An 81,085-nucleotide genomic window follows, 5' to 3' on the forward strand; every position below is an offset into this window, starting at 1 on the left:
GTTCTTCTACATGGGCGAGCTGGTCGAGGTGGACAGTGCCGACCGCATGTTCACCGCCCCGCGCGAGCGGCGCACCCAGGATTACATCACCGGCCGGTTCGGCTGAGTTCGACGGGCAGGGGGAGAGGCACCGTGGTCAAGGAACAGGCGCACACCGTCAGCAGCTACGAGCAGGAACTGGATCAGGTCCGGGGCATGCTGGTGCGGATGGGCGGCATTGTCGAAAGCCAGATGGCGATGGCGATGGCCGCGATCGTCGACCGCGACGAGGACGCGGCGATGGAGGCATCGGAGCGTGATCCGCAGGTGGACGAGCTGGAGCGTGAGATCGAAACCTTGTCGATCCGCCTGCTGGCGTTGCGGGCGCCGATGGCGGGCGATCTGCGCGAGATCGTGGCGGCGATGAAGATCTCCGGCGACCTGGAGCGGATCGGCGACTGCGCCGCCAGCATCGCGCGCCGCACCCTGCGGCTGGATGCCGGGGACGCGCGCCTGTCGCCGGGTGGGCTGCGCACCATGGGCCGGCTGGTGCAGGAGAATCTGCGCCGGGCGATCGACGCCATGAGCCAGCAGGACAGCGAGCGCGCGGTCGAGGTCTGGCAGTCGGACGCGGCGGTGGACGAGCTGTATACCGCCATGTTCCGCGAGCTGGTGACCTATATGATGGAGGACCCGCGCACCATCCGCTCCTGCACCCATCTGCTGTTCATCGCCAAGAACCTGGAGCGGATCGGCGACCACGCCACCAATATCGCCGAACGTGTTTATTTTGCTGCCACGGGTGAGCAGCTGCCGGTCGTAAGGCCGCGTGGCCTGCCTGTGGTATAACGGAAGCGAAGCGATGTCGGGTACGATGACGGATACGGGTGAGGCAGCAGGCGGCGCGCGCCGGGCATATGTTCTGGTGGTCGAGGATGACGACGCGCTGCTGATGCTGGTGCGGTACAATCTGGAAAAACTGGGATACGAGGTCGGCGTGGCCGAGGACGGCAACCAGGCGCTGGCGCGTGTCGCGGAGCGCCGGCCCGACCTGATGATCCTGGACTGGATGCTGCCCGGCCTCTCGGGGCTGGATGTGTGCCGGCGCCTGCGCGAGCAGGAGGCGACTCGCGCGCTGCCGATCCTGATGCTGACCGCCCGGGCCGGCGAGGTGGACAATATTCGCGGGCTGGATGTCGGTGCCGACGATTATGTGGTCAAACCCGTCAGCATCGAGGCGTTGCAGGCGCGTATCCGCGCGCTGCTGCGCCGGGCGCCGCCGCAGGAACAGGTTCTGCGTTTTGCCGACGTCACGATGGACACCGTTGCCCATCGCGCCGAGCGCAACGGGCGCGCTCTGGCACTGGGACCCACGGAATACCGGATTCTGGAATTCTTCCTGCGCAATCCGCGCCAGGTCTTCTCGCGCGAGGATCTGTTGCAGCGGGTGTGGGAGCGTGGGGTCCATGTGGAACTGCGGACGGTCGATGTGCATATCCGGCGTCTGCGGCTGATCCTGAATGGGCCGGACGAAGGTGACATCGTCCGGACTGTCCGGGCCGCCGGCTATGCCCTGGATGATCCGCGTCCCTGAGTGCGGACCATCGTGCGCGTCGCGCCGGGAGTTGAGTCATGTCCGTTGTCGCGGCCGAAAATATCGTGGCGGCCTTGGGGGTGCTGGGGGCGGGAGCAATGGGGTGGCGCATGATGGCCAGCCGACGCGCCGCCGCCATGTCCGTGGCCGGAGGAGATTCCGTTCATGCGGCTCCGCCGTCGGCCGATGCCCTGTCGCGCATGATCGAGACGCTGGACCTGGTGCCGGCGGCCGTTCTGGTGCTGGATGCCGGGGGGCGTATCCTGCATGCCGGGCCTGGCGCGTGGGAACTGTTCGGCGACAGCCTGGGTGCGATTATGCGGCACCCGGCCCCGCTGTCCGCCGTGCTGGGGTTGCGGGACGGCGACCGGGCCGAAGTGGATATGATGCTGGATGTGCCGATCCGCCGTGCGGTGCGCGGGCAGTTCCGCCGGATCAGCATCGGGCCGGGGCAGTCGGTGGTGCTGGCCACCCTGCAGGACGGGAGCGAGCGCGATGCGCTGGAGCGCATGCGGACCGATTTCGTGGCCTATGCCAGCCATGAGCTGCGCACGCCGCTGGCGGCGCTGACGGGTTTTATCGAGACGCTGCGTGGGCCGGCTGCCGATGATCCCTCGGCGCAGCAGCGCTTTCTTGAAGTCATGGCCGGGCAGGCGGGCCGGATGCAGCGCCTGCTGGACCGGCTGCTGATGCTGTCGCGGGTGCAGATGATCGAGCACCGCAAGCCGCGTGGCATGGTCAGCCCTGCCGCCATCGTCTCGCGGGTGCGTGACGAGGCCATGCCCCTGCTGGAAGGTGGGCCGGCCAGCCTGACTGTCGACCTGCCCGCCGGCCTGCCGGATTTTGCCGGCGATGCCGACCAGGTGGTCCAGGTGCTGCTGAACCTGATCGAGAACGCGATCAAATACGGATCGGACGAGCGCGATCGCGCGGTGACGATCGGCCTGCGTGTGCGCCAGACGGTGCCGGCCGCGCTGATGGGCGTGGTGGGCGCGGGCAAGATCCATGGACCAGGAATGGAGGGTGGTGTCCGGCAGGGGATCGCCTTTACCGTGACCGACAATGGGCCGGGGATCGAGGCGCGTCACCTGCCGCGCCTGACGGAGCGCTTCTACCGCGTCGAGGGAAGTTCTGCCCGGCGGACCGGGACCGGTCTGGGGCTGGCGATCGTCAAGCATATCATCGACCGGCATGACGGGCGACTGACGGTCGAAAGCCGGGTGGGGAAGGGGACGGCCTTTACCGTGTGGTTCCCGTTCGGGGAGGTCGTGTCTTTGAAACGTCATGAAACTGTCATAGACACATCATGCCCTCAGCCGGCTGATCCGGGTTAGGAGGGGGCACCCGGGACAGGTGTGCCATATCGCTTGGTCGCCGTTGCCCAGGTTTGTCTGTCATGCTCGTCCAGGAACGGAACCCGATGCGTCGTCCTGTCAAATTCCTTGCCGCGCTTATGCTTGCGGCTGGTCCGGCTGCCCTCTCCGTCGCGCACGCCGCCGACATCACCGGAGCCGGCTCCAGCTTTGCTGCCCCGATCTACGAAGCCTGGGGTGCTGCCGCCAAGCGCGCCACCGGCGTCGCCGTGAATTACCAGAGCGTTGGCTCCAGCGCGGGCCAGAACCAGATCCTGGCCGGCACGGTCGATTTCGGTGCGTCCGACGCCCCGATGGATGCGGCCAAGCTGGAAAAGGGTTCGCTGTTCCAATTCCCGACCGTGATGGGCGGCATCGTTCCGGTGGTGAATGTTCCGGGTGTGAACGCCAACGCGCTGCGCCTGACCGGCGACGTGCTGGCCGAGATCTATGCGGGCACCATTTCCTCGTGGAACGACCCGAAGATCACGGCGCTGAACCCGGGCCTGAAGCTGCCGGATCTGCCCATCGCGACGGTCCATCGCGCGGACGGTTCGGGCACGACCTTCGTGTTCACCTCGTACCTGTCGCGTGAATCGCAGTCGTGGCACGATTCGGTCGGCGCCGGCAGCTCGATCGCCTGGCCGGGTGGCGTGGGCGCCCGCGGCAATGACGGCGTCGCGGCTTCGGTCCGCAACACCGAAGGCGGTATTGGTTATGTCGAATATGCCTATGCCAATCGCAACCACATGACGACGGTGCAGCTGAAGAGCAAGGCCGGCGATTTCGTCACCGCCAACCTGGACAGCTTTGCCAAGGCCGCCAGCGCTGCCGACTGGAAGGGCGCGACCAATTTTGCGGTCGACCTGCTGGACACGCCGGGCCAGGGCGCGTGGCCGATCGTCTCCGCGACCTATGTGCTGGTGCCGAAGCCGCCGAAGGATGCGGACAAGGGTGCGGCGGTGCGGAAATTCTTCGGCTGGGCCTTCGACAATGGCGATTCGGCTGCCAGCCGCCTGGATTATGTCGTTCTGCCGGCTTCGGTGAAGGCGGCGGTGCGCGCCGCCTGGTAACGGGCGCGCTCCATCTGTGCGGAAAAGGCGGGGATCTCGGTCCCCGCCTTTTTTATTTGTTCTGTGGTGAAAATATTATCTTTTGTCCAGTTTTCTGCCGTCGGACTGTAAATAATTCTGTCATATTTGTCCTGACCTATTTGGTATTCCTTGTTTCGTCGCCGGTGTTGTGTATTTGCAACGGTGTGTAATTCTATTAATTTCAATGAGTTGCAGTATTTTGTCATCGTTTTGTCATACAACAGTTATAAAATCATCACACCGAAAAAAGTCAGCGCAGTTTACGAAGCCGTCATCTTCTCCTTCGGAACGGATGATATGCGTCTGCGATCCTCTCTCTCTGCCTTGTTCTGCACCACGGCATTGCTTGGCACCGTCTCCATTATCCACCCGGCTTCGGCAGCCGACTCGCAGGACGCGCAGCTGCGTGAACTGCGCCGCGAAATGCTGGAGATGCGGAGCCAGATCAAGGCTCTGAAGTCCCGCCTGAACGAGCCGGAGACCACGAACACCCGGACCGCGCGGGTGGCGGCTGCGGCGCATCGTTCCGAAATGTCCAACCGCATGGCGCATGACATCAATATCGGCGATGCCGTCCGGCCGAGCGTTGGTGTGCTGAATGCGTCCGGCGCCGGCACGCCGCCGTCGGATCGCGCCGTGGTGGAATCCTGGAGGGATTTCCAGGCCGCCACGAAGAGCGATGAAGAAGTCGCGGTCGGCGGCATGAAGATCGGCTTCCCCAACGGGCGCTTCACGGTCCAGTCGAAGGACGGCGAATATGCGCTGTCGATCGGCCTGGCGTTCCATGAGGATTTCGGTGGCTTCATCACCAACAATCCGCGTGGCAACGAGGCGAAGGGCGCGTTCAATGCCTTTACGACGAACCAGCGCCGCCTGCGTATTCCCTTCATGTTCCGCTACAAGAACTGGGTCGCTGCCGTTACGCCGGATTTCGGCGCCAATCATAATGACGGTTATGTCGGCCTGTATGAAGGCAACCTGAACTATACGGGCCTGCGCAACACGGTGATGACGGTTGGTTACTTCCAGCCGCGCGTGACCGAAGAGGACGCGGAAAGCTCCAACGACTTCATGACGCTCGAGCGCCCGAGCATCACCGACATGGTGCGCAACATCGCCGCCGGCGATGCGCGCTTCAGCGTGGGTGCCATGCATTACGAGAAGCGCTGGTGGATCGCTGGTTATTTCACCGGCCAGGAATGGGGTCATCGTAACCCGTCGGACAACGGCGCGACCTATTATGGTGGTGGCAGCGGCTCGATCGTCGACAGCCAGACCGGCGGTGTCTTCCGTGCGGCCGGCCGACCGATCGCGACGAAGGACTGGGACGTGCATATGGGCGTTTCGGCGGTCTCGGCGTTCAAGGTCCAGGGCACCGGCACCAATAACCGCACGACGTCGTTCGGCCAGCGTCCGGAGTTCGATATCGGTGAAGGCAGCATGTCTGCCACCGGCACCATTCCGTTCGTTTCGCATATCTGGGCGGCCGGTCCGGAACTGGGTGTTCGCTGGCGCCGCCTGCTCGTGAAGGGCGAGTATTATCACGTCGGGATCGAGCGTTCTCAGGCGACGCTGCCGACGCTGAACTTCCAGGGCTGGTATGGTTCGGCTGCCTATACCATCTTCGGCACGCCGCGGATGTATAACTACAAGGAAGGTGCGTGGGGCGCGCCTGGCGTCAAGGAGACGGAAGAGTTCGATCCGGCTCACAACCAGTGGGGCGCCCTGGAGGTCGTCGGTCATTACAGCGTGATCGACCTGAACGACAACGCGCATGACCCGTCGGCGCTCAGCTCCAGCAAGATGTATAATTATTACGGCGTGAATGGTGGCCAGCAGACGGTCTGGCAGGGTGGGCTGAACTGGTACCCGAACCGGCATTTCGCGATCAAGGCGGACTACAGCCACTTCATCGTGTCGCGTAGCCAGCAGGCGACGGATACGCTTGGTCGCACCGGTGACTCGGTTGAGGCCCGCGTGCAGGCAACGTTCTGAAGCGACGGGAAGGAAATACGCGCTGAGCGCATATTTCCTTCCGAGATTGCTATTGCTGCAAAGGGCGTGCGGAAATTATTCCGCGCGCCCTTTGTTTTTATGTCTTTTTTCTCCTCCGCCTTTGCAAGGGTGGTGCGACCCCGTGGGTATTTTCCAATAGTCGCTCAGGCGTTGTTGTTGGATGCGGTATCCAGAGCCGTGCGGAATGCATCCGCCATCAGGCTGCTTTCGGCGTCCTTCTTGACGACGAAATGCAACTGGGTCGCCAGCGGGGGCAGGTCGGCGCAGGAGAGCTGGCGCAATTGTCCGTCGCGGACCATCGGAGCAGCGAAGGCTTCGGGCAGGAAGCCGAGATAGACGCCCGTCAGGATCAGCATCGCCCGGGAATCGATCGTCTCGGCCGAGGCGGAAAAGGTCAGGCGGCGGCGGATGGCCGGCCATTCGGATGAAGTGGCGGCGTCGGAGACGTCGATCAGGCGCTGCTCTTCCAGCATTGCCAGCGTCAACGGCCCCTCATGCTCGAACAGCGCGTGCCGCCGGCCGCAATACAGGTGCAATGTTTCCGAGACCAGAATGCTGGCGCTCAGGCCCGGCTGCACGTTGGGCATCAATGTCAGCGCCGCCGTCGCCCGCCCGTCCAGCAGCGCGTGTTCGATATCGACCGCGGCGGCGGACGTCATGCTGATGAAGACCTGGGGATGCTGGCGGGTGAAGATCTCCAGGGCCCGGATGATGCCGGTTTCGCCATAGACCAGCATGTTGTCGATGACGTAGAGCGCGAAGCGGCCGGAGAGTACGCCGCTGGCGATGTTGATCCGGTCCCGGAAGCGGTCGATGTCGCGCAGCAGATCGTCGGTTGCGTCAAGGACCGCGCGGCCTTCCGGCGTCAGGGCGAAACCGCCGCGGCCCCGGCGGCACAGGCGGATGCGCAGGCGCTGTTCGAGGGACGAGATGTCGATGCTGATCGACGATTTGCTCTTGCCCAGCGCCAGTTCGGCGGCGGCGAACCCGCCGCGCGTCGCCACGGTGCGGAATACGCGCAACAGGCGCAAATCGACTTCGGCCAACTGGCCGGAAAAGCCCTGGGGGGAGCGGGCCGGGGCAGGCCCGTGCCGGGGATCGGCCAAGGGAGCATCCTTCCTCTCTGCGGGGGAGGGTGCATATCATGGCCGGGCGGTGGAGCGCCATTTCCGGGCTGGCCCCGAACCCATCAGAGCACAGGAAACACGCGCTGGGTCGCCGCCGGCGCGTATTTCCGGCCAGGCTTTTCAGGCGAAGGGGCGCGGCGGTACCGAGGCGTAGCCACCGTCCTGCATGACGTAGGCACGCATCTCGCGCGCCAGGGTCTCGGCCTCCTCCAGCCGCATCCTCACGATGTCGCCGATACTGACCAGGCCGACCAGATGGCCGCTGCCATCGAGGACCGGCACATGGCGGCTGTGGCGGCGGGTCATCTTGCGGGCGACCGACTGGATGTCCTCGGAGCGGGTGGCGGTTGGGACCTCGCGTGTCATGATGTCCCGCGCGTTCAGGCGTTCGATATGCGCGCCGTGATGCGCCAGGGCATCGACGATCGAGCGTTCCGAGACCATGCCGGCGAGATGGCCGGACGGGTCGACGACCGGCACCGCGCCGATGTGGCGTTCGACCAGCAGGCGGGCGATTGCCGTGACGGGCTCGTGCTCGCCGACGGTGATGACGGCGGGGCCCTTGTCGTTGAGGATATGCAGAACGGGGATGCTCATGGGGTGTTCCTCCCTTTGGCGTCCACGCTTCATGGGTGGCGTGGTTGCTGTGTGGTGACATGGGGTTTTCTGGCGCCCGAACAATGTCCGGCCTGGTCATGACGACGTGAAAGCGCGGACGTATGGGGCGTGGTGCTTCACGGCGGGGGGAAACGTCTCATATAAGGGGGGCGCGCCGGGACGCGGCGCATCGGGGCCAACCGGCCTCGTCCCGACCTGCCCTGTCCGGAAAGGCTTTATATATCATGCCCGCCTATCGTTCCCGCACCACGACGCATGGCCGCAACATGGCCGGGGCCCGCAGCCTGTGGCGCGCCACGGGCATGCAGGAATCGGATTTCGGCAAGCCGATCATCGCCATCGCCAATTCCTTCACCCAGTTCGTGCCGGGGCATGTCCATCTGAAGGATCTGGGCCAGCTTGTGGCGGGCGCGGTGGCCGAGGCGGGCGGAATCGGGCGGGAATTCAATACGATCGCGGTCGATGACGGGATCGCGATGGGGCATGGCGGCATGTTGTACAGCCTGCCCTCGCGCGAGTTGATCGCCGATGCGGTGGAATATATGTGCAATGCCCACTGCGCCGACGCGCTGGTGTGCATCAGCAATTGCGACAAGATCACCCCGGGCATGCTGATGGCCGCGATGCGGCTGAACATCCCCGCCATCTTCGTCTCGGGCGGTCCGATGGAAGCCGGACGGGTGACGGAAGGCGGTATCGAGCGCCATGTGGACCTGGTGACGTCGATGGTCTCGGCCGCCGATCCGCGCGTCAGCGATGCCGAGTCCGAGTCGATCGAGCGTTCGGCCTGTCCGACCTGCGGATCGTGCTCGGGCATGTTCACCGCCAATTCGATGAACTGCCTGACCGAGGCGCTGGGCCTGGCGCTGCCGGGCAATGGCAGCCTGGTGGCGACCCATGCTGACCGGCGCGAATTGTTCCTGGAGGCCGGGCGGCGGATCGTCGGGCTGGCCCGGCGCTGGTACGAGCAGGATGATGCCAGCGTGCTGCCGCGCGGTATCGCCACCATGGAGGCGTTCGAGAACGCGATGACGGTCGATATCGCCATGGGGGGATCGACCAACACCGTACTGCATCTGCTGGCCGCCGCCCATGAGGGTGGGGTCCCGTTCACCATGGCCGATATCGACCGCCTGTCGCGTCGGGTGCCGCATCTGTGCAAGGTCGCGCCGTCGAAGGCCGACGTGCATATGGAAGACGTGCATCATGCGGGGGGCATCTTCGCCATCATGGGCGAGCTGAACCGGCTGGGGCTGCTGCATCGCGAGGTGTCGATGGTGCATGCGCCGTCGCTGGCGCAGGCGCTGGAGCAGTGGGATGTGACAGCGGCCGACGCGCCCGAGGCGGCGAAGACCCTGTTCCGTGCCGCGCCCGGCGGGGTGCGGACCACGCAGGCCTTCTCGCAGGCCAGCCGGTATCACGCGCTGGATCTCGACCGGGCCGCGGGGGCGATCCGCGATGGTGCGCATGCCTTCAGCCAGGATGGCGGGCTGGCGGTGCTGTATGGCAACATCGCCGAGGACGGCGCGATCGTGAAGACGGCGGGGGTTGCGGCGAGCCTGCTGCGCTTCAAGGGGCCGGCGCGGATCTTCGAAAGTCAGGATGATGCCGTGTCGGCCATCCTGGGCAACCGGATCGTGGCGGGCGACGTGGTGGTGATCCGCTATGAGGGGCCCAAGGGCGGCCCCGGCATGCAGGAGATGCTGTATCCGACCAGCTATCTGAAATCGAAGGGGCTGGCCGAATCCTGCGCGCTGATCACCGACGGCCGGTTTTCGGGCGGCAGTTCGGGCCTGTCGATCGGCCATATCTCGCCTGAGGCGGCCGAGGGCGGTGCGATCGGCCTGCTGCGCGATGGTGACGTGATCGAGATCGACATTCCCGGGCGGGTTCTGCGTGTCGACCTGCCGGATGCCGAGTTGTCCGCGCGCCGGCTGCAGATGGAAGAGACGGGCGATGCCGCCTGGCAGCCCGATCGGACGCGTAGCGTGTCGGTTGCGTTGCAGGCTTATGCGGCCCTGACCACCAGCGCCGCGCGGGGTGCGGTGCGCGATGTCGGGCAGCTTCGCCGCCGCGGATGACACGACAGACGAGGCCGGCGCGCCGGGGTGACCCGGCCGCCGTCTCGTAATTACAACGTAATGATGTCTGGTTTATGTTACGTTGCGCAATAATTTATCTGAGAATGATGAAGAGTTGGGCATAGATTCGCCCTCTCCCTGTGATGACACGGGCTTCATGAAATTTGTTTTCTGAACATGGACATTTTTTCATACATATTTTGAAATATACCTATGTATAGGCTGTTGGGAGACAGCGTCGCTCTTGCGGGCACGCGCGCACGGGGAGCCAAAGATGACCATCACACCGCATAATCCCTGATCCGAGCAGGAATAGTCCCGCGCCAAGCGCGGTGACGAGGCCGGACCCGGCCCTGGCTGGCGGAAGGGCGCGCCGATGATCATTTCGTTCAAAAAATGATCTGGCGAGCCCGCCTTCCGGACGTGGTCGTGCGGCCTGTTTCCTCCTGATGCCGGTAAAAGCCCTGGACGGGGAAAAAGTCACCTATGAATGCAATCGTCGTGACGGCCCTGCGGCGGCCGTACACATTTGTCGTTCTGTCGATCCTGATCGTCTTGTTCGGCGTCATGTCCGCCCTCAAGACGCCGACAGACGTCTTTCCCAATATCAAGATTCCGGCGATCGCCGTGGTGTGGACCTATGCCGGTCTGCTGCCCGACGAATTCGCCGCCCGCGTCATGTACAATTACGAGCAGGGCGTGACCTCGACGGTCGAGGGAATCGAGCACATGGAGTCCGATTCCTATTACGGCCGTGGCATCGTGAAGATCTTCTTCCAGCCCGGAACGGATATCGGATCGGCCGAGGCGGATGTGACCGCGATCTCGCAGACGGTGCTGATGCAGTTGCCGGAGAAGATTCCGGCGCCGATGATCATGAAACTGGAAGCCTCGTCGGTTCCCGTCATCACGCTGGAACTGACCTCGCCGACCATGACGCCGTCGGACCTGTTCAAGCTGGCGCAGATCCGCATCCGCACCCTGTTGGTGACGGTGCCCGGTGCCATTGTGCCGCATCCCTATGGTGGCATGGACGCCTTCGTGATGTTCGCGCTCGATCAGAAGCAGTTGCAGGCGCACCATCTGTCGGCGATGGACGTGCAGAACGTCCTGGACAAGCAGAACATCGTGCGCCCGGCCGGTGACCAGAAGATCGGTGCGACCGACTGGATGGTGGCGACCAATGCCCAGCCGCGCACGATGGAGGAATTGAGCAATATCCCCATCAAGCGTGTGGGCAATTCGGTCGTCTACATGCATGATCTGGGGCAGGTCTATCGCGGCGGCCATCCGCAGACCAACCTGGTGCTGGTCAAGGGCCGGCAGGCGGTCGTGATGGTGGTGATGAAGAGCGGAGAGGCCTCGACGCTCGACGTGGTGTCCGGCGTGAAGGCGCTGATGCCGCGCCTGGAGAAGGTGATCCCGGCGACCGCGCATCTCTCGATCCTGAACGATGCCTCCGGTTTCGTGAAGGATTCGATCCAGGACGTGCTGCGCGAGATGGTGACGGCGGCGTTCCTGACCGGTCTGGTGGTGCTGCTGTTCCTGGGCTCGTGGCGCTCGACGGTGATTATCGCCACCTCGATCCCGCTGGCGATCCTGTGTGCGGTCATCGGGCTGGGCTGGGCTGGGCAGACGATCAACGTCATGACGCTCGGCGGTCTGGCACTGGCCGTCGGCATCCTGGTCGACGACGCCACCGTGATGATCGAGAACATCGATACCCATCTGGAGATGGGCAAGGAACTGGAGGTCGCGATCATCGACGCGGCCAACCAGATCGTGATCGCGACCTTCGTGTCCACCACCTGTATCTGCATCGTCTGGCTGCCGCTGTTCGAGCTGGGCGGTGTTGCGGGCTGGCTGTTCATGCCGATGGCCGAAGCCATCATCTTCGCGATGATTGCCTCCTTCATCCTGTCGCGCACGCTGGTGCCGACCATGGCGAAGTTCCTGCTGGCAGGGCAGACCCATGGCGCGCATGGGCATGATACGCATGAGGATCATCTGCAAGGCGGGAATATCTTCTCGCGCTTTCAGCGCGGGTTCGAGCGCCGTTTCACCGCGTTCCGCGAGAGCTATGGTGCGTTTCTGGAGCGTGCCATCGCCAACCGGGGGCGGTTTGCCTCGATCTTCCTGGGTATTTCGGTCCTCTCCATGGGGCTGTATACGGTGGCGGGGCGCGACTTCTTCCCGGAAATCAAGTCCGACCAGTTGCAGATGCATATGCGCGCGCCGCTGGGCACCCGTATCGAAGTGGCTGGGCGGATTGCGACGCTGGTCAGCGACCGCATCCATGAATTGCTGCCCGGCAAGGTGGACGATGTGGTCAGCAATTGCGGTCTGGCCGAAGCGCCGCATAACCAGGCTTTCATTCCCACGCCCACCATCGGCACGCAGGATTGCGACCTGACGATCACGCTGACCGAGGCGGAAGCGCCGGTGTGGGATTACCGCGCCGTGCTGCGCAAGGGCCTTTCCGCCAGCTTCCCCGGCACGGTCTTTACCTTCCAGCCGGCGGACCTGACGGCGAAGATCCTCAATTTCGGTTCGCCTTCGCCGATCGATATCAAGATCACGGGGCCGGAGCTGAACAAGAGCTACAAATATGCGGTCGAGCTGACGAACAGGCTGCGTCTCGTGCCCGGTGCCAGCGACGTGTCGCTGCAACAGACGATGAAGACGCCGACCCTGTTCGTGAAGGGGGATCGGACCTTCAGTCAGGCCACCGGCGTTGATGCCGCCGACCTGGCCGATAACGAGTTGATGACTCTGTCGGGCAGTTCGACCGTCGATCCGCAATATTGGTACGATCCGGTCTGGGGCGTGACCTTCCTGCTGAACACCTATGTGACGCAGAACCAGCTGACGCACTTCAACGACCTGCTGTCGATCCCGGTCGACAAGGGGGATGGCAATCCGACCGGCAAGGGCATGCAGCTGCTGGGCGCGGTCAGCACCATCAGCGCGACCGGGACGCCGGGCCAGGTCTCGCACTTCAACTCGATGCCGGCGTTCGACATCTACGTGTCGGCCGAAGGCACCGATCTGGGGACCGTGCTGGCGGGTGTGAACAAGGTGATTGCCCAGACGGCGGCTGATGTGCCGCGTGGTGCCGCCGTGGATGTGGAAGGCCAGGCGACGACGATGCGCAGCGCCTATGCGCAGCTGATCGGGGGGCTGGCGATCTCGATCGTGCTGATCTACCTTCTGATTGTCGTCAACTTCCAGTCGTGGCTTGATCCGTTCATCATCATCTCGGCCCTGCCGGGAGCGCTGGCGGGGATCGCCTGGAGCCTGTTCCTGACGCATACGCACCTGTCGGTGCCCGCCCTGACCGGTGCCATCATGTGCATGGGCACGGCGACCGCGAACTCGATCCTGGTCGTGTCCTATGCCAGCGAGCGGCTGGAAATCCATGGCGATGCGCTGAAAGCGGCGCTGGAGGCCGGATATGGACGTATCCGCCCCGTGCTGATGACGGCTGCCGCGATGATCGTGGGCATGGTGCCAATGTCGATCAGCAACTCGCAGAACGCGCCGCTGGGCAAGGCGGTGATCGGCGGCCTGATCGTGGCCACCATTTCCACGCTTCTGTTCGTCCCTTGTGTCTATGCGATTATCTACAACCGCTCGTCGAGCCGGAAGGAGACCGTCTGATGGCTTCCATGTCACGCAACACCCTTCTGGCGACCGGGGCATGTGTCCTGGCCGTGCTGGTCGGCTATCAGGTGGTCACCCGGGTTCACGCGGTGTCGGAACTGCGCGCCGAAACCCTGAGCAATGCGCTGCCCGACGTCGCGGTGATCCAGGCGAAGCCTTCGCCCAAGACCGTGACCCTGACCCTGCCGGGCAATATCGACGCCTGGTATCAGGCGCCGCTCTTCCCGCAGGCCTCGGGCTACCTGAAGATGTGGTACAAGGATTACGGCGCCGAGGTGAAGACTGGCGACGTGCTCGCGGAGATCAACGCCCCCAGCCTGGATGCGCAATACGCCCAGGCCAAGGCTGATCTGGCGGAGGCGCAGGCCAAGTACAACCTGACCGTGGTCAGCGCCAATCGCTGGCGCGCGATGGGCAAGTCGCAGGCGGTGTCGGGCCAGTCGGTCTCGGTCGCCGACGCAAACGAGAAGGCTGGACTGGCGGTAATGCAGGCGGCCGAGCACAAGGTCGATCAGTTTGAGGCGCTGGAACGCTTCAAGACCATCGTGGCGCCATTCGACGGTGTGGTGACGTCGCGCGACATCAATGTCGGCGATTACGTCAGCAGCGGGGCGGGGGAGCATGGCAGCAATGGCGATGCCAGCCAGCTCTTCACCGTATCGGACATGCACAAGATGCGTCTGTTCGTGTCGGTGCCTGAGACGTTCTCCTATATTCTCAGGCCCGGCATGACGGCTGAAGTCAGCGTGCCGCAGTTCGCGAACCGGACCTTCAAGGCCGATTTCCTGACCATCGCGCGGGGATATGATCCCAACACCCGCACGGCGATCACGGAATTTACCATCGACAACGATAAGCACGAGTTGTGGCCGGGCACGTTCGCGTCGGTGAAAATGACGGCGCCGTCGACGCCGGGTGTGTTCCAGATTCCGACCGCTGCGCTGGTGTTCGAGGAAAAGGGCATGCAGGTCGCGGTGCTCGATGCCAACGACGTCGTGCATTACCGCGACATCGAAGTGGGGCGCATGGCCGATGCCGAGACTGACGTGACGTCGGGGGTTTCGCCCACCGACCGGATCATCAACAACCCGCCGGCGGACCTGCTGGAAGGCCAGAAGGTGCATGTCGTCCAGCCGGCCAAGGGCTATGACGAAGAAGCCGAGGAAATCGAGGGATGATCATGCGGTCATTGCGCCGGACCATGATGTCCGGCGGGGCGATGCTGTCGCTGGCGGCGCTGTCCGCCTGCGATCTGGCGCCCGCCTATCATCCCCCGACTTATGTCGTGCCCGCAAGCTGGCATGGTCAGGGGGTGTTTGCGACCGCGACGCCGGCGGATACGCAACTGCCGTCGCACTGGTGGACGCTGCTGCATGATCCGCAGCTCGACGCGCTGGAGGACAAGGCCGTTGCCGCGAACGCGGATTTGCAGGCGGCTGCCGAGCGTTTTGTCCAGGCTCGGGCCATGGTCATGAGTGCGCGTGCCGACCTGCTGCCGCATTTCGGTCTGGCTTTCGGCGCGTCGGACAACAAGCAGTCGGCCGACCGGCTGTTCCGCTACAAGGGTGCGCTGACGCAGACCGACGAATTCTATGGCGGTCTGGCATCGTGGGAGCCGGATTTCTGGTCGGAGATTCGCAATCAGGTGCGCATGGCGAAATTCTCCGCCCAGGAGAAGGCGGCGGATTATGCCGGGGCGCGGCTGAGTTTGCAGGCGGAACTGGCCAGCGATTATGTCGCCCTGCGCGGCTATGACGCGCAGGATGCGATCTATCGCAAATCCATCGCCTATTACGAACAGGCGCTGAAGGTCACCCAGACGCAGCTTGCCAACCAGGCGGCGCCGCGCCTGGATCTGGCCCGTGCGCAGAACCGCCTCTATGTGACTCAGGCGGCCGAACTGGACATCCAGGCCGAGCGTGAAGTGACCGAACATGCGATTGCGGTGCTGACCAACAGCGCGCCATCCGGTTTCCATATTGCGCCAGCCGATAGGCTGGCGTTCGTTCGTGCGGCCATTCCGGTCGGCGTGCCATCCGACCTGTTGCAGCGGCGGCCGGACGTGGCGTCGGCGGAACGCGAGATGGCGCAGGCCAACCGGGCCATCGGGGTGTCGCGGGCGGCATTCTATCCGCATGTCTCGCTCAACGCCAATGGCGGGTTCGATGCCAATGGCTTCGACCTGGCCAATCTGGCGAACAGCATGTGGTCCTATGGTGCGTCGGCCTCGATGCCGATCTTTGAAGGTGGGTTGCGTCGGGCGGCATTGCAGGCATCATGGGCCAGCTATCGTGAAACGCGCGATCACTACCGGTCTTCGGTGCTGGGGGCATTTCGCGAGGTGGAGGACGGACTGTCGCGCACCGACCGTCTGTGGGCAGAAAATAACAGGCTGAAAGCGGCGACGTCGGCGGCGTTGGACATGCAGAACATGACCATGACCCTGTACAAGGGCGGTGTCTCGCCTTATCTGGACGCGATCATCGCCCAGGAAGCCGCGCTGGAAGCCCAGATTTCGCAGGTGCAGGTTGAAACCCGTTATTTCCAGGCGGAAATCGGGCTGATCCGCGCGCTGGGCGGCGGGTGGAGCGACAAGTTGCTGCCGACGCCGGACCAGACGATGACGTTCTCGGCCCTGCAATATGACGGGCTGCGTCATCCCGATCCGGCAGGGGGCATCGACAGCGTGCGGGACGAGACGCCGTTCGACAATCTGGCCGGATCGACCGCGGCACCCGAAGTCGGGACGGCGCCGGTCCAGACGGGGCATTAGCAACCGGTCGCCGGACTGGCGGAGGTGAAACAGGGAAAGGCGGGGCGACTTTATCGCCCCGCCTTTTTTGTGTTCATGCCGAGCTTCCGGGCCAGTTTTTCGAACAATGGCATGCGCGGGTCGGTGGTGCGCCACCACAACCCGATGGTCCGGCCGATTTCAGATGATGCGAATGGGATGGCTCGGGAGAAGCCTCGTGCGTCGGTGCCGGTATCGACCGCCAGTGCAGGCATGACGGCGATTCCCTCGCCGGCGTCGACCATGTAGCGCAGCATTTCCACGCTGGTCGCGACAGGGCCGTCCAGATCGGCTTGGGGCAACGCAGCCGGGCTGCAGAGCGATAGGGTCTGGTCGCGCAGGCAATGACCCGGATCGAGCAGGATCAGGTCGGCATTGTCGAGGTCGGCGGAAGACAGCGCGGATTTCGTAGCCAGCGGATGGGTCCGAGGGGCCAGAACGCGAAACGGCTCGAAGAAGAGGGGGGCGGCGGTGATGCCAGCCTCTGGAACGGGGAGCGCCGCGATGGCGACATCCAGCGTGTAATCGAGCAATTGCCGGGCCAGTTCGGCTGTCCGGTCCTCGGTCAGGCGCAGCGCGATGTCCGGATGGGATATGCGAAGGTGCCGCAACAGGGTGGGCATGTAATAGGGTGCCAGCGTGGGAATGATGCCCAGCGCCAGGGTTCCAGTCAGGTCGTGTCCGGTGCCGTGTGCCTGCTCCATCAGGACATGCGCGTCGCGGACGATGCGTTCGATGAGCGGGATCAGGGCCGCGCCGCGCTCGGTCGGGCGTGTGCCCCGGCGTCCGCGTTCGAAGAGTGTGCAGCCCAGCAGGGCCTCGACCTTGCGGATCTGCTCGCTCAGGCCCGGCTGACTGACACCGCAGATCTGCGCGGCCCGGCCGAAATGGCCGGTGCGGCTGACTGCCAGGGCATAATCCAGATCGCGTAGTGTGAGGCCGGCGAGGGAGCGGGGAGAAGGGAGTGTCATATCGATAGGTATAACCTATAGATATGATAAAAAGAATCGATTTTATCTATCTATAGGAGGTTGGTACGCACGGTCCTGCATCATTTCCGGAGAGGGAAACGCCATGTCCAACCAGATTGCCCGTCCCGTCCTGACGACCAGTGCGGGTGCGCCTGTGCCTGACAATCAGAACAGCAAGAGTGCTGGCCGTCGCGGGCCGCTGCTGCTGGAGAACTACCAGTTGCTGGAAAAGCTGGCTCATCAGAATCGCGAGCGCATCCCCGAGCGGGTTGTCCATGCGAAAGGTTCGGGAGCTTACGGCACTTTTACCGTCACGGGGGATGTCGCGCGCTATACGCGCGCCGCGATTTTTGGTGAAATCGGCAGGACGACGGAGATCCTGGCCCGTTTTTCGACCGTCGCGGGTGAGCGGGGAGCGGCGGATGCCGAGCGGGACGTGCGGGGCTTCGCGCTGAAATTCTATACCGGTGAAGGTAACTGGGACCTTGTGGGCAACAACACGCCGGTCTTCTTCATTCGCGATCCGATGAAATTTCCCGATTTCATTCACACGCAGAAGCGTCACCCGCGTACCAACATGCGTTCGGCGACCGCCATGTGGGATTTCTGGTCATTGAGTCCGGAGAGTCTGCATCAGGTTGCGATCCTGTTTTCGGATCGCGGATTGCCGTGTGGGTTCCGCTTCATGGATGGGTTCGGCAGCCATACCTATTCGTTCTGGAATGATGATGGCGAGCGGTTCTGGGTGAAGTTCCATTTCAAGACCCATCAGGGCCATCGCCACTGGACTAACGAGGAGGCCGCGCACATCGTCGGGCAGGACAGGGAGAGTTCGCAACGCGACCTGTATGATGCCATCGAGGCCGGTGATTTCCCGCGCTGGACGCTGTCGGTGCAGATCATGCCGGAGGCGGATGCCGCGCTGCAATCCTTCGACCCGTTCGACCTGACAAAGGTATGGCCGCACGGGGCCTTCCCGCTGATCGAAGTGGGCGTGCTGGAACTGAACCGCAACCCGGCGCATTATTTCGCGGAAATCGAGCAGGCGTCGTTCTCGCCGTCGAATATCGTGCCCGGAATCGGCTATTCGCCCGACAAGGTCTTGCAGGCGAGGCTGTTCGCCTATGCTGACGCCCATCGCTATCGCGTCGGCACCCATTATGAGAGCCTGCCGGTCAACCAGCCGAAATGTCCGGTTCGCACTTATCATGCCGACGGGGCCATGCGCTTCGACGCGCCGCGAGGCACGGATGCCTATTACGAGCCGAACTCCTTCGGCGGCCCGGTGGAAGACCCGCGAGCGAAGGAGCCGCCGCTGAGGCTGGAGGGGGAGGCGGGATATTACGACCATCGCGTGGACAATGATGATTACAGCCAGCCGGCCGCCCTGTTCCGTCTGTTCGATGAGGGGCAGAGGCAGCGCTTCTTCGGGAATATCGCGGCGGCCATGCAGGGTGTTCCGGACGAAATCGTCGAACGCCAGTTGGCGCATTTCGCCAAGGCCGATCCGGCGTGGGCGGAGGGAGTGCGCCGGGCGCTGGAGCGCGCTGCCGGATAGAGAGGGGCTCAGGGCCGGGGTGCCCCCCGCCCGGCCCGGTCAGGCGGCGGAGAAGGCGGCGGCGGTGACGGTCTGGAAAGGGGTGAAACCCAATGACCTGTAAAGCGCGATCGCACCGGTATTGGTCGCGTAGCAATGCAGGAAGGGAATGTTTCCCCGGGCCAGAATGCGTGCCGCCACTTCCCGCATCAGGAAGCCGGCATAGCCGCGTCCGCGATGGTCGGGATGGGTGCAGACGCCGCTGACCTCGACATACGCATCGGGCTGCGTGCGCTCACCGGCCATGGCGACCAGACGGCCCTGGTCCCGGATACCGATGAAATGGCCCAGCGCATGGGTATGGGCGCGAAAGGGACCAGGCTGCGTCAGGGTCGCCAGTGCCAGCATCTCCGGCGCGTCGTCGGCGCCCAGTTCTACGATATCAAAGCGGAGAGGGGTGGCTGTGACCGTATGGGCCACCATCTGCACGCAACCCGCCTGCTTGAGCCTGACCAGACCGGAGATGTGCCGAGGCGGATTTTTTTCCAGCAGCCAGATCTCATCTTCCGCCGCCAGCATGGCCAGATCATGGAGTGCCGCCCCCGAAGCGTCGATGGCCGCCGCGAACGGGCCATAGGCGGGGTCGAATCGCACGGCATGGCCTCTCGTGACGGCGAAATTGTGCTGGCGGCCTGTGAGGGCCTGCCAGACGGGCCGGTCAAGAGGATGGCCATCCGACCGTTTTCCAAACTCGGACATCAGGGTGCTTTCGGACGCGTTGAAACCGGGCTATGCGCCTGCTCCGATTTTTTGACGAAGTCAACAAATCGGCCGAAAGGCCGGAGAGGCCGCGCGCCGGCCGCCCTGTGGAATGAAGCCGTCAAAATCTTGTTTTGTTTCGTCATTCCTTCTCAATGGTTTTGATTCTCTTTGCAGGGTGATGTTATTGGATGAAAATGTAACGACATGGAAATAATTTGGCAGAGAGAAGAAACGATTGTCATGAAATCATAACGAGACCTGATCGGGCGCCAATCATATGAAAGCGGCCATAAGCCCGGAACGGCGTCATGGCGACGCACAGCCAGCAGGACGGAGCGATATGAACAAGAGCGCGGCCCTTTTTGTGACGACCTGTCTTACCGCTGTCATGATCCATCATGGGGCAATTGCCGCCACCGCAAGCCACAAGCACAAGGTGCACAAGCCTTCGTCGCAGGCGGCTCCCGTGCGGGCTCAGGCCGCGCCGGAAGCTGTTGTGCCGGTTGCGGTGGCGCATCCCGCTGTCGTGCCGGCCCCGGCAGCGCATGTCGCGAGCGGGAACGAGGCGATCGTCGTGCTGGGTGCGGGGGCCGCGCGCGAAACGCAGACCGTGTCGCATCTGGCGATCCAGCAATATGTGCCGGGTACCAGCCCTTTCAAGGCGCTTTCGAAGCTGCCGGGTGTCATGTTCACCTCGTCGGACCCGCTGGGGTCCTACGAATGGTCGCAGCAGATCATCATCCGCGGGTTCGACCAGAGCCGGCTGGGGTTCACGATGGACGGGGTGCCGCTGGGCAATCTGGCCTATGGCAACGATAATGGGTTGTCGATCGGCCGGGCGCTCCAGACCGAGAATAACGGGCGCGCGACGTTGACCCAGGGTGCGGGGTCGGTGGGTGTCGCCGCGTCGAACAATCTGGGTGGTGCGCTGGAGTTTACCTCGATCGACCCGACCAGAAAATTCGGTGTGGATGTGGCGGGAACAGTCGGTTCGGCCGCGACGTGGCGCACCTTCATGCGCGTCAACAGCGGCGTGCTGCCGGGCGGCGGGAAGTTCTATGTCTCGTACGATTACCAGGACGCCAACAAGTGGAAGGGCGATGGCATCCAGCGCCAGCAGCAGGCCAATGCCAAATTCGTCCAGCCGCTGGGCGAGCATGTGAAACTGACCCTGTTCGGGGACTGGTCGCTGCGGCAGGAAAACGACTATCAGGATCTGTCGCTGGCGACGATCGCGAAATATGGATACCGGGTCGACAATATTACGGGCAATTACAATCTGGCCAAGCAGGTCGGCTATGCCTACCAGAACGGTACGCCCTATCCGGTCGGAATCGGCAACACCAACTACGGCAGCTATCCGGACTTCGTCTATTACAACGCGGCCGGTCTGCGTCAGGACGCGATGGGCTATGGACGGCTGGATTTCGACCTGACCGATCGCCTCAAGGGATTCGCGACGGTTTACGGCCATACCAATAGCGGCGAGGGCGTGTGGGCCACGCCATACCAGGCGACGCCGGCGGCTCTGGGCGGCGCGCCGCTTTCGGTCCGGACGACCGAGTACGACATCCATCGCGAAGGCTTCCTCGGCGGTCTGACCTATCAGGCGGGTCACCACACGATCGAAGGCGGGTTCTGGTTCGAGAACAACGATTTCGAACAGGCGCGGCGCTTCTATCCGCTGGGTCTGGACGGTACGCCGAGCAGCACCTACTGGTACAAGAACAACTGGTTTGCCACCCAGTGGCAGGGTGCGTTCAATACCAAGACCTATCAGGTTCATCTGCAGGATACGTGGCAGATCACTCCGGCCCTGAAGCTGAATTATGGCTTCCGGTCGCTGATTGCGGACAATAATGCGCGTCAGATCGGCAGCAATATCCTGGGTGTGAAGGGGCCTGACGGCTATCCGTCGGGTTCGATCGAGGCGAGCAACGGCTTCCTGCCGCAGGTGGGGGCCAATTACCGCGTCAATGCGCATAATGAAGTGTTTGCCGATTTCGCGCGCAACATGGCGGCGTTCGACAATTCGAACACCGGGGCGACCAGCCCGTTCGCCACGACGATTGCGGGCTATGAAGCGATCAGGAACAAGCTCAAGCCGGAAATGTCCTATTCCGAGGAGATCGGCTACCGCTATCACGACCATAATATCCAGGCATCGATCACCGGCTACTATGTCGAGTTCGAGAACCGGCTGCTGACCATCACGCAGGGAACGGGCGTGCAGGGCAATGCGTCGGCGCTGGCCAATGTCGGCGGCGTTACGGCGCGCGGCGTCGATCTGGCTTTCAACTACCAGTTCGCCCCCAACTGGTCGATCTATGCGTCGTATGCCTTCAACGACTCGAAATATGACGACAACGTCAATAGTGGCGGCACCATCTATGCCACCCGGGGCAAGGATGTGGTGGGCATGCCGCGCAACCTGGCGAATGTGCAGATCGGCTACGATGACGGGTCGATCTGGGGCAATATCAACATGCAGTTCCAGGACAAGCGGTCTTATACCTACCTGAATGATGCATGGGTGCCGGCGAACGACGTGTTCAATCTGAATGTGGGCTATCGCTTCCATAGCAGCAACTGGTTGCTGCGTGGGGTGGATGCCCAGGTAAACGTGAGCAACCTGTTCGACAAGCGCTACGTGGCGTCGGTCGGCACCAACGGGTTCGTGTTCTCGGACCCGACGCACACCTTCGCCACGCTGCAGGCAGGGGCACCGCGCATGGTGTTTTTCACCCTGCGCAAGCATTTCTGACCGGCCCGATGCGTAATGCCCCCGGACGCCGGCGCTTCCTGCAATGGAGCGCCGGGCTGGCGGCCGGGGGTGTGTTGCCCGACAATCTGCGCCGGGCCCTGGCCATTCCCCCGCATCGTGTGACCGGCACGATCGCGGATGTGGCGCATGTGGTGATCCTGATGCAGGAGAACCGGTCGTTCGATCATTATTTCGGCTGTCTGAACGGCGTGCGCGGCTATGGCGACCCCAGGGCCGAACGCCTGCCGGACGGGAGTTCCGTCTTTGCCCAGCCGGACGGCATGGGCGGGCGGGTGCTGCCGTTTCGCCTCGATACCGCCCATACTTCCAGCGCCTGTCTGGCCAGCCTCGATCATAGCTGGAAGGGAACGCAGGCGGCATGGGATGACTGGAATAACTGGGTGCCGCGCAAGACGGCCATGACGATGGGCCATTTCACCCGAGCGGAGATCCCTTATTATTACGCGCTGGCCGACGCGTTTACGATCTGCGACGCCTATCATGCCTCGATCTTCGGGCCCACCAATCCGAACCGGCTTTATTTCTTCACGGGCACCAATGGCCTGGCGGTGGGCAATCTGGGTCGGCAGGCCATCGAGAATGTCGATGACGGCAACTGGACCGCCGACATGGCGCATGACCGTGCATCGTTCGCGCCATTCCGTTGGATGACCTATCCCGAACGGTTGCAGGCTGCCGGGGTCTCGTGGCGGGTCTATCAAGAATATGATAATTTCGGTGACAATCCGCTGGCATCATTCGCCGCATTCCGGAAACTGGAGCGGCGGTCATGGCGATATCAGCGCGCGCGGCGCGTTGTTCCGGGGTCCAGCCGCGCGAACATGAAGAATTCGGACGGCCGGTATCTGGTCGAGGCGTTCGAGCGGGATGTGGCGAGCGGCCGCTTGCCGCAAGTATCGTGGATCGTGCCGCCCACCGCCCTGTCGGAGCATCCCGACGCGCCGCCGGGTTATGGCGAATTCCTGATCTCGCGCCTGATGGACGTTTTCGTGCGGTATCCCGATATCTGGGCGAAGACGGTCTTCATCCTGAACTACGACGAAAATGACGGGTTCTTCGACCATGTGCCGCCCCCGGTTCCCGCCCTGGAGGCGGCTCAGGGGGGCGGCACCGTTCCGGTGACGGGCGAGGTGTATGAGGGTGTGCCGGTCGGGCTCGGCCCACGGGTGCCGGCCCTTCTGATATCGCCCTGGAGCACGGGCGGCTGGGTCAACTCGCAGATTTTCGATCATACCTCGGTTCTGCGCTTTCTTGAGGCGCGGTTCGGCGTGGAGGTGCCGAACATCACCCCGTGGCGCCGCACGATCTGCGGGGACCTGACCTCGGCCTTCGACTTCACGCGCAAGGATGCACTGTGGCCGGCGGCCCTGCCGGATACCTCAGGCTATTTGGTTCGGACGCGTGCCTCGTGCCGTCTGCCGCCGCCGGTGATCCCCGACCGGCAGTCTCTTCCCCGTCAGGAAGACGGGCAACGGCCGGCCAGGCCCCTTCCTTATGACCTGCATGCCGATCTGGACGCGGGGGGTACGCTCCGGCTGGGCTGCGCCGGCACGCAGGGGGCCGTGTTTCGGGTGCGCGACGGGCATGGCGTGCGCCATTATACGATTGGGGCCGGGGGCGGCCATGCCGTCGCGGTCGACGGGGCGGTGACGGTGCAGGGGCCCAACGGCTTCTACCGTGGCTTTACGACCTGTGCCGGCGTTTCGGTGGCCTTGCGGGCGGGGACCTCCTTGGACGCGGTCGTGCTGCGGTTGGGCCGGGATGCTGGTGCTGCGCGCAGGGTTGTCGTTGTGGATGTCTATGGAGATAGGCGGTGGGAGGTTACGGTGCCACCGTGGGGATCGGTCGATGTCACGATCGAGATCGGCCGGAGCGACCATTGGTACGACCTGACGGTTGAACTGGACCAGGGAGGCCGGCGCGTTATCCGGCTTGCCGGTCATCGCGAGACCGGACGGCCCAGCCGCACCGACCCTGCCATCGGCAGCATGGCAGGTCTGCCCGCCTGACAGCCGGATTGCCAACGCGCCCTGATGACGATTCTGTGTGCGTTGGTGGGCGCCGATACGCAAAAATACATGCCTTACGTGATCTTTGCGGGTCTTTTTTGCGTATCGGACCATATTTCCAGTCAGCCCGTCAGTGTCCGGCCGGATTATCTGCCGTCTGGACTGGTATTGAAAATTTATATAACAAAAGGAATGACGTGATGTTTATGGATTGGGGGCGTTCGTGTCTCGGTGGAGGGTAATGAAGAATCGCCCAATGTTCTTCTGAAAGATGTGGAGCCTGCCTCGCATCCGGCGGGTGAGGGGGGACGGCGCGCGCTTTATATTTTGATTTTGGTACAAAAGAGTGCCAGCCTCTTCGGCCGTACGGGGGGCGATTGATAGGCTGCATGCAGTCCGTGTTGAATGGCATTTATTTCTCGCGGTTATCAGGGTACTGGTTGTACTGGATGCGCTGCGCGAGGGGGCAGGGTTGGGCTGGAGACCTTATCGTTCAGCAGAAACCAGACGAGGCATTGGAACGGCCGCGATGCTTGTTGCGGTCTTTGGTGCGAGTTGCCTGATTTCTCGTTTCTTCTTTACGGACGAATTCGGCTATTCCTCCTTCTGGCCACCAAACGCTGCGATGCTGGTCGCGCTGCTGACCTTGCGGCCCCGCCTGGCGATGGGGGTTCTGGCCGCCTGTCTGGCCGTCAATTTCGGGATCAACAGATTCGCCGGTGCGCTGTCGCCGCCCGAGAGCCTTCTGGCGTGCAGTCTGAATGTCATACAGGTATTGCTGGCTGCTCCCATGACGCGCCGCTTCTGCGGGGCGAAGATCGATCTGACGCGCCCGCGCCGTTTCGCGGCGTTTACCGTCATCGCGCTGCTGTCGGCCGCTACCGAGGCGGCGATCGGCGTCGCGATCGAATACTTGTTTCTGGGAGACGCCGCGCCGCCTATTGGCGAATGGATGCAATGGGTTCTCTGCGACGCGCTGGGGTTGCTGCTGGCCACGCCCGCTGTGTTGAATCTACTTCGCTACTCGCGTCCGGGGCAGATCATCCGGCGGGTCGAGAAAGAGAACGTGGCCTTGCTCCTGTCCTGTGTCGTGCTGACGATCCTCAGCTTCGCCTGGACGCGCTCACCATTGTTCCTGTTCCTCTACCCGGCCCTCGCGATGCTGGCCTTTCATGCCAGGCCCGCATGGAGCCTGACGGCCGTCTTCTTCGTCTCTGCCTTTGCCTCGGCGCTGACGGCGCGTGGATTGGGGCCGATCGCCCGATTATCGCCGGACGGCACGCTGATGCGCGAAGGCATGATGCAGCCTTACCTGTTCTCGCTTCTGCTGGTCGTGTTGCCGATCAACAACGCGGTGGGTGAAAAACGGCGCGACACCCGCCGGCTGATGATGATGAAGGCCAATCTGGAACATGCCGCGACGCATGACATGCTGACCTCGACCATGAATCGCCAGAAATTCGAGGCAGTTCTGAAGTCGGTGGTCGAATGGCTACAGCCGGGAGTGATTCTCTTCATCGATATCGACGATTTCAAGGGGGTCAATGACAGTTTGGGGCATCAGGCGGGAGATGCATTCCTGAAGGCGTTCAGCGTCCGGCTGCGGGGACTGGTTACATGGCGCGGCGGTTGTGTCGGCCGTTTTGGCGGCGACGAATTTGCGGCGTTCGTTCCGGGCAGGTTTTCGCCGGAGGAACTCGATGCGCTATGTGGCATGATTTCCAGCGCGCTACGCGCACCCTATTGCTTTGCGGGAGTCACGCGATCGGTGACGGCCAGCATCGGTGCGGTGATGACCGGTATGGATCGCATTACCGCCGATGAACTGATTCACCGGGCTGACACGGCCCTTTATGCGACCAAGGCGGCCGGTCGCGATGGGTATACGCTCTTCAGGGAGCCCGCCGCCGACGATCTGGTCCCTTTTTCGGCGGGCCGAGCGCTGTAAGACGGGGCGAGGCGGCTGCCCTGCCGAGATCAACCCGGCGTTAATTGTGTGATCAGGCGAGGGACCAGCCCGTTCGGGCCGGATCGAAGCGGGAGAGGCGCCCGCCGTCTCCCGCTGCCGGTTGCATTGCATATGATATGACATGTCATGTCGTATTCGAAATAAGAGGCGTCGCCTCCGTTCATGAATGGCGCCATCCGGTCCCTTAACCTGGCATTGGTAACGATACGAATCAGAGCCGTTGCGGTTTCATAATGTTGTCGTGGCGATCAAATGAATTGGCGCCATTTAGAAGGCAATTCGTGTCCAGTGCAGGGCAGAGGGATAATACTTTCAAATATTTTTTGGTTCTGCGGGGGCTGGGGGATCGAGGGCGGATGGGAGTTTCTCCGCCATATGTGTCAACATATGTCAGGGTGCCCTCCGTATCTGACAATTAAATCAATATAAACAGAATATTGAGGTGGTCGTTTCGGATTTGTCGTTTCTATATTCCCGATTGACCAAACATTGCCGAAATGTAACATTACTCTGGTCCGTAACTGATCTGCGTCACGAACATCGATCCTGGAGTCCTCAGCAGAATGCGACGACTTTCAAAAAACAACAGTGCGCGCCTCGCCTCGATGCTTTTTTCTTCAACCGTCATGGTGTCTGCTCTGACGGTCGGTCACGGAGTACAGGCTGCGTCGGCCCATGACCCGCATCACAAGAAGACGGCCAAGGCCGCAAAGGCTGCAATGCCGGCCCCGGCGAATGCGGCACCGGTCGTGCCTTCCGTCGCACAGGCCGGCGGGAAGGCCCATGCGGCAGCGACACGGGCTGCGCTTCAGGTGCCGTCGCAGGGCGAGGATATCGCCATTTCTGCGCAGCGCCGTGCCCATGGTACGATGATCACCGTTGGATCCGCTGCTATCGCGCGGGCGGTGCCGGGCACCAATCCGCTGAAGGTTCTGGCGCAGCAGCCCGGCGTCATGTTCCAGGCGGATGATCCGCAGGGTGTCGATACATGGTCGACCCAGATCTATATGCATGGATTCCTGCAGAACCAGATCAGCACGACGCTGGACGATATTCCGCTGGGTGAACTGGCCTATCGCAACTATAACGGCCTGAACCCCATACAGGCCATCAGTTCGGAAAATGTCGGCCGGCTGGACGTTTCGACCGGCGCGGGTGCCGAATCGGTGGCCAGTACGAACAATCTTGGCGGGTCGATCGAGTACCATTCTTCCGACCCGAAGAAGACGGCGGGTGGCACGGTTGCCCAGACCTTTGGCAGCAATGCGCTGTTCCATACCTTCGTGCGCCTGGATAGCGGTGAGCTGAACCACACGGGCACAAAATTCTACGTGTCGTATATGCGTAACGACACGGATAAATGGAAAGCGGGTGGCAACCAGTTCTTCCAGCAGGTGAATGCGAAATTCGTCCAGCCGATCAGGGACGACAGCAAGATTTCCGCCTTTTTCGATTTCAGCCAGTATGCCCAGTTCAACTACCAGGATTACTCGCTCGATATCTGGAAAAATGGCGGAAATTATATCGACAATTATTATAATGGCAAAGCGAGTGGCTATATCGCCGCCATTGAGGCCGCGCGGGGCAATTATCCGTCGCGCCTCAACGGCATCAGCGACAAGGCGGACGCCGCCTATTATGATAGCACCTCGGCCTCGACCGATTTCTTTGGCGGTCTGACGGGTGATTTCCGCCTGACGGACAGAGTGCGCTGGAAGACCACATTCTATGGGCACGGCGAACACCAGCATAATGACTGGACCAATCCGTTCTATCCGTCGCCTTCGGGTGCGCCGATGTTCGAGCAGGTGAAGGAACCGAGCATCCGGCGTTTCGGCGCTCTGTCCTCAGTGCAGTACGAGGTTGCCCACAACCATATCGAAGGTGGCGTCTGGTACGAAAACAACCAGTTCAATTCGACGATGTTTGGCTATTCACAGCCGAACGTGGTCGATGGCGTCATCCTGGGCAAGCCGATCAATCCGCTGGGCAATTTCTCGAACAAGACGCCCTTCATGCAGCTTTTTGGCCAGATCACGAACACGAACACCTTTACCGCCTTCGTCCAGGATACCTATAACCCTCTGCCGAACGTTGCCCTGCATTTCGGGTTCAAGTCGCTGCTCAATACGTCGCGCGCTGGCGACGGCTATTACAATACGGCTTATTATGGCCCGGGTGCTTCGGCGGCGGGTACGCTGACGACCGCGCGTGCCTTTCTGCCTCATATCAGCGGCGACTGGCATTTCCTGAGGCATCACGAGCTTTACTTCGATGTTGCGGAGAATGTGCATGCCTATCCGCAGGGGCAGTTCAAGACCGTTTCATCGCCCTTCGCGGTGACGCAGGCGGCCTTCGATTACGCACGCCCGAGCTTGAAGCCTGAAAGCGACTGGGCCTATGCGGTTGGCTATCGCTACTCCGACCATTTCATGGATGCGACGCTGCACGCCTATCACACAAATTTCTTCAATCGTCTTCAGCAGATCACGTCCGGCAATATCGTGAACCCGATCTCCACGGTGCTGAATGTCGGCGATATTACGATGAATGGCGTCGATGCCGGCCTGACCTTGCGGCTGGCGCGCGGTCTTTCGCTCTATAACAGCATCAGCTGGAACCATGCGACCTACGACGACAATGTGACGGCACAGGGCACCACCTATTACACCAAGGGGTCGCAGGTTGTCGCCTATCCCCGCCTGATGTACAAATCGAGCCTGAGCTACGCCTATCGTGGCTTCGATGCGAGTATCGACGCCTCCTACATGTCGCAGCGTAATCTGAGCTATACGGGCGACGCGAAGGTTCCGTCCTACTGGCTTGCGAATTTCAGGATGGGCTACAAGTTCGGCAATATGGGGAAATATGCCCATTCGCTCGGCTTCATGCAGAACCTGCAACTGGATTTCAACATCTACAACCTGACCAACCAGTTCTATGTCGCGACGATGGGAGAAAACGGGTTCCCGCTTTCGGGCGATTATCAGTCGTTCCTGCTGGGCGCGCCGCGCCAGTTCTTTGGATCAATTCGCGCGGAGTTCTGAGCGTCTGAGGCTGCATCCTGCCCCCGCGTCGCGGGGGCAGGTTCTCAGAGGCTGTTCCAAAAGCTCTGATGGTGAGTGGAAGCGCGGCATTGGCCGCGCGTCTGCCGGTGGTTTTTGAGCATCGGAGCGGCCTTGTAGGCCGCCCGCCGCGAAGCGCAGGAAATCGCCGTCAGGTCGCCGCCAGCGGGGCTTTTTGAAACGGCCTGTCAGGCCGCCCGGATCGTGCGGAGGGGGATGTCTTCAAGCCCGAGGGCTTCGGTCGCCTGAATGATATCGGTAAAATGCCTGCCGCGTGCCGGTGGGTGGGACAACGTGGTGCGGATTGTCAGGTCGGGATCGACCACATAAACCGTACGTTCCGCCATTGGCGTTGCCGGAACGATATCGCCGATATCCTGCATAACGCCCTGCCAGACCCTGGCGACGCGGTTTGCATCCTGTGGGGTGACCATCGTGAAGCCCGGGCCATGTGGGCTGTCATCGTCATGGCAGGGTGACAGGCCGAGCAGCCGCACGGGCTGTGTGCGCGCAAGTGCCCATGCGACGGCGCGGCGCAGGCTATCCAGATCGTAATCGGCCGGATGCGTGATGACGATGCCCCAGCTTCCTTGCAGCCATGTATGGAAATGAATCGGGCCCGCATTCGTCTCCGCCGCGAAATCAGGGGCCTGCCATCCCGGGAACAGCGTCATCGTGAATTCTCCCTTTCAGCGTGGCTGGGCAACCAGGCGCAGATAGGGGCGCAACGTCTTCCAGCCATTGGGGAAGAGGGCGCGGGCCTGCTCGTCGCTGACCGAGGGGGCGATGATCACGTCGTCGCCTTCCTGCCAGTTGGCGGGCGTTGTCACCTTGTGGCGGTCCGTCAGTTGCAGGCTGTCCAGCACGCGCAGGATCTCATTGAAATTGCGGCCGGCCGAGGGCGGGTAGGTCAGGGTCAGCCGGACCTTCTTTGCTGGGTCGATGATGAAGACTGTCCGGACGGTGACCTTGGGGTCCGCCGCCGGGTGGATCATATCGTAGAGCGCCGCGACTTTTCCGTCGGCGTCGGCGATGATCGGAAAATTGACCGTGGCCCCCTGGGTGTCGGCGATATCGGCTGCCCATTCGGCATGACTGCCGACCGGATCGACGGACAGGCCGATGACCTTGGTGTTGCGCTTCGCCCATTCCGGGGCGAGTTTCGCGACGGCCCCCAGTTCGGTGGTGCAGACAGGGGTGAAATCCTTGGGGTGGCTGAACAGGATGCCCCATGAATCCCCCAGCCATTCATGGAAGCGGATGCGACCGATGGTCGTCTCCTGCTCGAAATCGGGCGCGACGTCGCCGAGATGAATACTCATGATGTTGGTATCCTTCCAACCAGGCCCCGACCTGCTGGGGCGTTCGATAACGATCTTATATCGTTATATTAAACATTCAACGCAAAAATTGGTATTATAGGCGGCGTTCGTGATGCGCCTGGCGCAGGCATGTAGGCCTGACCCGTAAGGCAACGCGTCGTGCGAGCCGGACCTTTTAAGGAGGCTCTATGATAAAAATCACAATTAAAACAATTATATGAATGGATTTACGTTGCGATCCGCGCATTAATAACATTAATCATCGTAATATGATTAATAATACGATTCTATGATGTTTTAATCTTGACGTATGCCGGAGAGCCTGTATCGTCCCGCCTGTCGCCATCGCATGATGGCGTGATCATCCGGGGTATGGAGTCCGATGACCCTCATGAGTGCGCGAATGTGTCGCAATAATCGATGTAGCGTGGGATGGTCCGGCCACATGGGGCCGCCGCCCGCCCGATAATGCGCCGGCGGTGAATGCTGCCGGCGGACCCGCGCAAGCGGAACGACAAGGCAGCAGGCAATGTTTGAATCACGGATCGTCGAAATCGAAGGCACGTTTCTGGGTGCGCTGATTGTGGAGGCTGACCGCAAGACGCGGCGCTTCTACGCAGCGCATGAGAGCGTGCGCCCCCTCCATAACCGTGTCCTGGCCGAGCCGGACGAACTGACGCGGCAGGTCGTGTGGCAGTTCCGCCGCGCCCACGCGGACAGCCTGACACAGGTGCGGTAATCCGAACGCGGAAATTCTGAAATCGCCGGAAGGTTTGAGACAATGAGTGGATTTCGTCCTCTGCATGACCGTGTGGTCCTGCGGCGTATCACCCCTACCGAGCGGACGGTGGGCGGTATCATTATTCCGGATTCGGCGCAGGAAAAGCCGGTCGAGGCCATCGTTGTGGCGGTGGGACCGGGCGCGCGGGATGAGCGGGGGCAGGTGGTGCCGCCGGACGTCCATGAAGGCGATCGCGTCCTGTTCGGAAAATGGTCGGGTACGGAAGTGAAGATCGACGGTGAGGATCTTCTGATCGTCAAGGAAACGGACCTGTTCGGCATCATCGCCGGCACGCGCTGACATTCGGAGAGCATCATGGCTACGAAAGACGTCAAATTCGCGGGTGACGCCCGGGCGCGGCTTCTGGCGGGGATCGATATCCTTGCCGACGCGGTGAAGGTCACCCTGGGCCCCAAGGGCCGCAACGTCGTGATCGAGAAGAGCTTCGGCGCGCCGCGTATCACCAAGGACGGTGTATCGGTCGCGAAGGAGATCGAACTGGCGGATCGATTCGAGAATCTGGGCGCGCAGCTTCTGCGTGAGGTCGCCAGCAAGACCAATGACCTGGCGGGTGACGGTACCACCACCGCGACGGTCCTGGCCCAGGCGATCGTGCGGGAAGGGTTGAAATCGGTGGCGGCGGGATTCAACCCGCAGGATATCAAGCGCGGAATCGACCATGCTACCGCCGCGGTAATCGAGGAACTGCGTGCCCGTACCCGCCCGATCGCAACCAAGGAGGAAACCGCACAGGTTGCGACCATTTCGGCCAATGGCGAGGCGGCGATCGGCCGGATCATCTCCGACGCCGTGCAGAAGGTGGGCAAGGACGGTGTCATTACCGTCGAGGAGGCCAAGGGTTTCGAGACCGAGCTGGACGTGGTCGAGGGGCTGCAGTTCGACCGGGGATATATCTCGCCCTATTTCGTGACCAATACGGAGAAGCTGATCGCGGATCTGGAGAACCCCTATATCCTGATCCATGAGAAGAAGCTGTCGTCCTTGCAGACGCTGCTGCCGTTGCTGGAGAGTGTGGTCAAGTCCGGTCGTCCGCTGCTGATCATCGCCGAGGATGTCGAGGGCGAGGCGTTGGCAACGCTGGTGGTCAACAAGCTGCGCGGCGGGCTGAAGATCGCGGCAGTCAAGGCGCCGGGTTTCGGTGACCGGCGCAAGGCGATCCTGGAAGATATCGCGATCCTGACGGGTGGCGAAGTCATCAGCGAGGATCTGGGCATCAAGCTGGAATCCGTGACGCTGGCCCAGTTGGGGCGGGCGCGCAGGGTGGTGATCGACAAGGACAATACCACGCTGGTCGATGGGGAAGGCGACGCCGAAGCCATCAAGGGACGGGTGGCGCAGATCCGCGCGCAGATCGAGGAGACGTCATCCGACTACGATCGCGAGAAATTGCAGGAGCGTCTGGCGAAACTGGCGGGCGGGGTGGCCATCATTCGGGTCGGCGGGTCGACCGAGATCGAGGTGAAGGAGCGCAAGGACCGGGTGGACGATGCGCTGAACGCGACGCGTGCGGCGGTGGAAGAGGGCATCGTGCCGGGTGGTGGCACGGCACTGGCAAGGGCGGCGTCGGTCGTGGCCCGGCTGCAATTCCACAATGAAGACCAGCGGATCGGTGGCGAGATCGTGCGTAAGGCCCTTCAGGCGCCCTTGCGCCAGATCGCGGTGAATGCCGGCGAGGATGGGGCCGTCGTCGCCGGCAAGGTGCTGGAGGTCGACGATTATCATTACGGCTTCGATGCCCAGATCGGCGAGTACAAGGACCTGGTGGCGGCCGGCATTATCGATCCGACCAAGGTGGTACGCACCGCGCTGCAGGATGCGTCGTCGGTTGGCAGCCTGCTGATCACGACCGAGGCCCTGGTGACAGAAAAGGCCGAGGCGAAATCACCCGCCGCCGCACCGCAGGGTGCGGACCTGGGATATTGACGAAAACGGAAGATCGCGTTCGTCCGCTCGGGCGGACGCGATCCCTTTCGCCTTCGGGGATGGGACTGGAACAGAGGATGGACGCGGACGTCACCAGCCTGCGTGCCTATTTCGAACGGGGCGGGGTGGATGCGGCGGCGGTCAGTGCCGTCGCCCCTTCGATCTCGCCCGCCGGGCTGTGGGAATTGATTCGGGGCGAAGCCCGGGCGCACCGCGACCCGGTTCTACGGGACCTGACCCGGCCGAGCATTCTCGATCAGCCGGATTTCGCGACCGCGCTGGCCTATCTGCTGTCGCGCAAGCTCAGCAACGATCTGATGCGCAAGGCAAGTGTCTTTGCATTGATCAGGGATTTCCAGATCGGTCATCCGCAGGCGGTCGATATGGCAGTTGCCGATCTGGCGTCGATCCGCGAGCGCGATCCGGCCGCCAGCGGGCTGCTGGTCCCGTTCCTGTTCTTCAAGGGGTTCCATGCGATCCAGTCCTATCGGGTCGCGCATTGGCTGTGGCAGGAAAACCGCCGCCCGCTGGCACATTATATCCAGGGTCGGGCGTCGGAAATGTTCGCCGTGGATATTCATCCTGCCGCGCAACTGGGGCAGCGGGTCATGTTCGACCACGGAACCGGCATCGTGGTGGGCGAAACTGCGGTGATCGAGGATGATGTCGCCCTGTTGCAGAACGTCACGCTGGGTGGGACCGGCAAGGAGGCTGGCGACCGGCATCCCAAGGTGCGGCGGGGGGCGCTGATCGGAACCGGGGCCAAGGTGCTGGGCAATATCGAGATCGGCGAGGGCGCGAAGGTCGGCGCCGGGTCGATCGTGCTCAAGCCTGTTGCCCCGTTCACGACCGTTGTGGGCAACCCGGCGCGGGTCGTCGGTGCGCCGCACAGGGGCCTGCCATCGCTGACCATGGATCAGAGCCTGCCGGCTATTGAGTATGAAATCTGAGGGCCCGGCGGTTTTTCCGGCTCACGATCCTGACTGCAATTGGACGATATGCACGATATCGGCCAGGGGTGTGCTGGGGTGTTGGGTCGGGGTGAGCAGGACCGTGGCCTGACGGGTTGTGCGGCCACCCTGGCCGTCCTGGACGATGATCTCGGCCCTGAAGCTGCTGGGTCTGTTCTCGTTGCGGGAGGGCGGAGGGGGCACGGCGTCACCTGCCTTCCGCAAGGCTTGTCGCACCGTGGCGTCGGCTTGCGTGATATCCGGATCGTTGGGCTGGATGACGGAGAGATGCGGCGCCATGGCGCGCAGCAGGGCTGGATTCATGCCCATGACCAGTCCGATCTCGCCGACTGTCTGGAAGGAGCCCTGCGGCGGACGATAGGTCAGTCCTGCCGCCAGATAGCGGGCGCGCATGGCTGCGACATTGCCCTGTGCGCTGCTGCGCCATTCCACCATGTTGGCCGCGACCGAGGCCGCCTGGCTGGCGGTCGCGCCGCATTGTTCCATCAGGGCGGCCAGCAGGGCGCGGGGTGCGCTATTGGGGTTGATCAGGCCGGCTTCGCTGCGTAGTCGCGTGGTCAGGGTCAGGCCGTCCATTTGCGTGACATAGGCGCGGCCATCCATCGCCCAACGCGCCGGGGATCGGTCCAGGGCGTGAAAAATCGCCTGCCAGATTGCGCCATCCGCTTCTTCCTGCATCTGGGTTGCGCCACGCAGCGCCCGGATTCCGCGCAATTCGGTGTCGGCTGTGGCGATGACGATGGAGACGAGCAGAGACAGCCCCACCAGCGTCCACAGCACGATCAGCAGGGCGAAGCCGCCCTGGCGGTCGCGCCCGGCCGATGTCGGGGCGCGGCACGTCACCGGTCCAGCCCCACCCCCCGTCGCAGCGGCCGCAGGGGGTCGGCGCTGCCGGTCGTGTGCATCGGCGTCAGTTCATCGGGCACGTTTGCGGCATTCGGATGGGTGTCGCGCAGATCTTCCATCAGGCTGACCGCATCGCGCTCATCATGGATGACGTGGGGCGTGATGAGGATGAGCAGTTCGGTACGCTGGCGATTGTTGTTCTGGTTGCCGGCCAGGAAGCCCAGAACGGGGATGTTCTTCAGCCAGGGGATGCCGCTGTTGGCGCGGCTGGAATTCTCGGTGATCAGCCCGGCCAGCCCCACCGTCTGCCCGTCCTGCACCACGACGCGCGAACTGACCGAGCGGTCGTTGAAGGTGGGGTTGGTGGTGGTACTGGTGGTCGTTACCGCCGAGGTGCTGCTGACCGAGCTGACCTCCTGCGCGATGTCCAGCGTGACCAGGCCGGCATGGCTGACATGGGGCGTGACTTCCATGATCACGCCGGTCGGCTGGTAGGTGAACTGGTTGTAGATCGACGTGCCGATGGTGCTGGACTGCGATCCGATCTGGACCGGCACCAATTGCCCGACCTGCAACCGGGCCGGGTGATTGTCCTGGACCATCAGCTGCGGCGAGGACAGGACATGCACGGTGGTGACGTTCTGGAGCGCGTCGATGGCGAACGGTGCGCCGCCGCCGCTGGCGCCGCCGATGATGAAACCTGGCAGGGTATGGCTGAATGCGGCGGTCGCCAGCGTGCCGGTGGTGATCGTCTGGCTGTTGGTGCTGAGCACGCCGTTGATGCCGCCGGACTTGAAGAAGAACTGCGTGCCGTATTGCAGCGCGTCGTTGAGCTGGACCTCGGCGACCACGGCATCGATCCGGACCTGGAGCGGCATGACGTCGATGCGGTTCAGCATCAGTTCCACATTGTCGCTCTCCTGGTCGGTGGCGTAGACGAGGATCGCGTTATGCTGGCCATTGGAGATGATCCGCATGCCCTGCGTGCGGGAGGACTCGCTGCTTGCGGAACTGTCCAGTCCGCCCAGCAGGGGATTGTTGAAGGAAGCGGCCTGCTGCTGGCCCGTGCCTGTCGCCCCCTGGGTTCCTGCCGGGGTTCCTGTCTGGGTGCCGGTCGCACTGTTGGTGCCCAGGCCGCCGGTCGTGCCTGCATTGCCACCCAGTCCGCCCAGGCCGCCGGTGGTGCCACCCGTGGCGCCACCGCCCAGATTGCTCATGGCGTTGCCCATGCCGCCGGTGAAGCCGGTCTGGGTGAGTTGTGAGGTCGTGCCCGGTGTGGTGCCGGGCGGCAGGGCCGTCACATTGTCCGGGGTGAAGGCCTGTTGCAGCGTGTAGGTGACGTCGTTCACGTTGGAATTCTGCACATAGAAGATGTGCCAGGACCGGATCGTAGCGCGGCGGTTGCGTTCGATCAGTGCGAACAGGCGGCGTGCATCGTCGATATAGCGCGTATTGCGTGCCACGATCAGCACGGCGTTGACGCGGGTGAGGGGCAGAACCTGCACGATTTGCGCCAGGGAGCCGCCGCTGCCGTGCAATGCCGTCTGCAGGGCCGACGCCATGTCCTTGGCATTGCCGGAATCGACCGGAAGAAGCGCATAGGATTGGCTGCTGAGCCAGTCGACGTCGAATGCGTGGATCACCTCGACCAGGGCGTTGCGTGCCGCCGGGTCGCCGCTGACGATCACCGCGTTGCCGCTGTCGACCGGCGTGAGGTGCGCGCCGGACTGCACGAAGGGCTGAAGGGCGCGTGTCAGGCTGGCAGCCTCGGCGTAGCGCAGCGGGACCATGATGTTGCCGCCCAGCGCGGGGTTGTCGGTCATTCCGGCCATGCCGGACGGGGAATTGCCGCCCTGCAGACCGCCGGGTTGGCCTTGGGCGGGGACGATGCGGTACAGCCCGTCGCTGTGCAGGAGCACGGCCTGGACCTGGGCCAGGAGCATCTGCAATGCCGGCAGTACCTGCGCATTCGTCAGGGGGGCGGAGGTATGCAGCGTCACCGTCCCATGCACCGCCGGGTCGATCGCGTAGTTCACATGCAGGATATCGGTCAGGATCTGTGCTGCGGCATCGCGTATGTCGGTATCGGTGAAGTTGAGGGAAATCTGTCCTTCGCCGGCCGCGATGCCCGAGGATCGCAGGGACGGCAGGGTATTGCGGCCGTAACTATACTGCACCTGCCCGGACGCATCGGTCGTGCCGATCCGCCCCTGGGCGCCCTCGGGAGCCGGAGAGGCCAGTGGCAGCGCGCCGGGCAGCGGTTTGACCCGTGGCGGCCCATTGTCGCACCCCGCCACTGACAGGCAGAGGGCCAGGCCGGTCCAGAGGGAAGGGGCATGACGAGGCATCGGGCCCTCGGGCAGGCGGCGACGCGTTGTCATGCCTGCCAGGGAGCGGATCAGAATATTCATCGCGTAAGGCCTCGTCATTGTTCTTCTGGGCGGGGGTTTGGGGGTTGGGACGAAAGGGATGCGGGCGAGGTGCCGCGCGTCCCGCTGTCGGTCCGGCGATCCCGGTCCGGGCGCATGGCCTGTTCGCCTGCCGCGCCGCGAACCCGGATCGCACCGTTCTCGATCGCGATGATCTGCCATGGGCCGACAGTTTCGCCGACATCGGCGATCCGGCCGCGCGCCTGTCCCGGGATCATGAAGATGGCGCGCCGCCTGCCACGGCTGACAACGATGCCCGTCAGGCGGGGGGTAGTGTCCCCCATGGCCTGCATTTCGGCCGGGCGGCGGATTGGGCTGAACAGGGGGCGCGCCAGGATCGTCTGCTGCCATGAGTCGATCTGCGCGGTATCCGGCTGGTTCTGTGCATTCTGCGTGGGCGGGGCGGCGAGGGTCGGTACTGCGCAGGCGCCGAGCATGATCGCCGCCAGGCAGGCGGCGGGGGGGCGGCGCGATCGGGATGCGGTGTGGATCATGGTGCGTCCTTCTGCGCGGGAGCCGGCGTGCCGTCCGTTCGCCGGAACGCATGAACCACCATGTCGCAATCCATGGCGGCGGGCGAGCCGTCCGCATCCTCGGCGCCGTGCAGATGCAGCCCGTCGATCACGATTGCAGGGGCGGATTGCTCCAGCCGGGCGAGCAGTTGGATGAGTGTCGGAAACGGCGCGGTGACCACGACATGCAGCCCGATCCGCCGGTAGCGCCCGGCTATGGCCGGGGCCACGTTCTCGACACTTGTGATCTCGGTTCCCGTCATGGTGGCGATCTTTTGCAGCATGTCCTGCAGATTGGCGCTCGCGACGGCGTCGGTGGTGCCGTCGATCAATTGCGACGGGCCGGGCGAGGAGGTGGCGGCTGTCTGGCGGAGCGCCGGCAGGGCGGTGGCCAGCCGTTCCATGCGGGCGAGAGTGGCGCGTTGCAGTTCCAGCCCCTGTGCGCGGTCGGCATGGAGATTCCAGACCGGCCCCAGCACCAGAAGCCACGCCAGTCCCAGCGCGACTGCCAACATGCCCAATGCCAGTGCCTGCCCCCGCCGTCCTTCCGGGAGGGTGCGCACCCATGTCAGCAAGGATGTTGTCCCGTGATTCATGCTTTTTCCGTTCAGTGGCCGACATCGACGCGAATGGAAAACACGCTGGCATTCTGCCCTGTCACACGCGTGACCGGCGCGACAAAGGCGGGATTGCGGAAAAGCGGCGTCCGGCTCAGCACCTGGATCAGCCCCGTCGCCTCGGGCGATTGGCCGCTGATGATCAATTGTCCCTGGCGGAGGCTCAGATCGGTCAGGAAACTGTTGTCGGGCAGCATTTGCGTGGTTGCCGCCAGTACCGCCATCGGGTCGCCCCATTGCCGGCGCGTCGCGGCGATGACGGTCTCGCCGGCCTGGCGATCTTCGGCCTCGCGGCGCAGCATGGCCGCCTGCAGGGCGGCCGGGCGCAGCGCCGTGATCCGCGCCGACAGTGCCGCCTGTTCGGTGGATTGGCGCCAGAACAGAAGCGCCACCACCAGCGCGGGCAGCAGGGTGGCACCGGCCGCCACCAGGATGCGGGTGTCCTTCAGGCTGCGCCAGGGCGACCGGTCCGTCTTCAGCGGGATGGGAACCGACCGGGCGGCGTCTTCCAGCCGGTCCGGCTGGATGCCGAGCGACGCGAGCATCCCCAAGGGGGGAGCGACGGATGCCCGGAGTACGAGCGACAGCAGGATGCGCACCTGATTCAACGCGGCGTCCCGCCGGATGATGGTGTGGCTGTAGAAGAGCGCATCGGCGGAAAAGGGGGTCAGCCGGTCCATCTCATAGGCCAGGGTTCCATCCAGGTCGGTCTCGGTCGCGGCGGGCAAGGTCACCTCGCGTTGCATCACCATGCCGGGTGACAGGAGCAGGATCGTTTCGGTCGGGCGATGCCGGCCTGCCTGCATGGCCTGGCAGGCGACCTGTGTTTCGGCATCGGCGGCTTCGGACAGGCCGAGCGTGCCCAGTGGCGTGGAACGACCTTGCCGTTCCAGCGACAGGGAAAGCGATTGCCCGTTCCATGCGGCGACCAGCCGGGGAGGCGACGGGAGCCGTGCCAGCCGCATCCGTTCCGGGATCAGGCTGCGGATCTGTCGCCACCACCAGGCGAACAGGAGCCTGGCAATCATGAGGTGCGCTTCATGATGTTGGCTCCTATCACGGCATCGGGTCCAGAAAGGGGGCCGCGACGATGTCCGGCCAGTGCCGGGGATCGCCGTCGGGGAAGCGGATGCGGATGCGCACCAGCGCCGGCAGGTGGTCGCCGTCCCATGTCGTATTCCAGTGTCCGTTCGAGAAATAGGAGCAGTCCAGGTCCGTAACGTTTGTCAGCAGGGTTTGCTGCCGTTCGCCTGCCGCGGATTCGATGACGTGCCGGTAGGGAATCCAGATCAGCAGCAGGCGATGGCTTGAATCGACCGACAGGCGGATGTCCGCCTGGGCGTCCGGCTGGTTGCCCAGGGCCATCGGCAGCGCGCCGCGCAGCACCAGCCCGTGCGCCTGCCCGACGAAGAGGGGGCCTTCCCGGCCCGCTCCGGGATCGGCGCGCGTGATCAATCCGCGCAGCAGGCGATCGACCGCGCCCAGTTCGGCCTGCGACGCCAGCATTCCGTGCTGGCGTTCGAACAGCATCGTCGCCGTCTGGAACCCCTGTTGCAGGACCAGAAGCACCAGCGAGAACACCACCAGCGCGATCAGGATTTCCAGCAGGGTGAAGCCTGCCTGCCTGTGACATCTGCCGCTCATGGACCTGCCTCGCGCGTGGCCAGGCGGAGGGTGTGCAGTTCCACCGAGCGTCGGCCCGATGCGGCGGACGGATCGGGCCAGGATTCGGTGACCTGTACCCGGTACAGCACAAGGCCGGATGATGTGCCGGCAGTTGCCTGTGCGGGCACGATCCGGACGTGCCAGTGCAGGGCGCTGCCGTCGTCGCCATCCTGTTCCAGCGGGCCGATCCGCATGCCGTGGCCGACCGCTGCCAGATGCGATTGGGCGCGGGAGAGGGCGTCCTGCGTGCGGTTGGAGAGTTGCGTGGCGGCGACGCCGTCCAGCATGCCCCGATAGGCGACCGCCAGTGCCAGCATCACGATGACGAAGGCGACCAGGACTTCGATCAAGGTAAAGCCGTCCTGTGGGGTGGATGGGCGTGGCGGGGTCATGGACCCTCCACGCCGACGGCGCCGGTCAGCCAGTTGACGCGCAGTATGACCTGCCGCCCGCCTTCGACCAGCGCGGTGGCGGGGCCGGCGGCACTGCCGTCGGGATAGAAGAGGAAGCGCGCCGGCCCCGCGATCGATACCCCGGCCGGCAGGGGGTGGCGAGGGCCGGGTTGCAGCCCGTAGTCCCGGTGCGCCGCGTCGAGTGTGAAGAGCAGCGTGGTGCCGGAATAGATGGCCTGCATCCGGGCCTCGCGCATCGCCGACGCGACCTGCCGCGCCGCGCCCTGCAGATCCAGCGTGACGGAATGAAATGGCCCGCGCCCGACCATGATCGCGCCGACCAGGCTCAGGATCAGGACGACCACGATCATTTCGATCAGGGTGAAGCCGCCCTCGCCGGGGCGGGCGGGGCGTCTATTGTGCAAGGTCGTTCAGGCTCAGCATCGCCAGCAGCAGCGAGGAGACGATTCCGGCGACCAGCAGCCCCATGATGACGGTGATCGCCGGCACCAGCAGCGCCACCAGGCGCTGGATGGCGATGCGTGCCTGGTCCTCGTGAATGTCGGCGGCGCGCAGTGCCATCGACCCGAGCTGTGCCGTTTCCTCGCCCAGCCGCAGCAGGTGGATCATGCGGCGCGGGAAGACCGACGCGCCTTCCAGCGTCGTGGCCAGCCCATAGCCGGCCTTGGCGCTCTGCGTCGCCGAGTCGATCGCGGCGACGGCGGCGCGATTGGTGGTCGCCTCGCGCACGATCGCCAGTGTCGTCAGGATCGGCACGCCGTTTTCCAGCAGCGTGCCCAGGATGCGGGCGAAGCGGGCGGCGAGGATTTCGCCGATCAGCGCGCCCACGACCGGCAGGGCCAGCAGCCGGCGGTCCACCATCAGCCGGATGGGGGGGCGGCGCAGCAGGGCGCGGCCCAGCAGAACCAGCGCCAGCAGGGCCAGCGGCACGGCCAGCCCATAATGGCCCAGCCAGGCGCCGGCCGCGATCAGGAATTGGGTCGAGGCCGGCAATGCGACCCCGTTCTGGGCGAACAGGGGCGTGAACTGGGGCAGGACGGTGGTGAGCAGCAGGGCGATCGACCCGATGGCCGCCAGCGTCAGGATGGCGGGATAGATCATCGCCGACTGCACCGTCGCGGTCAGGGCCCGTTCGCGTTCCAGCAGCACCGCCAGCCGTTCCATCGTCGGCGCGAGGTCGCCGGTGGCTTCCGCCGCGCGGACCATGCCGAGATACAGGCGCGGGAAACTGCCGGGATAGCGCCCCATGGCCACGTGCAGCGCGCGGCCGTCGCGCACCATCGTGCGGACGCCGTCCAGCACGGTGCGCACTCGCGCGCGGGGCGTGGTCTCGGCCAGGAAGCGCAGGGCGCGGTCGATATCCTGCCCGGCCCCCAGCATGACCGCCAGTTCGCGCGTGATGGCGGCCAGTTCGGCGCGGCGCAGGCCGGGGCGGCGCAGCGTGCCCGCCAGGCCGCCGAGCGCACGCGTCGGGGCGAAGTGTGGCGGCGCGCCGATCCGCATCGGGATATGGCCCTGGCGGCGCAGCGCTGTCAGGACCGCGTCTTCTGTTTCGGCCTCCAATGTGCCGCGGATCAGCGTGCCCTGGGCATCGACGGCGGTGTAGGCGAATTCAGTCATGTGGTTGCCTCCCCCGTCAGGTACCGGCGCTGACGCTGCGCGTGACGTCCTCGATCGTCGTCTCACCGCGCAGGGCGGCCGCCAGGCCGGCGGTGAACATCGGCACCATGCCGGCGGCGATTGCCGCGCGCTCGATCGCCATGTGGTCGCTGCGTGAGAAGATCAGGTGCTCGATCGCCTCGTCTGGTTCCAGCAGCTCGGCGATCGCCTGGCGGCCGCTATAGCCGGTCTGGCGGCAGCGGGGGCAGCCGACGGCGTGGAACAGGGTCACCGGCGCGTCGCCGGCCAGGCGGCGCAGGTCGAGCCGGTCCACCAGTTCGGGCGGCGGGGTGTAGGGTGTCTTGCAGGCGTCGCACAGCCGGCGCACCAGCCGTTGCGCCAGTACGCCGCGCAATACGGCCGTCAGCAGGTAATCCTCGACCCCCATGTCGCGCAGGCGGATGATGGCGGCGGCGGCCGAATTGGTGTGCAGGGTGGAGAGGACCAGATGCCCGGTCAGCGCGGCCTGCACCGCGATCTGCGCGGTTTCGATGTCGCGGATTTCGCCCACCATGATCACGTCGGGGTCCTGGCGCAGGATGGAGCGCAGCAGGGTGGCGAAGGTCAGGCCGATCTGCGGCCGGACCTGAACCTGGTTGATGCCGTCGAGCTGGTATTCGATCGGGTCTTCGATCGTCACGACCTTGCGCGTGGTGGCGTTGAGGTCCGCGAGGCCGGTATAGAGCGTCGTGGTCTTGCCCGAGCCGGTCGGGCCCGTCACCAGCACGATGCCGTTCGGTTGCGCCAGCAGGGCGCGCATGCGGGTGACGATGTCGGGTGCCAGTCCCAGCGTGGCATAGTCGAAGCGGACGCTGGAGCGGTCCAGCACGCGCAGCACCACCGTCTCGCCGTATAGTGACGGGATGGTGGAGACGCGGAAATCGATCTCGTGCCCGCGCACGGCCAGCTTGATCCGCCCGTCCTGCGGCAGGCGGCGTTCGGCGATGTCCAGCCGGGCCATGATCTTGATGCGCGAGATGATGGCGGGGATCAGTTGGGCCGGCGGGCTCTCGACCTCATGCAATACGCCGTCATAGCGGTAGCGCACGCGCAGCCTGTCCTCGAACGGCTCGATATGGATGTCGGATGCGTGGCTCTCCACCGCGCGGCCGATGATCTGGTTGACCAGGCGGATCACCGGCGCCTCGGAGGCCAGGTCCTTCAGCCGCTCCGCATCGTCCTCCAGCGGGGCCTCGTGATCTTCGGGCGGGGGCGCCTCGGCCTCGGTGCGTGGATAGAGGCGGTCGAGCGCGGCCTCCAGCTCGATCGGCACGCCGACCTGGCAGGCCACGCGCAGGCCGGTGGCGGCTGCGATCGATGCCGGCGTGAACCCGTCCAGCGGGTCGCGCAGGGCGAGTGTCAGGATATCGTCGCGCACGGCCAGCGGCACCGCGTGCGCGTCGCGCAGGAAGCGGGCGCCGAGCGTATCCGCCAGCACGGGGTCATCGGGATAATGTTCGGGCGCTACCAGCGGGATGTGCAGCAGGTCGGCATAGCTCTGCGCCATTTCCCGTTCCGACACCAGGCCCAGTTGCAGCAGGATCTGGTCGAGCCGGCCGCCGCTCTGTTCTGCCGCGCGGCGCGCGCGTTCGACGGCGCGCGGATCGCAGCGCCCGCGCGCGACCAGCAATTCGGCCAGGTCTTCGACCGGTGAGGCCGTCGTGGTGCGATCGGCGCTGATGCTTCTATCCATGGAGCTGGTAAGCCGTTTGCCATAGCCAGGTTCCCCACATCGACGCGGCGAGGCCGGGGCCGAAGGGAATGGCCATGTCGCGGCCGATCCTGCCGCGTGTGATGACGAGAATGCCGCCGAGAGTCAGGAGCGCTGCCGCGAACACCACCATGGGCAGCGCGGCCGGTCCCAGCCATGCCCCGCCGGCCGCCAGCAGTTTTGCGTCGCCCAGCCCCAGCCCGTCATGGCCCCGCAGCCGGCGGTAAGCCAGCGCGATTCCGGTGAACAGGGCATAGCCGAGCAGGGCCGCCGTGCCGTGCGCCAGGAACGTGGTCCATCCGCCCATTGCCGCCAGTACCAGCCCCACCGCCGTCAGCGGCAGGGTCAGGCTGTCCGGCAGGCGGAAGGTCTTGAAGTCGATTGCGGCCAGGACCAGCAGCCACCACCCGAACAGGCAGCCGCGCCAGATCGCCGCCGCCGCGAGCGGGCCGGTGGCGCCACCCGCGAAGGTTGCCAGCATGGCCAGGGCCGCGACGGCCAGGGCCAGGATTTCCATGGCCGGATGGGAGGGGTCGATCGGGGCGTGGCAGGTGCGGCAGCGGCCCTTCTGCGCCAGGTAGCTGAGCAGCGGCACCAGTTCCCATAGGGTCAGGATCGTCCGGCAGCGGGGACAGGCCGAGCGGGCCAGGACCACGGGGTCGGCGCGGGGCAGGCGCCAGGCCAGCACCCCCAGGAACGACCCGATGAAGGGGGCCAGAAAGAGAGGTAGCCAGGGGGACGGCAGAGGGGGAGGGAGCTGCATCGCCGGGGCGTTGTTCAGGGGTTGCAGATCATCGTTGCCCGATCGGCGGCATTGCCGCTGGAGCCGGCCGAGCACAGATCGTACTCATGCCCCGGCCGCTCGGAGGGATTGCGATAGATATAGGGATGGTGCCACGGATCGAGCGGGTCGGTGCCGTCCTTGACGTAGGGGCCGTTCCAGCTCTCGGCGCCGGACGGCCGGGCGACCAGGGCGTGGAGCCCGTCTTCGGTGCCGGGATAGCTGCCCATGTCCAGCCGGTACAGATCCAGCACCTCGCCCAGCCGCTGGATCGACTGCCGGGCCACCGAATTGCGGGCGCCGCCCAGCTGGCGCAGCGCGGCCGGGGCCACGAGGCCGATCAGCAGGCCGAGGATGGCGATCACGACCAGCAGTTCCAGAAGGGTGAAGCCGCCGTCGCGGCCATGCGGGGCGGAGGAAAAGGCGTGAGAAGATTTCGGCATCTTGAACCCGCTTTGCTGTGATAGGAAACGAGGCCGCCGCATCAGGGCCGGCATTCAGGATGGAAGGGCAGGACCCCGCCATGGCGATTGCGTATGTCGGCTGCATGGTGTTTGCGGCGTCGCTGTACCATCTGCCTCCGCGCATTCTGCCCTCGATCCAGGCGGTGGAGAATGGGCGGAACGGGCTGGTGCATCATAATGCGAACGGTACGGATGATCTGGGTATCATGCAGGTCAATACGCTCTGGATCGATCCGATCGCCCGATTCACCCATGTCGCGCCGCAGATCGTCTATCGCAACCTGCTGGACCAGCCTTGCTATAATATCAGCGCGGCGGGTGCGATCATGCGTGTGTATCTGAATGAAACGCGCGGCGACCTGATGCGGGCGGTCGGCAATTATCATTCTCATACTGTCCTTCTGAACCAATCCTACCAGGCGCTGGTGCTGGCCTGGGCGCGGCGCCTGTTCCAGCCGACCTTGCCATAGATGGGGCGTGCGATCATCGGGCGGGTGCGGAGATGCTAAGGCCGGTGAACTGCGTGTGACCGCCATCGGAAAACAGCGACACACCGTTGCTGCCCGCGGGTGGGAAGACCAGATCGGTCATGCGCAGCACGCCGCCATTGGCGAAGAGTTCGACCGAATTGCGATCGACCACCAGATGCAGCGACACCACCCCGCCCGGCGCGGACAGGTGGGCGACATGCGCCAGGCTGAAACGGGGTGAGAACCCGACCTGGCCGGAATGGCTGCGATCGAGCGTGAGATTTCCCGATGTGAAATCGTAGCTGATCACGGTCCCTGTCCGGCCGTCCGGCGTCTGCCGCACGACGATGCCGGCGCGTGGCGCATCGCCCCGTCGCAGGGTCAGGTGGACATCCAGCACGTCTCCGCCCAGCGGGGCATGCCAGCTCTGGCCAGGACCCAGTTGCCGGTCGGAAAAGGCGGAGACGCCCTGCCGATGCACCAGATCTTCGTACGTCGCGGTTGGTGTCTGGATCAGGACGGGTTGGCCGTCGACCGTCTTCAGCGCCAGTTGGACGGGTAGCGTCATCTGTCCGCGCCAGGGAGATGTCGGGAGGGTGTCCGCGTAATCCCAGTTGCTCATCCACCCGATCAGCAGCGGCGCACCGGAGCCGGTATTGGCGAAGCGGATCGCCGCATACTGGTCGGCGCCGTGATCCAGCCAATGATAGGCCGATGGATCTGACCCTTCCGGCGGCAATGTGTCGGGCGTGAAGCGGGTGCCGTCGAAGCGTCCGACGAAATATTGCACGCCCGATCCGCCGGCGATGCTCCAGGGATTGACGCTGACGATCATCGCCCAGCGTGTGTCATGCGGATTGCCGTCCAGGGCCAGCGGTATCAGCAAAGGCATTTCCCACAACATGCCCGGCTTGCGGTAGCCGGACGGCTGGAAATCGCTCAGGAAGGACCAGTGCAGCAGGTCGGTCGACCGGTACAGCTTGACCAGCTGCGCATCGGCGACAACCGTGGTCATGATCCAGCATTGGCCCTGCGGGTACCAGACAATCGACGGGTCGCGGAATTGTCTTGAATCCGGCTGCAGGGTCAGGATCGGATTGTGATCGTAGGCCTGCCAGTGCGCGCCGCGATCCAGACTGTAGGACAGGGACTGGGCCTGCGTGTCCTCAGGGTGCGCGGGATTGCCGTGGAAGACCGAGGTATGAAATGCCAGCAGTGGCGGTGCGGAGGCGCTGCCCAGCCCGGAGCGGTTCTGGCTGTCATAGACGACGGTGCCGGAGAAGATATCCTCCTGCGGGGTGGCGGGGAGGGCGATGTCTTGCTCCTGCCAGTGCAGCAGGTCGGTGCTGGTGGCGTGCCCCCATGACATGGGGCCCCAGACCATGCCGGCCGGATTGTACTGGTAGAAAAGATGATAGGTACCGTCGAGAAGAAACGGACCGTTCGGGTCGTTCACCCAATGTTCGGCGGGTGAGAAATGCAGGGCCGGCCGCCATTGGGGTGTGGGTGCCTCCTGCGCCCGCAGGTGCGGCGGCAGCATCAGAAACAGGCATGCCACGGCGAGCACGCGGCAGCGAAGGACAATGTCGAACCGGGCCGTATGAACGGATCTTTTCATCTTCCTGGGCATGGTTCCCGCGAATCGGAAAACCGGCCCCTTCCGGGATGGTCCCGGAAAGGGCCGGTCTGGCCTTGTACTATTTGTTCGTGTTGACGAAAGCGTTGACCTGGCCGGTGGTGTTGGGCCCGATCGAAACATTCTGGCTGATCAGGTCCTGGATGAAGGCGGAGACGTTGGTGTCCGCGCTGTTGGCCGGGATGTCGCCATAGCCGCCCAGGCCGCCATTGCCGTAGCGCAGGTCGACCGCCGAGGCGTCGGCGCGGATGCCCAGCTTGACCGTCGGTGACAGCGTGCCGCCGCGACGGTTTTCGACCGTGTCGATGAAGGATTCGACCAGGCCGCCTGGCATCACATAGTGAGAGTAGGACTGGAAGGCCCGCGGGTTCTGCTGCGGATTGGCATCATAGTCGGTGCCTGCCGCCTGGTTGAGGTCCGTGGGGTTGCCCAGCACGAGGCCGCTGCCATAGTTCATGGGCTGGAAGTCGCTGCGGATGCCGTTGCCGACGAAGCCGTATACGCCGTCCGGACCATCCACACCCGCCGCGTAGGTCGTGCGGTGGCTGATGGTGAAGATGTAGTATTTTCCGTTCTTGATATACATCTGGGGACGTTCGGTCTGATCGTTGACGCAGTTGGCCGAGATCAGCGGCGTCAGGAACTTCCATTTCGATAGCGATGAATCCTCGGCCACCGCGAGGCCGATCGCCGCCTTCTGATAATAGGCGCCGCTATCGAGGACTTGCTGAACGGTTTCGGCGTGCGGATCGTTCGGGCGGTAGCCCAGATCCTCGGCGGTGCAGTTCGCGACACCGCGCTGGCCGGCGGTATTGCCCTCGAACACCATGTAGTTCACGCCGGGATGGTTCGGGTCCTCGAAGGTGAACGGATCGCGGAAGTTATAGTACGGGTTCTGCGCCCCGTTCTGGTAAAGCACGCCGTCAGGACGCAGAAGCGGTGTGTGGGTGGTGAAGCCGGTGAACCAGACATGGTTGAAATCGGCATGGATCTGGCCCAGGCTCTGGGTGATCACCGCCTGGGCGGGGGTGATATCCTGCCCGGACGCGTCGCGGTTGAACGCCATGTCCGTGTAGAACAGCGATACCTTGTTGTCGCGCGGGTCCAGCAGGCGCATCGAGCCCGACCATTCCGCCGTGATCGTGTAGGTGGTGCCGGCGAAGACCTGTTCCTGCGCGCCTTCCGGAATCAGGAGGCCACCATAGATCCAGCCGCCGTTCGCGGGGCGCTGGTCGGCCCGAATCCCGGCGCGGCGATAGAAGAAGCCGATGCGGGCGTGGGTATGGCGATCGTCGAAGCCATATCCGGCATTCTTGTCCGCCGTCAGGCAGAAGATGACTTCCCAGCCATTATAGCTGAACTGATCGGCATGCTTGTCGATCAGGGTCCAGGTGTCCCATACCCAGACATCCGGATTGATGGTCGGGAAATCTGCAGGAATACCGGGCATGATCAGCTGGGAGGGCAACGAGTTCTGCCCCGCCGGGACCGACGGGTTCGACTGTGCCTTGATCTGCAGCGCGTCGGCGCGTGTCCAGCGGGCCGTAAAGTCCCCGTCGGGCGCATAGGCCTGTTGGGTATGGATCGTCGGCAGGGGGAAGCCAGGCACGCCGGTCAGCGAACTCCCCGGGAACATCCGGCCCGCGTGGGGCATCATGCCTGGATGGGGGGCGACACGGAGCGCCTCCTGCCGGGCATTCTGCGTCTGCGCGAATGCTGTCTGGGTAGCCGTGGCGGCGATCAACGATCCGGCCACTGCCATTGTGAATATTGATTTTTTCCGGCGTATGTTTGCCATATCACCCTCCTTCCGTATGACGCACTCCTGGTCGAGGAGCATGCCTCATGACCGTGCATTCGTCGACAAAATGTTGATTTACAACGGCTTATGTCTGTCGCCTTCGGGGCAGGGGAGAGAAGATCACTTTTTGGTTACAGGAGTCAAATTTAATTTGATGACGAATTTGCGGCAAATTCGTGTCGGTTTCGATGAAATATCAATATTAAACGGCACCATTCGTGTAAAAAATAGTAAATTTTTCATTAAAATAAATGTATTCAAATGAATATGCCGCTTCGAATCGGTCTAAAATGTGGCAGATTTATTTTTACTTGATCTCTGCCTGAAGGGCATCGTCGTGGCCGTGATCCCAGCGTCCGACGGATAGGCGAGAAACGATGCGGGCAAGCCCATAGTTCCCGTTCGGCCCGCGAATGGAACATGGCGGTGCCATGAACCTGGAGCATCACCAGCCGGATGTGTGGAGGTCCATCATCCGTCGCATTGCGGATCGTTCGATGGTCATGTCTCGCGGCTGCGGGCGGAAGGATGTGTTGTTGAAAGCAGGAAACTGAAGCATTGTCGGTGGGCCGGTGCGGGCGTGCCCGCGTGAACGTGACGGCGGCCGCGATATCGTCGATCGCGGCGCATGGAGGAAATGACCGGACCGATGACCCTGTCCAGACGTTCGACCCTTGCCCTGGGTTTCGCCGGGTTGGCGCTGCCCCTGCGGGCGCCGGCCGCGCATGCTGCGGTTACGGCCATCAGGATCGGCTACCAGAAATTCGGCACGCTGATCCTGCTGAAGCAGAAGCGTTTTCTGGAGGAAGCCCTGGCGCCGCGAGGGATTGCGGTACAATGGGCGCAGTTTCCGGCGGGGCCGCCGATGTTGCAGGCCATGGCCGCCGGTGCGCTGGAATTCGGCCAGACGGGCGATCTGCCGCCGATCTTCGCCCAGGCGAGCGCGCCCGGCATGCTGGTCTATGCGGGGCATGAGCCGCAGGTGGGGTCGAGCGAGGCGATTATCGTGCCTGCGGGAAGCCCGATCCATGCGATCGGAGATCTGCGGGGGCGCAAGGTTGCCGTGACGCGGGGATCGGATGCGCACTGGCTGCTGCTGGCCGCGCTGCTGAAGAATGGATTGAGCCTGCGTGACGTCGATGTGACGTACCTGCTGCCTTCCGCCGCGCGCCCGGCATTCGAGACGGGGGTGGTCGATGCCTGGTCGATCTGGGACCCGTACCTGTCGGCCGCGGGCAGCGATCTGCGCGTTCTGGCGACCGGTGCCGATATCGGGGGCGGGGTCCAGTTTTTTATGACCCGGCGTGAATTCGCGCGGCTTCAGCCCGATCTGCTGAAGACGATCCGCGATGCCGTGGCGCGATGCGATGCGTGGGCGCAGGCCAGCAAGCCGGAGGTGGTGCGGATTCTCGCCGATGCCACGGGGCTCGATCCGGCGGTGGTTGGACGGTCGGTGGAGAAGATTACCTACGGCATCCAGCCGGTGGGGGCCGATATCCTGGCCGGGCAGCAGAGAATGGCGGATATCTTCCACCGGGAGGGGCAACTGCCGGTGGCAGTGGATGTCCGCAACGCCGCGCTGCCGCCATAGGCAGCGCGCCAGGGCCGCTCTCGGGACCTTTCGCTGTTATCATTCGTTACTCTGTCCATCCTTTCCTCGTGGTCGTCGGATCTGCGAAGGAGGGTAAGAGGCTTTTGAAACAGCCTTTGAGAGCCTGACTGAAAACGCGCGTCGGATCGCCGCCAGCGCGCATTTCCGGTCGGGCTCCTGGATCGGATCGGGGATACGACATCATGAAGACCATCCTGCGCAACCGGTCATGGCGCTGTTGCCGCTATTGTCGCCTGGGCTGACGGAGGCGGACCATGGCAGGGACGGTCGCGATCGTTGGTGGGGGTGCGAGCGGTGCCCTGGCGGCGATCCATCTGGCGCGACAGGTGAATCCGCCGAACCTTGTGGTGATCGAGCCCCGGGAGGAACTGGGGCTGGGCATTGCCTATGCGACGCGCAGCCCCGCCCATCTGCTGAATGTCCGCGCGGGGAACATGAGCGCCTTTTCCGACGTGCCGGACCATTTTCTGGACTGGCTGCGGCGGGAGCATGATCCCTCGGCCGACGCGGGCACCTTCGCGCCGCGCATGGTGTTTGGACGGTACCTTCAGACCCTGGTGGCCCGGTCCGGTGCCGTTCATTGCCGGCGAGGGGCCGTGGCGGTGAAGGTGGAGGGCGAGGCGGCGTCGGTCGTCCTTGCGGATGGCGGGAGCATCCCGGCCAGTCGCGTCGTGTTGGCATTGGGGCATTTTCCGCCGGTCGACCTGCCGCGAATCAGCGCCGATGCCCTCTCGGGGGGCCTCTATCATCGCGATCCCTGGCGTGATTTTCCGCTGCCTTCCGATCGCGATTCGCCGGTCGTTCTGATCGGGACGGGGCTGACGGCGGTGGATATGCTGCTGCGCCTGCGGGAAAAGGGGCATCGCGGGCCGGTCACCATGGTGTCCAGGCACGGCCTGCTGAGCCTGGGCCACGCGCCCTGTGCGCCGGGTGCGGGGCCCGCGGTGCCGGATTCGACGGCGCCCTCCGCCGGCGCCTATCTGGCGGCGTTTCGGAGCGCTGTGCGGAATGGGGCGGCCTGGCGGGCGGCCGTCGACAGTCTGCGGGGAACGAGCAACCCGTTATGGGCGCGCCTGCCGACGGGCGAGAAGGCGCGGTTCAGGCGGCATCTGTTTCATTACTGGAGCGTGGCACGGCATCGCATGGCGCCGTGCATCGCGGAACAAGTGGAGCGGGAGCAGCGAGCGGGGCTTCTGGCCATTCGCCGCGGGCATGTGCAGGATCTGGCGATGTCGGGCGGGGTTGGACATCTGACGATCGTGACGTCAGGGGTGACGGAAAGCCTGGCCGCATCATGCGTCATCAACTGCACCGGGCCGGTCACCGACTACCGGAAGGTCCAATCCCCGTTGCTGAGGGCGCTCTTCCTGGACGGACATGCGGTCGCCGGGGATTTGGGCGTGACGCTGGCGACCGATGCCGAGGGTGCGCTTGAGGGGGCATCCGGTGCCTGTTCGCGGGTGTTGTACGCGATCGGGCCCATGCGGGCCGGAACCCTGTTCGAGACGACGGCGATCCCCGAGATCCGGCAGCAGGCCCGGGACCTGGCCATGCATCTGGCGGGGATGCATTCGTAACCAGGTGGCACGCACCGGCTTCTATCGGGAGCAAAAGAGTGGACAATAAAATCGTCCGTTGCGATAGAGAATACGATGTTCTTTAATCGTCCGGATGGTGCTGTGGATCTGATGATCCTGGTATGATGTCCGAAATAAAAAATTCTTGTTCAGATCGGATGTACCTGGTCGACTGCGTGAATTCTATGTATTTTTGTTTTTTTATGTGCGAAATGGTCGTAATTCATTGAGCATGCAGTTGAAGGTTCCGCAATGACGATGCTGGAGAATGGCACGGTGGCCGCGCAGACGATGCGCGATATCGCGGCCGTTGTGCCCATCCTGCCGGAAACGGCCGTCGGCGGCGATGTCCAGCAGCATTTCGAGAATGACCCCCACCTGCTGTATGTCGTCATCGTCGATCGGGAAGGGCACCCGCTGGGCCTTGTCGACCGCCATACGTTTCATGTGCGCATGGCCGGCCAGTACGGATATTCGGTCTATCACCGACGCCCTGTCACGCTGCTGATGGACCCGCGCCCGACCATCGTCGAAGCCGCCGTGCTGGTGGCGGACTTCCTGCCGCAGGCCCTGGGTGCGAACCCGTCGGAATTGCTGCTGGGCTTCATCGTCGTCGAACACGGGATCTGCCTGGGGGTCGGCTCGGCCATCGACCTGGTCCGTCACGCGCATGCCGCCAAGAAGACGGCGCTGTCGGAGTTGCGCACGGCGACGGAGAGGCTCCATGAGGCGAATGAGAAGATCCTGCGCGATAAGCTGTTCATCGACCGCATCGTCCAGAATGTGCCGTCGCCGCTGATCGTCCGGTCCGTCGGGGATGGGGAGGTCATTCTGATGAACCGCGCGGCCAGGCGGTTCGGCGATTCCGCCCTCTCTGAAAGGACGTCTCATATGACGTCCTGCATGACGGATGCGGCGCCGGCGGCTGACGGGCAGGCGAGCATGGAGTTTTCGCTCGAGGACCCGGAGGGAAATCGGCGGGACCTGATCCTCAATCGGCTGATGATTGCCGACCAGTCGGGAATGCCGCTGTGGGACCTGTATGTTTTCGATGACGTGACGGTCTATCGGGAGAATGAGCGGCAGATCGAGCGGCTGGCCCATTTCGACAAGGTGACCGATCTGGCCAATCGCCGTCTGTTCAGCATGCGGCTGGAGGCCTTGTGCGGCAGGAACAGGCCGGCTGTGCTGTTCTATATCGACCTTGACTATTTCAAGACGGTGAATGACGTCCATGGTCATCCTGCGGGGGACGCCCTGCTGCGCCTTGTCGCGGAACGTCTGCGCGAGCACGGGCGGCCTGGCGACCTGATCGCCCGCCTCGGGGGGGATGAATTCGCCATTCTATGGTCCAATACCGCCTCGCCGTCGGAAATCGAACTGCGGATGACGCCGCTTCTGGCGTCGCTGAGCGCGCCCTATCTGGTGGATGGCAAGCGGATCGTGATCGGGGCCAGTATCGGGTCCGCCCGTTTCCCCGAAGATGCCGACAGTGCGGAGACCCTGCTGCAGCACGCGGATATGGCGATGTATCGCGCGAAGACCCAGGGGCGGAATCGCTTCCTGCAGTTCCAGGCCGCGCTGAGCGACGAGGTCAGGAGTGCCGCGATCCTGACCGAGGAACTGCGCGACGCGCTGGCGAGCGAGACCCTGACCCTGCATTTCCAGCCGATCTACGAGCGTGAGGGCCAGCAGGTCAGGAGTTGCGAGGCCCTGGTGCGCTGGTGCCATCCGGCGCGCGGCACCGTCCTGCCTGACCAGTTCATCGGGCTTGCCGAACAGAACGGGCTGATCCACACGCTGGGGCAGTGGGTGATGCATGCCGCGTGCCGCGAAGCGATGTTATGGCCGGACGGTATCAGGGTGGCGGTGAATGTATCGTCGATCCAGCTGGGCGATGCGGCCTTTCCCGACATGGTAAGGCGAATCCTCCGGCAGACCGGCCTGGCGGCGCACAGGCTGGAAATCGAGATTACGGAAACATCGTTTCTGAAAAACGAGAAAGCGAACCATGCGGCGCTGCGAAAGCTGGCCGAGATCGGTTGCCGGCTGGTGCTGGATGATTTTGGAACCGGATATTCCTCGCTGAAATATCTGTGGTCCTTTCCGTTCAGCAAGATCAAGATCGATTGTGGGTTTGTGCAGGCTATGTCTCAGGAGAAGGTCGGCAGGATCGCGCGGACCATCCTCAGCCTCGCGCATTCCCTGGATCTGTCTGTTACTGCCGAAGGTGTGGAAACGGACGAACAGCATCGGCTGCTCGTCAGGATGGGTTGCGACGAGGTCCAGGGCTATCTGTTCGCCCAGCCCCGGCCGGTGGAAGATATTCTGCCGGCTCTGAGGGCATGTGCCTGATCAGCGGGACGGGCAGAAAGGGGCGGCCCGGTGCGCCGTCTTCATGGTCAAAATGAAATTTTCTTTTATGATTTGATCGCGTTGTCGTGCGATTTTGCAACACATTCCTATGATGCTATGGCGTGTGCCTCTACACGCTCGCGATGCGCGGGGCTGCAACTGTGCGGTGGGGAAGGCGTTCCCATGCCGTTATGGCCGACCGGATGTTATGCATAAGACAATCAAGAATACTCTGACCTATCCTGTCTGGGCACTCCAGCTTTTCACCGGGGTGAAATCCTTTCGCGACAATCCGCTGATCGGCAGCCGTCGGCTGAATGAGACGGGGCTGCATGTTCTGCGCCAGAGCCTGGCCCATCGGGCCTCATCATGGCGCCGGCGGCGGCTGAAACGTGCGATTCCGCCGCATCTCGTGACCGAGTTCGACTGTGACGGGTTCGTCGTCATCCGCGACTTTCTGCCGGCCGCGACGTTCAGCCGGCTTCTCGATGATGTCCGGCAATATCGGGGAGAGGCGCGCGAGACCATTCAGGGCGATACGGTGACCCGCCGCATCGCTCTGGAGCCCCGGGTTCTGGCCCGCATGCCCGGTGTCCGGCAGTTGCTCGACGTGCCTCTGCTGGGCCGGCTGATCCGGCTGGCCGGCAGCCGCGACTGTGAACCGCTTTATTATATCCAGACGATCCTGCCGCACGCCGTTACCGGTGTTCCCGATCCGCAGCTTCAGCTTCATGCCGATACGTTTCATCCCACCGTCAAGGCCTGGTTCACGCTGACCGAGACGGCGGAGAATAGCGGCCCGTTCGTGTACGTTCCCGGTTCGCACAGGCTGAATCCGGCACGGCAGGCGTGGGAAAAGCGGATGAGCCTGGAGGCGGCCGGTTCCGCCGATCGTCTGAGCGGACGTGGGTCCTTCCGTGTCGACGAGGAGGCGCTTGCCGCCATGGGCTATCCGGCGCCACGCGCCGTTGCCGTGCCCGCCAATACGCTGATCGTCGCCGATACCGGCGGCTTTCATGCGCGCGGGGCCAGCGAGCAGCCCGGTATCCGGGTGGAAATCTGGGCGTACGAACGGGGCAATCCGTTCTTTGCGCCCCTGGTGGATCTGTGGCGCATTCATGCGGTCGGACGGCGTCGCGCGCCCGCCTTATGGGCATTCCATGACTGGCTGGAGGAAGGTGGGGTGGGTGTCCATGTCTGGCGGAAGCGCGGACATGTCGGCGCCTTCGACCAGGATGTCGGTGGACATGCCAGCGTGCATGTTCCCCCCGGTGTGTCCGGTCGGTTCGGGCAGGTGACCTCTCGCATGCTTCGTCGGTTCCTGCGTCGGTAGGCTGGTCACCCCGGCAGGCTCTTCCAGGTCGGGCCGCCCATGCCTGGGGGGAGGGTTGCCTCATAGACGCCGCGCGCCACGGCGCGGGCCAGCACGTCGGCCGCCAATGCGCCCAGCCGTGCGACATGGAGCGGGCGCGGGCCGGCGGGCAGGGGGCGGCGGCCCGTGGACAGGGCGAAAATGACGTCTCCGTCGAAGGGCGAGTGAACCGGGCGAATGGCGCGGGCAAGCCCGTCCTGCGCCATCATGGCCACGCGCTTGAGGTCATCGGCATCGATATCGGCATCGGTGGCGATGCAGGCGATGGTGGTGTTGGCGCGGGCCGCCGGGTTGAATTTCGCCCGGCCCCAATCCTCGGGTTCGACATGGGCGGCGCTGGCGCCCAGCCCGCCGAATTCGCGGCCCATTTCGAAGGCGCCGGCCCAGAAATGACGCGTGCCCGGCACGACCACCGAGCCGAGGCTGTTGACCGCCACCAGCGCGCCGACGGTCAGCCCGTCGGCGGTGACGAAGGAGGCCGAGCCGAGCCCGCCCTTGAGCGCGCCGGCCTGGGCCCCGTAGCCCGCGCCCGCCGTGCCGAGATCGACAGTGCGGGCGGGGTGGTCCATGGCCCGCAATGCCAGGTCGCGATAGGGCGGGTTGAGGCCCCAGCTCTTGTCGCCGCCATTGGCCAGGTCGAACAGGATCGCGGTGGGCACGATGGGCGAGGGCGGGACGCCGGGTTGTTTCGTCATGGAAAAGCCGCGCCCGTGCGCGCCCAGCCACGCAGCGACGCCGTCGGCCGAGCCCAGCCCGTACACCGAGCCGCCGGACAGCACGATGGCGTCGACACTGCGTACGAGATTGCCGGCGGTGAGGGCATCGGTCTCGCGCGTGCCGGGGCCGCCGCCGCGCACATCGACCGCGCAGGCCACCCGCTGGTCGGGCAGGATGACCGTGACCCCGGTGCGGGCCTTCGCGTCATGCGCCTCGCCGATGGTGAGGCCCGCGACATCGGTGATGAGGTTGGTGGGGCCTACATGGCCGGGGCCGGGATGCAGCGGGTCGCCCGCTGCCGCGCGGGCCTGCGTCGCGCGGGCCGCCAGCATCGGCAGGGCGGCCGTGAGGCCGAGAAGCATGCGTCTTTTCATCGGGTAGCGGACCTTGTGCGACGGGGCGTTCAGGGGACGTTCAGGCGAGGGGCGGGGGCTGGGGGGATTCGCCGGGCCAGTGGGGCACGCGTCCATATTCCTGTTCGAACCACCGGCCCAGGCGGATGGCCTGCAGGTCGGCGAAGCGCCTTGTGACGATCTGCAGCCCGATGGGCGTGCCGGCGCGCGAGAAGCCGCAATTGAGGGTGAGGGCCGGCTGTTCGGACATGTTCCACGGCAGGGTGAAGGCGCAATGTTCGAACGGGAGGGATGGATCGTTGGTGGGCGAGGCCCAGTCGGCCGGGAAGGAGAGGTTGGGCGTGGTGGGGGACAGGACCACATCCACCGTGTCGAACAGGGCGGCGCAGGCCTGGCGCAGGGTGAAGGTGCCGCCGAAGCCGCGTGCGGCCTCCACGCCCGTGACATGGGCGCCCGCGCTGACCCATTCTAGGATATAGGGCAGGATGCGTGCGCGCCGTTTTTCGGGCAGCCGACTGACCTCGTCCCAGAATTTGGCGCGCCAGAACAGGTCGATGCCGTCGAGGATGTCCCGCGTGAGGACGGGTGGCGCTGCGACTATGGTGGCGCCCGCGCGGGCGAACAGGGTGGCGGCGTTTTCGATGGCGGCGGCGATTTCCGCATCGGCCCCGAGGCCGCAGCCGGCATCCAGCATCACGCCCACGCGCAGCCCGGCCGGCGAAAGGGGGGCGGCCGACCAGGCGATGGCCTCGTAGGGCAGGGCGGTGGCATCGCGCGAGTCGGGCAGGGTGAGCGGCCCCATGGCCAGGGCGGCATCCGCCATGCCGCGCGTCATGGGGCCGGCGCAGCGGCCGGTATAGTAAGGATCGATGGGGATGCGGCCCAGCGTGGGCTTGAAGCCCACCGTGCCGCACCATGCGGCGGGCAGGCGTACCGAGCCGCCGATATCGGTGCCGACATGGATGGGCCCGTAGCAGGCCGCCGCCGCCGCCGAGGCGCCGGCGGAAGAGCCGCCCGGATTGGTGGCGAGGTTCCACGGGTTGCGCGCCAGCGTATGGAAGCTGGAGAGGCCGGAGGAGAGCATGCCGTAATCGGGGATGGTCGTCTTGGCGAAGATGATGGCGCCGGCCTCGCGCAGGCGGGCGGCGCAGGGGGCGTCGGCCGGGGCGGGGGAGAGTTCCACCGCCGCCGTGCCCAGGGGTACGGGGTCGTTGGCCGTGGCGATCAGTTCCTTGACCGTGACGGGCACGCCGTCCAGCACGCCCATGGGCTGGCCCTGCTGCCAGCGCGCGGTGGAGGCGGCGGCCTGGGCTTCGGCCTGTTCGGGCCGCCAGAGATAGAGCGCGCCGAGCGTTGGTTCCCAGCGGGCGATATGGGCGTTGAGCGCGCGCATCACCTCGGTGGGCGTGAACATGCCCGTGGCGTAACCGGTGAGCATTTCCGTCGCGTCGAGGGCAAAGAGGGGTTTCGTCATGACTGGCGCCCTGCCTGTTCAGTAGGAAATGGCGGCGCGGACGCCCCAGATCGCGGGCATGCCCGCAAGGGCCACCGTGTCGCCGTTGACGAAATAATTGCGCTCCACGTCGTAGCGTTTGTTGAAGATATTGTTGCCGAAAGCCGCGACCGTCCATCGGTTGTTCTTCGGCCCGAAGGAGAGGTTGGCCCCCCAGAGCGTGTAGCCCGCCACATTGTAGAGCGGCCCGAACAGCGAGCGGTAGGTGGAGCGCAGCGAATAGTTCATGCTCGTGGTCAGCGTATAATCGCCCATGGACCAGCGATAGGCGGCCGAACCGTTGAGCGTGAGCTTGGGGGCCGGCAGGCTGTCGCCCTTGCGGCTGGCATAGACGCCGACATAGGTGCCGTTGATGCGGTCGGCCCGCAGGATGGAATAGAAATTGTCGAACTGGCCGATGGCCCAGCCGCCGGACTGGGTGAGGGTCAGGCCCGGCAGCGGCGACCATTCGGCCTCGAACTCCAGCCCATAGAGATGGGAGTGGGGGGCGTTGACGATGGAGCCCACCAGACCGGTCTGCGGGTTGACCACGGCGGACTGAATCTGCTGGCCGTGATAATCGTAATAGAAGGAGGAGAGGTTCAGCCGCAGGTTCTGCCGAGGCAGGTCGAGCTTGTTTCCCAGTTCCCACGCATCGATGGTCTCGGCCTTGAAGGGCTTGGTGGAGATCTGCGGTGCGGCGGTGTTGTAGGTGGTGAAGCCGCCCGACTTGATGCCGTGGCTGTAGGAGGCATAGAGCATGTCGTTGCGGATGGGGATATACTGGATCGCGAACTTCGCCGAGGGCTTGGTGTAGTCGTAATGCTGGCGCGGGCCGAACGGCGCGTTGCCGGGGTCCGACCCGGAGAGCATGTAGGACTGGAAATCATAGAGGCTGCGGGCCTCGTGCTCGATCCGCAGGCCGCCGGTGATGGAGAGCTTGTCCAGCAGCCTGTAGGTGGCCTGGCCGAAGCCGCTGATGGTGTTGACCATCTGTGAATATTTCACCACGCGGTCGAAGCCGTAGGCGTTCATGAAGCCGGAATGGTACTGATCGGACAGGTACTGGTTGGAATAATAGATGCCGCCCACCCAGGACAGGCGTGACGGGCCGCGTGAGGTGAAGCGCAGCTCGTTGGAGAACACGTTGGCGCGGGACTGGTAATAGACGTCGGCGATGGCAAGCGACGAGGCATCGTAATTGTCGTATTCCTGGCGGGCGGCGGCATCGTAGCTGGCCAGCTCGGTCAGGCGGAAGGCGGCGAAATCCTGGTCGATGCGCAGGGACAGGCCGCCGGTGTCGATATGCGAGAACGGTTTGGCGTTGGGGCTGATGCCGATCTCGCGCGCGAATTGCGGGGAGGTGCCCCAATGCGCGATGTCGCGGTCGGTATCCGCCGGGTAGATGGGATAGGCGTTGCCATACAGGATGTTGAGCGACCGGAGCGGCGAATAGAGATGCAGGCCGTTGGCATCCGAGCGGTCGCGGCTGCCATGGATGTTCAGCGTCACCTTCATGCTGTCGGTGGGGGCGGCCTCCACGAGCAGGCGGGCGGCGCCGCGATCCACATTGCCCAGATGCGCGCCCTGGTCGTCATGCTGCCAGGCGCCGCCCTGCTGGGTCTGTCCTGACAGGCGGACCTTGATGTATCGCCCCACCGGGCCGGAGAGATAGCCCTCGACCTTGCCGGCATCGAACCGGCCGTACTGGCCGGTCAGCCCGGCGTGGAAACTGTCGGTCGGGTGGTTGAGGATATAGTTGATGGCGCCGCCCGTGGTGTTGCGGCCGTAGAGCGTGCCCTGCGGGCCGCGCAGCACCTCGACCCGGCTGATGTCGAACATCATGCCGTTGCTGGCGAAGGGCACCGGGTTGGCGACTTCGTCGAGATAGATGCCCACGGTGGGCGCGTTGTTGCTGGCATAATCGTTGAAGCCCACGCCGCGAATTGTGAAGGCCGGCTGGCCGCTGCCGAACTGGGGCGTCACCTGCAGGGATGGCGTGAGATATTGCAGGTCGAACACGGTGTTGACGTTGCGGGCCACCAGGTCCCTGCCGGTGATGACGGCGATGGAGCTTGGCACGTTCTGCGCGTTCTGGCTGCGGCGATCGGCGGTGACGGTGATGGCCTCCAGCCGGCTGGTGCTTTCGGCGGGTCGGGGAGGCGTCGCCGCCGGCGGGTGGATGGTGGCGGTGTTCGGCCGCGCCTTGGCGGGATGGGCCGGCCGGGAGGCGGCCGTTCCGGTATCGGGCGCGGGGGTGGCGGCGGCGGCGGCCACGCCGGGCGCGCCCATGCAGAGGATGGTGGACAGGGCGGCACGCAGCGGCAGGCGGACGGTGCGGGCGGGCAGGGCGCCGCCGGGTGCGATCAGGTTCACGGGAGGCATGCGCGGTGTCTCCGGGCTGACCCATGTCAGCATAGGGGTGATGCGATGGGGCATGGTTGCATGGTCGAAATAAAATGCGTGAGTTCGAAAAGCGGAGCAGAGTAGAACGGTTTCCGTAACACCCCGGCGACGTGCGGTGGTGTATGATCTGGCGTGCCGGCGGTGGCGTATATGACGGGATGCGGGGCGGGGTGCAATAACGGTTGCCTCGGCGGGTGGTCTGCTTCACATTGTTGTTGAATCATAATGATATGTGGCGCGCCACGCGTCAGACTGTTTCCGGGTGGCTGCCATGGATCTGAAAGCCCTGCGTGTTTTCATCGAGGTTTCGCGGACAGGCTCGTTGCGGCAGGCAGCACAGCTTCTGGGCATGTCGCCGGCTGCCGTGGCGCGCAAGCTGGATCATCTGGAATATTATTTTCGGACCCCGTTGCTCGACCGCTCGCCCAGCGGCATGGCCCTGACCGAAGCGGGCGAATTGCTGGCCGAGCGCGCGCGCCTGACCCTGGGCGACATGGATACCACGCGCCAGCTGATCGACGACCTGCGCGGCCTGCGGCGCGGCAGCGTGTGCATCTACGCGGGCGGTGCGCTGGTTTCCGAACTTCTGGTGCCGATCCTGACCGAGATCCATGACCGCTATCCCGGCCTGCGTTTCCGGGTGAGCGAAGGGCGCACCAAGGAGCTGTTCGAGGCCCTGCGCCATGGCGAGGCCGATCTGGGCGTGGCCATTTTCTCGCCCGAGAGCGCCAGGCCCTATGTACAGGCGAGTACGCCGCTGGAGCATGCCGCGATCGTGGGGGCGGACCATCCGCTGGCGACGATGCGGGGTGTTACCCTGCGCGATGTCGTGCGCCATCCGCTGGCGGTGCCCGATGCATCCTATTCGGTGCGGCAGGAGATGGAGCGTGTGGCCCGGAGCAACGGCCTGAGCATCGACCCCGTTTTCGTCACCGGATCGTTGATCGTGCAGAAGGAACTTGCCCTGCAGGGGCGGGCGGTGCTGATCCTGCCGCCGGAATGTTTTCGCCGCGAGATCGAAGCCGGGTCGCTCAGGAGCGTGCCCCTGCTGGGCGAGGACCGCATCGGCACCAGCCTGGATGTGTGCCGCCATCCCGACCGCGCCCTGACCTATGCCGCGCGTGCCCTCAACACGGCCCTGCTGGAGCATATGCGCCGGCGTGAGAAGGGGGTGGGCGGCCCGGACGCATGCTGGCAGACTATGGGCGTCTCCGACCCGATCGGTGGGGGCGGGCCCGATATGGCCGGGCTGCGGTATCGGGCATGAACCCGCATGACACGGCCGGAATCCGCATGGGAGCGGCACGGACCGGCATGTTGGCCGGATCTTCGTCCGGCACAATTCCGCATGGGAGGGCAGCGCACTGAAGCCGCGATTGACAGAGGGACGCATGAGAGATGTGTGGCGTGTCGGCCTGGGGGTTGGCGTGCCGTTCGGCGCGATCGTGCTGTTGCTGCCCATCCTGAGTTCCAGCCGCCTGCTGATCTTCGGGGTGCCGCTGGTGGTGTGCTGGCTGTTCGGCTGGTTCTTCCTGACGTCGCTGTGCATGGTCGTCGTCTGGCTGGCGTTCGATCGCGGAGGGGATGATGGCTAGTATCGTCTTCTTCCTGGTCATTCTGCTGTCGATCCTGGTGGCGCTGTTCTCGCGGCGTGGCCATGGGCACCAGGACAGCCGCGATTTCTTCGTGGCGTCGGGGCAGTTCGGCGGCATCCTGGTCTTCATGCTGGCGGTGGGGGAAACCTACAGTATCGGCAGCATCATGGGGTTTCCGTCGGCGGCCTACAGCACCGGCACGTCCTTCATCATCTGGTTCCTCAGCTATATCGTGCTGGCCTATCCGGTCGGTTATTTCATCAATCCGCTGATCTGGCGGGTGGGGCGGCATTACCAGGCCCTGACCATGGCCGATCTGTTCCGTGCCCGTTTCGGCAGCGTCGGGCTGGAACGGCTGGTGGTGCTGACGGCGATCCTGTGCCTGCTGCCGTTCGGCGAATTGCAGATCGTCGGCCTGCTGCGCGTCATCGACCAGTTCCACTGGGCGTTGCCCGAGCAATGGACGACCACCGCCGCCGCCGGGCTGACCTTCGCCTGGATCATGCTCTCGGGCATCCGCGCGCCGGCCTATGTCTCGGTGATCAAGGACAGTCTGGTGCTGATCGCGGTGACGGTGGTGGGGCTGGCCGCGTTGCGGGCGGGGGGCATGGCGCATCTGCCGCCCGTGGACTGGAGCGGCCATCCGGTCGCGCTGCGGGACCAGATCTATGCGCTTTCCACCATTCCGCTCCAGGCCGTGGCGTTCTGTGTGGCGCCGCAGACGGTTGCCTTCGTGTTCACCGCGCGCTCGGCGCGGACGGTGCGCCGCAACCAGATCGTCATGCCGCTGTATATGGTGATGTTTCCGTTTCTCTATCTGGTGGCGCTGTATGCGCGCTCGGCGGCGCTGCCGGTGCCGTCGCCCAATGCGGTGTTCATGGTGGCGGCCGGGGCGCTGCTGCCTGATTGGATGGTGGGGCTGGCCGCCGGTGCTTGCGCATTGTCGGGACTGGTGATCCTGGCCGGTACCTGCCTGGCCATCGGCCCGCTGGTGTCGCGCAACCTGCTGCATGGGCTTTCCGATGCCGGGCAGCGGCGGGGGGCGCAGGCGGTGATCGCGTTCTATCTGCTGTTCTCGATCCTGGCGGCGGAGCATCTGTCCGGCCTGATGGTGACGCTGACCAGCTTCTATTATCTGGGGGTGTCGCAATTCATCCCCGGCATTGCCGCGATCATCTGGCGCTGGCCGCTCTCGGCCCGGGCGCTGGGCGCCGGGCTGGTTGTCGGCGATGTCGTGGCCATGGGTGGTGCGCTTGCGGGTTTGCAGCCGGCCGGGCTCAATACCGGAATGGTCGGGCTGGTGGCCAATCTGCTGGTCGCAGGCGCGATCTGGTGGATGGAACGCCGGAAGCGTGTCGCGGGGCCGGTTTCCGAGACCGTCTGACGAAGGGAGACGCGCATGTATACCAGCCGGGAAGACGTCACCGAGGCGATCGTGATCGCCCGGGTTCGCAAGGGCCTGAACTGGGCCGATATCGCCCGGCAGGTGGGGCGCAGCAAGGAATGGACGACCTGCGCCTGTCTGGGGCAGATGGTGTTTTCGGAGGATGAGGCGCGGACGGTCATCGGCCTGTTCGACCTGGACCAGGCGGCGCTGCCCTGGCTGTGCGCGGTGCCGTACAAGGGCAGTTTCGACGGCGGGGCGCCCGGCGATCCTCTCTTGTATCGCTGGTATGAGATGCTCAGCGTCTACGGGCCGGCGCTGAAGGAACTGATCCATGAGGAATTCGGCGACGGAATCATGAGTGCGATCGATTTTCGCATGCAGGTCGGGCGCGAGGCCGATCCGGCGGGCGATCGGGTTCAGGTCACGATTTCCGGCAAGTTCCTGCCCTACAAGCCATACTGAAGCCGAGGCGAGCCGCCGGGCCGGCCCCTTCTCGGGCTTGCCTGCGTCGCTATGGTGGCCCTTCGGGGCTCGGTTCATGATTGCTGCCGACGGTCAGCAAGGGATTTCCTGTCGGCGCATCACGATTTGCCCTGGTGGGCGCGGTGCCTGTCGCTCGTGGCGACCTGCGGGCCGTGCCGGGACCTGGCGGGGTGTGTTCGCCATGGCCATCCTGATGACAGATAAAAGAAATTTGTGACGATTGACTTCGGTCAAACGGCTCCCGGCCTGTTCGATGTTATGACAAATCCGGCGAATCCTTGAGCGGGTATCCGATCCTGGGGCGAGGATTTATCTGGATCGGTATCGAAACAATGATCTCGCGATATCGGTCGTGCGGCAGGAGGCTTGTCACGCGCTCATAATGCGCGGGCGGGCCCGACGGGCTGGGGGTGGGGATGGCTTTGAAACTTGATGACATGACGCAGGTGCTGCAGGAGACGACGCGGCGCGGGGTCGGCAGCCGGCGCTGGCAGAAGCCCGTCTACAGGCATTTCCTGCCGCCCTGTAACCATGCCTGCCCTGCCGGCGAGGACATTCAGGGCTGGCTGGCCCTGGCCCAGGCGGGCGAGTACGAAAAGGCCTGGCGGGCGCTGGTGGCCAACAACCCGATGCCCGCCATTCATGGGCGGGCCTGCTATCATCCGTGCGAAGGCGGGTGCAATCGGGGCGAGCTGGATTCGCCGGTTGCCATCCATGCGGTCGAGCGGTTTCTGGGCGATCTGGCGGCCGAGACGGGCTGGCAGGTCTCGGTTGCACCCGCCACCGGCAAGAAAATTCTGGTCGTGGGCGCGGGGCCGGCCGGTCTGTCCTGTGCGTGGCATCTGGCCCGGATGGGGCATCAGGTGGAAATCCGCGATGCGGCCGAGCAGCCGGGTGGGATGATGATGTACGGCATCCCGGCCTATCGCCTGCCGCGTGACCCGATGAACAAGGACATTGCGCGCATCACCGGCCTGCCGGGCGTGACGCTGCGCTGCGGGCAACGGGTGGATGACGTGGTGCGCGCGAAGCAGGAAGGCGGGTTCGACGCCGTGTTTGTCGGCGTTGGCGCGCAACTGGCCAACCGGCTGAACATCCCGGCCATGGATGGCCGGAAGATGACCGATGCGATCAGTATGCTGGGCGCTGTCAGTCGCGGCGGGCGACCGGCGCTGGGGCGCGTGGTGGCGGTGGTCGGCGGCGGCAATGTGGCGATGGATGCCGCGCGCACGGCGCGGCGGCTGGGTGCGACCGATACGGTCATTATCTTCCGCTATGATCCGCAGCATATGGAAGCCCTGCCGGCCGAGGCGGCCGAGGCCGTCGCCGAGGGGGCGAAGGTGCGCTGGCTGAGCGTGGTCGATCATTTCGGTGCCGATGGGCTGGTGGTCGAGAAGGTGACCATGAACCCCGACGGCAGCGTGACGCCGACCGGCGAGACGGAGCGGCTGGCGGCCGATGCGGTGGTGCTGGCGGTGGGGCAGCATAGCGACCTCGGCCTGCTGGCCGATGCCGTGGGGGTGAAGGTGCAGAAGGACGGCACCGTCGCCGTGGATGCCGAGCTGATGACGGGACAGGCGGGCATCTTTGCCGGCGGCGACTGCATCGGCGGTGCGCGGACCATGACCACGGCGACGGGGCATGGCAAGCTGGCGGCGCGGGCGATCGATGCGTGGCTGGCCGGTGGGACGTATGAACACCCGGCGTCGCATCCGCTGGTCCGTTTCGACATGCTGCATCTGCCGGATTATCGCGATGCGCCGCGCAGTGTGCAGGCGGAGCGACCGGTGGCCAAGCGCATGGGCTTCGACGAGGTCGATGCCGGGCTGGATGCGCGCCATGCCCGCTATGAGGCGCAGCGCTGCCTTTCGTGCGGCAATTGCTTCGAATGCGACAATTGCTATGCCGCCTGTCCGGAGCAGGCGATTACCCGGCTGGGACCGGGGCAGGGCTATGCGGTGTCGATGGATCTGTGCACCGGCTGTGCCACCTGTTTCGAGCAATGTCCCTGCCATGCGATCGAAATGGAGCCGGAACCGGCCGGCCAGGATTCCGCCCCGGCGCCGTCGGGATTCAAGGTGCGGGCATGAGCGACATGACAGGAACGGAGAAGGTCGGCATGACCGAACAGACCGCCACGATGGATGGCAACACCGCCGTCGCGCATGTGGCCTATCGGGTCAACGAGATCTGCGCCATCTATCCCATCACCCCGTCTTCGCCGATGGCGGAACTGGCCGATGCCTGGTCGGACCAGGGGCTGCGCAACATCTGGGGCGATATCCCCGAAGTGCAGGAAATGCAGGCCGAGGGTGGGGCCGCGGGCTGCGTGCATGGGTCGTTGCAGAGCGGTGCCCTGACGACGACCTTTACGGCGTCGCAGGGGCTGATGCTGATGCTGCCCAACATGTACAAGATCGCGGGCGAGTTGACGGCCACGGTCTTCCATGTCGCGGCGCGGGCGCTGGCGGCGGGCGGGTCGTCGATCTTCGGCGACCATCAGGATATCATGGCGGCGCGGCCGACGGGTTTCGCGATCCTGGGTGCGGCCTCGGTGCAGGAAGGGCATGATCTGGCGCTGATCGCGCAGGCGGCGACGCTGGCGGCGCGGGTGCCGTTTATCCATTTCACCGACGGGTTCCGCACGTCGCACGAATACAATATGCTGAAGATCATGCCGGACAGTGTGATCCGGGCCATGATCGACGACGATCTGGTGCATGCCCATCGCGGCCGCGCGCTGACGCCGAACAATCCGTTTATTCGCGGCACCTGGCAGAATCCCGATACCTATTTCCAGACGCGCGAGGCGGTGAACCCGTACTATGCGAAGGTGCCGGGTATCGTGCAGGAGGTGATGGACAAGCTCGCCGCCCAGACCGGCCGCGCCTATCGCCTGTTCCGCTATGATGGGCCGGCGGATGCCGAGCGTGTGATCATCAGCATGGGATCAGGCGCGGAAGTGGTGCGGGAGACCGCGCTGTGGATGAATCGCCAAGGAGCGAACCGGCCCGGCGAGAAGGTGGGGGCGTTGCAGGTGCTGCTCTATCGCCCGTTCTCGGCCGAACATTTCCTGGAAGCCCTGCCGCCCGGCGTGAAGTCGATTGCGGTACTCGACCGCACCAAGGAACCGGGCGCGCCGATGGAGCCGCTTTATGCCGACGTGCTGGGCGTGCTGGCGCAGGCGTTCGGCACCGGGCGGATTGCCGCGATGCCGCGTGTGATCGGCGGGCGCTACGGGTTGTCGTCGCGCGATTTCAATCCGGGCATGGTCAAGGCGGTCTTCGACGAGCTGGCGAAGGCGACGCCGAAGAACAATTTCACGCTCGGCATCGATGACGACGTGAGCCACACCACTCTGGAATATGACCAGAATCTGGATATCGAGCCGAAGGATACCGTGCGCTGCCTGTTTTACGGGCTGGGCGCCGATGGCACGGTGGGTGCGAACAAGAACAGCGTGAAGATCCTCAGCGAGCAGCCGGGACGGTTCGCGCAGGCCTATTTCGACTATGATTCGCACAAATCGGGGGGCGAGACGATTTCGCACCTGCGGTTCGGCACGGCGCAGATCGCCGCACCCTATCTGATCCGGCATGCGGATTTCGTGGCCTGTCACAAGTTCGAATTCCTGTTCAAGCGCGATATCCTCGGGCCGGCCATCGATGGCGCGACGTTCCTGCTGAACAGCCCCTATGGGCCGGACGCGGTGTGGGACAAGCTGCCGCGCCGGGTGCAGGACCAGATCGTGGCCAAGAAGCTGCGTTTCTTCGTGATCGATGCCTCCGACGTGGCCTTGAAGATCGGGCTGGGGCCGCGTGTGAACACGGTGTTGCAGACCTGCTTCTTCCATCTGTCCAAGGTGTTGCCGCCCGAGGAGGCGGTGGCGCAGATCAAGCATTTCATCACCAAGAGCTATGGCGCCAAGGGCGATGCGGTGGTGAAGCTGAATTTCGCCGCCGTGGACGCGGCGGTGGCGGCGCTGCACGAGGTGATTGTGCCGCAGGTGGCTGCCGGCACCGTGGCGATGCCGCCGATCGTGCCGGCGACCGCGCCGTTGTTCGTGCGGGAAGTCACGGGCGAGATCATGGCCAGCCGGGGCGAGGCGATTCCGGTCAGCAAGATCCCGGCCGATGGGACGTTCCCCTGCGGTACCACGCAATATGAAAAGCGCAATATCGCGGTCGAGGTGCCGATCTGGGATCAGGATGCGTGTATTCAGTGCGGCCAGTGCAGCATCGTCTGTCCGCACAGCGTGATCCGCGCCAAGATCTATGATGAGGATGCGCTGGAAGGGGCGCCGGAGCATTTCCGCTCGGCGCCGGTCAATGCGCGCGGTTATCCGGATTCCCGTTTCTCGCTGCAATTCTATGTCGAGGATTGCACCGGTTGCGGCGTGTGTGTGGAAAACTGCCCCGCCATTGCCGAGGATGGTGTGCATCGGGCCATCAATATGGGCGAGAAGCTGCCGATCCTGGAGCAGGAGCGGAAGAATATCAGTTTCTTCGAAACCCTGCCGACGCCGGACCGGACCTTTGTGAACCAGGCCAATGTCCGGGGCGTGCAGTTGCTGGAGCCGCTGTTCGAGTTCAGCGGGGCCTGCGCGGGCTGTGGCGAGACGCCGTATCTGAAGCTGATCTCGCAGCTTTTCGGCGACCGGATGCAGATCGCCAACGCCACGGGCTGTTCGGCGATCTATGCCGCCAATATGCCGGCCCATGCGTGGAAGGCGAACGCCGAAGGGCGCGGGGTGGCGTGGGCGAATTCGCTGTTCGAGGATAATGCCGAATTCGGGCTGGGTTTCCGCCTGGCGGTGGACAAGCAGACCGGGCTGGCGCGCGACCTGCTGACCCGGCTGGCGCCGAAGGTGGGCCAGGATCTGGCGGATGCGATCCTGGCGAAGACGCAGCACACCGAACGCGATTATGCCGAGCAGCGTGAGCGTGTGGCAGCCCTGAAGCAGCGCCTGGCGCCGCTGGACGGGCCGGATGCGAAAAACCTGCTGATCCTGGCCGATTTCCTGGTCCGGCGTTCGATCTGGATCGTTGGTGGCGATGGCTGGGCCTACGATATCGACTATGGCGGGCTGGACCATGTGCTGGCGCAGGGCCGCAATGTGAATGTGCTGGTGCTGGATACCGAGGTCTATTCGAACACCGGTGGTCAGTCCTCCAAGGCGACGCCGCTGGGGGCGAGTGCCAAGTTCGCGGCGGCCGGCAAGCGGGTGCCGCGCAAGGATCTGGCGTTGCAGGCCATTTCCTACGGCACGGTCTATGTGGCGCAGATCGCGCTGGGGGCGAATTCGGAACAGGCGCTGATCGCGATGCGCGAGGCCGAGGCTTATGACGGGCCGTCGCTGATCCTGGCTTATTCGCAGTGTATCGCGCACGGGATCGACATGCGCACCGGCATGAAGCAGCAGGCGCGGGCGGTGGCATCGGGATACTGGCCGCTGTTCCGCTTCGACCCCACGATGCGCAGGAGCGGGTTGAATCCGTTCCGGCTGGATTCGCCGCGTCCGCGTATTCCGCTGAAGGAGTATGCCTATCGCGAGTTGCGGTACAAGACCCTGCTGCGCACGCATCCGGAATCGGCCGGGCATCTGCTGCAGCAGGCCGAGGCGGCGGCGCAGGAGCGTTATCGCATCTATGAGGATATGGCCGCCCGTGACGGCAGCCGGTTTCTGCCCCACTGGGAAGACGTTCCCTGAGTTTCTGCCCGTAAACGCGCGCTGGTGGCGATCCGGCGCGCGTTTCCTGTGCTCCGATGCTCACGGCCATCAAGGCCGCTCCGCTTCGGTGCTCGGAAACGCACGACGGACGCGGCCCGTTGGGCCGCTCTCGCTCACCAGCCCACGTTTCCGGGCAGAAACTTCGATTTTCTCAGGCCGATTTTTTGGAATCCGCTAGCGGAGAGAGTTAAAGACATGGATTTGAGCACGACTTATCTCGGTCTTGAGCTGAAGCATCCGATTGTCGCTTCGGCGTCGCCGCTCAGTGCCGAGCTGGACGGCATTTTGCGGCTGGCGGATGCGGGGGCGGCGGCGATTGTGCTGTCGTCGATCTTCGAGGAGCAGATCATCGCCGAGGAACTGGCCGAGGCGGTCATGATGGATCTGGGCACCGATTGCCAGCCGGAAGCGGCGGGGTATTTGCCGCCGGCCCCCGGCGGCAATGTGCTGGACGGGCGGTTGGAGACGCTGCGACAGGCCGCCGAGCGGGCGGGGGTGCCGATCATTGCCAGCCTGAATGGCTGTTCGGCCAGCGGGTGGGTCGATTTCGCCCGTAAGCTGGAGCAGGCGGGGGCGTCGGCGATCGAACTGAATATCTATCGCGTGCCGGCCGATCCGATGGAAAGCGGCCCCTCGGTCGAGGCGGCGGCGCTGGAGATCCTGCGCCGGGTGAAGGCGGCGGTGGGTGTGCCGGTGAGCGTGAAGATGGCGCCCTTCTTCAGCGCGCCTGGTCATATGGCGGCGCGGTTTGCCGAAGAAGGTGCGGACGGGCTGGTGCTGTTCAACCGGTTCTATGGTCCCGACGTCGATCTGGCGGCGCTGACGGCGCGTGATGACCTGCATCTGAGCAATCCGTACGACATCCGCCTGCCGCTGATGTGGGTCGGGCTGCTGGCGCGGCGCATTCCGACTTCGATCGCGGCTTCGACCGGGGTCTGGAGCGGTGGGGACGTGGTGAAATACCTGCTGGCGGGCGCGGATGCGGTCATGACCACCTCCGCGCTGCTGCGCCATGGGCCGGGGCATCTGGCCACGCTGCTGGGTGCGCTGCGGGGCTGGATGGAGCGCCGGGGCCATGAGTCGGTCGCGTCCTTCAAGGGGCAGCTTGCGGCCGGAGGGCAGCCTGACGAGGCGGCGCAGTTCCTGCGTGCCCAGTACCGGACGATCCTGACCAGCTATGACGCGCAGGCGGCGTCTCAATTATAAAACCGGGACCGGCGGGGTCGTTTTGACCGGGATCAACGCGGCCCGTCCGTTCACCGGTATCATGACGGGGAATTGATCGTTCGGCCCTTCTGTCCAAAGGAATAAAGCTGGTGGATGAGACCCAGGAACTTGTGACCAACCGGTTGTTCAAGGATATCGCGGTCGGCGAGAAATCCGATCTGACCGAGATCCTGACACGCGACAATGCGGACCTGCTGGGCGGATGGCAGCCCGATGGGGCCGGGGTGGAGACGGCCTCGGTCAGCCAGTCGGTGGCGAGCGTGTGGATCGGCATTCTGGTCATGCGGCTGGTCAGCACCCGCTTTCCGGGGGTCGGCAGCGTGGTGCGCAGCTATGCGCTGACGCTGGAAGGCGGATTGTCGGTGGGCGACCGGGTTGTCGTCACCTGCCAGGTGATGGCGAAGCACGAGACGGATGCGCTGCTCGACCTGTCCTTCGTCTGCGTGCGGCAGGATGGGGGCGAGGTTGCGCGGGGCACGATGCAGATCGTGGCGCCCGAGGCGCCGCAATCGGTGATGATGGCCTGTTCGTCGTTCGAGCATATCGTCACGCATCGCCGCTTTCGCGCCCTGTGCGAGAAGGCGGCCCAGTTGCCGGTCCTGCCGATCGCGGTGGCCTATCCGTGCGACGATCTGTCGCTGCGCTCGGCCTGCGATGCCGCCAAGCGCTGCCTGGGGCAGCCGATCCTGGTCGGGCCGAAGGCGCTGATCGAGTCCGTTGCCAAGGAATCCGGCCTGTCGATCGAGGGGTTGGAGATCGTCGAGGCCGAGGACCCGCATACCGCCTCGGCCCAGGCTGTCGCACTGGTGCGCTCGGGGCGGGCACGGATGCTGATGAAGGGGGCGGTGCATACCGACGTGCTGCTGCACGAGGTCGTGGCGCGCCCGACCGGCCTGTGTGGCGAGCGGCGGTTGAGCCATGTCTTTGTCATGGATGTGCCGTTCTATGACCGGCTGCTGATGATCAGCGATGCGGTCGTGAACATCGCACCCGATGTGCGGGCCAAGCATGACATCGTGCAGAACGTGATCGATTTCGCGCATGTGCTGGGGCTGGCGGAACCGCGCGTTGCCATTCTGTCGGCGGTGGAGACCGTCAACCCGGCGATCCAGTCGACGCTGGATGCGGCCGTGCTGTCGAAGATGGCGGACCGCAAGCAGATTACCGGCGGGATTGTCGATGGCCCGCTGGCCTTCGACAATGCGGTGAACCTGAATGCCGCCAGGATCAAGCATATCGAATCTCCGGTGGCTGGGCGGGCGGATATCGTGATTGTCCCGACGCTGGAGGCGGGGAACATGCTGGCCAAGGAACTGTCGTTCCTGGCCGGTGCGGATGCCGCAGGCGTGGTGCTGGGGGCGAAGGTGCCGGTGATCCTGACCAGCCGCGCGGATTCCGAGCAGGCCCGGCTGACCTCCTGCGCCATCGCCCTGATCATGGCCCATGGCATGACGTGATTCCGGCCTCCCTGCGTGGAGGATGTCCTTTTCGATTCGGTATAATAACAAAAACCCGCCATTGCCTGGCGAGGGAGGATACGCCGATGAATATGGTTTCCACGTTGCCGCCATCCGCGCAGCCATCGGGCGGTGTGCAGGCGAAAGGGGGCTTTCAGCCCGGCTATATCCTCGCCTGGGCTTTCTGCCTGCTGTTCTATTTCCTGCAATATTCCGTCCGCTCGGCGCCCAGCGTCATGATGGACGAGCTGACCGCCACCATGGGGCTGACGACGGCGGGTCTGGGGTCGTTGCTGGGGCTGTATTACTATACTTATTCCGCCTGCTCGCTGATTTCGGGCGCGTCGATGGACCGGTGGGGTGCCAAGCTGGCGATCCCGGTCGGCACGCTGGTGCTGGCCGTGGGGATTGCCATGTTCGGCGCCGGGCCGGTGTGGATGGCGGAACTGGGGCGCCTGTTGCAGGGCGCCGGGGCGGCCTTTGCCTTTGTGGGCGCGGTTTATCTGGCCTCGCACGGTTTTCCGGCGCGTTATCTGGCGACCGCGATCGGCGTGACCCAGTGTGTGGGCATGCTCGGCGGGGCGATGGGGCAGTCTACCGTGGCGTGGCTGATCCATGGCGTCGTGAGTTGGCGGTCGTTCTGGGTTTATGCCGGGGTGGCGACGGCGATTGTGGCGGTGGCCATCTTCCTGGGCACGCCGCGTCCGGAAAAGAGTGCGTCGAGCGGGCGGGGGTCGATGCTGGCGCCCTACAGGGTCGTGCTGGGCAACCCGCAATCCTGGCTGTGCGGCCTGTGTTCGGGCCTGCTGTTCCTGCCGACCACGGTGGGCAGCATGACCTGGGGCGTGTCCTTCATGACGCATGGGTGGCACATGAGCTACCATGAGGCCGTCAGCCGGGCGGCGATGGTGCCGATCGGCTGGGTCTTCGGCTGCCCCGTCCTGGGGTATCTGGCCGATCATCTGGGGCGCCGGAAGCCGGTGCTGTTCGGGGGGATCGTGGTGATGCTGCTGTCCTCGGCCGCGATCATCTATCCGCCGCCCGGATTTTTCCCGCCTTACATCCTGGCCTTCATCCTCGGCTTTGCGTCGGGTGCGGCGATGATCCCCTATAGCGTCATCAAGGAGGTCAATCCCGACAGTGTGAAGGGCAGCGCCACGGGGGCGATCAATTTCCTGGTATTCGTCATGAGTGCGGTGGCGTCGCCGCTGTTCGGATGGTTCCTGCAAAGGCTGGCCGGCGCCGGAGGACTGACGGAGACGGTCTTTCGCGAGGGATTTTCGGTCGGCGTAGCGGGGATCGTGCTGGCCGGCGTGGTGGCCCTGTTTCTCCGCGAGACCGGAGCGGCGGTGCGGGCGGGGTAGTGTCGGATCGGGATGAACAGGGATCGGGCGGAGATGGCGCGGAGAATCCTCATTGCCGCCGGTGTGGCCGGTCTGGTGATCGTCGCCGGTGCCATCGGGTGGCTGTGGGTTGCGCATGCGGACCGGTCCGTGCCGGGTCTGTATCATTCCAACGGGCGGCTTGAGCTGACGCGGATCGACGTTGCGGTGAAATATCCGGGGCGGGTCGGCGCGCTGGACGCGCAGGAAGGCGATATGGTCGCGCGGGGGCAGGTGCTGGCCCGCGAAGACGATGATGAGGCGCGGGCCCAGCTTGCGGCGGCCATGGCCCGGCAGGGGCAGGCCGAGGCGGCGACGGGCCGGGCGCAGGCGGAACTGGCGGCGCGGACCCAGGCCGCCCTGCTGGCGGGCGACGAGCTGGCCCATGCCCGTACCATGCGGCGCGAGATGCTGGTCTCGGACATGGAAGTGACACAGCGGCAGACCGCGTTCGACGTTGCCGAACGCGCGCGCGACGGCGCGGCGCAGGCAGTGCAGGAAGCCGGTCGCGCGGTGGATGCGGCGGCGGCGATGGTGACGCAGGCGCGGGTGGTGGTGGAGGATATGGTGATTCATACCCCGGTCGCGGGGCGGATCGAATATCGTGTGGTCGAGGCCGGCAGTGTCCTGCCGGCGGGCGGGCGGCTCTATTCGCTGCTGGACCCGGTCGATCCGTATCTGACGGTCTTCTTCCCGGCGCGGGTGGCCCGGCAGCTCCGGGTGGGGGATGAGGCGCGGATCGTGTTCGATGACCTGGAGACCGGGCCGGTCGCGGCCCGGATTTCCTATGTCTCGCCCGAGGCGCAGTTCACGCCGAAATATGTGGAGACGGCAACCGAGCGCGAACAACTGGTCTATCGCGTCCGGCTGCGGGTGGAGCGGGCGGCCCAGAAGGCGCTGGGCGGGGTGCTGAAGGCCGGCATGACGGGGGAGGGGTATGTGCGGACCGAGGCCACGGCGCCCTGGCCGGCATCCCCCGCCGGAGCGCATCGGGCCGTGCCGTGAGCGACGCCCCGCCCCCGACCGGCGTGCCGCCTGCCGCGTCGCACGGGGCGGGGATACGGGTTGCCGGTGTACGGCATCGCTATGGGCGGGCCGAGGCGCTGCGTGAGGTGTCGATCGACCTGCCGGCGGGCACGACCATCGGCGTCATCGGGCCCGACGGGGTCGGCAAATCCACGCTGCTGGGGTTGATCGCCGGGGTGCGGCGCCTGCAGGCGGGGCGGGTGGTGACGCTGGGATGCGACATGGCCGACCGGCGGGCGCGGGAGGCTTTTCTGGGCCGGGTTGCCTTCATGCCTCAGGGATTGGGGAAGAATCTTTATCCGACGCTGTCGGTGCGGGAGAATATCGATTTCTTCGCCCGTCTGTTCGGGCTGGATGCGGCGACGCGGCAGGCGCGGATTGCGCAGTTGCTAGACGCGACCGGGCTGGCGCCCTTTCCGGATCGTCCGGCGGCCCAGCTTTCGGGCGGGATGAAGCAGAAGGTCAGCCTGTGCTGCGCGCTGGTGCATGACCCGGACCTGCTGATTCTGGACGAGCCGACGACCGGCGTCGATCCGCTGTCGCGCCGCCAGTTCTGGACCCTGGTGGACCAGTTGCGCGCCCGGCGGCCGGGCATGAGCGTGATCGTCTCCACGGCCTATATGGAGGAGGCAGAGCGGTTCGACTGGCTGGTGGCGATGAAGGATGGAAGGGTGCTGGCCTGCGACCGGACCGGGTCCATCCTGCGCCGTACCGGCCGCCCCACACTGGAAGAAGCCTATGTGTCGCTGCTGCCGGAGGCCGAGCGGGTGGGGGCGTCCGCCCTGTCGATCCCGCCCTATCGCGACCCCGGTGGGGGGCCGGCGATCGAGGCGGAGGGGCTGACCAAGCGGTTCGGGCGTTTCGTTGCCGTCGATCATGTCAGTTTTCATATCGGGCGGGGCGAGATCTTCGGGTTTCTCGGCTCCAATGGCTGCGGCAAATCGACCACGATGAAGATGCTGACCGGCCTGTTGGATGTGAGCGAGGGCAGCGCCAGGGTCTTCGGCCGGCCGGTGCGGGCCGGCGATCTGGAGAGCCGGATGCGCATCGGCTACATGTCGCAGGCTTTCTCGTTGTACGAGGAGCTGACGATTCGGCAGAATCTGATGTTGCAGGCGCGGCTTTTTCGTTTTTCGGTCGGTGAGTCGGAGCGGCGGGTGCAGGCGGCGCTGGCGGATTTTGCGCTGGAGGGGGTGGCCGATCTGCGGCCGGGGGGATTGCCGCTGGGTGTCCGTCAGCGCCTGCAACTGGCGGCGGCGTGCATCAACGACCCGTCGATCCTGATTCTGGACGAGCCGACATCGGGTGTGGACCCCGCCGCGCGGGAGATGTTCTGGAAACATCTGGTCGCGCTGTCGCGCGGGAAGCAGGTGACGATCTTTGTCTCCACCCATTTCATGAACGAGGCCGCGCGCTGCGACCGGATCTCGTTCATGCATCGGGGCCGGGTGCTGGCGGTGGGCGCGCCTGAGGCGCTGGTGCAGGCGCGGCATGCGGCGACGCTGGAGGATGCCTTTGTCGCCTGCCTGGAAGAGGCCATGGCAGGGGACAAGGACAGCGTGCCGGTGGGGGAGGCGGCCGTTCCCGGCATGGCCCCGGCAGGTCGGCACGTGCCGGCGACGGGGATCGGGGGCTGGGTGGCGCGGGCCTACGCATTCGGCCGACGCGAGGCGGTGGAATTGCTGCGCGACCGGCTGCGGCTGCTGTTTGCCGTGGGTGGGCCGGTCGTGCTGCTGCTGATTGCGGCCTTCAGCATTTCGTTCGACGTGAACACGATCCGTTTCACGGTTTGCGACCATGACCACACGCAGGCCAGCCGGGAGCTGGTGGAGCAGTTCCAGGGGTCGCCCTATTTCGTGCAGCAGGCTTCGTCGCCGGATCGTGCCGCGCTGGAGGCACGGCTGCGGCGTGGGGAGGCGGATATCGGGATCGATATTCCTGCCGCCTTCGGCCGCGATGTGGCGGCCGGGCGGGACCCGGCGGTGGGGCTTGCGATCGACGGGGCGGTGCCGTTCCTGGGCGCGAATATCCGCGCGTATGCCGAAGGGGTGGTCATGCAGTATGAGCAGGCCATGATGAGTGAGAAGGGGGTGATCCGGCTGGAGCCGTCGCCGGTCCAGGTGCTGCCGCGCTTTGTCTATAATCAGGAATTCCGCAGTGTTTACGCCATAACGCCCGGAATCATCATGCTGGCGCTGATCCTGATCCCGACCATGCTGACGGCGCTGGGCGTGGTGCGGGAGAAGGAAATCGGCTCGATCATGAATCTCTACGCCTCGCCGGCCACGGTGGGGCAGTATCTGCTGGGCAAGCAGATGCCCTATGTGCTGGTGGCGTTGGTGGCCTATGCGGCGCTGGTGCTGCTGTCGGTGACGTGCCTGGGTGTGCCGCTGAAGGGGTCGTTGCTCGCGCTGTCGGTGGGGGCGTTGCTGTATCTGTTCGCGGCGACCGGGCTGGGGCTGCTGGTTTCGGCCTTTACGACCTCGCAGGTGGCGGCGATCTTCGGGGCCGCGCTGATCTGCCTGATTCCCGGTGTCAATTTCTCGGGCCTGCTCTATCCGGTCTCGACCCTGTCGGGCCTGGGTTATGGGGTCGGCGTGGTCTTTCCCGCCGGGTGGTTTCAGATCATCAGCCTGGGCAGTTTTACCAAGGGGGTGGGGGCTGCGACGTTTACCACCGCCTATCTGGTGCTGGCGGCCTCGGCGATGGGCTGCATGCTGGGCGCGCGGCTGCTGATCCGGAAGCAGGAGCCATGAGGCGCTGGGGGATTACCGTCTGGCTGCTGTGCCGCAAGGAGGCGCTGAGCCTGCGCCGCGATGGCGTGCTGCTGGGGCTGATCGTCTTTGCCTTTACCGCCGCGATCCTGATCGTTGCCTATGGGGTGAAGGCGGAAGTGTCGCACGCCACCATCGCCTTCATCGACGAGGATGGGTCCACGCTCTCGCGCCAATTGCGCGAAGGGGTGCAGGAACCTTATTTCCAGGCGCCGGTCCTGGTGGACCGCAGGACGGCGCGGGAGCGGCTGGACCGGGGGACGCTGATCTTCGTCGTCGATGTGCCGCCGCGTTTCGAGGCCGATCTGCTGGCCGGGCGGGCGCCGTCGCTGGATATCCAGGTCGATGCCACCGCGATGACCCAGGCGGGGCTGGGGGTGGTGTATCTGCAGGAGATCTTCCTGCAGCGGATCGCCGATGCGATGCCGCGCCCGGTTGCGGGGCCCGCGCCGCCCTTTCATCTGGTGCCGCGCATCCGCTTCAATCCGAATTCGGAATCCGCGTGGTTTACATCGGTCATGCAGATCGTGACCGATGTGACCGTGCTGTCGATCATCCTGGTCGGTGCGGCCGTGATCCGCGAGCGGGAGCATGGCACGATCGAGCATCTGCTGGTGCTGCCGGTATCGGCCGGCGAGATCGCGGTGGCCAAGATCATTGCCAATGCGCTGGTGATCTTCGTGGCCGCCCTGCTGTCCCTGCTGCTGGTGGTGCATGGCTGGCTGGGGGTGCCGCTGGCCGGATCGCTCGGCCTGTTTGCCGTTTGCCTGTTCGCCTATGTGATCGCGGTTTCGGCGCTGGGGATGATGCTGGCCACCATCGCGCCGGCGATGCCGCAGTTCGGGCTGCTGGCAGTGCCGGTTTACGCCGTGGCGTATCTGCTGTCGGGTGCCGCGACGCCGGTGGCGAACATGCCCACCCTGCTGCAGCACGCCATCAGCGTGCTGCCGACGACGCAGTTCGTCAGCCTGACGCAATCGATCCTGTATCGGGGCGCGGGGCTGGAAACGGTGTGGCTGCCGCTGCTGGTGATCCTGATATCGGCTGCGCTGTTCCTGCTGGTCGCGCTGGTTCGGTTTCGGTCCATGCTGGCCCGGCAGGGGTGAGGAGAGTTGGCGTGACACGATTTCGACCCCTCCGCCTGTGGCCGGCGATCCTGGCGCTGGGCGTGGTTCTTGCCGGTGGCTGTGCCGTAAAGGACAGTGCCGCGCCGCCATCGCGGGTTGTACTGCCTGCACGGTTTGCCGAGGCCCCGGTCACGGGTGGGATGCATGCGGATCTGGGCCGCTGGTGGACGCAGTGGCACGATCCGGTGCTGGATCGGCTGGTCGACGACGCGCTGGCGGCCAATCCGGACCTGGCCGTGGCGCGCGATCATGTCCGCCAGGCCCGCGCCTATGTGGCGGTGGCGCGTTCGGCGTTGTACCCGACGGTGGGGGCGACCGGCGATATCGCGGGGGGCGGGCTGGGCTGGAGCAATCCGGCCGTGCCGGCGGCGCTGGCGCCCAATCTGGGCGATCCGGCGACGGATGGGCATCTGGCCGGGCTGGCGGCGGCGTGGGAGCCCGATATCTTTGGCGGTCGTGCCGCCGATCTGCGGGCTGCGCGGGCCGCTGCCCAGTCGGTGGAGGAGCAGCTTCACGGCACGCGCATGCTGGTGGCCGCCGATGTGGTGGAAAATTATGTCGCGTCGGTGGACGATCTGCGCCGTGTGGCGCTGATCGATCGTGCGGCGGCGGTGCTGGATCGCATGGAGGCCTATGCCGGGGCGCGGATGGCGGCGGGGCAGGCGACGCGGGCGGATATGGACGCCATCCGTGTCCGGCGGCGGACGGTGCTGGCGGCGCGGCCGCTGCTGGTGGCCGATGTGGATACGCGGCGGCGGCGGATGGCCGTGCTTTCGGGTCGGCTGCCGGAGCAGGCGCCCGTTATTCCCCAGCCGGCTTTGTTCGTGATCCCGCCCGTGCCTGTTGGCATTGTGCCCGTTGCGGTGATGGATCGGCGGCCCGATATTCGGGCGCGGCGGGATCTGGTCCGGGCCGCGCTGGAGCGGTTGCGCAGTGCGCGGACCGATCTGCTGCCGCGTTTCGGCCTGGAATTCTTCGGGGGCAACGGGCGGTTGCGTTTTGACGGATTGCCCGGCCTGTCGGGCAGTGGCGGGCTGATGGCGTTGACGACCTATCTGCCGCTTTTCACCGCCGGGCGGATTCACGCGCAGATCGATGTTGCCGATGCGCGGCTGGATGAAGCCGTTACGCTCTATGACCAGGCCTTGCTGACGGCGCTGTCCGAGGTCGAGAGCGCCTATGAAAGCCGGGCGGCTTTGGACGCGCAGGGGGCGGGCCTGTCGGCCGCGCTGGCGGTGGCGCGGCGCGCGGCCGAGGATCGGCTGGGCCTGTTCGATGGTGGGCGATCGACGTTGCTGGATGTGTTGCAGGCGCGACTGGATGCCGTTGCGATCGAGGATGCGGGGGTACGGTCGGAAGATGGGCGGGCCATGGCGACGATCAGGCTGGCGGTGGCCCTGGGTGGAGGGACCCTTTGACAAAATAATTGGGGTGCAGGGCCTCAGGCCCTGCCGGGTCCAGGGCAGCGCCCCATAGGCGCGAAGGTAATGGATTGAATTGAGTGTCCGACTTATGATTCAAGAGAAAGATGCGTTCTGTATCTCTTCTTGGCGGGGATTGGGGGTCTGTTGTCCGCG

General features: G+C 64.7%; 61 protein-coding genes and 1 pseudogene. 39 read left to right on the plus strand and 23 right to left on the minus strand.

The genetic code is table 11. From position 1 onward, the window contains the following. The 6 genes and pseudogenes from HLH35_RS20010 to HLH35_RS15200 form a co-directional block, all read left to right on the plus strand. Nucleotides 1-106: pseudogene (locus HLH35_RS20010) on the plus strand (phosphate ABC transporter ATP-binding protein); the annotation flags it as partial. Between the two features lie 26 nt (nt 107-132). Beyond that, on the plus strand, nt 133-828 hold the full coding sequence (gene phoU, locus HLH35_RS15180; protein ID WP_182979947.1) for a phosphate signaling complex protein PhoU: 696 nt from the start codon (nt 133-135) through the stop codon (nt 826-828). Between the two features lie 13 nt (nt 829-841). After that, on the plus strand, nt 842-1,573 hold the full coding sequence (phoB, locus tag HLH35_RS15185) for a phosphate regulon transcriptional regulator PhoB (RefSeq protein WP_246385138.1): 732 nt from the start codon (nt 842-844) through the stop codon (nt 1,571-1,573). Nucleotides 1,574-1,611: 38 nt separating this feature from the next. Continuing rightward, nucleotides 1,612-2,907, plus strand: coding sequence for an ATP-binding protein (locus HLH35_RS15190; RefSeq protein WP_182979948.1), 1,296 nt, complete (start codon nt 1,612-1,614; stop codon nt 2,905-2,907). A gap of 86 nt (nt 2,908-2,993) precedes the next feature. Next, a complete protein-coding gene (gene pstS, locus HLH35_RS15195) occupies nt 2,994-3,998 on the plus strand; it encodes a phosphate ABC transporter substrate-binding protein PstS (protein WP_182979949.1) in 1,005 nt (334 codons plus the stop codon). A gap of 318 nt (nt 3,999-4,316) precedes the next feature. Further along, a complete protein-coding gene (locus tag HLH35_RS15200; protein WP_182979998.1) occupies nt 4,317-6,014 on the plus strand; it encodes an OprO/OprP family phosphate-selective porin in 1,698 nt (565 codons plus the stop codon). Between the two features lie 164 nt (nt 6,015-6,178). On the opposite strand, the gene HLH35_RS15205 is transcribed toward HLH35_RS15200, so the two are convergent. After that, entirely contained in the window at nt 6,179-7,141 is a 963-nt protein-coding gene (locus HLH35_RS15205) for a LysR family transcriptional regulator (RefSeq protein WP_182979950.1), read from the minus strand. Between the two features lie 141 nt (nt 7,142-7,282). Next, on the minus strand, nt 7,283-7,759 hold the full coding sequence (locus HLH35_RS15210; protein ID WP_182979951.1) for a CBS domain-containing protein: 477 nt from the start codon (nt 7,757-7,759) through the stop codon (nt 7,283-7,285). A gap of 245 nt (nt 7,760-8,004) precedes the next feature. On the opposite strand from HLH35_RS15210, the gene ilvD reads away from it, so the two are divergent. From ilvD to HLH35_RS15230, 4 genes are all read left to right on the plus strand, one after another. Then, nucleotides 8,005-9,861: a dihydroxy-acid dehydratase gene (ilvD, locus tag HLH35_RS15215; RefSeq protein ID WP_182979952.1), complete on the plus strand. Its 1,857-nt coding sequence runs from the start codon at nt 8,005-8,007 to the stop codon at nt 9,859-9,861. Between the two features lie 486 nt (nt 9,862-10,347). Next, nucleotides 10,348-13,521 carry an efflux RND transporter permease subunit gene (locus tag HLH35_RS15220; protein WP_182979953.1) on the plus strand — a complete coding sequence of 1,058 codons (3,174 nt, stop codon included), beginning with the start codon at nt 10,348-10,350 and terminating at the stop codon, nt 13,519-13,521. Further along, nucleotides 13,521-14,702, plus strand: coding sequence for an efflux RND transporter periplasmic adaptor subunit (locus HLH35_RS15225; RefSeq protein ID WP_182979954.1), 1,182 nt, complete (start codon nt 13,521-13,523; stop codon nt 14,700-14,702). Before HLH35_RS15220 ends, HLH35_RS15225 begins: the two co-directional genes overlap by 1 nt. Continuing rightward, nucleotides 14,699-16,297, plus strand: a complete 1,599-nt coding sequence (locus HLH35_RS15230) for an efflux transporter outer membrane subunit (protein ID WP_182979955.1) — start codon at nt 14,699-14,701, stop codon at nt 16,295-16,297. The genes HLH35_RS15225 and HLH35_RS15230 overlap by 4 nt, the downstream gene beginning before the upstream one ends. Nucleotides 16,298-16,347: 50 nt before the next feature. On the opposite strand, the gene HLH35_RS15235 is transcribed toward HLH35_RS15230, so the two are convergent. Continuing rightward, nucleotides 16,348-17,286 (minus strand): hydrogen peroxide-inducible genes activator, encoded by a 939-nt coding sequence (locus HLH35_RS15235; protein ID WP_182979956.1) that lies wholly within the window; start codon nt 17,284-17,286, stop codon nt 16,348-16,350. A 103-nt stretch (nt 17,287-17,389) separates the two neighbouring features. Between HLH35_RS15235 and HLH35_RS15240 the strand changes: the two genes are divergently transcribed. Continuing rightward, nucleotides 17,390-18,844: a catalase gene (locus tag HLH35_RS15240; RefSeq protein ID WP_182979957.1), complete on the plus strand. Its 1,455-nt coding sequence runs from the start codon at nt 17,390-17,392 to the stop codon at nt 18,842-18,844. Between the two features lie 39 nt (nt 18,845-18,883). Here the strand turns inward: HLH35_RS15240 and HLH35_RS15245 are convergent, their stop codons facing one another. Continuing rightward, entirely contained in the window at nt 18,884-19,477 is a 594-nt protein-coding gene (locus HLH35_RS15245) for a GNAT family N-acetyltransferase (protein ID WP_338029368.1), read from the minus strand. Nucleotides 19,478-19,480: 3 nt separating this feature from the next. Here HLH35_RS15245 and HLH35_RS15250 point away from each other — a divergent pair, with 3 nt between their 5' ends. From HLH35_RS15250 to HLH35_RS15270, 5 genes are all read left to right on the plus strand, one after another. Beyond that, nucleotides 19,481-19,747 carry a hypothetical protein gene (locus HLH35_RS15250; protein ID WP_182980006.1) on the plus strand — a complete coding sequence of 89 codons (267 nt, stop codon included), beginning with the start codon at nt 19,481-19,483 and terminating at the stop codon, nt 19,745-19,747. A gap of 178 nt (nt 19,748-19,925) precedes the next feature. Next, on the plus strand, nt 19,926-22,349 hold the full coding sequence (locus HLH35_RS15255; protein ID WP_182979959.1) for a TonB-dependent receptor: 2,424 nt from the start codon (nt 19,926-19,928) through the stop codon (nt 22,347-22,349). A gap of 8 nt (nt 22,350-22,357) precedes the next feature. Beyond that, nucleotides 22,358-24,379 carry a phosphocholine-specific phospholipase C gene (locus HLH35_RS15260; protein ID WP_182979960.1) on the plus strand — a complete coding sequence of 674 codons (2,022 nt, stop codon included), beginning with the start codon at nt 22,358-22,360 and terminating at the stop codon, nt 24,377-24,379. 529 nt (nt 24,380-24,908) lie between these two features. After that, on the plus strand, nt 24,909-26,327 hold the full coding sequence (locus HLH35_RS15265; protein ID WP_182979961.1) for a diguanylate cyclase domain-containing protein: 1,419 nt from the start codon (nt 24,909-24,911) through the stop codon (nt 26,325-26,327). 647 nt (nt 26,328-26,974) lie between these two features. Further along, nucleotides 26,975-29,395, plus strand: a complete 2,421-nt coding sequence (locus tag HLH35_RS15270; RefSeq protein ID WP_246385139.1) for a TonB-dependent receptor — start codon at nt 26,975-26,977, stop codon at nt 29,393-29,395. A gap of 206 nt (nt 29,396-29,601) precedes the next feature. On the opposite strand, the gene HLH35_RS15275 is transcribed toward HLH35_RS15270, so the two are convergent. Next, a complete protein-coding gene (locus HLH35_RS15275) occupies nt 29,602-30,087 on the minus strand; it encodes a thioredoxin domain-containing protein (protein WP_182979962.1) in 486 nt (161 codons plus the stop codon). A 15-nt stretch (nt 30,088-30,102) separates the two neighbouring features. Next, nucleotides 30,103-30,735 (minus strand): peroxiredoxin, encoded by a 633-nt coding sequence (locus HLH35_RS15280; protein ID WP_182979963.1) that lies wholly within the window; start codon nt 30,733-30,735, stop codon nt 30,103-30,105. A 529-nt stretch (nt 30,736-31,264) separates the two neighbouring features. Here HLH35_RS15280 and HLH35_RS15285 point away from each other — a divergent pair. The 4 genes from HLH35_RS15285 to cysE all read left to right on the plus strand — a co-directional run bounded on the left by HLH35_RS15285 (nt 31,265) and on the right by cysE (nt 34,410). Beyond that, on the plus strand, nt 31,265-31,474 hold the full coding sequence (locus tag HLH35_RS15285) for a hypothetical protein (protein ID WP_182979964.1): 210 nt from the start codon (nt 31,265-31,267) through the stop codon (nt 31,472-31,474). A 42-nt stretch (nt 31,475-31,516) separates the two neighbouring features. Continuing rightward, nucleotides 31,517-31,816, plus strand: coding sequence for a co-chaperone GroES (locus HLH35_RS15290; protein WP_182979965.1), 300 nt, complete (start codon nt 31,517-31,519; stop codon nt 31,814-31,816). Between the two features lie 15 nt (nt 31,817-31,831). Then, complete coding sequence (groL, locus tag HLH35_RS15295; protein ID WP_182979966.1) at nt 31,832-33,460, plus strand: chaperonin GroEL; 1,629 nt, start codon at nt 31,832-31,834, stop codon at nt 33,458-33,460. A gap of 77 nt (nt 33,461-33,537) precedes the next feature. Continuing rightward, nucleotides 33,538-34,410 carry a serine O-acetyltransferase gene (cysE, locus tag HLH35_RS15300; RefSeq protein WP_182979967.1) on the plus strand — a complete coding sequence of 291 codons (873 nt, stop codon included), beginning with the start codon at nt 33,538-33,540 and terminating at the stop codon, nt 34,408-34,410. 21 nt (nt 34,411-34,431) lie between these two features. On the opposite strand, the gene HLH35_RS15305 is transcribed toward cysE, so the two are convergent. Genes HLH35_RS15305 through gspG form a run of 12 tightly spaced genes read right to left on the minus strand, consistent with a single transcriptional unit; the run spans nt 34,432 to nt 45,507 of the window. Beyond that, entirely contained in the window at nt 34,432-35,274 is an 843-nt protein-coding gene (locus HLH35_RS15305; RefSeq protein WP_182979968.1) for a type II secretion system protein GspK, read from the minus strand. Next, on the minus strand, nt 35,271-37,688 hold the full coding sequence (gene gspD / locus HLH35_RS15310; protein WP_246385140.1) for a type II secretion system secretin GspD: 2,418 nt from the start codon (nt 37,686-37,688) through the stop codon (nt 35,271-35,273). Before gspD ends, HLH35_RS15305 begins: the two co-directional genes overlap by 4 nt. Nucleotides 37,689-37,702: 14 nt before the next feature. Next, complete coding sequence (locus tag HLH35_RS15315; protein WP_182979969.1) at nt 37,703-38,200, minus strand: general secretion pathway protein GspN; 498 nt, start codon at nt 38,198-38,200, stop codon at nt 37,703-37,705. Next, the gene (gene gspM, locus HLH35_RS15320; RefSeq protein ID WP_182979970.1) at nt 38,197-38,814 is read right to left on the minus strand and encodes a type II secretion system protein GspM; all 618 of its coding nucleotides are present in this window, start codon (nt 38,812-38,814) and stop codon (nt 38,197-38,199) included. Before gspM ends, HLH35_RS15315 begins: the two co-directional genes overlap by 4 nt. Nucleotides 38,815-38,825: 11 nt before the next feature. Continuing rightward, complete coding sequence (locus HLH35_RS15325; RefSeq protein WP_182979971.1) at nt 38,826-39,863, minus strand: PilN domain-containing protein; 1,038 nt, start codon at nt 39,861-39,863, stop codon at nt 38,826-38,828. Nucleotides 39,864-39,891: 28 nt separating this feature from the next. Further along, nucleotides 39,892-40,479 (minus strand): prepilin-type N-terminal cleavage/methylation domain-containing protein, encoded by a 588-nt coding sequence (locus HLH35_RS15330; protein WP_182979972.1) that lies wholly within the window; start codon nt 40,477-40,479, stop codon nt 39,892-39,894. Beyond that, complete coding sequence (locus HLH35_RS15335) at nt 40,476-40,892, minus strand: type II secretion system protein (protein ID WP_182979973.1); 417 nt, start codon at nt 40,890-40,892, stop codon at nt 40,476-40,478. The genes HLH35_RS15330 and HLH35_RS15335 overlap by 4 nt, the downstream gene beginning before the upstream one ends. After that, complete coding sequence (locus tag HLH35_RS15340; protein WP_246385141.1) at nt 40,889-41,317, minus strand: GspH/FimT family pseudopilin; 429 nt, start codon at nt 41,315-41,317, stop codon at nt 40,889-40,891. Before HLH35_RS15340 ends, HLH35_RS15335 begins: the two co-directional genes overlap by 4 nt. Beyond that, nucleotides 41,307-42,533, minus strand: coding sequence for a type II secretion system F family protein (locus HLH35_RS15345; RefSeq protein ID WP_182979974.1), 1,227 nt, complete (start codon nt 42,531-42,533; stop codon nt 41,307-41,309). The genes HLH35_RS15340 and HLH35_RS15345 overlap by 11 nt, the downstream gene beginning before the upstream one ends. A gap of 16 nt (nt 42,534-42,549) precedes the next feature. Next, a complete protein-coding gene (locus tag HLH35_RS15350; RefSeq protein ID WP_182979975.1) occupies nt 42,550-44,265 on the minus strand; it encodes a GspE/PulE family protein in 1,716 nt (571 codons plus the stop codon). Next, nucleotides 44,258-45,046, minus strand: coding sequence for a prepilin peptidase (locus HLH35_RS15355; protein ID WP_182979976.1), 789 nt, complete (start codon nt 45,044-45,046; stop codon nt 44,258-44,260). The genes HLH35_RS15350 and HLH35_RS15355 overlap by 8 nt, the downstream gene beginning before the upstream one ends. A 14-nt stretch (nt 45,047-45,060) precedes the next feature. Continuing rightward, nucleotides 45,061-45,507, minus strand: coding sequence for a type II secretion system major pseudopilin GspG (gene gspG, locus HLH35_RS15360; protein WP_182979977.1), 447 nt, complete (start codon nt 45,505-45,507; stop codon nt 45,061-45,063). 80 nt (nt 45,508-45,587) lie between these two features. Between gspG and HLH35_RS15365 the strand changes: the two genes are divergently transcribed. Beyond that, nucleotides 45,588-45,998: a lytic transglycosylase domain-containing protein gene (locus tag HLH35_RS15365; RefSeq protein WP_182979978.1), complete on the plus strand. Its 411-nt coding sequence runs from the start codon at nt 45,588-45,590 to the stop codon at nt 45,996-45,998. 13 nt (nt 45,999-46,011) lie between these two features. Here HLH35_RS15365 and HLH35_RS15370 read toward each other — a convergent pair whose 3' ends face one another. Further along, on the minus strand, nt 46,012-47,616 hold the full coding sequence (locus HLH35_RS15370; RefSeq protein WP_182979979.1) for a glycoside hydrolase family 32 protein: 1,605 nt from the start codon (nt 47,614-47,616) through the stop codon (nt 46,012-46,014). 79 nt (nt 47,617-47,695) lie between these two features. Further along, entirely contained in the window at nt 47,696-49,432 is a 1,737-nt protein-coding gene (locus HLH35_RS15375) for a glycoside hydrolase family 68 protein (RefSeq protein ID WP_182979980.1), read from the minus strand. Between HLH35_RS15375 and HLH35_RS15380 the strand changes: the two genes are divergently transcribed. From HLH35_RS15380 to HLH35_RS15400, 5 genes are all read left to right on the plus strand, one after another. After that, nucleotides 49,365-49,700 (plus strand): hypothetical protein, encoded by a 336-nt coding sequence (locus HLH35_RS15380; RefSeq protein WP_182980007.1) that lies wholly within the window; start codon nt 49,365-49,367, stop codon nt 49,698-49,700. The genes HLH35_RS15375 and HLH35_RS15380 overlap by 68 nt on opposite strands. Before the next feature lie 384 nt (nt 49,701-50,084). Continuing rightward, nucleotides 50,085-51,026, plus strand: a complete 942-nt coding sequence (locus HLH35_RS15385) for an aliphatic sulfonate ABC transporter substrate-binding protein (RefSeq protein ID WP_246385142.1) — start codon at nt 50,085-50,087, stop codon at nt 51,024-51,026. 275 nt (nt 51,027-51,301) lie between these two features. Continuing rightward, nucleotides 51,302-52,624 carry an FAD/NAD(P)-binding protein gene (locus HLH35_RS15390; protein WP_182979982.1) on the plus strand — a complete coding sequence of 441 codons (1,323 nt, stop codon included), beginning with the start codon at nt 51,302-51,304 and terminating at the stop codon, nt 52,622-52,624. A 252-nt stretch (nt 52,625-52,876) separates the two neighbouring features. Then, nucleotides 52,877-54,979, plus strand: coding sequence for a putative bifunctional diguanylate cyclase/phosphodiesterase (locus tag HLH35_RS15395; RefSeq protein WP_246385143.1), 2,103 nt, complete (start codon nt 52,877-52,879; stop codon nt 54,977-54,979). A 208-nt stretch (nt 54,980-55,187) separates the two neighbouring features. Then, on the plus strand, nt 55,188-56,312 hold the full coding sequence (locus HLH35_RS15400; protein ID WP_182979983.1) for a phytanoyl-CoA dioxygenase family protein: 1,125 nt from the start codon (nt 55,188-55,190) through the stop codon (nt 56,310-56,312). Between the two features lie 5 nt (nt 56,313-56,317). Here HLH35_RS15400 and HLH35_RS15405 read toward each other — a convergent pair whose 3' ends face one another. The 3 genes from HLH35_RS15405 to HLH35_RS15415 are packed head-to-tail and all read right to left on the minus strand — an operon-like array spanning nt 56,318 to nt 61,298. Next, nucleotides 56,318-57,430, minus strand: a complete 1,113-nt coding sequence (locus tag HLH35_RS15405; RefSeq protein WP_182979984.1) for a P1 family peptidase — start codon at nt 57,428-57,430, stop codon at nt 56,318-56,320. A gap of 52 nt (nt 57,431-57,482) precedes the next feature. After that, nucleotides 57,483-58,895 carry an amidase gene (locus HLH35_RS15410; RefSeq protein ID WP_182979985.1) on the minus strand — a complete coding sequence of 471 codons (1,413 nt, stop codon included), beginning with the start codon at nt 58,893-58,895 and terminating at the stop codon, nt 57,483-57,485. A gap of 18 nt (nt 58,896-58,913) precedes the next feature. After that, nucleotides 58,914-61,298: a TonB-dependent receptor gene (locus tag HLH35_RS15415; RefSeq protein ID WP_182979986.1), complete on the minus strand. Its 2,385-nt coding sequence runs from the start codon at nt 61,296-61,298 to the stop codon at nt 58,914-58,916. Between the two features lie 292 nt (nt 61,299-61,590). On the opposite strand from HLH35_RS15415, the gene HLH35_RS15420 reads away from it, so the two are divergent. From HLH35_RS15420 to HLH35_RS15480, 13 genes are all read left to right on the plus strand, one after another. Continuing rightward, on the plus strand, nt 61,591-62,586 hold the full coding sequence (locus HLH35_RS15420) for a LysR family transcriptional regulator (RefSeq protein ID WP_182979987.1): 996 nt from the start codon (nt 61,591-61,593) through the stop codon (nt 62,584-62,586). Nucleotides 62,587-62,710: 124 nt separating this feature from the next. Continuing rightward, nucleotides 62,711-62,914, plus strand: a complete 204-nt coding sequence (locus HLH35_RS15425; protein ID WP_182979988.1) for a DUF3311 domain-containing protein — start codon at nt 62,711-62,713, stop codon at nt 62,912-62,914. Further along, nucleotides 62,907-64,298 carry a sodium:solute symporter family protein gene (locus HLH35_RS15430; protein WP_182979989.1) on the plus strand — a complete coding sequence of 464 codons (1,392 nt, stop codon included), beginning with the start codon at nt 62,907-62,909 and terminating at the stop codon, nt 64,296-64,298. Before HLH35_RS15425 ends, HLH35_RS15430 begins: the two co-directional genes overlap by 8 nt. Before the next feature lie 15 nt (nt 64,299-64,313). Further along, nucleotides 64,314-64,763 (plus strand): cyanase, encoded by a 450-nt coding sequence (gene cynS / locus HLH35_RS15435; RefSeq protein ID WP_182979990.1) that lies wholly within the window; start codon nt 64,314-64,316, stop codon nt 64,761-64,763. A gap of 458 nt (nt 64,764-65,221) precedes the next feature. Then, nucleotides 65,222-66,874 (plus strand): NAD(P)-binding protein, encoded by a 1,653-nt coding sequence (locus HLH35_RS15440; protein WP_246385144.1) that lies wholly within the window; start codon nt 65,222-65,224, stop codon nt 66,872-66,874. Further along, nucleotides 66,871-70,494 carry a pyruvate:ferredoxin (flavodoxin) oxidoreductase gene (gene nifJ, locus HLH35_RS15445; protein WP_246385145.1) on the plus strand — a complete coding sequence of 1,208 codons (3,624 nt, stop codon included), beginning with the start codon at nt 66,871-66,873 and terminating at the stop codon, nt 70,492-70,494. Before HLH35_RS15440 ends, nifJ begins: the two co-directional genes overlap by 4 nt. Nucleotides 70,495-70,710: 216 nt before the next feature. Then, nucleotides 70,711-71,721, plus strand: coding sequence for a dihydroorotate dehydrogenase-like protein (locus tag HLH35_RS15450; RefSeq protein WP_182979992.1), 1,011 nt, complete (start codon nt 70,711-70,713; stop codon nt 71,719-71,721). A gap of 110 nt (nt 71,722-71,831) precedes the next feature. Then, entirely contained in the window at nt 71,832-73,199 is a 1,368-nt protein-coding gene (locus tag HLH35_RS15455; RefSeq protein ID WP_182979993.1) for a bifunctional enoyl-CoA hydratase/phosphate acetyltransferase, read from the plus strand. Between the two features lie 86 nt (nt 73,200-73,285). Beyond that, the gene (locus HLH35_RS15460) at nt 73,286-74,563 is read left to right on the plus strand and encodes an MFS transporter (protein ID WP_182979994.1); all 1,278 of its coding nucleotides are present in this window, start codon (nt 73,286-73,288) and stop codon (nt 74,561-74,563) included. A 33-nt stretch (nt 74,564-74,596) separates the two neighbouring features. Next, nucleotides 74,597-75,586, plus strand: coding sequence for an HlyD family secretion protein (locus HLH35_RS15465; protein WP_182979995.1), 990 nt, complete (start codon nt 74,597-74,599; stop codon nt 75,584-75,586). Next, nucleotides 75,583-78,363 (plus strand): ribosome-associated ATPase/putative transporter RbbA, encoded by a 2,781-nt coding sequence (gene rbbA / locus HLH35_RS15470; RefSeq protein WP_338029369.1) that lies wholly within the window; start codon nt 75,583-75,585, stop codon nt 78,361-78,363. The genes HLH35_RS15465 and rbbA overlap by 4 nt, the downstream gene beginning before the upstream one ends. Further along, nucleotides 78,360-79,487, plus strand: coding sequence for an ABC transporter permease (locus tag HLH35_RS15475; protein ID WP_182979996.1), 1,128 nt, complete (start codon nt 78,360-78,362; stop codon nt 79,485-79,487). The genes rbbA and HLH35_RS15475 overlap by 4 nt, the downstream gene beginning before the upstream one ends. 11 nt (nt 79,488-79,498) lie before the next feature. Continuing rightward, a complete protein-coding gene (locus HLH35_RS15480) occupies nt 79,499-80,926 on the plus strand; it encodes a TolC family protein (protein WP_338029370.1) in 1,428 nt (475 codons plus the stop codon). The last annotated feature ends 159 nt before the right edge of the window (nt 80,927-81,085 follow it).

It is taken from the genome of Gluconacetobacter asukensis, assembly GCF_014174375.1.
Taxonomy (GTDB): Bacteria; Pseudomonadota; Alphaproteobacteria; order Acetobacterales; family Acetobacteraceae; genus Gluconacetobacter; species Gluconacetobacter asukensis.

Coding starts and splice junctions, on each gene's coding strand:
- HLH35_RS15255 (WP_182979959.1), top strand. CDS start 19,926: ATGAACAAGAGCGCGGCCCTTTTTGTGACGACCTGTCTTACCGCTGTC.
- HLH35_RS15450 (WP_182979992.1), top strand. CDS start 70,711: ATGGATTTGAGCACGACTTATCTCGGTCTTGAGCTGAAGCATCCGATT.
- HLH35_RS15375 (WP_182979980.1), bottom strand. CDS start 49,432: ATGGCAAACATACGCCGGAAAAAATCAATATTCACAATGGCAGTGGCC.
- HLH35_RS15190 (WP_182979948.1), top strand. CDS start 1,612: ATGTCCGTTGTCGCGGCCGAAAATATCGTGGCGGCCTTGGGGGTGCTG.
- gspG (WP_182979977.1), bottom strand. CDS start 45,507: ATGCCGAAATCTTCTCACGCCTTTTCCTCCGCCCCGCATGGCCGCGAC.
- HLH35_RS15270 (WP_246385139.1), top strand. CDS start 26,975: ATGGTGTCTGCTCTGACGGTCGGTCACGGAGTACAGGCTGCGTCGGCC.
- HLH35_RS15235 (WP_182979956.1), bottom strand. CDS start 17,286: ATGACACTCCCTTCTCCCCGCTCCCTCGCCGGCCTCACACTACGCGAT.
- HLH35_RS15420 (WP_182979987.1), top strand. CDS start 61,591: ATGGATCTGAAAGCCCTGCGTGTTTTCATCGAGGTTTCGCGGACAGGC.
- gspM (WP_182979970.1), bottom strand. CDS start 38,814: ATGAATCACGGGACAACATCCTTGCTGACATGGGTGCGCACCCTCCCG.
- HLH35_RS15355 (WP_182979976.1), bottom strand. CDS start 45,046: ATGCAGCTCCCTCCCCCTCTGCCGTCCCCCTGGCTACCTCTCTTTCTG.
- HLH35_RS15260 (WP_182979960.1), top strand. CDS start 22,358: ATGCGTAATGCCCCCGGACGCCGGCGCTTCCTGCAATGGAGCGCCGGG.
- HLH35_RS15330 (WP_182979972.1), bottom strand. CDS start 40,479: ATGAGCGGCAGATGTCACAGGCAGGCAGGCTTCACCCTGCTGGAAATC.
- HLH35_RS15370 (WP_182979979.1), bottom strand. CDS start 47,616: ATGAAAAGATCCGTTCATACGGCCCGGTTCGACATTGTCCTTCGCTGC.
- HLH35_RS15400 (WP_182979983.1), top strand. CDS start 55,188: ATGCATAAGACAATCAAGAATACTCTGACCTATCCTGTCTGGGCACTC.
- HLH35_RS15365 (WP_182979978.1), top strand. CDS start 45,588: ATGGCGATTGCGTATGTCGGCTGCATGGTGTTTGCGGCGTCGCTGTAC.
- nifJ (WP_246385145.1), top strand. CDS start 66,871: ATGAGCGACATGACAGGAACGGAGAAGGTCGGCATGACCGAACAGACC.
- HLH35_RS15265 (WP_182979961.1), top strand. CDS start 24,909: ATGCTTGTTGCGGTCTTTGGTGCGAGTTGCCTGATTTCTCGTTTCTTC.
- HLH35_RS15230 (WP_182979955.1), top strand. CDS start 14,699: ATGATCATGCGGTCATTGCGCCGGACCATGATGTCCGGCGGGGCGATG.
- HLH35_RS15200 (WP_182979998.1), top strand. CDS start 4,317: ATGCGTCTGCGATCCTCTCTCTCTGCCTTGTTCTGCACCACGGCATTG.
- HLH35_RS15345 (WP_182979974.1), bottom strand. CDS start 42,533: ATGACTGAATTCGCCTACACCGCCGTCGATGCCCAGGGCACGCTGATC.
- HLH35_RS15465 (WP_182979995.1), top strand. CDS start 74,597: ATGGCGCGGAGAATCCTCATTGCCGCCGGTGTGGCCGGTCTGGTGATC.
- gspD (WP_246385140.1), bottom strand. CDS start 37,688: ATGAATATTCTGATCCGCTCCCTGGCAGGCATGACAACGCGTCGCCGC.
- HLH35_RS15225 (WP_182979954.1), top strand. CDS start 13,521: ATGGCTTCCATGTCACGCAACACCCTTCTGGCGACCGGGGCATGTGTC.
- HLH35_RS15250 (WP_182980006.1), top strand. CDS start 19,481: ATGGCCTCTCGTGACGGCGAAATTGTGCTGGCGGCCTGTGAGGGCCTG.
- HLH35_RS15290 (WP_182979965.1), top strand. CDS start 31,517: ATGAGTGGATTTCGTCCTCTGCATGACCGTGTGGTCCTGCGGCGTATC.
- HLH35_RS15210 (WP_182979951.1), bottom strand. CDS start 7,759: ATGAGCATCCCCGTTCTGCATATCCTCAACGACAAGGGCCCCGCCGTC.
- HLH35_RS15430 (WP_182979989.1), top strand. CDS start 62,907: ATGGCTAGTATCGTCTTCTTCCTGGTCATTCTGCTGTCGATCCTGGTG.
- HLH35_RS15350 (WP_182979975.1), bottom strand. CDS start 44,265: ATGGATAGAAGCATCAGCGCCGATCGCACCACGACGGCCTCACCGGTC.
- pstS (WP_182979949.1), top strand. CDS start 2,994: ATGCGTCGTCCTGTCAAATTCCTTGCCGCGCTTATGCTTGCGGCTGGT.
- cysE (WP_182979967.1), top strand. CDS start 33,538: ATGGACGCGGACGTCACCAGCCTGCGTGCCTATTTCGAACGGGGCGGG.
- HLH35_RS15405 (WP_182979984.1), bottom strand. CDS start 57,430: ATGCTTCTCGGCCTCACGGCCGCCCTGCCGATGCTGGCGGCCCGCGCG.
- cynS (WP_182979990.1), top strand. CDS start 64,314: ATGTATACCAGCCGGGAAGACGTCACCGAGGCGATCGTGATCGCCCGG.
- HLH35_RS15280 (WP_182979963.1), bottom strand. CDS start 30,735: ATGAGTATTCATCTCGGCGACGTCGCGCCCGATTTCGAGCAGGAGACG.
- HLH35_RS15285 (WP_182979964.1), top strand. CDS start 31,265: ATGTTTGAATCACGGATCGTCGAAATCGAAGGCACGTTTCTGGGTGCG.
- HLH35_RS15275 (WP_182979962.1), bottom strand. CDS start 30,087: ATGACGCTGTTCCCGGGATGGCAGGCCCCTGATTTCGCGGCGGAGACG.
- HLH35_RS15335 (WP_182979973.1), bottom strand. CDS start 40,892: ATGACCCCGCCACGCCCATCCACCCCACAGGACGGCTTTACCTTGATC.
- HLH35_RS15475 (WP_182979996.1), top strand. CDS start 78,360: ATGAGGCGCTGGGGGATTACCGTCTGGCTGCTGTGCCGCAAGGAGGCG.
- HLH35_RS15220 (WP_182979953.1), top strand. CDS start 10,348: ATGAATGCAATCGTCGTGACGGCCCTGCGGCGGCCGTACACATTTGTC.
- HLH35_RS15325 (WP_182979971.1), bottom strand. CDS start 39,863: ATGATTGCCAGGCTCCTGTTCGCCTGGTGGTGGCGACAGATCCGCAGC.
- HLH35_RS15440 (WP_246385144.1), top strand. CDS start 65,222: ATGACGCAGGTGCTGCAGGAGACGACGCGGCGCGGGGTCGGCAGCCGG.
- HLH35_RS15415 (WP_182979986.1), bottom strand. CDS start 61,298: ATGCCTCCCGTGAACCTGATCGCACCCGGCGGCGCCCTGCCCGCCCGC.
- groL (WP_182979966.1), top strand. CDS start 31,832: ATGGCTACGAAAGACGTCAAATTCGCGGGTGACGCCCGGGCGCGGCTT.
- HLH35_RS15410 (WP_182979985.1), bottom strand. CDS start 58,895: ATGACGAAACCCCTCTTTGCCCTCGACGCGACGGAAATGCTCACCGGT.
- HLH35_RS15385 (WP_246385142.1), top strand. CDS start 50,085: ATGACCCTGTCCAGACGTTCGACCCTTGCCCTGGGTTTCGCCGGGTTG.
- HLH35_RS15425 (WP_182979988.1), top strand. CDS start 62,711: ATGAGAGATGTGTGGCGTGTCGGCCTGGGGGTTGGCGTGCCGTTCGGC.
- ilvD (WP_182979952.1), top strand. CDS start 8,005: ATGCCCGCCTATCGTTCCCGCACCACGACGCATGGCCGCAACATGGCC.
- HLH35_RS15395 (WP_246385143.1), top strand. CDS start 52,877: ATGACGATGCTGGAGAATGGCACGGTGGCCGCGCAGACGATGCGCGAT.
- HLH35_RS15390 (WP_182979982.1), top strand. CDS start 51,302: ATGGCAGGGACGGTCGCGATCGTTGGTGGGGGTGCGAGCGGTGCCCTG.
- HLH35_RS15240 (WP_182979957.1), top strand. CDS start 17,390: ATGTCCAACCAGATTGCCCGTCCCGTCCTGACGACCAGTGCGGGTGCG.
- phoB (WP_246385138.1), top strand. CDS start 842: ATGTCGGGTACGATGACGGATACGGGTGAGGCAGCAGGCGGCGCGCGC.
- HLH35_RS15315 (WP_182979969.1), bottom strand. CDS start 38,200: ATGATCCACACCGCATCCCGATCGCGCCGCCCCCCCGCCGCCTGCCTG.
- HLH35_RS15460 (WP_182979994.1), top strand. CDS start 73,286: ATGAATATGGTTTCCACGTTGCCGCCATCCGCGCAGCCATCGGGCGGT.